This window comes from Pseudomonas abyssi (assembly GCF_002307495.1).
GTDB lineage: Bacteria > Pseudomonadota > Gammaproteobacteria > Pseudomonadales > Pseudomonadaceae > Halopseudomonas > Halopseudomonas abyssi.
On sequence record NZ_NTMR01000003.1, the window covers coordinates 280,895 to 392,175 of the forward strand.

The 111,281-nt window shown below is 62.1% G+C and carries 108 protein-coding genes, 1 tRNA gene and 2 pseudogenes (2 of these 111 running past the window's edge); 68 read left to right on the forward strand and 43 right to left on the reverse strand.

The window, feature by feature from the left end; translation table 11 throughout:
- A protein-coding gene (gene pomA / locus CNQ84_RS03800) for a flagellar motor protein PomA (RefSeq protein ID WP_096003580.1) crosses the window boundary here: on the reverse strand, positions 1 to 531 show its 5' portion. It extends 246 nt beyond the left edge of the window; the window shows 531 of its 777 coding nt (coding positions 1-531); it begins with the start codon at positions 529 to 531; the stop codon falls past the left edge of the window.
- 253 nt (positions 532 to 784) lie between these two features.
- Between pomA and CNQ84_RS03805 the strand changes: the two genes are divergently transcribed.
- A complete protein-coding gene (locus CNQ84_RS03805; protein WP_096003581.1) occupies positions 785 to 1,501 on the forward strand; it encodes an SIMPL domain-containing protein in 717 nt (238 codons plus the stop codon).
- Here the strand turns inward: CNQ84_RS03805 and CNQ84_RS03810 are convergent.
- On the reverse strand, positions 1,486 to 2,277 hold the full coding sequence (locus CNQ84_RS03810) for an alpha/beta fold hydrolase (protein WP_065335885.1): 792 nt from the start codon (positions 2,275 to 2,277) through the stop codon (positions 1,486 to 1,488). The two genes, CNQ84_RS03805 and CNQ84_RS03810, sit on opposite strands and share 16 nt — an antisense overlap.
- A 110-nt stretch (positions 2,278 to 2,387) precedes the next feature.
- On the opposite strand from CNQ84_RS03810, the gene CNQ84_RS03815 reads away from it, so the two are divergent.
- Positions 2,388 to 3,266, forward strand: a complete 879-nt coding sequence (locus CNQ84_RS03815; RefSeq protein WP_096003582.1) for an alpha/beta fold hydrolase — start codon at positions 2,388 to 2,390, stop codon at positions 3,264 to 3,266.
- Here the strand turns inward: CNQ84_RS03815 and CNQ84_RS03820 are convergent.
- The 7 genes from CNQ84_RS03820 to CNQ84_RS03850 all read right to left on the reverse strand — a co-directional run bounded on the left by CNQ84_RS03820 (position 3,202) and on the right by CNQ84_RS03850 (position 10,741).
- Positions 3,202 to 4,821 carry a cation:proton antiporter family protein gene (locus CNQ84_RS03820; RefSeq protein ID WP_096003583.1) on the reverse strand — a complete coding sequence of 540 codons (1,620 nt, stop codon included), beginning with the start codon at positions 4,819 to 4,821 and terminating at the stop codon, positions 3,202 to 3,204. The genes CNQ84_RS03815 and CNQ84_RS03820 overlap by 65 nt on opposite strands.
- A gap of 95 nt (positions 4,822 to 4,916) precedes the next feature.
- Positions 4,917 to 6,347, reverse strand: coding sequence for an aspartate kinase (locus CNQ84_RS03825; protein WP_096003584.1), 1,431 nt, complete (start codon positions 6,345 to 6,347; stop codon positions 4,917 to 4,919).
- Positions 6,348 to 6,413: 66 nt separating this feature from the next.
- A complete protein-coding gene (gene thpD / locus CNQ84_RS03830) occupies positions 6,414 to 7,328 on the reverse strand; it encodes an ectoine hydroxylase (RefSeq protein ID WP_096003585.1) in 915 nt (304 codons plus the stop codon).
- Between the two features lie 82 nt (positions 7,329 to 7,410).
- Complete coding sequence (locus CNQ84_RS03835) at positions 7,411 to 7,800, reverse strand: ectoine synthase (RefSeq protein ID WP_083723446.1); 390 nt, start codon at positions 7,798 to 7,800, stop codon at positions 7,411 to 7,413.
- Between the two features lie 13 nt (positions 7,801 to 7,813).
- Positions 7,814 to 9,100: a diaminobutyrate--2-oxoglutarate transaminase gene (gene ectB, locus CNQ84_RS03840; RefSeq protein WP_096003586.1), complete on the reverse strand. Its 1,287-nt coding sequence runs from the start codon at positions 9,098 to 9,100 to the stop codon at positions 7,814 to 7,816.
- 14 nt (positions 9,101 to 9,114) lie between these two features.
- Complete coding sequence (gene ectA, locus CNQ84_RS03845; protein WP_096003587.1) at positions 9,115 to 9,636, reverse strand: diaminobutyrate acetyltransferase; 522 nt, start codon at positions 9,634 to 9,636, stop codon at positions 9,115 to 9,117.
- A 334-nt stretch (positions 9,637 to 9,970) separates the two neighbouring features.
- The gene (locus CNQ84_RS03850; RefSeq protein WP_096003588.1) at positions 9,971 to 10,741 is read right to left on the reverse strand and encodes an SDR family oxidoreductase; all 771 of its coding nucleotides are present in this window, start codon (positions 10,739 to 10,741) and stop codon (positions 9,971 to 9,973) included.
- A gap of 425 nt (positions 10,742 to 11,166) precedes the next feature.
- Here CNQ84_RS03850 and speA point away from each other — a divergent pair, with 425 nt between their 5' ends.
- Positions 11,167 to 13,086, forward strand: coding sequence for an arginine decarboxylase (speA, locus tag CNQ84_RS03855; RefSeq protein WP_096003589.1), 1,920 nt, complete (start codon positions 11,167 to 11,169; stop codon positions 13,084 to 13,086).
- 273 nt (positions 13,087 to 13,359) lie between these two features.
- Here speA and CNQ84_RS03860 read toward each other — a convergent pair whose 3' ends face one another.
- The 3 genes from CNQ84_RS03860 to CNQ84_RS03870 are packed head-to-tail and all read right to left on the reverse strand — an operon-like array spanning position 13,360 to position 15,751.
- A complete protein-coding gene (locus CNQ84_RS03860) occupies positions 13,360 to 14,076 on the reverse strand; it encodes a hypothetical protein (RefSeq protein ID WP_217350049.1) in 717 nt (238 codons plus the stop codon).
- A 10-nt stretch (positions 14,077 to 14,086) separates the two neighbouring features.
- Positions 14,087 to 14,767, reverse strand: a complete 681-nt coding sequence (locus tag CNQ84_RS03865; RefSeq protein WP_096003590.1) for an SDR family NAD(P)-dependent oxidoreductase — start codon at positions 14,765 to 14,767, stop codon at positions 14,087 to 14,089.
- A gap of 15 nt (positions 14,768 to 14,782) precedes the next feature.
- Positions 14,783 to 15,751: an alpha/beta fold hydrolase gene (locus CNQ84_RS03870; RefSeq protein WP_096003591.1), complete on the reverse strand. Its 969-nt coding sequence runs from the start codon at positions 15,749 to 15,751 to the stop codon at positions 14,783 to 14,785.
- Between the two features lie 222 nt (positions 15,752 to 15,973).
- On the opposite strand from CNQ84_RS03870, the pseudogene CNQ84_RS03875 reads away from it, so the two are divergent.
- Together CNQ84_RS03875 and CNQ84_RS03880 are read left to right on the forward strand one after the other, a co-directional pair.
- Positions 15,974 to 18,840: pseudogene (locus tag CNQ84_RS03875) on the forward strand (HD domain-containing phosphohydrolase).
- A gap of 103 nt (positions 18,841 to 18,943) precedes the next feature.
- Positions 18,944 to 19,699, forward strand: coding sequence for a lysophospholipid acyltransferase family protein (locus CNQ84_RS03880; protein WP_096003592.1), 756 nt, complete (start codon positions 18,944 to 18,946; stop codon positions 19,697 to 19,699).
- 1 nt (position 19,700) lies between these two features.
- Here the strand turns inward: CNQ84_RS03880 and CNQ84_RS03885 are convergent, their stop codons facing one another.
- The 3 genes from CNQ84_RS03885 to CNQ84_RS03895 all read right to left on the reverse strand — a co-directional run bounded on the left by CNQ84_RS03885 (position 19,701) and on the right by CNQ84_RS03895 (position 23,107).
- Positions 19,701 to 20,159 carry a hypothetical protein gene (locus CNQ84_RS03885; RefSeq protein WP_096003593.1) on the reverse strand — a complete coding sequence of 153 codons (459 nt, stop codon included), beginning with the start codon at positions 20,157 to 20,159 and terminating at the stop codon, positions 19,701 to 19,703.
- 72 nt (positions 20,160 to 20,231) lie between these two features.
- Positions 20,232 to 21,605, reverse strand: a complete 1,374-nt coding sequence (locus CNQ84_RS03890; RefSeq protein ID WP_096003594.1) for a sigma-54-dependent transcriptional regulator — start codon at positions 21,603 to 21,605, stop codon at positions 20,232 to 20,234.
- A complete protein-coding gene (locus CNQ84_RS03895; RefSeq protein WP_096003595.1) occupies positions 21,602 to 23,107 on the reverse strand; it encodes a sensor histidine kinase in 1,506 nt (501 codons plus the stop codon). Before CNQ84_RS03895 ends, CNQ84_RS03890 begins: the two co-directional genes overlap by 4 nt.
- Before the next feature lie 165 nt (positions 23,108 to 23,272).
- Between CNQ84_RS03895 and CNQ84_RS03900 the strand changes: the two genes are divergently transcribed.
- Positions 23,273 to 23,662: a DUF4168 domain-containing protein gene (locus CNQ84_RS03900; protein WP_096003596.1), complete on the forward strand. Its 390-nt coding sequence runs from the start codon at positions 23,273 to 23,275 to the stop codon at positions 23,660 to 23,662.
- Positions 23,663 to 23,716: 54 nt separating this feature from the next.
- On the opposite strand, the gene CNQ84_RS03905 is transcribed toward CNQ84_RS03900, so the two are convergent.
- On the reverse strand, positions 23,717 to 24,610 hold the full coding sequence (locus CNQ84_RS03905; RefSeq protein ID WP_096003597.1) for a LysR substrate-binding domain-containing protein: 894 nt from the start codon (positions 24,608 to 24,610) through the stop codon (positions 23,717 to 23,719).
- 107 nt (positions 24,611 to 24,717) lie between these two features.
- Here CNQ84_RS03905 and CNQ84_RS03910 point away from each other — a divergent pair, with 107 nt between their 5' ends.
- The 11 genes from CNQ84_RS03910 (at position 24,718) to CNQ84_RS03960 (ending at position 34,849) form a co-directional block, all read left to right on the forward strand.
- Positions 24,718 to 25,830 (forward strand): S-(hydroxymethyl)glutathione dehydrogenase/class III alcohol dehydrogenase, encoded by a 1,113-nt coding sequence (locus tag CNQ84_RS03910; protein ID WP_096003598.1) that lies wholly within the window; start codon positions 24,718 to 24,720, stop codon positions 25,828 to 25,830.
- 243 nt (positions 25,831 to 26,073) lie between these two features.
- Positions 26,074 to 26,922 carry an S-formylglutathione hydrolase gene (gene fghA, locus CNQ84_RS03915; RefSeq protein WP_096003599.1) on the forward strand — a complete coding sequence of 283 codons (849 nt, stop codon included), beginning with the start codon at positions 26,074 to 26,076 and terminating at the stop codon, positions 26,920 to 26,922.
- Between the two features lie 60 nt (positions 26,923 to 26,982).
- On the forward strand, positions 26,983 to 27,459 hold the full coding sequence (gene ispF, locus CNQ84_RS03920; protein ID WP_096003600.1) for a 2-C-methyl-D-erythritol 2,4-cyclodiphosphate synthase: 477 nt from the start codon (positions 26,983 to 26,985) through the stop codon (positions 27,457 to 27,459).
- The gene (truD, locus tag CNQ84_RS03925; RefSeq protein WP_096003601.1) at positions 27,452 to 28,507 is read left to right on the forward strand and encodes a tRNA pseudouridine(13) synthase TruD; all 1,056 of its coding nucleotides are present in this window, start codon (positions 27,452 to 27,454) and stop codon (positions 28,505 to 28,507) included. Before ispF ends, truD begins: the two co-directional genes overlap by 8 nt.
- Entirely contained in the window at positions 28,507 to 29,256 is a 750-nt protein-coding gene (gene surE / locus CNQ84_RS03930) for a 5'/3'-nucleotidase SurE (RefSeq protein WP_096003602.1), read from the forward strand. Before truD ends, surE begins: the two co-directional genes overlap by 1 nt.
- 2 nt (positions 29,257 to 29,258) lie before the next feature.
- Positions 29,259 to 29,930: a protein-L-isoaspartate(D-aspartate) O-methyltransferase gene (locus CNQ84_RS03935; protein WP_096003603.1), complete on the forward strand. Its 672-nt coding sequence runs from the start codon at positions 29,259 to 29,261 to the stop codon at positions 29,928 to 29,930.
- Between the two features lie 22 nt (positions 29,931 to 29,952).
- Complete coding sequence (locus CNQ84_RS03940; RefSeq protein WP_096003604.1) at positions 29,953 to 30,876, forward strand: polyprenyl-phosphate transporter; 924 nt, start codon at positions 29,953 to 29,955, stop codon at positions 30,874 to 30,876.
- A gap of 52 nt (positions 30,877 to 30,928) precedes the next feature.
- Positions 30,929 to 31,819: a peptidoglycan DD-metalloendopeptidase family protein gene (locus tag CNQ84_RS03945; RefSeq protein ID WP_096003605.1), complete on the forward strand. Its 891-nt coding sequence runs from the start codon at positions 30,929 to 30,931 to the stop codon at positions 31,817 to 31,819.
- 449 nt (positions 31,820 to 32,268) lie between these two features.
- A complete protein-coding gene (gene rpoS / locus CNQ84_RS03950) occupies positions 32,269 to 33,177 on the forward strand; it encodes an RNA polymerase sigma factor RpoS (protein ID WP_425054192.1) in 909 nt (302 codons plus the stop codon).
- A gap of 185 nt (positions 33,178 to 33,362) precedes the next feature.
- Complete coding sequence (locus tag CNQ84_RS03955; RefSeq protein WP_096003607.1) at positions 33,363 to 33,935, forward strand: LemA family protein; 573 nt, start codon at positions 33,363 to 33,365, stop codon at positions 33,933 to 33,935.
- Positions 33,932 to 34,849, forward strand: coding sequence for a GIDE domain-containing protein (locus CNQ84_RS03960; RefSeq protein ID WP_096003608.1), 918 nt, complete (start codon positions 33,932 to 33,934; stop codon positions 34,847 to 34,849). The genes CNQ84_RS03955 and CNQ84_RS03960 overlap by 4 nt, the downstream gene beginning before the upstream one ends.
- 21 nt (positions 34,850 to 34,870) lie before the next feature.
- Here the strand turns inward: CNQ84_RS03960 and CNQ84_RS03965 are convergent, their stop codons facing one another.
- From CNQ84_RS03965 to CNQ84_RS03975, 3 genes are all read right to left on the reverse strand, one after another.
- Positions 34,871 to 36,928, reverse strand: coding sequence for a putative bifunctional diguanylate cyclase/phosphodiesterase (locus tag CNQ84_RS03965; protein ID WP_096003609.1), 2,058 nt, complete (start codon positions 36,926 to 36,928; stop codon positions 34,871 to 34,873).
- A gap of 217 nt (positions 36,929 to 37,145) precedes the next feature.
- A complete protein-coding gene (gene sodB, locus CNQ84_RS03970; protein ID WP_083723393.1) occupies positions 37,146 to 37,727 on the reverse strand; it encodes a superoxide dismutase [Fe] in 582 nt (193 codons plus the stop codon).
- 235 nt (positions 37,728 to 37,962) lie between these two features.
- Positions 37,963 to 38,574 (reverse strand): LysE/ArgO family amino acid transporter, encoded by a 612-nt coding sequence (locus tag CNQ84_RS03975; RefSeq protein WP_096003752.1) that lies wholly within the window; start codon positions 38,572 to 38,574, stop codon positions 37,963 to 37,965.
- A gap of 100 nt (positions 38,575 to 38,674) precedes the next feature.
- Between CNQ84_RS03975 and CNQ84_RS03980 the strand changes: the two genes are divergently transcribed.
- Complete coding sequence (locus CNQ84_RS03980; RefSeq protein ID WP_096003610.1) at positions 38,675 to 39,565, forward strand: LysR family transcriptional regulator ArgP; 891 nt, start codon at positions 38,675 to 38,677, stop codon at positions 39,563 to 39,565.
- A 1-nt stretch (position 39,566) separates the two neighbouring features.
- Here the strand turns inward: CNQ84_RS03980 and CNQ84_RS03985 are convergent, their stop codons facing one another.
- Both CNQ84_RS03985 and CNQ84_RS03990 read right to left on the reverse strand, forming a co-directional pair.
- Complete coding sequence (locus CNQ84_RS03985; RefSeq protein ID WP_096003611.1) at positions 39,567 to 40,625, reverse strand: saccharopine dehydrogenase family protein; 1,059 nt, start codon at positions 40,623 to 40,625, stop codon at positions 39,567 to 39,569.
- 78 nt (positions 40,626 to 40,703) lie between these two features.
- Positions 40,704 to 41,072, reverse strand: coding sequence for a hypothetical protein (locus CNQ84_RS03990; RefSeq protein WP_245841235.1), 369 nt, complete (start codon positions 41,070 to 41,072; stop codon positions 40,704 to 40,706).
- Between the two features lie 211 nt (positions 41,073 to 41,283).
- Between CNQ84_RS03990 and CNQ84_RS03995 the strand changes: the two genes are divergently transcribed.
- Positions 41,284 to 42,174 (forward strand): coiled-coil domain-containing protein, encoded by an 891-nt coding sequence (locus CNQ84_RS03995; RefSeq protein ID WP_133065865.1) that lies wholly within the window; start codon positions 41,284 to 41,286, stop codon positions 42,172 to 42,174.
- Entirely contained in the window at positions 42,174 to 42,809 is a 636-nt protein-coding gene (locus CNQ84_RS04000) for an acyl carrier protein phosphodiesterase (protein WP_096003613.1), read from the forward strand. The genes CNQ84_RS03995 and CNQ84_RS04000 overlap by 1 nt, the downstream gene beginning before the upstream one ends.
- Here the strand turns inward: CNQ84_RS04000 and CNQ84_RS04005 are convergent.
- Both CNQ84_RS04005 and CNQ84_RS04010 read right to left on the reverse strand, forming a co-directional pair.
- On the reverse strand, positions 42,743 to 43,549 hold the full coding sequence (locus CNQ84_RS04005) for a lysophospholipid acyltransferase family protein (RefSeq protein ID WP_245841236.1): 807 nt from the start codon (positions 43,547 to 43,549) through the stop codon (positions 42,743 to 42,745). The two genes, CNQ84_RS04000 and CNQ84_RS04005, sit on opposite strands and share 67 nt — an antisense overlap.
- A 2-nt stretch (positions 43,550 to 43,551) precedes the next feature.
- Positions 43,552 to 44,304 (reverse strand): GNAT family N-acetyltransferase, encoded by a 753-nt coding sequence (locus CNQ84_RS04010; protein ID WP_096003614.1) that lies wholly within the window; start codon positions 44,302 to 44,304, stop codon positions 43,552 to 43,554.
- A gap of 177 nt (positions 44,305 to 44,481) precedes the next feature.
- On the opposite strand from CNQ84_RS04010, the gene CNQ84_RS04015 reads away from it, so the two are divergent.
- Positions 44,482 to 45,267 (forward strand): oxygen-binding di-iron domain-containing protein, encoded by a 786-nt coding sequence (locus tag CNQ84_RS04015; RefSeq protein ID WP_096003615.1) that lies wholly within the window; start codon positions 44,482 to 44,484, stop codon positions 45,265 to 45,267.
- A gap of 46 nt (positions 45,268 to 45,313) precedes the next feature.
- Positions 45,314 to 46,474: a phospholipase D-like domain-containing protein gene (locus CNQ84_RS04020; RefSeq protein ID WP_096003616.1), complete on the forward strand. Its 1,161-nt coding sequence runs from the start codon at positions 45,314 to 45,316 to the stop codon at positions 46,472 to 46,474.
- A gap of 74 nt (positions 46,475 to 46,548) precedes the next feature.
- Here CNQ84_RS04020 and CNQ84_RS04025 read toward each other — a convergent pair whose 3' ends face one another.
- The 3 genes from CNQ84_RS04025 to CNQ84_RS04035 all read right to left on the reverse strand — a co-directional run bounded on the left by CNQ84_RS04025 (position 46,549) and on the right by CNQ84_RS04035 (position 49,468).
- Entirely contained in the window at positions 46,549 to 47,313 is a 765-nt protein-coding gene (locus tag CNQ84_RS04025) for an enoyl-CoA hydratase (RefSeq protein ID WP_096003617.1), read from the reverse strand.
- Positions 47,314 to 47,418: 105 nt separating this feature from the next.
- Complete coding sequence (locus CNQ84_RS04030) at positions 47,419 to 48,348, reverse strand: 2Fe-2S iron-sulfur cluster-binding protein (protein WP_165771216.1); 930 nt, start codon at positions 48,346 to 48,348, stop codon at positions 47,419 to 47,421.
- Positions 48,341 to 49,468 (reverse strand): GGDEF domain-containing protein, encoded by a 1,128-nt coding sequence (locus CNQ84_RS04035; protein ID WP_096003619.1) that lies wholly within the window; start codon positions 49,466 to 49,468, stop codon positions 48,341 to 48,343. The genes CNQ84_RS04030 and CNQ84_RS04035 overlap by 8 nt, the downstream gene beginning before the upstream one ends.
- 288 nt (positions 49,469 to 49,756) lie before the next feature.
- Here CNQ84_RS04035 and CNQ84_RS04040 point away from each other — a divergent pair, with 288 nt between their 5' ends.
- Complete coding sequence (locus CNQ84_RS04040) at positions 49,757 to 51,280, forward strand: fumarate hydratase (RefSeq protein WP_096003620.1); 1,524 nt, start codon at positions 49,757 to 49,759, stop codon at positions 51,278 to 51,280.
- Positions 51,281 to 51,422: 142 nt separating this feature from the next.
- Here the strand turns inward: CNQ84_RS04040 and CNQ84_RS04045 are convergent, their stop codons facing one another.
- Positions 51,423 to 52,010 (reverse strand): HvfX family Cu-binding RiPP maturation protein, encoded by a 588-nt coding sequence (locus CNQ84_RS04045; protein WP_096003621.1) that lies wholly within the window; start codon positions 52,008 to 52,010, stop codon positions 51,423 to 51,425.
- A gap of 52 nt (positions 52,011 to 52,062) precedes the next feature.
- Positions 52,063 to 53,514, reverse strand: a complete 1,452-nt coding sequence (pyk, locus tag CNQ84_RS04050; protein WP_096003622.1) for a pyruvate kinase — start codon at positions 53,512 to 53,514, stop codon at positions 52,063 to 52,065.
- A 93-nt stretch (positions 53,515 to 53,607) separates the two neighbouring features.
- Between pyk and edd the strand changes: the two genes are divergently transcribed.
- Genes edd through eda form a run of 3 tightly spaced genes read left to right on the forward strand, consistent with a single transcriptional unit; the run spans position 53,608 to position 56,797 of the window.
- Positions 53,608 to 55,422, forward strand: a complete 1,815-nt coding sequence (edd, locus tag CNQ84_RS04055; RefSeq protein ID WP_096003623.1) for a phosphogluconate dehydratase — start codon at positions 53,608 to 53,610, stop codon at positions 55,420 to 55,422.
- A complete protein-coding gene (gene pgl, locus CNQ84_RS04060; RefSeq protein WP_096003624.1) occupies positions 55,419 to 56,135 on the forward strand; it encodes a 6-phosphogluconolactonase in 717 nt (238 codons plus the stop codon). The genes edd and pgl overlap by 4 nt, the downstream gene beginning before the upstream one ends.
- Before the next feature lie 8 nt (positions 56,136 to 56,143).
- Positions 56,144 to 56,797, forward strand: coding sequence for a bifunctional 4-hydroxy-2-oxoglutarate aldolase/2-dehydro-3-deoxy-phosphogluconate aldolase (gene eda / locus CNQ84_RS04065; RefSeq protein WP_096003625.1), 654 nt, complete (start codon positions 56,144 to 56,146; stop codon positions 56,795 to 56,797).
- An 18-nt stretch (positions 56,798 to 56,815) separates the two neighbouring features.
- Here eda and CNQ84_RS04070 read toward each other — a convergent pair whose 3' ends face one another.
- Positions 56,816 to 57,748, reverse strand: a complete 933-nt coding sequence (locus tag CNQ84_RS04070) for a universal stress protein (RefSeq protein WP_096003626.1) — start codon at positions 57,746 to 57,748, stop codon at positions 56,816 to 56,818.
- A gap of 146 nt (positions 57,749 to 57,894) precedes the next feature.
- On the opposite strand from CNQ84_RS04070, the gene CNQ84_RS04075 reads away from it, so the two are divergent.
- The 4 genes from CNQ84_RS04075 (at position 57,895) to sbcB (ending at position 60,658) form a co-directional block, all read left to right on the forward strand.
- Entirely contained in the window at positions 57,895 to 58,269 is a 375-nt protein-coding gene (locus tag CNQ84_RS04075; protein ID WP_096003627.1) for a hypothetical protein, read from the forward strand.
- A gap of 69 nt (positions 58,270 to 58,338) precedes the next feature.
- Complete coding sequence (locus CNQ84_RS04080) at positions 58,339 to 58,764, forward strand: DUF4124 domain-containing protein (protein ID WP_096003628.1); 426 nt, start codon at positions 58,339 to 58,341, stop codon at positions 58,762 to 58,764.
- Between the two features lies 1 nt (position 58,765).
- Positions 58,766 to 59,161: a PilZ domain-containing protein gene (locus tag CNQ84_RS04085; protein WP_096003629.1), complete on the forward strand. Its 396-nt coding sequence runs from the start codon at positions 58,766 to 58,768 to the stop codon at positions 59,159 to 59,161.
- A 45-nt stretch (positions 59,162 to 59,206) separates the two neighbouring features.
- Positions 59,207 to 60,658: an exodeoxyribonuclease I gene (gene sbcB, locus CNQ84_RS04090; RefSeq protein ID WP_096003630.1), complete on the forward strand. Its 1,452-nt coding sequence runs from the start codon at positions 59,207 to 59,209 to the stop codon at positions 60,656 to 60,658.
- Between the two features lie 113 nt (positions 60,659 to 60,771).
- On the opposite strand, the gene mvaT is transcribed toward sbcB, so the two are convergent.
- Positions 60,772 to 61,143: a histone-like nucleoid-structuring protein MvaT gene (gene mvaT, locus CNQ84_RS04095; RefSeq protein WP_096003631.1), complete on the reverse strand. Its 372-nt coding sequence runs from the start codon at positions 61,141 to 61,143 to the stop codon at positions 60,772 to 60,774.
- 334 nt (positions 61,144 to 61,477) lie between these two features.
- Between mvaT and purU the strand changes: the two genes are divergently transcribed.
- The 4 genes from purU (at position 61,478) to CNQ84_RS04110 (ending at position 64,376) form a co-directional block, all read left to right on the forward strand.
- Complete coding sequence (gene purU, locus CNQ84_RS04100) at positions 61,478 to 62,329, forward strand: formyltetrahydrofolate deformylase (RefSeq protein WP_096003632.1); 852 nt, start codon at positions 61,478 to 61,480, stop codon at positions 62,327 to 62,329.
- A 67-nt stretch (positions 62,330 to 62,396) separates the two neighbouring features.
- Positions 62,397 to 62,810, forward strand: a complete 414-nt coding sequence (locus CNQ84_RS04105) for a CBS domain-containing protein (RefSeq protein ID WP_083726938.1) — start codon at positions 62,397 to 62,399, stop codon at positions 62,808 to 62,810.
- A complete protein-coding gene (locus tag CNQ84_RS20465) occupies positions 62,807 to 62,959 on the forward strand; it encodes a hypothetical protein (RefSeq protein ID WP_165771217.1) in 153 nt (50 codons plus the stop codon). The genes CNQ84_RS04105 and CNQ84_RS20465 overlap by 4 nt, the downstream gene beginning before the upstream one ends.
- A gap of 175 nt (positions 62,960 to 63,134) precedes the next feature.
- Complete coding sequence (locus CNQ84_RS04110) at positions 63,135 to 64,376, forward strand: HD-GYP domain-containing protein (protein WP_096003633.1); 1,242 nt, start codon at positions 63,135 to 63,137, stop codon at positions 64,374 to 64,376.
- Between the two features lie 48 nt (positions 64,377 to 64,424).
- Here CNQ84_RS04110 and ahpF read toward each other — a convergent pair whose 3' ends face one another.
- Both ahpF and ahpC read right to left on the reverse strand, forming a co-directional pair.
- Positions 64,425 to 66,011 carry an alkyl hydroperoxide reductase subunit F gene (gene ahpF / locus CNQ84_RS04115; protein ID WP_096003634.1) on the reverse strand — a complete coding sequence of 529 codons (1,587 nt, stop codon included), beginning with the start codon at positions 66,009 to 66,011 and terminating at the stop codon, positions 64,425 to 64,427.
- A gap of 102 nt (positions 66,012 to 66,113) precedes the next feature.
- Positions 66,114 to 66,677 (reverse strand): alkyl hydroperoxide reductase subunit C, encoded by a 564-nt coding sequence (gene ahpC, locus CNQ84_RS04120; RefSeq protein ID WP_096003635.1) that lies wholly within the window; start codon positions 66,675 to 66,677, stop codon positions 66,114 to 66,116.
- Positions 66,678 to 66,917: 240 nt separating this feature from the next.
- Here ahpC and moaC point away from each other — a divergent pair, with 240 nt between their 5' ends.
- The 8 genes and pseudogenes from moaC to CNQ84_RS21045 all read left to right on the forward strand — a co-directional run bounded on the left by moaC (position 66,918) and on the right by CNQ84_RS21045 (position 73,853).
- On the forward strand, positions 66,918 to 67,397 hold the full coding sequence (gene moaC, locus CNQ84_RS04125; protein WP_096003636.1) for a cyclic pyranopterin monophosphate synthase MoaC: 480 nt from the start codon (positions 66,918 to 66,920) through the stop codon (positions 67,395 to 67,397).
- On the forward strand, positions 67,394 to 67,642 hold the full coding sequence (locus tag CNQ84_RS04130; RefSeq protein ID WP_096003637.1) for a MoaD/ThiS family protein: 249 nt from the start codon (positions 67,394 to 67,396) through the stop codon (positions 67,640 to 67,642). The genes moaC and CNQ84_RS04130 overlap by 4 nt, the downstream gene beginning before the upstream one ends.
- 1 nt (position 67,643) lies before the next feature.
- On the forward strand, positions 67,644 to 68,111 hold the full coding sequence (gene moaE, locus CNQ84_RS04135; RefSeq protein WP_096003638.1) for a molybdopterin synthase catalytic subunit MoaE: 468 nt from the start codon (positions 67,644 to 67,646) through the stop codon (positions 68,109 to 68,111).
- Entirely contained in the window at positions 68,108 to 69,094 is a 987-nt protein-coding gene (gene moaA / locus CNQ84_RS04140; protein ID WP_096003639.1) for a GTP 3',8-cyclase MoaA, read from the forward strand. The genes moaE and moaA overlap by 4 nt, the downstream gene beginning before the upstream one ends.
- Positions 69,095 to 69,211: 117 nt before the next feature.
- Positions 69,212 to 70,594 carry an oxygen-independent coproporphyrinogen III oxidase gene (gene hemN, locus CNQ84_RS04145; RefSeq protein WP_096003640.1) on the forward strand — a complete coding sequence of 461 codons (1,383 nt, stop codon included), beginning with the start codon at positions 69,212 to 69,214 and terminating at the stop codon, positions 70,592 to 70,594.
- A gap of 69 nt (positions 70,595 to 70,663) precedes the next feature.
- Positions 70,664 to 71,845 carry a hypothetical protein gene (locus CNQ84_RS04150; RefSeq protein WP_096003641.1) on the forward strand — a complete coding sequence of 394 codons (1,182 nt, stop codon included), beginning with the start codon at positions 70,664 to 70,666 and terminating at the stop codon, positions 71,843 to 71,845.
- Between the two features lie 136 nt (positions 71,846 to 71,981).
- Positions 71,982 to 72,998 (forward strand): annotated as a pseudogene (locus CNQ84_RS21040) (HAMP domain-containing protein); the annotation flags it as partial.
- A 90-nt stretch (positions 72,999 to 73,088) separates the two neighbouring features.
- Positions 73,089 to 73,853 (forward strand): methyl-accepting chemotaxis protein, encoded by a 765-nt coding sequence (locus tag CNQ84_RS21045; protein WP_425439946.1) that lies wholly within the window; start codon positions 73,089 to 73,091, stop codon positions 73,851 to 73,853.
- On the opposite strand, the gene CNQ84_RS04160 is transcribed toward CNQ84_RS21045, so the two are convergent.
- The 6 genes from CNQ84_RS04160 to CNQ84_RS04185 form a co-directional block, all read right to left on the reverse strand.
- Entirely contained in the window at positions 73,850 to 74,320 is a 471-nt protein-coding gene (locus CNQ84_RS04160; protein WP_096003643.1) for a (2Fe-2S)-binding protein, read from the reverse strand. The two genes, CNQ84_RS21045 and CNQ84_RS04160, sit on opposite strands and share 4 nt — an antisense overlap.
- Positions 74,317 to 76,578 carry a xanthine dehydrogenase family protein molybdopterin-binding subunit gene (locus CNQ84_RS04165; protein ID WP_165771218.1) on the reverse strand — a complete coding sequence of 754 codons (2,262 nt, stop codon included), beginning with the start codon at positions 76,576 to 76,578 and terminating at the stop codon, positions 74,317 to 74,319. The genes CNQ84_RS04160 and CNQ84_RS04165 overlap by 4 nt, the downstream gene beginning before the upstream one ends.
- Entirely contained in the window at positions 76,575 to 77,402 is an 828-nt protein-coding gene (locus CNQ84_RS04170) for an FAD binding domain-containing protein (protein WP_165771219.1), read from the reverse strand. The genes CNQ84_RS04165 and CNQ84_RS04170 overlap by 4 nt, the downstream gene beginning before the upstream one ends.
- A gap of 367 nt (positions 77,403 to 77,769) precedes the next feature.
- On the reverse strand, positions 77,770 to 78,234 hold the full coding sequence (bfr, locus tag CNQ84_RS04175; RefSeq protein ID WP_083726964.1) for a bacterioferritin: 465 nt from the start codon (positions 78,232 to 78,234) through the stop codon (positions 77,770 to 77,772).
- Between the two features lie 221 nt (positions 78,235 to 78,455).
- Positions 78,456 to 78,529, reverse strand: a tRNA-Gly gene (locus CNQ84_RS04180).
- A 90-nt stretch (positions 78,530 to 78,619) separates the two neighbouring features.
- Positions 78,620 to 79,618, reverse strand: coding sequence for an LLM class flavin-dependent oxidoreductase (locus tag CNQ84_RS04185; RefSeq protein ID WP_096003646.1), 999 nt, complete (start codon positions 79,616 to 79,618; stop codon positions 78,620 to 78,622).
- Positions 79,619 to 79,839: 221 nt separating this feature from the next.
- Between CNQ84_RS04185 and CNQ84_RS04190 the strand changes: the two genes are divergently transcribed.
- Both CNQ84_RS04190 and CNQ84_RS04195 read left to right on the forward strand, forming a co-directional pair.
- Entirely contained in the window at positions 79,840 to 80,505 is a 666-nt protein-coding gene (locus tag CNQ84_RS04190) for a methylamine utilization protein (protein WP_096003647.1), read from the forward strand.
- Complete coding sequence (locus CNQ84_RS04195) at positions 80,495 to 82,837, forward strand: putative bifunctional diguanylate cyclase/phosphodiesterase (RefSeq protein WP_096003648.1); 2,343 nt, start codon at positions 80,495 to 80,497, stop codon at positions 82,835 to 82,837. Before CNQ84_RS04190 ends, CNQ84_RS04195 begins: the two co-directional genes overlap by 11 nt.
- On the opposite strand, the gene CNQ84_RS04200 is transcribed toward CNQ84_RS04195, so the two are convergent.
- Positions 82,818 to 85,118, reverse strand: coding sequence for an EAL domain-containing protein (locus CNQ84_RS04200; protein ID WP_096003649.1), 2,301 nt, complete (start codon positions 85,116 to 85,118; stop codon positions 82,818 to 82,820). The two genes, CNQ84_RS04195 and CNQ84_RS04200, sit on opposite strands and share 20 nt — an antisense overlap.
- Before the next feature lie 17 nt (positions 85,119 to 85,135).
- Complete coding sequence (locus tag CNQ84_RS04205) at positions 85,136 to 86,350, reverse strand: tetratricopeptide repeat protein (RefSeq protein ID WP_096003650.1); 1,215 nt, start codon at positions 86,348 to 86,350, stop codon at positions 85,136 to 85,138.
- 282 nt (positions 86,351 to 86,632) lie between these two features.
- On the opposite strand from CNQ84_RS04205, the gene flhA reads away from it, so the two are divergent.
- The 14 genes from flhA (at position 86,633) to CNQ84_RS04275 (ending at position 101,142) form a co-directional block, all read left to right on the forward strand.
- Positions 86,633 to 88,759, forward strand: coding sequence for a flagellar biosynthesis protein FlhA (gene flhA / locus CNQ84_RS04210; protein ID WP_096003651.1), 2,127 nt, complete (start codon positions 86,633 to 86,635; stop codon positions 88,757 to 88,759).
- Positions 88,760 to 88,819: 60 nt separating this feature from the next.
- On the forward strand, positions 88,820 to 90,193 hold the full coding sequence (flhF, locus tag CNQ84_RS04215) for a flagellar biosynthesis GTPase FlhF (protein WP_096003652.1): 1,374 nt from the start codon (positions 88,820 to 88,822) through the stop codon (positions 90,191 to 90,193).
- 32 nt (positions 90,194 to 90,225) lie between these two features.
- Positions 90,226 to 91,053 carry a flagellar synthesis regulator FleN gene (gene fleN, locus CNQ84_RS04220; protein ID WP_096003653.1) on the forward strand — a complete coding sequence of 276 codons (828 nt, stop codon included), beginning with the start codon at positions 90,226 to 90,228 and terminating at the stop codon, positions 91,051 to 91,053.
- On the forward strand, positions 91,050 to 91,787 hold the full coding sequence (locus CNQ84_RS04225) for an RNA polymerase sigma factor FliA (RefSeq protein ID WP_096003654.1): 738 nt from the start codon (positions 91,050 to 91,052) through the stop codon (positions 91,785 to 91,787). The genes fleN and CNQ84_RS04225 overlap by 4 nt, the downstream gene beginning before the upstream one ends.
- A 219-nt stretch (positions 91,788 to 92,006) precedes the next feature.
- Positions 92,007 to 92,384, forward strand: a complete 378-nt coding sequence (locus CNQ84_RS04230; RefSeq protein WP_174704239.1) for a chemotaxis response regulator CheY — start codon at positions 92,007 to 92,009, stop codon at positions 92,382 to 92,384.
- 21 nt (positions 92,385 to 92,405) lie between these two features.
- Positions 92,406 to 93,197, forward strand: coding sequence for a protein phosphatase CheZ (locus CNQ84_RS04235; RefSeq protein ID WP_096003655.1), 792 nt, complete (start codon positions 92,406 to 92,408; stop codon positions 93,195 to 93,197).
- A gap of 163 nt (positions 93,198 to 93,360) precedes the next feature.
- Positions 93,361 to 95,643 (forward strand): chemotaxis protein CheA, encoded by a 2,283-nt coding sequence (locus CNQ84_RS04240; protein ID WP_096003656.1) that lies wholly within the window; start codon positions 93,361 to 93,363, stop codon positions 95,641 to 95,643.
- A gap of 108 nt (positions 95,644 to 95,751) precedes the next feature.
- The gene (locus CNQ84_RS04245) at positions 95,752 to 96,867 is read left to right on the forward strand and encodes a protein-glutamate methylesterase/protein-glutamine glutaminase (RefSeq protein ID WP_096003657.1); all 1,116 of its coding nucleotides are present in this window, start codon (positions 95,752 to 95,754) and stop codon (positions 96,865 to 96,867) included.
- The gene (locus tag CNQ84_RS04250; protein ID WP_096003658.1) at positions 96,867 to 97,607 is read left to right on the forward strand and encodes a flagellar motor protein; all 741 of its coding nucleotides are present in this window, start codon (positions 96,867 to 96,869) and stop codon (positions 97,605 to 97,607) included. The genes CNQ84_RS04245 and CNQ84_RS04250 overlap by 1 nt, the downstream gene beginning before the upstream one ends.
- A gap of 16 nt (positions 97,608 to 97,623) precedes the next feature.
- Positions 97,624 to 98,460: a flagellar motor protein MotD gene (motD, locus tag CNQ84_RS04255; protein WP_096003659.1), complete on the forward strand. Its 837-nt coding sequence runs from the start codon at positions 97,624 to 97,626 to the stop codon at positions 98,458 to 98,460.
- 86 nt (positions 98,461 to 98,546) lie between these two features.
- Positions 98,547 to 99,341 (forward strand): ParA family protein, encoded by a 795-nt coding sequence (locus CNQ84_RS04260; protein WP_083727002.1) that lies wholly within the window; start codon positions 98,547 to 98,549, stop codon positions 99,339 to 99,341.
- Between the two features lie 99 nt (positions 99,342 to 99,440).
- On the forward strand, positions 99,441 to 100,187 hold the full coding sequence (locus CNQ84_RS04265; RefSeq protein WP_096003660.1) for a CheW domain-containing protein: 747 nt from the start codon (positions 99,441 to 99,443) through the stop codon (positions 100,185 to 100,187).
- Positions 100,188 to 100,257: 70 nt separating this feature from the next.
- A complete protein-coding gene (locus tag CNQ84_RS04270) occupies positions 100,258 to 100,737 on the forward strand; it encodes a chemotaxis protein CheW (RefSeq protein ID WP_096003661.1) in 480 nt (159 codons plus the stop codon).
- Positions 100,738 to 100,740: 3 nt separating this feature from the next.
- Positions 100,741 to 101,142: a DUF2802 domain-containing protein gene (locus CNQ84_RS04275; RefSeq protein ID WP_096003662.1), complete on the forward strand. Its 402-nt coding sequence runs from the start codon at positions 100,741 to 100,743 to the stop codon at positions 101,140 to 101,142.
- 10 nt (positions 101,143 to 101,152) lie between these two features.
- Here the strand turns inward: CNQ84_RS04275 and CNQ84_RS04280 are convergent, their stop codons facing one another.
- Complete coding sequence (locus CNQ84_RS04280) at positions 101,153 to 101,476, reverse strand: EscU/YscU/HrcU family type III secretion system export apparatus switch protein (RefSeq protein ID WP_083727010.1); 324 nt, start codon at positions 101,474 to 101,476, stop codon at positions 101,153 to 101,155.
- Positions 101,476 to 103,239 carry a flagellar hook-length control protein FliK gene (fliK, locus tag CNQ84_RS04285; RefSeq protein ID WP_165771220.1) on the reverse strand — a complete coding sequence of 588 codons (1,764 nt, stop codon included), beginning with the start codon at positions 103,237 to 103,239 and terminating at the stop codon, positions 101,476 to 101,478. Before fliK ends, CNQ84_RS04280 begins: the two co-directional genes overlap by 1 nt.
- A gap of 171 nt (positions 103,240 to 103,410) precedes the next feature.
- Here fliK and ccmA point away from each other — a divergent pair, with 171 nt between their 5' ends.
- The 10 genes from ccmA to CNQ84_RS04335 all read left to right on the forward strand — a co-directional run bounded on the left by ccmA (position 103,411) and on the right by CNQ84_RS04335 (position 111,159).
- Positions 103,411 to 104,046, forward strand: a complete 636-nt coding sequence (gene ccmA, locus CNQ84_RS04290; protein ID WP_096003664.1) for a cytochrome c biogenesis heme-transporting ATPase CcmA — start codon at positions 103,411 to 103,413, stop codon at positions 104,044 to 104,046.
- Positions 104,046 to 104,720, forward strand: coding sequence for a heme exporter protein CcmB (gene ccmB / locus CNQ84_RS04295; RefSeq protein WP_096003665.1), 675 nt, complete (start codon positions 104,046 to 104,048; stop codon positions 104,718 to 104,720). Before ccmA ends, ccmB begins: the two co-directional genes overlap by 1 nt.
- 34 nt (positions 104,721 to 104,754) lie before the next feature.
- Positions 104,755 to 105,498, forward strand: a complete 744-nt coding sequence (locus CNQ84_RS04300) for a heme ABC transporter permease (protein ID WP_096003666.1) — start codon at positions 104,755 to 104,757, stop codon at positions 105,496 to 105,498.
- On the forward strand, positions 105,495 to 105,662 hold the full coding sequence (gene ccmD / locus CNQ84_RS04305) for a heme exporter protein CcmD (RefSeq protein WP_096003667.1): 168 nt from the start codon (positions 105,495 to 105,497) through the stop codon (positions 105,660 to 105,662). The genes CNQ84_RS04300 and ccmD overlap by 4 nt, the downstream gene beginning before the upstream one ends.
- The gene (gene ccmE, locus CNQ84_RS04310) at positions 105,662 to 106,120 is read left to right on the forward strand and encodes a cytochrome c maturation protein CcmE (RefSeq protein WP_096003668.1); all 459 of its coding nucleotides are present in this window, start codon (positions 105,662 to 105,664) and stop codon (positions 106,118 to 106,120) included. Before ccmD ends, ccmE begins: the two co-directional genes overlap by 1 nt.
- Positions 106,121 to 106,130: 10 nt before the next feature.
- Positions 106,131 to 108,104 (forward strand): heme lyase CcmF/NrfE family subunit, encoded by a 1,974-nt coding sequence (locus tag CNQ84_RS04315; RefSeq protein ID WP_096003669.1) that lies wholly within the window; start codon positions 106,131 to 106,133, stop codon positions 108,102 to 108,104.
- Positions 108,104 to 108,652: a DsbE family thiol:disulfide interchange protein gene (locus CNQ84_RS04320; protein WP_096003670.1), complete on the forward strand. Its 549-nt coding sequence runs from the start codon at positions 108,104 to 108,106 to the stop codon at positions 108,650 to 108,652. Before CNQ84_RS04315 ends, CNQ84_RS04320 begins: the two co-directional genes overlap by 1 nt.
- Positions 108,649 to 109,131, forward strand: coding sequence for a cytochrome c-type biogenesis protein (locus tag CNQ84_RS04325; RefSeq protein WP_096003671.1), 483 nt, complete (start codon positions 108,649 to 108,651; stop codon positions 109,129 to 109,131). The genes CNQ84_RS04320 and CNQ84_RS04325 overlap by 4 nt, the downstream gene beginning before the upstream one ends.
- Positions 109,124 to 110,335, forward strand: a complete 1,212-nt coding sequence (gene ccmI, locus CNQ84_RS04330; protein WP_096003672.1) for a c-type cytochrome biogenesis protein CcmI — start codon at positions 109,124 to 109,126, stop codon at positions 110,333 to 110,335. The genes CNQ84_RS04325 and ccmI overlap by 8 nt, the downstream gene beginning before the upstream one ends.
- A 458-nt stretch (positions 110,336 to 110,793) precedes the next feature.
- Positions 110,794 to 111,159: a SpoIIAA family protein gene (locus CNQ84_RS04335; protein WP_096003673.1), complete on the forward strand. Its 366-nt coding sequence runs from the start codon at positions 110,794 to 110,796 to the stop codon at positions 111,157 to 111,159.
- A gap of 10 nt (positions 111,160 to 111,169) precedes the next feature.
- On the opposite strand, the gene CNQ84_RS04340 is transcribed toward CNQ84_RS04335, so the two are convergent.
- On the reverse strand, positions 111,170 to 111,281 hold the 3' end of the coding sequence (locus tag CNQ84_RS04340) for an MFS transporter (protein ID WP_096003674.1). It continues 1,205 nt past the right edge of the window; the window shows 112 of its 1,317 coding nt (coding positions 1,206-1,317); the start codon falls outside the window, past its right edge; it ends in the stop codon at positions 111,170 to 111,172.

The window sequence follows — 111,281 nt, forward strand, 5'->3', positions numbered from 1 at the left end:
TGGGCCGATTGATTTCGGGTCTTCCATATTGGACAACATCTGTACCAGACCGATCAGCGTACCGATCATGCCCATGGCCGGGCCAACATCGCCCAGCGCGGAAAATACCTTGGCGCCCCAGCGGTTGCGGTCCAGCGTCAGCACGCGTTCTTTTTCCAGGATCGCTTTCACGGTTTCCTGCGGATGGCCATCAATCAGCAGTTGGATGCCGCTGGCCAGAAAGGGTTGGGAGATTTCTTTCTCTTCCAGGGCCAGCAGGCCTTGCTTGCGGGCCAGGGTAGCCAGTTCGACCAGTTCGCTGATACTGGCTTCGGTATCGGGCAGCTTGAAGCGGAAAGCGCGGCCGGCAACTTTAATGGCGCCAATAAATTGACTGACATTGAATTTGGCAAGCACCACGAACAGGCTGCCCCCGATCACGATCAGCAGGGAAGGCACATTGAAGAACACCTGAGCACCAGTGCCCAGCAAGATTGACGCGGCAATAATGCCGATTGCGCCGATAAGACCTATCAGGGTTGCGAGATCCAACAGGGACTCCTGGAACTGAACGACGGGTTGACAGCCAAAGGGCTTTACGCGGGCTACATCGGGACTGCCGATCGGTTTTGCTCAGCCCTGCAAGTGAGTGCGCTGCAAGGCAGGGCGGACAGATCGCTCTGTGCCGCTAGCGTGCGGGATTGATCGGCTTCCCACAAGGTCTATTCTATGTGGGCTTGGCGATATTGCAAACGCCCGATGCTTAGCATTTTTGCTGCCGCGAGGGCTCTGATGGAGAGTATTCATGTCTGCAGTTGCACGTTGTTCCCTCTGGTCGCTGCTGGCAGCGGCTTTGATTGCGCTGGCCCTGGGCTTTGTCGGTGTCAGCTTGAAAACCGGTTTGTTGGAGTTCCGTGGCGCCGACCGGCTAGTGAGTGTCAAAGGTTTGGCGGAGCGCGAGGTCGCCGCCGATCTGGCTCTGTGGCCGGTTAACTTCAGCGTCAGTGGTGACAGCCTTGATCGTTTGCAGAGCGATATCGATACCCAGCAAGGACTGGTGCGCTCTTTCCTGTTGCTGAAGGGCTTTACCGAGGCGGACATACAGTTGTCGGTGCCCAAGATTGTCGATCAACACGCCAACAGTTACGGCGCCAACCTGCCGCCCGAACGCTATCGCGCTGAGGTAACCGTGCTGGTACGCACGCAGGATGTGGATGCGGTGAAGGCGGGAATGCAGAGCGTCGGCGAGCTGGTCAAGTCCGGGGTGGCGTTGACCCAGAGTTACGAGTTTCAGCCGACCTTTCTGTTCACTCAGCTGGAGTCGATCAAGCCGGAGATGATCGCCGATGCCACCGCCGATGCCAGAGCCGCGGCTGATCAGTTTGCCCGTGATTCGGGCAGCACGGTCGGCAGCATTCGGCGTGCGACCCAGGGTTATTTTTCGATCAATGACGTGGACCCCTTTACACCTGAAATCAAGCGTATCAGGGTGGTCACCAATATCGACTACAGCCTGGAGTAGTCTGCCGCGTGGCGGAGCACGAAGTGGCTGATGCTGGCCGGCCAAGCATGCAGGGCGTTGACGTCGTCGATCACCTGCAGCTCGGCCAGCGGCAAGGCGGCTGCCAGCCGTTGCGCGGTTTCTAGCGGGTGAATCGGGTCGTCACGCCAGGCCAGTATCAGTGTCGGGATTTGCAGCTGCTCAAGGGCTGCTGCTGGCGGCAGGTCGCACTGGCAGGCAGCGTCTAGTATCGCCAGCAGGTCGTCGGCGTGCATCTGTGCCAGTGCGTCCAGCGACGCCGCGGCGTCCCCGGGCCTGGCCGCGAGCAGCCAGGCGGGCAGGGCGGGGTTTTGTGCTGCCAGCGAGACTAGGCTGGCCAGTCCGCGTTGCTGAATAATGCGTTGCATCTGCCGGTAGCGTCGTACTTGAGCGGGTCTCGTGTGCCAGGCGGTGGGTGGCGTCGCCAGTACCAGGCAGGACACCTTCTCGGGTGCGCGCAGGGCTGCCAGCAGGGCGCTGGCCGAGCCCATCGAATGCCCTCCCAACGCGTAAAGCCCGGTTGCCTGGGCGTCGGCCAGCGACAGCAGGTCACCGGCCTGACTGGACCATAGATAGTCGGCAGGATCGATGCTGCCCGGCGAGCGGCCGTGCCCGCGGGCATCAAAGCGCACCCGGCGCAGCGGGTCTGGCTGGACGGGGTGAAACCAGCCGGTGCGGCTCTCAAACTCCGTTGAGTGCATCAGGCCATGGGCCCATACGAGCGTGGGGCCGTCGCCGGAAAGGGTGGTATGGAGCATGCGCGTTATCGTGATCAAGGCCGAAACGCCAGATTAACAGACGGGAATGCCGCTGACAGGCTATGGGCGGCGGATTAGACTGTCTGCCTTGTTTTGGGGGAGTTCACCGGATGGAGTTGTTACCCTGGGCGCACGCTGTCAGCGCCGGTTTTACCCTGCGTGGCTGGCACACCCGGCCCAGCGGCAAGCCCTTGCTGCATTTTTTGCATGGTAATGGTTTTTGTACCCGTACCTATGAGCCCATGCTGGCGTTGCTGGTTGAGCACTTTGATCTGTGGCTCTGCGATCTGCAGGGGCACGGACAAAGCGACCATGGCGAGCGTTTTGTTGGCTGGAATCGAAATGCAGAGGCGGCGGCCGAGGCGTTTCGCGCGGGGCGTGAGCAATTTGGTGATGTGCCGAGCCTGGCCTGTGGGCACAGCTTTGGCGGCGTGCTCAGTGCCTTGATGATGGCGGCGGAACCGGCATTGTTCGAGCGCGCGGTGTTGCTCGATCCGGTGCTCTTCCCGCCTGCACTCATCGCCCTGCGTCGCGGGCTGGGGCTGGTGGGCTTGAATGACCATGCGGTGGCCAAGCGTGCGGCCGCCCGGCGTGACTATTGGCCGGATCGCACCGCTGCCCATGCTGGCTTGCATAATCGCGGTATGTTCCGCGGTTGGGATGAAACCGCCTTTGAGGCGCATATCTCCCATGCGCTGCGCGAGCGCTCGGGTGGTGGTGTTGAGTTGTGCTGCCGGCCCAGCCGTGAGGCTGAGGTGTTTCGCACCATGCCAAAGGGGCTGTGGTCGTCGCTGCGCCGCCTGAAAACCCCGACCCGTATCGTCTACGGTGATCGTACCTATCCGTTTGTCATTCAGTCAGCCCGCCGACTGGCTGTCAGCAATAGCCAGGTCAGTGCGCACCAGACCGCTGGCGGGCACTGTTTCATGCTTGAGCATCCGGCTGCGGCGGCCGCCCAGGTGGTCGAATTTCTGACTGCCCGTCACTGAGCAAACGGCTGCGCTCCTGAATGCTCCGTGCGACGTGCTCTGCAAGGCCTGTACCGGCTTCGCTCATGGTCAGGTAGGTGTGGTCCGCGCCGGCCTGGATGATGCGGCGGGCGATGTCCTCGTACATGGCATGAGAGACAATCAGGCCGTCAAAGCCACGACCACGCAGGTTATGCACGGTGATGGTCTTGGCCTCGGCATCGTTCATCGCCAGAATCACCGAGTGGATGTTGGGCATGTCGAGGTTCTGCCAGAACACCGGGTCCTCGGCATCGGCAAACAGTGCGCGGCGGCCAGCCTGCAGGCTGGTTTCTACGGCAACCGGGTCCGAGTCCAGAGCAATCACCCGGTAGCCCTTCTCCGACAGGTTATCGTAGGCTGCCCGGCCGGTCCGACCCAGACCCATGATCAGAATTTGCGCATCATCCAGGGTGATCGGCTGTTCGTCGGGGTGGCGGATATCACGCTCAAAACGGGTGAGCAGCGGGGCGATGTGCTCATAGATGCTGTGTACGATGCGGTTTAGCGGTGCAGAGATCACAAAGGAGAAGGCGACGGTCAGTGCCAGCGGCACCAGCCATTGTGGCAGCACCAGGCTCGCCATGATCAACCCGAATTCGCTGTAGTTGGTCAATGTCAGGCTGCTCAGAAAGGCGCTGCGCGCGCGCAGCTTGAAGCCAACGAAAAGGGCGAAGAACAGCGCGCTCTTCAAGGGCAGCAACAGGGTCATGACCAGCGCGAAGATCAGTGCATGCTGATCCGGCAGGCCGCCCAGGCCGATCTGCAGGAAGAACCCTACCAGAAAGATCTCCTTCAAACTCCACAGCGACTGCGACAGCTCGCCGGCGCGCTTGTGACCAGCCAGCATGGCGCCAAAGGCGAGGGCGCCCAGCTCGGAGCTTAGCCCCAGCGTTTCAAAGCCGGCGCCGCCGACCACCAGTGCCAGCAGCAGGCCAAGCAGGACCATCAGCTCTTCATGTCCGCTGAGGTCCAGTAGCTTGTACAAAATGGGTTTGCACAGCGGCAGGATCAGCACCATCAGGGCCCAGCTCGATGGGCTTTTGCCGCTGGCGATGCTGATGGCGACCAGGGCAATCAGGTCCTGCATGATCAGGACGCCAATCGCCACACGACCGTGGAAGGCCCGCAGCTCGCGTTTGCCTTCGAGTACCTTGGCGGCCAGTACCGTGCTGGAGAATGACAGCGCCATGGCCAGTAGGCTGGCTTCGCCAAGCGGCAGGTCGAGCAAATAGAGGAAGGCGGGTAAAAACAGCGCGGTCGACAGGCCAAAGTGGAGCAGGCTGCCGCCAACCACTTCGGGGCGTACCAGATTCTTGACCTTCAGTTTGAGGCCGACGGTGAACAGCAGTAGCAGGACGCCAAGGTGCGCAATGTGGGTGAGGATATAGCTGTCGTCCGGACCCACGCCGACGCGCTCGCCCAGCAGGGAAAGGGCAAAACCGGCACCAAGGTATCCAATCAGCGGGGGCAGGCCGACCTGCTTGAACAGCAGGCCCAGGCCGAAGGCAAAGGCAATCCAGACAGCTTCAATCACAACAGCATTCCGTTATCGGGTTATTCCTGTTGCCCGACTATAACGCACAAACCCGGCCTGAGCCGGGTTTGTGCGTTATACGATTGCCAACCGGGTTAGGCCGCGACGATCACATCTCCGTGGTTTTCCGGCTCGATCAATGCGCGGTGCAGCGCAGCAATCGCGGCGTCGTAATCCTCTTCCTGAACCACGCACTGCATTTCAACCTGGCGGATAGACTGATGCACCGCCTGGATGCTGATGCCGGCTTCGGCCAGGGCCGCCACGGTCTTGGCCAGAATGCCTTTGACCTTGAGGTCCGAGCCGATCGCCGACACGATGGCAATGTTATGCACGTTGACCTCCGCCATCGGATAGCGCTCCTCGATCAGGCGAGAGGCACGGTTGATCATCTTGCGCGAGCCGGAAATATAGTAGGTGATGCTGTTGGCATCCGAGTCCTTGTTCACCACGTACAGCTTGAGCTTTCTCAGCAGTTTGGTGATTTCCAGGTCGTACTCCACGTCGCCCAGCATTTCCTGGTCGAATACCTCGATGCCAAAGACGTCCTTGCGGCCGGCGATGATCTCGACGCAGGGCTTCTCGCTGCAGTAATCCTGGCTAATCAAGGTGCCGCCGTGATCCGGCTCGAAGGCGTTCTTGATGCGCAGATGAATGCCTGCGCGGCGCAGGGTGCGTGCCGCCTTGGGGTGGATCGCCTCCATGCCCAGGTTGGACAGCTGATCGGCCACGTCGTAGTTGGTACGGCCGATGGTGACGACCTTGTCGACGCCGACCAGGGTCGGATCGGCACTGGAGAGGTGATATTCCTTGTGAATGATCGCCTCGCTGGCGCCGGTGGCGGCCGCAATCTGCGCGAAGGTGATTTCGCTGTAGCCACGATCAAAGGTGTTCATCAGGCCTTCGCTGCAGTGGGTGTAGCCGGTTGCGACAACCAGCTCACGGCTGAAGTCGATGCCATCGAAGCCGTCGCGCACCATGTCCTGGAAGCTCTTGGGCTCGCGCTGGTTCCAGCCGGTCAGATCGGCCAGACGCGCGTTTACGCCGCGCTTCTTGAGTGCCAGTACGGTATTGAAGGCGCTGTGCGCCTCGCCCAGCGACGCCAGCATCTCGCGGACTTTCATCAGGTGCTCGGTCAGCTGGAAATGACCGTAGGAGCACAGCTGCTGCAGACTCACCATGCAGTCGCGCACATCGCTGATGCGGCCTTCAATAAAGCGGTTTGCCGCCTGCAGCTCGTACTCGCCGCTGAACAGCTCTGCGTTCTTGTTCAGCATCGCTTGCTGCACGGCGTCCAGCGCGTCCAGCCAGGCGTCCTCGTTGTGGGCGTCGGCAAAGCGCTCGTACACACCGGGCTCGCCGGTTTTCTTGTGTTCGAGCAGCATGTTGGTCATACCGCTGTAGGCAGAGACAACGAAAACACGCTGGTACAGCTCGGTACCCTGACGTTGGCCAATGAAAATGTTGTTCAGTACTTCCTCAAAGCGGCTCATCGAGGTGCCGCCGATTTTCTCTACTGTATGCATAGTCCTGGTTTCTGTCTTTGGTGAAATCGGTCCTGCCACCAGCAGGTCGGGAGCCTCATGCTCCCGTTACAGGTAACGCTGCGTCGTAATGCGCAGTGGTGTTACCGGGCCGCGTTCGGCCACGAATGCCGGTCTGGGTGTATCGGCCCCGAAAGGCTCGACCGGCAGATTATCCACGTGGTTGTACACGTAGAACAGGTTGCTGCGCGGATCCGGCGTAATATTGCTGTTGGAGCCGTGCAGCGTGTTGCAGTCAAACAGTACCACCGAGCCGGCCTGGCCGGTTGCGGCGGTGATGCCACCCTCGCTGACCATGTCGGCAAGGCTGGCGTCATCCGGTACCCCCAGCTCCTGCTTGCGTAACGAGCGGCGGTAATGCTCCTGCGGAGTCTCACCCACACAGCCTATAAAGTGGCGATGTGACCCCGGCACCAGCAGCAGCGGGCCGTTGAAGGGCGAATTGTCGGTGAGCAGAATAGAGCAGCTGATGGTGCGCATGCGCGGCAATCCATCCTCAGCGTGCCAGGTTTCAAAGTCGGAGTGCCAGTAGAACTCCTTGCCTTTGAAACCGGGTTTCAGATTCAGACGCGATTGGTGCACGTACAGGTCACCATCGAGCAGGTGCTGAACCTTGGCGGCGATGCGCTTATCTGCTGCTACCTTGGCGAACAGCTCGCTGCTCTGGTGAATCGCGAACAGCGAGCGCAAGGCGCCGCTGTCCGGTTCGCGTATGGCAGCGTCACTGGCAAGGATGCCCTTGTCGCTGCGTAACCGTTCAACCTCTCGGCGGAAAACGGCAACTTCCTCCGCGCTGAATGCATTGGGCAGTAGCAGGAAACCATCGCGTTCAAAGCGGGCAATCTGCTGCGCCGTTAGCGGCGCTTCGCGTTCATGGCGCCGATAGACTATCGGGTCAATTCGCTCGTGCCAGCGGGGCTGGTCTTGGCGGCGTGTGGGATACAGGTCAACCGCTGCCGTCATTAATCCTCCTTATATAGGGCCTGTTGTCGTGTCGTTCTCTCCACCGTTAGCGGGGGCGCAGCGACAACAGGCCGTTTGGTTCTCAGCTGTTATCGACGGGGTAGACCCCGTCCTTGTCGTGTACTTCCTTGCCGCTCAGTGGCGGGTTGAATACACAGGCCATTTTCATGTCCTCGGTACCGCCGCGCAGCATGTGCTCGTCGTGCTTGTCCAGGATGTACAGCGTGCCGGGACGGATTTGATATACCTTACCGTCCGACAGGGTTTCGATCTCACCGTTCCCGCTCATGCAGTAGACCGACTCCAAGTGGTTCTTGTAATGGATGTGGGTCTCTTTATTGGCGTAGATGGTGGTGATGTGGAAGGAAAACCCCATCTGGTCGTCCTTGAGCAGCATCCGGGTGCTTTCCCAGGTCTCGGTGGCGACGCGGCGTTCGGAGTTTTCGCATTCTTCCAGTGTACGTACGATCATGTTCTCTATTTCCTCAAGAAGCTTGGTTGGCGACCTGCTCAGCCATCACTTTGGCGAAAGCTGCGTCCAGAATGGTCAGGGCCTTGTCGATCTGCTCTTCGGTGATGGTCAGCGGGCACAGGCATTTGACAACCTGGCTATGGTTGCCGCTGGTTTCGATCACCAGGCCGTTGGCAAAGGCTTCCTTGCAGATGGCGGCGGCGGTGTCGCCATCCGGGCAGTTGATGCCCAGCATCATGCCGCGACCCTTGAGGTAGAGGGAGTCGGGGCCGTGCTTACGGACGATCTTCTGCATGCCGTCAGCGATACGCTTACCCTTGGCCTGCACGCTCTTGGCGAACTCGTCGTTGACCCAGAAGTGCTCCAGCGCAGCAGCAGCGGTAACGAAAGCGTGGTTGTTGCCACGGAAGGTACCGTTGTGTTCGCCCGGCTCCCACTGGTCGAGTTCGTTGCGCATGACCACGATGGCAAACGGCAGGCCAAAGCCGCTGAGCGACTTGGACAGGGTGATGATGTCCGGCTTGATACCCATTTCTTCAAAGCTGAAGAATGTGCCGGTACGACCGCAGCCAGCCTGGATGTCGTCGACAATCAGCAGCATTTCATGCTTGCGGCACAGTTTTTCCAGTTTGCGCATCCAGTCGGCAGAAGCGGTGTTCAGACCACCTTCGCCCTGAACGACTTCCACAATCACGGCTGCGGGCTTGTCGATGCCGCTGCTCGGGTCGCTGAGCATTTTGTCCATCATGGCGATGGTGTTGACCTTGTCGCCAAAGTAGTTGGCGTAGGGCATGCGGCTGACCTCTGACAGCGGTACGCCGGCGGCGCCACGATGATGGCCGTTACCCGTAACGGCCAGGGCGCCGATGGTGCAGCCATGGAAACCGTTGGTGAAGCTGATGACATTGCTGCGGCCGGTGACCTTGCGGGCCAGCTTGAGCGCTGCTTCAACCGAGTTGGCACCGGTCGGACCGCTGAACTGAACCTTGTATTTACCCAGGCCGCGCGGTTCCAGAATCACCCGATTGAAGGTCTCCAGAAAGCGTTCTTTGGCGTCGGAGTACATGTCCAGGCCGTGGGTGATGCCGTCATCTTCCAGGTACTGGATCAGTGCCTTTTTCAGAACCGGGTTGTTGTGCCCGTAGTTCAAGGTGCCGGCGCCGGCTAGGAAGTCGATGTAGCTCTTGCCCTCGCGGGTCACCAGCTCGGCGCCGCGGGCCTGCTTGAAGACCACCGGGAACGAGCGGCAGTAGCTGCGAATATCCGATTCGTTTTTCTCGAACTGTTCAAAGGTGTTCATGTGATCTCCTGATCTCAAGCTTGAGCTGATTGGGGTGCAGATTGGGTGAACGGGCCAGCGCGGTAGATGACTTCATCATCGTGCTGGCCATTGAAATGGGTTTCGCGGGAGAACAGCACTTCGGTGCTGTACTCGGCGCCCAGCAGGCGGAAGGCTTTCTTGAACAGCGCCTCGGATGCGTCGTTGCCTGGAGAAATAGTGGTCTCCAATCGACTGACACCGTCTGCGCGAACGCGTTCAATCAGTGCCAGCAGCATCTTCAAGGCCAGCCCCTGACCACGCATGCGGCTGTCCACGGCGACCTGCCAGACAAACAAGGTGTCTTGGCGCGCCGGCGGACGATAGCCGGAAATAAAGCCGACCAGATCGCCATCAGCTGTCTCGGCAGCGATCGCGGTATCGGCAAAGTCGTGACACTGCAGCAGGTTGCAGTACACCGAGTTGGTGTCTAGCGGCTTGCAGCGTTCGACCAGGTTGTTCAGGGCGAAGCCGTCCGTGCTATTAGGTTTTCGTAGTGTTACGGGTGTAAGTGACAAACCGGGTTCCTAATGCTTATGCGTATATGCTTTTTCCATAATAAACATATCCAAAAAATTATCTCAACCCGCATTAAACGCCGTGTTCATGCGGTTTTGTGTGGTTTGAATATGTTTATAGCTGTTAAATAGATTTGTCATCAAACTATTTTCTTGTGTAATCAATTTGGCGCTATGCCCCGTCTGGTGGGGGCTGCGTGGGAACGGGCTTGGGTGCCTTCGGGTGCACCGTCCGGGCGCAGCAATGCCTCACGCTGGGGCGTGATCAGGGCGGTTTTCAGGAGGGAAGAGCGCCCGCCGGGCGGCGGGCATCTGCAGAGGGTTGGCGTTGCGCTTACAGGGTGAAGCCGCCGTCGATCGGAATGATGTTGCCGGTCATGTAGGCGCCGCCGGTGCCGGCCAGCATGATCGCCAGCGCGGCCATTTCTTCTTCGCGGCCCCAGCGTTTCATCGGAATGTGCTGACAGTCTTCGGCCATGGCCTCGGGGTCGCTGTGGATGTGGCTGGTCATCTTGCTCGGGAAGCGGCCGGGGGCGATCACATTGACGTTGATATGCTCGCTGACCAGTTCGCGGGCGAGGTTGCGCGACAATTGGTGTACAGCGGCCTTGCTTGGGCCGTAAGAGTAGGCTTGCTCGCCGAAGGAGCTGATGCCCGCTACCGAGCCGATGTTGATGACGCGTGCCGGATTGTCGGCGTTGGCCGAGGCGCGCAGCAGCGGCAGCAACTGCTGGATGCAGCTGAACACCGAGATGACGTTCAACTGCATGACTTTTTCCCAACCCGATACCGGGAAGTCTTCCAGCGGCGCCCCCCAACTGGTGCCGGCGTTGTTGACCAGAATATCCAGGCGGTCGGTGAGCTTGCCGACATCGGCGGCCAGCTGACGGGCGCCTGCCTCGGTGGACAGGTCAGCGGCCAGGGCGGTGCACTCGCCATACTGGCTGAGCTCCTGCGCGGTTTGCTGGCCCTCTGCAATCTTGCGGCAGCAGATGATGACGCGCGCGCCGGCTTCCAGGTAGCCCTGGGCGATCATGCGGCCAATGCCGCGGCTGCCACCGGTGACCAGGGCGGTGCGCCCGGCCAGGCTGAAGTACTGTTGCATGGGAGTCTCCTTGTTGTTGGTATGCGGTGCAGGTGGCTACGTTAAACCAGCGTGCACCCTGCCCCAAGTGCGACGGTGGCTTATAGAGCACGCAAATGCCCGATCATGGTGGGCGCTGCGGGCAGATGGCTTTTGGCTTATCCTTGGCTAGGGCCTGTTGTCGTTTCGTTAGCCCGCCTGTTGCAGCCTGTAAAGCCGCCAATCAAGGAGCGAGAAGCGTAGCGTGGTCATTCCACGTGAGCGACGAGCGACGCCGAGTGGCGGCTTTACAGGCGCAACCTCGGCGGCCCCACCCCGAGGGCCGGGGGCATTTTTCGGCAGGCGGATGAACGAAACGGCAACAGGCCCTAGAGTCGCCAACGGAACTGTTGTCACGAACAAGGTTCACAATGGCGAGCCCAACCAGCGAGTAGAGTGAGGAAGCAATGGGATCTGTTCGACGTTCGCGCAAAGAAGACGCATCGGCGTGGACCGTGGCCGACAGCCGCAGTGTCTACGGTATTCGCCATTGGGGCGCGGGGTATTTCAACGTCAATGAACAGGGTCATGTCGAGGTCATGCCGCGCGGTCCGCAGGCGGGCAGCATCGACCTGCACGAGCTGGTAGGGCAACTGCGCGAGAGCGGGCTGGATCTGCCGTTGCTGGTGCGTTTTCCGGACATTCTGCAGGCGCGCGTGCGTCAGTTGACTGGCGCCTTTGACCGTAACATCGAGGCGCTGGAGTATGGCGCGGGCTACACCGCGCTTTATCCGATCAAGGTCAACCAGCAGGAAGCGGTGGTAGAAAACGTGATTGCCACCGAGAACGTCTCCATTGGCCTGGAGGCGGGTTCCAAGCCGGAATTGATGGCGGTGCTGGCGCTGGCGCCCAAGGGGGGCACCATCGTCTGCAATGGCTACAAGGATCGTGAGTTTATCCATCTGGCGCTGATTGGCCAGAAGCTCGGCCACAAGGTGTTCATCGTAATCGAGAAGGAGTCTGAGGTCCGTCTGGTGATCGAGGAGGCCGAGAAGCTCGGTGTCACGCCTCAGGTTGGCCTGCGTGTGCGGCTGTCATCGCTGGCGTCCAGCAAGTGGGCCGACACCGGCGGCGAGAAGTCCAAGTTCGGGCTTTCTGCCGCCCAGCTGCTGCGCGTGGTCGATACCTTTCGGGCAGCTAATCTGCAGGACGGCGTGCGCTTGCTGCATTTTCACATGGGGTCGCAGATTGCCAATCTGGCGGACTATCAGCACGGTTTTCGTGAAGCGATTCGCTACTTTGGCGAGCTGCGCGCGCTGGGGCTGCCGGTCGACCATATCGATGTGGGCGGCGGCTTGGGCGTCGACTACGACGGCACGCATTCGCGCAACGCCAGCTCCATCAACTATGACGTCAATGAGTACGCGCAGACGGTGGTGGGCATGTTGCGTGATTTCTGCGACGAGCAGGGACTGCCGCATCCGCACATCTTCTCTGAGAGTGGTCGGGCGATGACTGCGCATCATGCGGTGCTGGTAGTGCAGGTAACGGACGTTGAGCGCTACAACGACGTGATGCCCGAGATCGAGGACCTGGACGAGTTGCCGGCGGTGGTCCGCAACCTGGTCCGTCTGCAGGATCAGCATGACATCGAAATGGTCACCGAGACCTACTGGCGCGCGACGCACTATATGGCCGATGTGGCCGCGCAGTACGCCGAGGGCAAGCTCAGCCTGTCCGAGAAGGCGCTGGCAGAGCAGTGCTACTACGCCCTGTGCAACCGCTTGCATGTGCAGCTTAAAGCGCGTCAGCGCTCCCATCGTCAGGTGCTGGATGAGCTGAATGACAAGATGGCCGACAAGTACATCTGCAACTTCTCCGTATTCCAGAGCCTGCCTGATACTTGGGCGATTGATCAGGTGCTGCCGATCGTGCCGCTGGACCGGCTGGAAGAAGAGCCGCTGCGTCGCGCGGTGCTGCAGGATCTGACCTGTGATTCGGATGGCAAGATACGTCACTACGTCGATGAGCAGAGCATCGAGAACACGCTGCCGGTGCATGATCTGCGTGAGGGTGAGGACTATTTGCTGGGGATTTTCCTGGTGGGTGCTTATCAGGAAATTCTCGGCGATATGCACAACCTGTTCGGTGACACTGATTCGGTCAACGTTTACCTGCGCTCTGACGGCCGCGTAGTGCACGGTGGTATCGAAACGCACGACACCATCGAAGACATGCTGCGCTACGTGCACTTTGCGCCGGATGAGCTGGTCACGCTGTATCGGGACAAGGTGGCGGGTGCGCGTCTGAGCCCAGCCGAACGCACCCGTTTTTTGGATGCGCTGCGACTTGGGCTGACGCGATCTTCTTACCTCAACGCCGAGTAACCTGGTGTTAAGGAAGCACTGATTAATTCCGCATGCCCTCTGGCGTTCAGGCTGGGCTGCAATCAAGGCGTGGTTTCGAAGGCATGTCGGGACCTGTCGAGAAATCTCAACGCAGAGTGCGGCCCAGCCTGAACGCCCCGTAGGGCGAGCGCTCAAGCATGCATCTGCTGCGTTGCGCTGCTTGCCAATAGCACCACTATTGGCTGTACATCGCGCCTTGCATCTGCACGCTTGAGCACTCGCAGAGGGCGTGTGGAATTGGTCAGTGCTTCCTTAGGCCGCCTGTTTCTGCAAGCTGATCCAGGTGGCCTCGGCCCAGGCTACTGGCTGGCCGTCTGCTGTATAGAGGGCGGTGCCGGCCTGGTGCTTGCGGCCATCGTGGGCGATGGCCCAGCCGGTCACGACCAGTTGCTCACCGACCTTGATCGGGCGTTCGATGTGCGCCGCAAAGCGGCCTAGCAGCGCCACGCCGGCCTGATCTTTCACGGCAAAGTAACCGGGACAATCCAGCGCCGCCCAGACAAACTCCGGGGCCACAGTGCCGTCGCCGGCGTCCAGGGTGCTGTCCGGCGTCCAGGCGCAGGCGACGGTATCGTTGCGACCGGTCACCGGGCCGGTGTGCAGCAGCAGGCCATCGTGCTCACAGCGGTCGGTACCGCAGACAAAGCAACCGGGCAGGCCATGCTGCTCGTAGCCGCTGAAGCGGGGGCGGGCGGCTTCGGCGTCGGCCAGGCTGACGGCGGGCGGTGGCGTCAACGCAAACTGATAGGGGCGGGCACTGCCGAGCAGGGTCTCGCCCTGCAGCAGGCGGGCACCGTCCGCGTCGCGTACGATCACAAGGTCGGTGTCTAGTGGCGGCGGAGCATGCAGGGTGACCTGGCAGGGCTCGTTCATGGCCTTGGCCAGCAGGCCGCAGACGTAGCCGCCGTTGCCACTGTTGGGTGGGCCGCAGAAACGTTTGCGGATCATGGTCGGTATCGTGTTTTGCATCGTAAATTCCTTAATGACTCCAGCCGCCGCAGACCGGGAATACCTGGCCAACGAAACAGTTCGCCGCGTCCGAGCACAGATAGGCGGCAAAGTGGCTGTCTTCTTCTGCCGAGACCAGTCGCCCGAGCGGCACTTCGCGCTGCAGGCGCGCCTGAAACGCCGGGTTGGCCTGAATCTCGGGTGGGAAATAGGTGGGGTTGTCGACAAAGTTCTGGGCGATGGCGTTGACCTGCACGCCCTTGCCTGCGACCTCCGCGCCCACGGCCTGCACCCAGGCCAGCTGCGCACCGCGTGCAGCGCTGTAGCTCGAAGCTCGCTTCATGCCGCGCAGGGCCGAGGCGCTGCCCATCAGCACAATCTTGCCATGGCCGCGCTCGGTCATGGCTGGCAGGACGGCGCGGGCGAATCGTGGCAGCGGGTCGACCATGTGGCGAAACAGCAGGCCCCACTCTTCATCCTCTACCTGATCGGCCGGTGTGCTTGGCGCGGGCACGCCCAGATTCAGTAGCAGCACGTCAAGGCTGCCTGCTTCGGCGATCAGCTTCTGGGGCGCCTTCGGGTCCAGAAAGTCGCGGTTGTCAGCCACGACCTCCGCGCCGCAGGCTTGCAGTGTGCGTTGCAAAGCGGGCCCCATGAAGTCCCCTGCCTGGGTCAGCAGGATGCGCTTGTTACTCAGATCACACAGGCTCATCGTTCTTCTCCCTTGTCAGGTTGCGGGGAAGTAGCGCTCCAGAAACGGCAGTAGCAAGCTGTTTACCTCGGACGGCTTCTCTGCCTGAATCCAGTGGCCGCAGTCGGCGATCACATGCTGTTCGACCTGCGGCACCACGCTGGGCATTTTCTTGATGGTATAGGCTTCCAATGTGCCGACCGGGTCACGATCGCCGATCAGGAACAGGGCAGGTTGCTCGATCTGGCGGCCAGCCAGCGACTCGGTACGTTCCCAGTTGCGCTCAAAGTTGCGATACCAGTTGATCGGGCCGCGGAAACCGCTTTGCTCAAAGGTTTTGACGTAGACCTCGAAGGCCTCGTCGGAGCACCAGGCGGGCGGCTTGCCCGGGTCGCTGTAGTCCTCGAGCCAGGCCGAGTCGGCCGGTTTGTCCTGCACCAGGGCGCCGCCTTCCTGATTGTCCAGTCCGTGCATCATCAGGCGCATGGTGCGCGGGATATCCGCGGCCAGTTCGGCTTCGGCCGGGCCCTGAGTCTGGAAGTACAGCATGTAATGAAATTTGTCCTTGTAGGCCTCGCGCATCATGTTGATTGCCGGCTGACGCGGGCGCCCGCCGAAGGGCACCGACAGGCCGCACACCGCCTTGACGCGGGCCGGCTCCAGTAGCGCCAGGTGCCAGGCAATGGGGGCGCCCCAGTCGTGGCCGAGCATGGCTACCTGCTCGTGGCCAAAATGGTTCATCGCGCCCTGAATGTCGCCGCAGATGGTGATCAGGTCATAGGCCTCGACCGCCTCTGGCGCCTCGGTCGCACCGTAACCGCGCATTTCCGGGGCAAACACGCGATAGCCCTGGGCCGCCAGCGCCGTGATTTGATGACGCCACGAGTACCAGCACTCCGGGAATCCATGCAGCAGCCAGACCGGCTTGCCGCTCTCCGGGCCTGCGATATGCACGCTGAGCTGAATGCCGTTGACCTTGATCAGTTGTTGTTTTGTCTGCTGCATACTGCTCTCCAATGAGTCCTGAGGCCACACTATGGCAAATCGGCGGCGATATGGCGCGATTGTCGCATGCGCATTCACCAGCCGAAGTGTCGACTATCGGTGCGGTGCATGATTCGTGCGCAGAGCGGCTCGCGGTTGCCTGGGCGGCGCGGGTTTTAGGCTGAGCTATGCTCAGGTTGCTGGGCCAAAAAGTCGTGTGGGCATCGTAAATAAGGAAAGGCGATGAGCAAAGCGCGTCCGTGGATTACCTTGCAGGGCCTGATCGCTGTCTCGATTGTGATCTGTCTGCTGACCATGCTGGCGGTCACTGCGCTGCAGGGCTATCGGGGGGCGCGTGCGGTGCTGGTTGCGGCGGCATCGGATTCGGCCAAGCAGATTGGCGCGTTGCTCAATGAGCGCGCCGAGCGTTTGCTGTCGCCTGGCGAGAATGCGTTGAGCATTCTGGTGCACGATCCGCTGGTCACCGCCGACTCGCTGCGCGAGCGGGCGAGCCGCATGCCAGCCCTGGCTCAATTGCTGGGTGACGGTAGAACGGTGAGTGCCGTGTATGCCGGCTACCCCGATGGTGAGTTCTTTCTTGTGCGCCGGGTGCCCGATGGGGGCTCGATCGCTACCAGCTCCCGGAGGGGACGCATTTTCTGGTGCAGTCGGTTGAGCGCGATGGCGAGCGCATGCTCGGACGTTGGCTGTTCTTCAATGCGGAGCTGCAGCAGACCGGCAGCAGGCCGGTACCCGAATACCGATATGACCCCCGTGAGCGGCCTTGGTACCAGCTGGCGCAGACCCGCGACGGGGTGGTGCTGACCGAACCCTATCTCTTCTTCACCACTCATCAGGTTGGTCTGACCATGGCGCGGCGCAGCAAGCTGACCGGCGTGGTGATGGGGCTGGATGCGGCCGTGGATGACCTGGCCGTTGAGGTCAAGGACATGCACCTGACGCCCGGCACGGAGATGGCGATTGTCAGCGGAGAGCGGGTTGTTACCTATCCGGACATGGACCGCCTGATCGTGCTGGAAGGCGCGCAGGAGCCGCGATTGGCCACCATTGAGGAGCTAGGCGTGCCGGTGCTGAGCGAGCTGGCAGCAATGGATGCCGATCCTGCGGAGGTGGCACTGCTGTCACGCGATGACGGTGACTGGTACGTCATCAGCCTGCCACTGACTCGCATTGGCGATGAGCTCGGTCGGGTGCTGATTGCCATGCCCGGTAAGGAGATGCTGGCCGGGGTTGTGGGTATTCTGCGTCAGCAGGCGACCTGGGCGCTGGTGTTGCTGTTGCTGCTGGTACTGGTGGGTTGGGCGCTGGGCCAGCGTTTGGGCGGGCCGCTCAAGGCGCTGGCTGATCAGGTGGGTGGTCTGGCCAACATGGACTTCAGTCAGAAGATCGGTGTGCGTTCGCGCATTCGCGAGGTCAACGAACTCGGCGGTGTGCTCAGCCGAATGGCGGGGGCGATCAATCATTTTCAGCAGATTTCACTGGCGCTGAGTCGCGAGACGCGCCTGGAGCGCATGCTTGATGTGGTGTTGGGCCACTTGATCGCGATGGCCAAAGGACGTGGCGGGGCGGTGTTTCTGTATGAGGAGCAGAGCGGTGAGTTGAGGCTGGCCAGTGGTATCAATGACGAGCATTACCCGCAGTCGTTGACGCTGGATGAGGAGCTGCGCAGTAAGCCGGAGCAGGTGCTGGCGGCACGTCTGGACCGGGATCATCGCTATATGACGCTGGCTCTGCGAGACCGTCAGGAAAATCTGATCGGCGTGCTTGCGGTAGAGGTCTCGCCGCTATTGACCTCAAACATGGTCAAGAGTCTGCGCCAGTTTCTGGAGAGCCTGTCCGGTACCCTGGCTGTTGCCATCGAAACGCGCCAGCTGTTCGATGACCAGCAGGTGTTGATGGAGTCGATCATTCGTCTGCTGGCCACGGCCATTGACGCCAAGTCGCCCTACACCGGCGGACACTGCGATCGTGTGCCGCAGCTGGCCGAGATGTTGCTCCACCGTGCCTTGGCCTCGGAAAGTGGCGCACTGGCTGAGTTCTCGATGGATGAAGAACAACGCTATGCCTTCCGCATTGCGGCCTGGATGCATGACTGCGGCAAGATCACCAGCCCTGAATACGTAGTCGACAAGGCCACCAAGCTGGAAACCATCTACAACCGCATTCATGAGGTTCGCACGCGCTTTGAGGTGCTGTGGCGAGATGCGGAGATTCGCTATTGGCAGGGCGTTGCCGAAGGGCGAGACGAGGCGGAGCTGGCCGCCGAGTTGGCGCAGACCCGACAACGTCTGCAGGCCGAATTTGACGAAGTGGCCAAGGCAAACGTCGGTGGCGAGTTCATGCGCGAGCAGGACGTCGAGCGCTTACGACAGATTGCCGAGCAAACCTGGGTGCGCCACTTTGACGACCGGCTCGGTCTGTCGCAGGAAGAAATGCAGCAGTTGCAGGCCGTGCCAGCGCCGGCACTGCCGGTGGTTGAGCGCCTGCTCAGCGACAAGCCCGAGCACAAGGTGCCCTGGGGGGATCGCAAACCGCCTGTGGCCAAGGATGATCCGCGTAACATCTGGGGCTTTGACATGGATGCGCCGCAATACAGCTTTGACCGCGGTGAGCTGCACAACCTGTCCATTCAGCGTGGCACGCTGACGGCGGAAGAGCGCTTCAAGATCAACGATCACATCGTGCAGACCCTGATCATGCTCAGTACCTTGCCGTTCCCCCGGGCGCTGCGCGATGTACCGCAGCTGGCCGCAACACACCACGAGAAGCTCGATGGCACCGGCTATCCGCGTCGGCTGGGTGACGATCAGCTGTCGGTGCCCGATCGGGTGCTGGCCATTGCCGACATCTTTGAAGCGCTGACGGCGGCGGACCGCCCGTACAAGCCGGCAAAAACGCTGTCCGAGGCCGTCAGAATCATGCTGTTCATGGCCAAGGATCGGCATATCGACGGAGAGCTGCTCGCGCTGTTTTTGCGCACCGGTGTGCACGAGCAATACGGTCAGCTGTTCCTGCAGCCGCAGCAGTGCGATCAGGTCGATGTGGAAGGGTGTCTGGCTCAGTTGCGAGAGTGGCAAGTGATCGCCTGATCGCCTCCTTGTTGTTGACCGCAGATGACAGAAATGTGGCAATCTGTCCGGCTGCTGGTGACTTGGATCACCAGCAGCCGTGAGTCTGAACAAGAGAGCTGTCATGTTGAGCCTGTCGCCCGTTGCTGAATCTGCCACCTTGCTGCGCCGCATCGGCGTGGTTGTCGGTTCTGTTCTGGTTACCCTGGGATACTGCCTGGATGTGCTCTGGCGAGCTGCTGCCAGACGGCTGGATCGCGCGCGGGTGGATCGCTACACGCGCGGCTGGGCGGCGGCCTTGCTCAGGTTGGTGCGCCTGCAGGTCAGTGTCTTTGGTACGCCTCCGGACTTCAGTGACGGACGCCGCTATATCATTCTTTGCACCCATGCCAGTCACTACGATATTCCGGTCAGCTTTGTGGCGTTGCCGGGCTCCATTCGCATGCTGGCCAAGTCGGAGTTGTATCGTATTCCGGTGCTGGGGTTGACCATGCGCCTGGCGGAGTTCCCTTCAATCAATCGCCACAAGCGCAATCAGGCGCTGGCCGATCTGGCCCGCGCCCGGCAGATGATGGAGTCGGGTATTGTGCTCTGGGCTGCGCCGGAGGGGACGCGCTCGCGCACGGGTGAGTTGCTGCCGTTTAAAAAAGGATGTTTTCACCTGGCGCTGGATACCGAGGCGGTGATCGTGCCGGTCGCCATTCGCGGTATCCACAGGGTGCTGCCGGCGCGCAGTTGGCGCTTCAACCTCGGGCAACAGGTGTCTGTGCACGTCGGCGAGCCGATTGACGCGGCGACCTACGCGCGTGAAGACCTGCCCGCGCTGATGGCCGAGACCCGCCAGCGGATTGCGGCGTTGCTGGGAGGCTCTGCGGTCTGACTCAGCGCTGCCCTGACTCGTCAACGGCGAGGTGGAATTGCGCGCCTTCGGTTTCCAGTGGCGCGAGGGTACTGATGCAGTAGTCCAGCTCCTCCAGCAGATCGCGCACCTTGTTGCTGTTCAGACCGCTGTGCGGGGATTTGCGCAGATGATGCTGGAGTGCTTCCAGGGTGCTCATGCCGGCCGCGACCGGCTGCCAGCTGACGTCTTCAATGCCCCATATCTGGCCGGTCTGTGGGTCGGGTTCCGGCACCGCCTTTTTGGCTTCATCGTCCAACATGGCGACGGCGGCCTGCAGTTCCAGTGCGGTGGTGTCGACAAAGCTGCTGAGCTCTGAGACGCCGAGTGTGCGGCACAGGCCGTCGAGCAGCTTCAGCTCGTTTCGCAGGGTATCCAGCAGACGGTCATCTGGCTGAAATTGACGGTTCAGCAGGGTGTTCAGCCGCAGGGCGCTTGCCACAGTGTGCTCCTGAGTCGAGGGTGGTGGAACTCGAACTTTAACCTAGAGCGCCGCTGTCCTGCACTGCCATGCTCATTCGATCCAGCGATACAGGGTGCGGCGCGTGATGCCCAGGATGTCTGCGGCCCGGCGTTTGTTGCCGCCGGTGGCGCTGAGCACCTGATGAATGTATTGGCGCTGCACGCTCTCCAGACTCGGTAGTTGCTCCAGTGCCGCCCCGGTCAGCCCGTCCAGTAGCGGGACGCCGGGCGAGCCCGGGTTTTGCTGCTCGGCCTGTTGCAGTCGATCCGGCAGGTTGCTCAGCTCGATCAGGTCTGCGGTGCAGAAGGTCGCTGCGCGCTCCACGGCGTTCTGCAGCTCGCGTACGTTGCCCGGGAAGGGGTGGCGCTGCAGCGCCAGGCGGGCGTCATCGGCAAAGCCTTTGATATGGCGCTGCTGTCTGGCATTGAAGCGAGCAAGAAAGAAGTCGGCCAGCGCGTGAATGTCATCGGCCCGCTCGCGCAGTGCCGGCACCTGCAGGGTGAAAGTCTCCAGGCGATAGAACAGGTCTTCGCGAAAGCGGCCGTCAGCCACGCAGTCGGTGAGCTGGCGGTTGGTGGCAGCGATGACGCGGACGTTCAGTTGTATCTCGTGGTCGCTGCCGACCGGCCGCACCTTGCCGTCCTGCAGGGCGCGCAGCAGCTTGGCCTGCAGGGCGAGAGGCATTTCGCCGATCTCGTCCAGCAGCAGGGTGCCTCCGTCGGCCTGCTGGAACAGGCCTGCGCGGGTCTTGCGGGCGCCGGTATAGGCACCGGCGGCATGGCCAAAAAACTCGCTTTCCATCAGCTCGCTCGGGATGCCGCCGCAATTGACGACCATGTACGGGGCGGACTTGCGACTGCTTTGCTCGTGTACCGCGCGGGCAACCAGCTCCTTGCCGGTGCCGCTTTCGCCCTGAATCAGCACCGGGCCGTCAGCGTCGGCCACCTGGCGGATGTCCTGAAACAGGCGGCGCATTACGCTGCTCTGGCCGATGATGCCGTGAAATTGCTCCACTGCCATGATTGAGCGATAGCGCTGCACTTCGCGGCGCAGGCGGCGGTTCTCCAGCAAGCGGCTCGCTGTGAGCAGGAAGTGGTCCATTTCCAGCGGCTTGGTGAGAAAGTCGTCGGCGCCTTGCTGCAGTGCCTGCACGGCCTGTTGTACCGAGCCAAAGGCGGTGATGATCAGCATCGCCGGGGCCGGGTTCAGGCCCTGCGCGACGGGTAGCAGACTCAGGCCGTTGGCGCCGGGCAGGCGCAGGTCGCTGATCAGCAGATCAATCTCGCCCTGTTGCAGCAGCGGCTGGGCGGCTTCGGCGCTGGCGCAGGCGGTCACCCGGTAGCCCTCGGCCTCGAGTTCTTCCTGCAGTAGTTCGCGCAGGCCCGGATCGTCTTCGACCAGTAGCAGATGTTCGGTATGGCTCATGCAGTGCGTTTCCCTTGATGAATCGGCAGCAGCAGGCTGGCACGGCAACCGCCTAACGGGCTGCTGTCGAGCACGAGTTGGCCGCCGTGTTCTTCGGCAATGGTGTTGACGATGGCCAGCCCCAGCCCGGTGCCTTCGCCCGGGGGCTTGGTGGTAAAGAAGGGCTCAAGCAGTTGCTCGTGACTGGCCTCGGGCAGGCCTGGCCCATCGTCGTCAATATCGATGCGCAGCTGTCCGTGCTGCTGACTGAGCCGCACCTGCAGTCGCTGCTCACTGGCTTGCAGGGCGTTACGCAGCAGATTGAGCAGGGCCAGCTCGAGACGCCCCGGGTCGCCTTTCACCGTGGGCAGCGTCTGCGCGTTGTCGCCCTCTACCTCGAGTTGTCGCCCGGCGACCTCCAGTTCCGGGGTAATGGCCGCCACCGCGCTGTCGAGTACTTGGCGCAGGGAGGTCGCGCGCGGCTCTGCAGCGCTGGGGCGGCTGTAGTCGAGCAGTTGGCGAACCGTGTGGGTCAGACGGGCTACCTGCCCGCGAATGGCGCCCAGTTCACGCTGCTGCCCCTGGTCATCGGCAGCATGGCGTTGCAGGCGTCGAGCGCGTCCGTCGATCACACTGAGCGGAGCGCCCAGCTCATGGGCGACCCCGCGTGCCATGCCGCCGATGGCTGCCATTTTCTCCTGATCCTTGAGCTGGGCCAGCAGGTCGGTCTCGGCGGCGCGACGCTCATCCAGCTCGTGTCGGGCTTGTTCGATACTGTCCAGCATCTGGTTCAGCCCTGCTGCCAGGGCGGCGACTTCGGTTGGGCCTTCCAGCGCTGCGCGGTGGGCATGGTCACCTTGGGCGACCCGCTGCATGTGTTCAAGCAGTCGGTCGACATGGCGACCTACACCGCCGTAGTGGCCCAGCATCACTGCGCAGAGGATGCCGATGGCCAGTACCGCCCAGGCCAGCCAGGCAATGATCTCCAGCTGGTCGAGCGCGCGGCCGAAGTCGCTGGCCCGCCGGGTTATTTGAATCAGCCCCTGAATCTGCCCGCCGGCATCGAACAGCGGCATGAAATGGGAGAACAGGTGGCGTCCGCCCACCTGGCTAAAGCCTTGCTGGGCCTGACCGGTAGACACGATAAGGTCGGGGATGGCGGTACGGGTCAGGTCGCTTTCGGTGATGCCGGCCGAGGCCAGACGCACACCGTTGACGTCGAATACCGAGGCGCCGTAGACCTCGCCGATAATAAAGACCGACCCCAGTGCGAGCTCGATTGCCTGCTCGTCATGCTCGCGCAGGGCATTGCCGATGGGAATGCTGATCGCCCGGCCGATCAACTCCAGGTCGTCCTTGAGGCGTTGTTGTTGAAACTGGCTGGCCTGCTCCAGGCCAAAGCGGATGCCTAGCGCGGTGAGCACCAGTAGGGGCAGCACGACAAACAGCAGAAGCGTGCGCTGCAGGCCGCTGATGCCGAGCCAGGAAAACGGGTCATATCTGAACGGGTATTTTTTGCTCATGTTTAAAAAAGATACGTTTTTGTGGGCGATCCAGGCAAGCTGAAAGGCGTTTCGGTTTGTTTTTTCAAGATAAATTCTTTTAAAAACAATTGTTTAAATACTTTTTGTCGGGCTTGGCACGGTCTCTGCTGTATATCCAGTGACACTCAACGAAGGAGAAACACCATGACGAATCTGAAGAAACTGACTGCTGCCCTGTGTGTTGTGACCCTGAGCGCGGGTGTACCGTTCGCTGTAGCGCAGTCCACCGGTGGTTCTGCCGGTCAGCAATACGGCGCCCCCTCAGCCGCGGCAGCCGCAGCGCCGGTGACCGATGAGGATCTGGAGAAATTCGTCACAGCGGAGAAGAAGGTCAATGAGATCCGCCAAGAGCTGACTGAAGAGCTGAGCAATGCGGGTGATCAGCAGGAAGCGCAGCAGATGCAGCTTGATGCGCAGGAAGAAATGGTTGAGGCCATTAAGGATGAGGAGATGGATATCCCACGCTACAACGAAATCGCCTCGCGCATGCAGACAGATATGGAACTGCGCCAGCGCGCTCAGCAGGTCAACTGATAGCGTGATCTGAACTGGTAAAAAGGGGCTTCGGCCCCTTTTTTTGTCGCCCTGTCAGGACTCACTGTATTCCGGGCGTTCGGCCAGGCCGCGTTTGAGGTGGTCAACCAGCTGGCGCACCTTGGGCGAGAGGTGCCGCTGTTGCGGATACAGCGCCCAGACGGCGGTATGCGGTGGCTGGTGTTGGGGGAGGAGGGCGCGTAAGGCGCCGCTACGCAGGTGGCCCTGAACGTAGTAGTCGGGAAGCTGGCACAGGCCAAAACCACGCAGTGCCGCTTCCAGCACCGCTTGGCCGCTGTTGCAGCGCCAGTTGCCCTGCACCCGAACCGGCAGTTCACGGCCGCGTTGCTGGAAGGTCCAGACGTCGCTGCTGCCGATCAGGCAGTTGTGCCTTGGTAGTTCCGACAGGCTGTGCGGCGCGCCGAAGCGCTCCAGATAGGTCGGTGCAGCGCACAGATACATGTGGCGCGGCGCAATGCGGGTGGCGATCAGGCTGGAGTCTTGCAGCCGACCCAGTCGAATGGCCAGGTCGTAGCTACCGTGCAACAGGTCCAGCGTCTGGTTGGTCAGGGTCATCTCGACCCGCAGCTGCGGATGCAGCTGCATAAAGTCGTCGACGATAGGCATGATAAAACTCTCGCCATAGGCGACTGCACAGGTCATGCGCAATAGCCCCTTGGGCTCGCTGCCCAGATCGGTAATGGCCTGCAGGGCTTCGTCGCGGGCGTCGATCAGGCGTTGGCAGTGCTGCAGAAAGGTTTGGCCGGCCTCAGTCAGGCTGACTCGACGTGTGCTGCGGTAAAACAGGCGACTCTGCAAACGGTCCTCAAGGCGGGCAATCTGGCGGCTGACGTGAGAGGAGGAGGCACCTAAGCGCTGTGCCGCGCCAGTGAAATGCCCGGTTTCGGCTACCGCTACAAATTCGTCGATACCTTGCCAGTCACTCATGATTATCCCTATACGGCAATAATGTTTTGTCTGATGAGGGATTATCCACGAAACCGCCTTCTACTACACTGGCGTCCTGTTGCTACCTCACTCAATGGAGAGTCCCCATGATCAAGTCCCGCGCCGCCGTGGCCTTTGCGCCGAATGAACCCCTGCAGATCGTCGAAGTGGACGTTGCGCCGCCGCAGGCCGGTGAGGTGCTGATTCGTATCGTTGCTTCCGGCGTTTGTCACACTGATGCCTATACCCTGTCCGGTCAGGACAGCGAAGGCGTGTTCCCCTGCATTCTCGGTCACGAAGGCGGTGGCATCGTCGAAGCCGTGGGTGAAGGGGTGACCTCGGTGCAGGTGGGTGATCATGTCATTCCGCTGTATACCGCCGAGTGCGGTGAGTGCAAATTCTGCAAATCCGAGAAAACCAACCTGTGCAGCTCGGTGCGCACCACGCAGGGCAAAGGCCTGATGCCCGACGGCACCAGCCGCTTCAGCTACAACGGCGAGCCGATCTATCACTATATGGGCTGCTCCACGTTCTCCGAGTACACCGTACTGCCGGAGGTCTCGGTTGCCGTGATTCCCAAGGAAGCACCGCTGGAAAAGGTCTGTCTGCTGGGCTGTGGCGTCACCACCGGTATCGGCGCAGTACTGAACACTGCCAAGGTGGAGGCCGGTTCAACGGTTGCCATCTTCGGTCTGGGTGGTATCGGTCTGGCTGCGATCATCGGCGCCAAAATGGCCGGTGCCAGCCGCATCATCGGTATCGACATCAACCCGGCCAAGGAAGGGATTGCCCGTGAGCTGGGTGCAGACGAGTTCGTCAATCCGAAGGATTACGACAAGCCGATTCAGGAAGTGATCGTCGATATGACCGACGGCGGCGTGGATTACAGCTTCGAGTGCATCGGCAACGTGCAACTGATGCGCGCCGCGCTGGAGTGCTGCCACAAGGGGTGGGGCGAATCGACCATCATCGGCGTCGCGCCGGCCGGTGCCGAGATCAGCACTCGTCCGTTCCAGCTGGTGACCGGTCGCGTCTGGCGCGGCAGCGCCTTCGGTGGCGTCAAGGGCCGTACAGAACTGCCGAGCTACGTCGAGAAATCGCAGACGGGCGAAATCCCGCTGGACAGCTTCATCACCCACACCATGGGGCTGGAGCAGATCAACGACGCCTTTGAGCTGATGCACGAAGGCAAGAGCATTCGGACGGTGATCCATTTTTGAGGCAGCCGCAAGCTTCAAGCCTCAAGCTTCAAGCAAAACCATGTGGTATCGAATTGCGCGGTTTTTCTTGAAGCAACGAATGGCAGATAAGCGTGTGGAAAACACTTGACGGTCCGACCGCCGAGCTAATTCTGATTACGCTTGCAGCTTGCAGCTTGCAGCTTGCAGCTTGCAGCTTGCAGCTTGCAGCTTGCAGCTTGCAGGGGGCGGCCATCCGCCTTGCAGCTGAAACCGGAGGTTTCTATGAACGACATTGAACTGGTCAGCGCCAACAAGAGCTTTGGCGGCTGGATGAAGCGCTATCGCCATCGCTCCCAGGTGCTGCACTGCGATATGGTGTTTGGCATCTACCTGCCGCCGCAGGCGGATCAGGGCAAGCCGCTGCCCGTGCTGTACTGGCTGTCGGGCCTGACCTGTACGGATGAAAACTTCATGCAGAAGGCCGGTGCGCAGCGCCTGGCGGCCGAGCTGGGTATGGTCATTGTGGCGCCGGACACCAGCCCGCGTGGCGAAGGCGTGCCGGATGACGCTGAGGGTGCCTATGACTTCGGCCTGGGTGCTGGCTTTTACGTCAACGCCACCGAGCAGCCGTGGGCCCAGCACTACCGCATGTACGACTACGTGGTGCAGGAGCTGCCGGGGCTGATCGAGGAGCACTTCCCGGTATCGGATCAGCGTTCGATCAGCGGTCACTCGATGGGCGGCCACGGCGCGCTGATCTGTGCGCTGAAGAATCCTGGTCGTTACCGCTCGGTCTCGGCCTTTGCGCCGATCACCAACCCGAGCGATTGTCCTTGGGGACACAAGGCGCTGGGGCAGTATCTGGGCAATGATCGCGCGGCCTGGAAAGCGTGGGATGCCTGCGAACTGCTGGCGGGGGCAACCGAACGCCTGCCGCTGCTGGTCGATCAGGGCGAATCCGATAACTTCCTGATTGAGCAGCTCAAGCCCGAGGCGCTGGAAGCGGCTGCGGCGGCCGCAGGCCATCCGCTGACGCTGCGTCGTCAGCCCGGCTACGACCACAGCTACTACTTTATCGCCAGCTTTATCGATGACCACCTTCGTCATCATGCGGCGGCGCTGGGTTTGTAGCCTGTTCCCTGTCATGTCGAGGCGGTAGAATCGCCGCCATCGACTGACGGGAGACTCCACATGCGTATTGGTCACGGCTACGACGTTCATCGCTTTGGCGATGGCGATTTCATCACTTTGGGCGGCGTACAGATTGCCCACAACCGTGGACTGGTAGCCCATTCCGATGGCGACGTGCTTCTACATGCGCTGGCCGACGCACTGCTTGGCGCGGCGGCATTGGGTGATATTGGACAACACTTTCCCGACACCGACCCCGAGTTCAAAGGCGCCGACAGCCGCGTGCTGCTGCGTCATGTCATGAGCCTGCTGCGTGAGCGGGGCTGGAAGGTAGGCAATGTGGACGCCACCATCGTTGCCCAGCGGCCGAAGATGGCGCCGCATATTCCGGTGATGCGCGAGCAGGTCGCCGCAGACCTGGGCGTCGCGTTGGATCAGGTCAACGTCAAGGCAACCACCACTGAAAAGCTCGGCTTCACCGGTCGCGAGGAAGGGATAGCCGTACACGCGGTGGCCCTGTTGCTGGCCGATGTCTGAGACGCTGCTGGGGCCGCGTGCCTGGGGTGAAAGCTGCGGCCGGGCAACGCTGAAGGCAACGCCTGAGGACTTTCGCGTCACCGAAGTGCTGGATATCGCTCTCAGTGGCGCCGGTGAGCATCTCTGGCTGTTGCTGGAGAAGCGAGGGCTGAACACCGAAGAGGTGGCCAGGCAGCTGGCTCGCGCGGCCGGTATTTCGCTGCGCAACGTCAGCTACGCAGGCCTGAAGGACCGTCAGGCGGTGACTCGCCAGTGGTTCAGCTTGCAGCTACCGGGGCGCGCCGATCCGGATTTCAGCGCGCTCTGGAACGATCAACTGCGTTGTCTTGAGCAGGCGCGCCATCAGCGCAAGCTGCAGCGCGGCGCTCACAGTGCCAACGGGTTCTTTATTCGCCTCACTGACCTGGTTGCCGATCAGTCGCAGCTGGATGAGCGGCTGCAGATTATCGCCGCTCAGGGTGTACCCAACTATTTCGGCCCGCAGCGCTTCGGCCGCGACGGCAGCAATCTGCACGATGCTCGCCGCTGGGCCGGGCAGGGCGGCTATCCGCCGGCACGCGGAACGCGTTCACGCTTGCTCTCAACCGCCCGCAGTCTGCTGTTCAATCGGATGCTCGCGGCGCGGGTGGCGGATGGCACCTGGAACCGCATTCTGTCCGGTGATTGTTTGGCCTTTACCGATAGTCGCAGTCATTTTCCGGCCAGCGAACTGGCCGCCGATGACCCGCGTCCGGCGGCCCTGGATCTGCATCCAACCGCATCGCTCTGGGGAGCGGGGAGGTTGGCCAGCAGTGCGGAAACAGCCCAGTTGGAACAGCAAATCGCCGCCGCCGAGCCGCAGCTTGCCGGCTGGTTGGAAGGGGCGGGGCTGGATCAGGCGAGGCGGATTTTACGCCTCCCCATTCAGGGGCTTACGTGGCATTATCCGTCATCTGATTGTCTCGAACTGGAATTTACCCTGCCTACCGGCTGCTTCGCTACGGCGTTGCTGCATGAGCTGCTGGAGCTCTCCAGTGCCCCCGGTGGCGGGCTGGAAACGGAAAACTGATGCGAATTCTGATTGCCAACGATGATGGTGTGCTGGCGCCGGGCATCAAGGCCCTGCACGGCGCGCTGGCCGATTATGCCGACTGCGTGGTGGTTGCCCCCGCGGAAGACCGCAGCGGTGCGAGCAGCGCCCTGAGTTTGGACCGGCCGCTGCGCCCATTTACGCTGGAAAACGGCTATATCGGGGTCAACGGCACGCCGACCGATTGTGTTCACCTTGGGCTCAATGCGCTGTTTGAAGACAGCATTGATATGGTGGTGTCGGGTATCAACCTGGGTGCCAACCTGGGTGACGACGTGCTGTATTCCGGCACTGTCGCTGCCGCGCTGGAAGGGCGTTTTCTGTCGCGTCCGGCGATGGCGTTCTCGCTGACCGGCCGTCAGGCCGACAACCTGCCGACCGCTGCGCACTTCGCGCGTCAGATGGTGGAGGCCCACGATAAACTCGATCTGCCGCCGCGTACGGTGCTTAACGTCAACGTACCGAACCTGCCGCTCGAGCACATCAAGGGTGTGCGCCTGACCCGTCTGGGTCATCGCGCGCGCGCAGCCAGGCCGGTGAAATGGGTCGATCCGCGTGGCAAGGAAGGTTACTGGATCTCGGTGGCCGGCGATGCCGAGGATGGCGGCGAAGGGACCGACTTTCACGCCATCATGCAGGGCTTTGTGTCGGTCACGCCGCTGCGCGTGGACAAGACCCTCTACGAGGTATTCGACCACTTGGAAAACTGGCTGGACGGACTGGTTTGAGAATGGCACACGACGACCTTTATCGCGCCGGCATCGGCATGACCTCTCAGCGCACGCGCGAGCGGTTGCTTGAGCGCCTGTTCGAGGAGGGCATCCGCAACCTGCATGTGCTTGAAGCGATCCGTCGAACCCCCCGCCACCTGTTTGTCGATGAAGCGCTGGCCCACCGGGCCTACGAAGATACGGCGCTGCCAATTGGCCATAACCAGACGCTGTCCCAGCCCTACATCGTGGCTCGCATGACCGAGTTGCTGCTGGGCGGCGGGCCGCTCGACAAGGTCATGGAAGTGGGGACCGGCTCGGGCTATCAGACCGCGATCCTCGCCCAGGTGGTTGAGCGCGTGTTCAGTGTCGAGCGCATCTATCCCCTGCAGGAACGGGCCAAGGGCGTGCTGCGCGACATTAATATTCGTAACGTGGTGTTTCGCCATGCCGACGGTAACTGGGGCTGGCCCCAGTACGGACCCTACGACGCCATCCTGGTGACTGCCGCGCCCGCGGAGATCCCGCCGGAGCTGCTTGGTCAACTGGCCGATGGCGGGCGCCTGGTGATTCCGGTTGGCGAGCACCAGCAGCACTTGATGCTGGTCGTGCGCCAGGGTGACGAGTTTATCCATCAGCAGGTCGAGCCGGTGCGGTTTGTGCCGCTGCTGGCCGGCGCCATTCACTCCTGATTTTTTCCTGCAAGGACCTTTCGTGAAGGAATACCTGTTGATCTTTCTGCGCGGCGTTGCCATGGGCGCAGCCGATGTGGTGCCCGGCGTATCCGGCGGCACCATTGCCTTTATCTCCGGCATTTACGATCGCCTGCTTGCGGCGATCGCCGCGTGCACGCCGGACAAGCTGATCTGGTTGTTGCGCGGGCGCATCGCCGAGACATGGAGGGCGGTTGATGGGGCGTTTCTGGCGACGCTGCTGGCGGGAATCCTGTGCAGCATTGCCTCCCTGGCACGGCTGATTACCTACCTGCTCGAGCACCACGGAGTACTGCTCTGGTCGTTCTTTTTCGGGCTGATCCTGGTGTCGGTGTATCTGGTCGGGCGGGAGATCAGCCGCTGGAATGCCTGGACCTTGCTGGCGGCGGTTGCCGGTGCGCTGTTTGCCTACGTGATTACCGTTGCCTCACCGCTGGCGCTGAGCGTGACGCCGTTGAACGTCTTCCTGGGTGGTTGCATCGCCATCTGCGCGATGATCCTGCCGGGCATTTCCGGCAGCTTCATTTTGCTGCTGCTGGGGCTGTATAGCGGCGTGCTGCACGCGGTGAAAACGGCTGATCTGGGCCTGCTTGGCTTGTTTGCGCTGGGCTGCGTTGTTGGCCTGCTGAGCTTTTCCCGCTTGCTGTCCTGGCTGCTGTCCCATGCGCGCAACGTGACGCTGGCGTTTCTCACCGGTTTGCTGGTGGGCTCGCTGAACAAGGTGTGGCCCTGGAAGCAGACCCTGACCTGGCGCACTAACAGCCATGGTGAACAGGTACCCTTGACCGAGGCGAATCTGCTGCCGCAACACTACAGCCAGCTCACTGGGGAGGCGTCACTGTGGCAGGCCGGGTTGGCGTTGATGGTGCTCGGCGTGGTATTAGTGTTGTTATTGGAGTGGTGGGGACGGCGATCGGCTGCCTGAGGGCGCGCCGTAGCGAACCCTGCAGGTGATACTGAACGGGAGCCAGCCTGGAATGGGGCGGTGTGTACAAGAAGGGCGTTGGCCTGCTGCACAGGCCAAGGGCCTTACAGCTGTGTGTCTGGCGGTAATACTGACCGCCTGTGCCGGTCCGTCCGGTACCGTGCCTATTGATGAGCGCGGTCGCGGTGGTCAACGCGCTCAGTCGGTTACAACCGGGGCGCACACGGTGCAGCGCGGTGAAACCCTGTATCAGATTGCCTTCCGTTATGGCTGGGACTGGAAAGAACTGGCCAGCAACAACAACCTGCGCGCGCCCTACACTATTTATCCCGGTCAGCGGATCAGTCTGGCCAGAGGCGGCGCTGCGCCGACTCGCGTCGCCACGACGCCGGCGACCACCCCAACCTCGCGTCCTGCCCCGGTGACCAGCGCGCCAGCCGTGACCTCCACGCCGGCCCGCAGCAACACCAGCACTGCGCAGACGGCCCCTGCCACGCGCGCCCCGACCAGCTCCGCCAGTACCAGCAGCACCCCGGCAACGGCTCCGGTTATCGCATCTGGACCGGTCAGTGCCGCGGGCTGGAGCTGGCCCGCGCGCGGCACACTGCTGGCGCGCTTTCAGTCAAACGGCAGTTTGAATAAAGGGATTGATATTGCCGGGCAATTGGGTGAGCCTGTCAAGGCGGCGGCTGATGGCGCAGTGGTGTATGCAGGTCGGGGCCTGATTGGCTATGGTGACATGATCATCATCAAGCACGATGAAACCTTCCTGAGTGCCTATGCACACAACAGCCGGTTGCTGGTGAAGGAGGGCGATCAGGTCAAGGTTGGCCAGGTGATCGCCGAAATGGGCAGTAGCGGCACCGATCGGGTCAAGTTGCACTTCGAGATCAGACGCAAGGGGCAACCTGTCGATCCGTTAACCTATTTGCCGCGAACTTGATGTTAGGGTCTGTTAACGTTTCGTTCGCCCACCTGCCGGAGGCCAATTTTTTTGGCCAGGCAAGACGGAGGAAGAGCAGTGTAGTTGATCTACATAAGCGACCGACAACGTAGCATGGCCGAAAAATGGTCCCGGCCCTGCGGGTGGGGCCGCCGAGGCTGCGCCTGTAAGGCGGGCGAACGAAAGGTCAACAGACCCTAAGGTGTAGTCAGGTCTGACATCTGACTGTCATTTTTGGCAGGCAGTCTGCTGAAAAGGCAGCCGGATGGGTAGTTCATTGCAGTCGCGCAGCGGGTTCACGTTGTTTGCTGCGGCTGTTGAGATACCGCGTTTTACTGACTTGGGGCGCGTATATGGCAGTTGAAAACAAGAAGCGGCCGCTTAAAGGCCCGTCAGCAGGTACCACGTCGTCACAGCGAAACATCATGGAAGATGAGGAGGTGCAAGGTATGCCCGTATCTGTCGAACGTCCCCAGCGCGTTACCCCGCGGAATCACCGCAGGGAGAACGCCTTCGAATTTACCAAAGAGCTGGATGCGACCCAGCTCTACCTCAACGAAATCGGTTTTTCGCCGCTGCTTACACCGGAAGAAGAGGTGCACTTTGCGCGTCTGGCGCAGAAGGGCGATCCGGCTGGTCGCAAGCGGATGATCGAGAGCAATCTGCGGCTGGTGGTCAAGATTGCCCGGCGCTATGTCAATCGCGGGTTGACCTTGCTCGATCTGATCGAGGAAGGCAATTTGGGCCTGATTCGCGCGGTTGAGAAATTTGATCCGGAGCGCGGATTCCGCTTCTCGACCTACGCCACCTGGTGGATTCGCCAGACCATCGAACGGGCGATCATGAATCAGACGCGCACCATTCGATTGCCGATTCATGTAGTGAAGGAGCTGAACGTCTATCTGCGCGCCGCGCGGGAGCTGACGCAAAAGCTCGATCACGAACCCTCCCCGGAAGAAATCGCCCACCTGCTCGACAAGCCTGTCGAAGACGTCAAGCGCATGCTGGGCCTGAACGAGCGCGTGGCGTCCGTCGACATGTCGCTTGGCCCGGATTCGGACAAGACATTGCTCGACACGCTAACCGATGAGCAAGGTGGCGACCCCTGTGACCTGCTCCAGGATGACGACCTTAACGCCAGCATCGATCAGTGGTTGGGCGAGCTGACCGACAAGCAGTGTGAAGTGGTGACCCGCCGCTTTGGTTTGCGCGGCCACGAGAGCAGTACGCTGGAAGAGGTTGGCCGCGAGATTGGTCTGACCCGTGAGCGGGTTCGGCAAATCCAGGTCGAAGCACTCAAGCGTTTGCGCGATATTCTGGAGCAGCACGGCCTGAGCGGCGAGTCGCTGTTTCAGTAACGTATCAGGAGCCGCCGCCCGGCGGTTCCGGCTTGACCATGCCACAGCGCCCGCGCCCGAGGTTCGGCGGCAAGCGGTCGGTGTGGTTGTATGGTATTGATCAACACTTCATTTATAGTGTGCGCTGTGCCTTACGCCGCGCAAGGTGCGCTTGCGGGTCTCGTTCATGCAAAGGAGATGGGTTGATGGAACTGACGACAGTCATTGTGCTGGTGGTGTTGGGTGTGGTCCTGCTGTACGCGATCATGCTGTACAACCAGCTGGTCAGTGTTAAGCACGCAGTGAGTCAGGCCTGGTCCAATATCGACGTGTTGCTGCGACAGCGTCACGACGAACTACCCAAGCTGGTCGAGGCCTGTCGTCGCTATATGCAGCATGAAAGCCAGACCCTTGAGCGCGTGATCGCTGCCCGCAGCGCCGTGGCCTCGGCGCGCGCAGATGAGGACGTCAAGGGGGTCGGGCGAGCAGAGAGTGTTCTGCGCGCTGGCTTGGGGCAGCTGTTTGCGCTGGCCGAGAACTACCCCGAGCTCAAGGCCAACGAGTCGTTTCAGCATCTGCATGAGCGCATCAGCGGGCTGGAGAACGGCATCGCCGACCGGCGCGAGCTGTATAACGCCGCTGTGAATATCAACAACGTGCGCATTGAACAGTTTCCGGAGGTGTTGCTGGCACGCCTGTTCGGCTTCAAATCGGCCGAGTTGCTGCAGTTCTCCGATGAAGAAAAGGCAGACGTGGATGTGCGGGCGCTGTTTTCGTGATTGATGTTCACGGCGTAATGCTGCTGTCGACGCCGGCTTATTACCTTTTCAGTGGCCTTGCTACCCTCGCTGCACTGATGCTGCTGGCGGCGATGTTTCGCAGCTGGCGGCGTGCGCGCTGGCTCGATGATACCCCCACCTCACGTATTCGCTCCGCTGCCCAGGGGCTGGTTGAGCTGCAGGGCAAATTGGATGCTGGCGGGCATCAGCCGTTGATCTCGCCGCTCGGCGAGGTGGACTGCCTCTGGTACCGCTTTACCGTGGAAGAGTACCGGCGCTCCGGCAAGAATAGTGAGTGGCGCACGGTAGAGAAGGGCCAGTCGGAGCGGCCCTTTTTGTTGCGCGATGATACCGGCAGCTGCTGGATTAGCCCCAAGGGAGCCGAGGTGCATCCCCGCCAGCGCCGACGCTGGGAGGGCAGTCAGCGTTGGCCGATGGGAAGCACTGTGCGTACCGGGCTGCTAGCCAGCTTGATTGGCAGCCGCTACCGCTACACCGAGGAGTGGTTCTCCGAGGGTGAGCTGCTTTACGCGCTGGGCTGGTTTGAGAGTCGCGGCGGTGGCCGTGAGGAGATTGATCAGCAGGGTATCGCCCGCCAGGTGATCAGTGACTGGAAGGCCGATTACGATGACCTGCTGGCCCGCTTTGATCGCAATGCAGATGGGCAAATCGATATGCAGGAATGGCAGCAGGTGCGTGCCGCTGCGGATCGTGAGGCGGAACGCCTGGCCCGCGTCGAAGGCCGCCAGCCTGTGGTGCATGTGCTGTCGAAGCCGGCTCGACGCGGCTTGCCCTTTATTCTGTCGGATCATCATGAAGAGGACCTGAGTCGCCGGCTCAAGCGCGGGTCCATCTGGTGCATGTTGGGATTCGGCGTTATGGCGCCGCTGGCGTGCTGGTTCTGGCTGGCGTAATCAGCTAAGCCGGTTCGCTGATCAGTGCGTTGCCTGCTGCTGTCGTGAGCTGTTGTAGCTGCGAATCCAGTCATCAAAGGCCGAGGCCGACAGTGGCCGGCTGTAGTAGTAGCCCTGGCCTTCGTTGCAGCCCAGCGCGGTGATGTAGGATTCCTGCTCGGCCGACTCGACCCCTTCGGCGATGACCTGCATGTTGAGGCTGCGCCCGAGCTGGATGATGGCGCGGACGATGGTCGCATCGTCTTCGTCCACCAGCACGTCCTGCACGAAGCTGCGGTCGATCTTGATCTTGTCCAGGGGTAGGCCGCGCAAGTAGCTGAGCGACGAGTAGCCGGTGCCGAAGTCGTCAATGGCAATCTGCACCCCGGCTTTTTTCAGGCTGTTCAGGTGCCCGGCTGCCGCCGCGATGTCTTCCATCAGGCCGGTTTCGGTTACTTCCATTTCCAGGCAGCGGGCGGGCAGCTTGTAGCGCTGAATCAGGTTGGTCACCATGCGCGACAGCTCACTATGATGGAGCTGTACGGTAGACAGGTTGACGGCCATGCGCAGCTCGGTCAGACCTGCATCGTGCCACTGGCGCAACTGGTGGCAAGCCTGGTCCAGCACCCACTCACCGATGCTGATGATGACGCCATTTTGTTCGGCCAGCGGAATGAACAGATCGGGCGGCACCAGCCCGCGTTCGGGGTGGTGCCAGCGCAGCAGGGCTTCAACGCCAACGACGCTGTGATCCTCGAATGACACCTGGGGTTGGTATACCAGATGAAACTCATTGCGCTCCAGCGCGCCGCGCAGCTCCTTGTCCAGCTCCCGGCGTACGCGCATCTCGCTGTCCAGGCTGGCGATGTAGAACTGGTAGCGGTTCCGCGACCTTGCCTTGGCCAGCATCATGGTCTGCTCGGCTTTTTGCAGCAGTTTCTCGGCATCGTCGCCGTCGTCAGGAAACAGGGTGATACCGATGGTTGCGCGCAGGCTGACTGAATGCTCGCCGATTTCGAATGGGCGGCTCAGATCATCCAGAATGGTCTGGGCCAGCTCGGCGGCTTCGTATGGTTCGCTGACGCCGGTCTGGACCAGAGCGAACTGGTCGCCGCCCAGGCGTGCCAGGCTGCCCAGCCGGCCGCTGTTGGCGCGCAGACGGTCGGCCAGGGTCACCAGCAGGCTGTCGCCGGACTGGTAGCTGAACTGTTCGTTGATTTCCTTGAAGTCATCCAGGCCGCAGCACAACACGGCAACACCGCGCTGACGGCGGCCGGCGTCGGCAAGAATGCGCGAGAGCTGTTCCTGCAGCATGCTGCGATTGGGCAGGCCGGTCAGGTGGTCGTGCTGGGACATGTGTAGCAGGTTTGCCTCAGCCTCGCGCCGCCGGCTGCTGTTGCGTTCGATTGAGTCCAGCAGCTCGTTGGCCTTGTTGATCCACAGGCCAAGCTCGTTCTTTTCTTGTCCGGGCAGCATTGGAATATGCATCTTGCCCGGATGGTCCGGGTTGATATTGCTGATGCGCTCGATCACCGCTGCCAGGGGTTTGGTCAACAGCAGGTGATAGAGCAGATAGAGCGCCAGGGCCATGGCCAGTGCCCGCAGCACACCCGAGATCAGAATGATCAGCGAGTCCTGCAGAAAGTCCTGCCCGTAGGGCGCGGTGTCCAGCACGATGCGCAGGTCACCGTAGTATTCGTTGTAGGGTTCACGGCCAAACAGGCCAACGCTGTAGTGTTGCTCCACGCCAAACAGCCAGTCGGTGACGCTGCGCAGGGGCGTAGAGGCGAGGGGACGCTCGCGGCTGGCAAGCTGGGTTTCGTCGGGGTGACCAATAGAGGCAAAGCGCACGGCGCGGTGCTCAAACAGACCGCCAATGACCTGCATGGCCATCTCTCGGTCCAGGCTGTACACGGCTTGGGTGGCCGGGTCTTCGGACATGGCCAGAATTTGTTCTGCCGTGCTGTCGATCAGCTGGCGTTCCTTACGCAGATCAAAACTGATCTGGCCGAGGCTCAGAACGACGCCGACCAACAGTGCCCATAACAGCACCAGGCGTAACAGTTTGACTGACAGGCTATGTCTGCGCTCGAGCTTCAAGGTCTTATTATTCCTGTCCTGAGAATGGGCGCGCTTGAGCAATGATGCAGGGTTTGTGGCCTGTTGTGCAATATCTGCTGCAACAGGGAGCGAAACGGCAACAGACCCTAGGGCAGCCATGACAGGAAACATTAAGTTGACGTCAAAGTGCAATCATTTTTTCGGCCAAAACAAAAACACCCTGCCGAGGCAGGGTGTTTTGGTACCGCAGACTGGATCAGGCAGCGAAGTTTTTCGCTACGAAGTCCCAGTTGACCAGGTTCCAGAACGCTTCTACGTACTTCGGACGCGCATTGCGGTAGTCGATGTAGTAGGCGTGTTCCCAGACGTCGCAGGTCAGCAGCGGGGTGTCGCCGCTGGTCAGCGGGCAACCGGCGCCGATGGTGCTGGCCAGCGCCAGGGAGCCGTCGGCTTTCTTGACCAGCCAGCCCCAGCCGGAACCGAAGGTGCCGATGGAGACTTTGCTGAACTCTTCTTTGAACGCGGCGAAGGAGCCGAAAGCCTTGTTGATGGCTTCAGCCAGCTCGCCAGTCGGCTCGCCGCCGCCGTTCGGGCTCAGGCAGTTCCAGTAGAAAGTGTGGTTCCAGATTTGCGCTGCGTTGTTGAAAACGCCACCGCTGGAGGTCTTGATGATCTCTTCCAGGCTCTTGCCTTCGTACTCGGTGCCCGGAACCATGTTGTTCAGGTTGACCACGTAGGTGTTGTGGTGCTTACCGTAATGGTATTCCAGGGTCTCTGCCGAGATGTGCGGCTCCAGTGCGTTCTTCTCGTAGGGAAGTGCGGGTAGTTCAAAAGCCATGATCTATCTCCATCGTCAGGTATCAGGGTCTGCACCGGTGCGGGTGGGTGTGCCCGGGCACGGATGCTGACTGGGTTGCCGCGCGCACGCGGCGGCGCGGCCAATCTGCTACGCCTCTTGTGGGCAACCGTATGCGGTTGCGCTCTGGGCGCTGCCCGTCTTGAGATCGGGAAGACCCGATCATAGCACCTGAAAGCGTGCCTATCCACGCACCTTCAGTGTGGTTATAGAGGCCTCAAAGGGTCTGCAGCGCGGGTTGGGCCAGAGACCAGGCGACGGTGAGCATCATGCCGGCGACCAGCAGATCGATCAGGCGCCAGGTCAGCGGACGCTGCAATACCGGCGCCAGGCGAGCCGACCCGACGGCCAGCAGGGTGAACCAGAGGATGGATGCGCTGGCGGCGCCCAGTGCGAATACCAGTGGCAGGGAGTGCTGCGCGGCGAGGCTGCCGATCAGCACCATCGTGTCCAGATAGACGTGCGGGTTCAGCAGGGTCACCGCCAGGGTGGTCAGCAGCACCGCACGGCGCGAGCGAGCTGGTGCGCGCATGGCTTCCAGTCCGCGCGGTGACAATGCCCGCCAAAGTGCCTGCGAGGCGTACAGCAGAAGAAAGGCGACGCCCGCCCAGCGCGTGATTTCCATCGCCAGCGGATGAGCCTGGAGCAGTGCGGCCAGACCGAAGGTGCCGGCCATGATCAGCACCGCATCACACCCCATGCAGATGAGCGCAACGCTGATGTGATGCTCGCGGCGCAACCCCTGGGCCAGTACAAAGGCGTTTTGCGCACCGATAGCCATGATCAGCCCTGCGGCGGCAATCAGACCGTGGAAGTAACTGTAAAACAAGCTGGGCATGACGACTCTCTCCATTGCGATGACGCGAGTGTGCGCTGGACAGGATGATTAGGAAAACAAATAATCATCATGCTGCATTAGGGGAATTGATATGGTCGATTACAAGCTGCTGGCTGCTTTGGCGGCGGTGGTTGAGCACGCCGGTTTTGAGCGCGCAGCGGCGGCCTTGGGGCTTTCCCAGTCAGCTGTGTCCCAGCGTATCAAGCTGCTCGAGGCGCGTCTGGGCACCGCGGTGCTGGTGCGCAGCGCGCCGCCGCAAGCGACGGCCGCCGGGCAGCGCTTGCTGAATCATGTACAGCAGGTGCGGCTGCTGGAGAGGGACTTGCAAACGGATCTGCCACAGATGGCGGACGCCGCCGGCCGCACGCGCCTGAGGGTGGCGCTGAACGCTGACAGCCTGGCGACCTGGTGGGCAGCGGCTGTCTCAGCCTGGTGCGAGCGAGAGCGGGTGCTGCTGGATCTTCAGGTCGAGGATCAGGACGTGGGGCTGCGGCGGATGCGCAGCGGCGAGGTCGCGGCCTGCCTGTGCGCGGCAGAGCAGCCGGTGGCTGGTGCGCGCAGCCTGCTCCTCGGTCAGATGCCCTATCTGGCGGTGGCCAGTCCGGCGTTTGTGCAGCGGCATTTTCCGCAGGGGGTGATGGCAGCCGATGTGGCGCGGATTCCGGCAGTCGTGTTTGGTCCTGACGATCGCCTGCAACATCGCTTCGTCCAGCAACTTGGGGTGACAGGGGAGTTCGACTACCACTTGTGTCCCTCGTCCGAGGGTTTTGTGCGCATGCTGGAGGCCGGTGTTGGCTGGGGTATGGTGCCGGCGCTACAGGTAACCGACGAGCTGCAGAGCGGACGGTTGCTGCAACTGCTGCCGGGTCAGGCGTTGCAGGTACCGCTGTACTGGCACTATTGGCGCAGCGGCGGCCAGTTGCTCGCCGGTCTGACCGACGAGCTGGTGCGCGTGGTGCCAGGCCTGCTGGCGCCCGCGTGAATTACTCGATCTGCATGCTGCCGGACCCCGGCAGCTTCTCGATACAATCGGTGCCGAGCAAGCGCGATGGCGTGTAGTAGCCGGGTGCGGGCTCCTGTTCCAGCAGGAAATTGACAGCCATCAGAGCGCCCTCGACGGTGACGTCGTAGCCGTTGGCGGTCTCGATGCGGGCCACCACCTTGCGGCCGGCGCGATTTTGCGCCTCGCCCCAGACATAGCTGCGGGCCGATTCGCGTTGCTGCGAGTCTGGGCCGGTGATGCGCCGTCCGACCAGGTATTTGAGCAGCGCTTGCACCGGCGCCAGGCCCAGCAGGGGGCGTATACGGTCAAGCCGCCGCAGACGAGTCGCGGCGCTGGGGGCCATCGGCAGGAAGACTTCGATATGGTCGATGCCGGTAGAAAACCAGGCCGTGGCGATATCGCCCCAGGGGATGGTGACCGCGTGTTTGGTGCCGTTGCCGAAGTCAATCTCACGGCTTTGGTAGGCCAGCGGGACGCTGACAATACGGTCATCCTTGCGAATGCGACCACCATATTTCAGGCCCTCTACCGAGGTTTTGGCAGTACCGGGAGACAGGGCGCTGCGCGAGTCGAACCCCAGGGCCAACCGGTCGGCGTCGGGCAGTTCCTGTTTCAGTCTGGCGGCAATGCAATCGGTGGGGATGACATCAAAACCGACGCCGGGGCAGATTACGATATTGGCCCGTTCGGCGTCGGGCTGTCTGGCCTGCGCTGCGACAAAGGCGTCGATTTCCCCGGTGATATCCAGATAGTGGCAGCCGCTCGCCAGGCAGGCGTCAATCAGCGGCTGGCTGGTGGCGGAGAAGGGACCGGCACAGTTGAGAACGACCTTATGGTCCGCCAGAATGTGCTGCAGGGCTTGCGGGTCGTGGAGATCAAAGCTCTTGTGCGGCAGGCCCAGTGACTCGCCGAGCCGGGTGATGGCGCGCGCATTGCGCCCGGCCAGTACCGGCTTCAGGCCGCGTGCGGCCGCTGCCTGGGCCAACAGTGTGCCGGTATAGCCGTTGGCACCGTAGATCATCCATTGCGACATGCACATGCTCCTCAAGCCTTGGGAGCATTCAGGGTAATGGCGCCGGCGGAGTTGCGCCAGCGCCGAATAGCCAGCGGCAGCGCCTCAGGTGCGAATCACCTGGCCGCGATAGATGCGCACGCTGCCGGTCGGTGCGTTGCCCTGGTCGGTGTCTGCTTCCAGGCGGGCGATGTTCTCCTGACGGTGCGAGAACTGCCGAGAGGCGATTGCACCCTGCGCCAGCGGTGATGGCTGGGCGACCGGGCCGGGCGCCTGCACCAGGTCCGCCAGACGTGTCCCCAGCTCGCGTATTTCTTGCAGCTGGCTGTCGCGGCTGAGGTCAATCATGTGTTCGACGGCATCCGGATCACCCAGGCGGACGGTGACGCCGAGCGAGCGCTTGAGCTGACGGCGCAGCGCGGTCATGCAATCGAGTGTGGCGCGGTTGAACTGTGCCTCTGCGATCATGTTCATACCCCCCGTAGGTCATTGGCAATGAGAAGGTGTTATAGCCAAGTGAGGTCTCGGTAAGCAGAATGTGTACCAATACGCGGTACTGCTTGGAGAATGGGGCCTTGCGGGGTCACTGAAGTGGCGTCAGTCGATTGGCGTGCAGCCTGCTGGTGCAGGCTTGCACCGCTCTGGCGCAAGGGTTTGAGTTTGTTCACGTGGGTAGGGTAGAGCAATGAAAGAGCCAGAATTGGGCGAACTGCCGAGCTTGAGTGCAACGCGCGAGCAGTCATCGGTTGACGCCGCCAACAGCCGGGCGCATACGCCGATCAACAACCTGCGGGCGGAGCCGCCGGTGCGTAATGCCGGCGCGGGTAGCGGTGCTTTGTGGGCGCTGTGTGCGGCCTTGAGTCTGGCCCTGCTGGGGCTGGGTTACTGGACCTATCAGCAGCAGAACGCACTGCGCCAGCAGCTGGTATCGACCCAGAACAGTTTCGCCAGGATCAGTGAGGAGGCGTCCGGCCGGATTCAGGACATCACGGGTCAGGTCTCGGCTAGCCAGGACAGCTTTGGCGCAGCCGAGCAGGCCCGTGAAGCCGAGATAAAGCGCCTGCAGGAGCAACTGGCGGCGCTGACCAAGCGCCAGGCGGAGCAGCAGCAAACGCTTGAGCAACTGGATCAGCGCAGCGAGCGTCGCGGCGAGCAGCTTGTCGCTCAGCAGCAGGCGCTGCAGGTGCTGCGTGAGAGCAGCGAGCAGCAGTTGGCCGAGGCCGAGACACGGGCAGAGCAGCTGGCTGCCCTGCAGACGCAGATGGGTGAGGCCGAGCAGGGACTGGAGCAGGTGCGTGGCGAGCTGGCGGGGCTGGCTGCACTGGAGTTGCAGCTGGGGCAGCAGAGCGAGCGCCTGGAGGAGCAGCAGCGGGCACTGAGCGCGCTGCAGAATCAGAATCAGTCGGCTGAGGTCGATCAGGCCCTGCTGGTCCTGCGCAGCGAGCTGGACCAGCGCCTGGCAGCAACCGATCAGGCGCTGGATGCCATCGACAGCTTCCGCCTGCAGACCAATCGCAGCCTGAGTACCTTGCAGAGCCAGCTGAGTGCGCTGCACAGTCGGGTCGAGGGTAACTGATGAACTTCCTCGCGCATCTGCTGCTTGGCTCGGCCTCGGCCGAGCAGGCGCTGGGCAGCATGCTGGGGGATTTCGTCAAAGGGCCGGTCCACCAGTTGGACCTGCCCGACGCGGTGCGCGAGGGCGTCTGGCTGCATCGACGCATCGACAGCTACACCGATGCCCATCCGCTGGTGCTGCAGAGCAAGGCGCGGATCAGCGGCGCGCGCAGACGCTTCGCCGGGATTCTGGTCGACATGTTTTACGATCATCTGCTGGCGCGGCACTGGGCACGCTTCACCGATCGTCAGCTCGATGAGTTCAGCCAGGATGTCTACCGTCAATTGCGCGCCCAGCGGGCGTTGATGCCTGAGCGGGCCTGGACGGTAGTGAGCTATATGAGCGAGCAGGACTGGCTGGGTAGCTACGCTGAGCTGAGGCATCTGCACCGGGCGGTCGACAACATGGCGCGCCGCTTTCGCCGCGAGACAGCGCTGCCGGGCGGGGTTGCCGAACTGGAAGCGGCTTATCCGGGGTTTGAGGCCGATTTTCTGGCCTTTATGCCCGAGCTTCAGCGCTTTGCCGAGGATCAGGCTGCGGCCTTGACCTCGGCTGCTTCGCTGGCCGATTTACCGCCATCGAGGCCCAGCGCCTGAGCTACTGACTGATGCGCGCTACGCGCCAGCTGGTTGCGATTCATCGTGGTGCTGTCGAGCACCGGCAGGAAGTGAATCTCCACATCGATATCCCGCGAACTCAGCAGGCGCCAAAGATGCCGAGAAAACTCGTCATCGTCAATGAACGGCGCGAAGGTATCGCGCTGCCCAGCATGGCGGTAAGCAACGGCGATGGGCTGGGCGGGCACCTGCGCCTCAATCGCGGCGGCCAGCAGGCGGCCGTGAAAGGTGCGCACCTTATCGCCGGCGGTGGTCGTGCCCTCGGCAAAAATCACCAGACTGCGGTCTGCTGCCAGGACCTCGGTCAACTGATCCTGCACGGTGCTGGAGGTGCCCTGGCCGCGCTGAATGAAGCAGGTCCCGGCGGCGCCGGCAAGCCAGCCGATGACGGGCCAGTCGCGCACCTCGGCTTTGGACAGGAAGTGTACCGGGGCCTGCGCGCCCAGCACCACGATGTCCAGCCAGGACACGTGATTGCTGACCCACAGGGCGGTGCGCGCGGGTGGTGCGCCGGTCACGCGAACCCGCAGCGGCAGGATGCGAATCAGATTGCGCATCCACCAGCGCGTCAGCTTTTGGCGTTGCCGATCAACCCGGGCTGGGCGCAATCGCTGCATGAGTTGAACCCAGCAGACCAGCAATAGCCCGCAACTGATCCAGCCGATGACGGCGATCAGGCGCACTAGCCGCCGAGGCATGCTGACCAGACGATCGGCCATGTTCAGCTGGCCTTGAAGTGGCGGGCGTAGCGGGGGCACAGTTGTTCGCGGCGCAGCAGAATGAAGACGTCGGCGCAGTTGAACTCCGGATCCCAGCAGGGCTCGCCGCACACCTTGGCACCCAGGCGCATGTACGCCTTGAGCAGCGGTGGCAACTGCGCGGTGACGTTGTCCGGTAGTGTGCGGTCGGGCAGCGGCAGGCGCGGGATCGCGTTCAGATAGTCGCGGCTCAGGTAGCGTCCGCGCAGGCGCTGCATGATGGCGTGAGCCTGTATGCCGCCGTCATTCATGTCGATGCTGGCACAGCCCATCAGGTAGCCGTATTGACGCTCGTTCATCAATTGCGCCAGGCCTGACCACAGCACCGAAATGGTAGCGCCGTTGCGGTAGTCTGCGTGTACGCAGGTACGGCCGATTTCCATGATGTCGCCACGCAGATCGGCAAGACCGACCAGCTGGAACTCGCTTTCGCTGTAGAAGCCACCGGCAGCGCCGGCGCGGCTGCTGTCGAGGATGCGGGTAGTGGCGACGACCTGACCGCTGCGCTGATCGCGCACGATCAGGTGTTCGCAGTGCAGGTCATAGTGGTCCTGATCCAGTCCTTCGTCGGCGCTGTGCAACTGGGCGCCGCACTCCTGTCCGAATACCTGAAAGCGCAAGGCCTGTGCGGCTTGAAGTGTGGCGGCGTCGCTCGCCAGTTCTACGGTCAGGTGACGGTTGCCGGATTCTTCAAGGGCGAAAGCTGCTTGGGTCATGGACACCTCCATCTGGGCATCAGCTGCTGTTGTTCAGGCTGAGCCTATGGCGTTGCGGTGTCAGGTACGTGAATCTGCCGTGACGAAAATGTGACGTCTGCTTCGTTGATGCATGTCAGTGGGCTCGGGCGCCGAGGCAGGTATAAAGCGGCTATTTCCTGCGTCGAGGTAGTAGCAATGGCGAATTCACCCAGAGTGTTGTTTGATAATGGCGTGCACAAGGTGCTCTGCTTTGACCAACTGGTCACCGGTGATGGTGTGCAGTCAAACCAGTTTCTGATCATTGACCATGACCAGCACGCGCTGCTCGATCCGGGCGGTGACCTGACGTATACGCCGTTGTCGATGGCGGTCAGTCGGCATATCCCGCTGCGTGAGCTGACCTACGTGTTCGCGTCACACCAGGACCCGGACATCATTGCCTCGCTCGACAAGTGGTTCCTGCATACCGGGTGTCGGGTGGTGTGCTCCAAGCTCTGGGCGCGTTTTCTGCCGCATCTGAGTGCTGGTTTTCTGACCAAGCACACTGGCCTGAGCACCACTGACCGCATGATTGCGGTACCGGACCGCGGTATGGATATCCCGCTCGGGCAGACCCGGATCAAGGTGTTGCCGGCGCATTTTCTGCACTCGGTAGGCAATCTGCACTTCTATGATCCGGTCAGCGGTATCCTGTTTTCCGGCGATATGGGCGCATCCATGGTTGATGATGCGGAACCGGTGACCGACTTTGCTGCTCACAGGAGCAGTATGGAAGGTTTTCACCGGCGTTACATGGCCGGCAACAAGGCCTGTCGCCTGTGGGCCAATATGGTCCGTCGGCTGCAGCCGAAGATGATCGTGCCCCAGCATGGCAGCCCCTTTGCCGATGCCGAGACCATCAATGCCTTCCTCGATTGGATCAGCGAGCTGGAGTGTGGCCTCGATTTGCTGACGCAGGAGGACTACCGCATTCCAGTCTGACGGCTTTTGCTGCGCCGAAGCCGCTAGACAGCCTTAAGGATGGAGTATGCAAGCAGCGGTTTACCCATGGCGGGAAGGCAACCAGTACAGGTTGATGATTGACGGCGAGTGCTTCTTCCCGCGTCTGCTGGAAGCTATTGAGCAGGCACGCGAATCGATAGAAATCGAGTTGTATCTCATCGACTCCGGGCTCAGTACGCGGCAGTGGATCGACGCGCTGCTGGCAGCCCGCGAGCGGGGTGTGCGGGTCTATTGTCTGCTCGATGGGGTCGGCACAGACGGCTTCAAAACGGCGGAGCGGCGCGAGTTGGAGCAGGCTGGCGCGGTGCTGCGTTTCTACAACCCACCCAGTGTGCTCAGCGGCTCGCGATTGTTTCATCGTGACCACCGCAAATTGTTTCTGATTGACCGGCGTATCGCCTTTGTCGGCGGCACCGGCATCACTGACGAGTTCTGTCAGCCGGACCCGCAAACCGGCACCGCTACCTGGCATGAGCAGTTGCTGGAAATTGAAGGTCCGGTGGTCGAGGACTGGGTGTCTTTGTTCGAGTACGAATGGCAGCGTGTCGATGAGCGCGCGCGGCCGGGCCTGGCGGCAGTCAGACGTGGCCAGGTTCCACCGTTGCCGAAGGCCAAGAGCGGTCAGGGACGGGTGGCCTACATTGGGGCACGTGAGCAGAAGGAGGTGGTCGCGTCGTTGCTGGCGGCGGTCAAGCGGGCAGAACAGCGGGTCTGGCTGGCAACCCCTTACTTCCTGCCGTCGCGGCGCATTCGCTGGGCGCTGGCCAGGGCTGCTCGCCGCGGGGTGGATGTGCGGCTGCTGCTATGTGGCATGACCATCGACCATCCGCCGGTGCGTTATGCGGGGCAGCGTTATTACACGCGTCTGCTTAAGGCGGGGATCAGGATCTACGAATATCAGCCGCGCTTTACCCACTTGAAAACAGCGCTGGTAGACGATTGGGTGTCGTTGGGGTCGTGCAACTTTGACCACTGGACGCTGCACTGGAATCTGGAAGCAAACCAGCAAGCGCTTGACAGTGATCTGGCTGAGGCAGTGGCGCAGAGCTTCGAGAACGACTTTGAGCAAAGCGACCTGTGGACCCTGGCTGAGTGGAAAGAGCTGCCCCGCTCGCACCGTTTCAAGATTCGCTTCTGGGGGCAGATCAACCGCTGGGTAATGTGGCTGTTCGGTATCCCGCGCTAAGGGCTAGCAGGCGGCGCTCGCCGCCTGCCGCCCATCTTCGCGAGCGGCGCCGGTCTTAGTGTTTGTGGCTGGACTCAGTTGAAGACCGGTTTGCGTTTCTCCATGAAGGCAGTCAGCGCCTCCTTGGCCTCGGCACCGCTCAGCAGCGTGGCGAAGTGCTCGCCTTCGGTCTCCATGACTTCGTCAGCAGTGCGGCTGACGCCGCTGCGGATTAGCCGCTTGGTCAACTGGACTGAGCTCGGCGGTAGCTCGGCAATGCGCAGGGCAGCAGCGCGCGCGGCATCCAGTACCGCTTGACCTGCTGGCAGAGCCTGATTTGCCAAGCCGATTTCACAGGCTCGCGTGCCGCTGACTTCTTCGCCCAGCAATAGCAGTTCGGCGGCGCGTGGGTGACCGAGAAGGCGCGGCAGCAGGAAGCTGGAGCCCGCTTCCGGGCACAGGCCCAGGTTTACGAAGGGCATCTTCAGGCGCGCGTTCTGCGCCACATAAATCAGATCACAGTGCAGCAGCATGGTGGTGCCAATGCCAACAGCGGGGCCGTTGACTGCGGCGATCAGTGGTTTGCTGGCATGGCAGACGGCCTTGAGGAAACGGTAGACCGGGCTGTCGGTGCCGGTGCGCTCGTTCTTGATGAAGTCACTGACATCATTGCCACTGGTGAAGCAGTCGGCGCTGCCCTGAATGATGATGGCTCGGATGCTGCCGTCGTTCTCGGCGGCGGCGATGGCGTCGCCCATATCGCCGTACATCTCGCGGGTCAGCGCGTTTTTCTTGTCGGCACGGTTGAGGGTCAGGGTCAGCACGCCCTGGCTACGGTCGATCAGCAGATGGTCGCTCACGGTGTCTCCGGTGTCTGTTGTTGTTCGAGCGGCATGCTCGCACGTCTGGCAGGGTGTGGCAGCAAAGCATGGCCTGTTGAATGAGGGGGCATAACAGGGTCGCATTCAGCGTTTGGCAAACACCTCTTGCAGCACCTGGCCACGGCCCAGGCCAGCCAGAAACAGCGGTTTGCCCAGTTGCTCAACAAAAGCGCTGGCGCCACAGACCAGCGCCAATGCACGGCGTGAGGGTGCCTTCAGGCGGCGCAGATCGTCGTCCAGCTGGTGCGGCTGGCGCAGCTGCAGGTGCACGCTGGGGTAGGCCTGCGCCAAGGCGTCGAGCTCCTCCTGCAGGTAGCACGGGGCCTCACCGCGCTGCCAGTGCCAGAGCGTGATACCCGCCTCGTGACCCTGGTGTAGTGCGTCCCTGGCGATGGCCTGCAGTGGTGTCAGGCCGGTGCCGCGTGCCAGCAGCAGCAGCGGGCGGTCCTGCCAGTCAGCTTGGTAATAAAGGTGACCGCTGGCGTTGCCCAGGTGACATGGCGCGCCAACGCCCAGCTGCAGCAAGCGTTCACAGAACTGGCTGCCCGCGCGTTGCTGCACATGGAACTCCAGTATCGGGCTGTCGGTTTGGCTGGCGATGGAAAAGGTCCTTGCCGTACCGCAGGGTAGCCAGATGACCAGGTGCTGGCCGGGGTGAAAGCGCAGCGCTCTGGCTGGGCGTACCCGTAGGCGCAGGACGCCGGCAGCCAATGCTGTCAGTGCTTCGATCTGCGCAGGAAGGCCGTCTTTGGCAGGATCGTACAGCCTGAGGTGCAAGTCCTGCTGGACCGGGCACTGGCAGGCCAGCAGCCAGCCCTCGGCCTGCAATGCGGGCGACAGGGGAGCCCTGGCCTGGTCTGGCACTGCGTGGTGCTCGGCACGCACAAGGCAGCTCTGGCAGTGGCCGCTGCGGCAGGAGTAACTGATCGGCAGCCCCGCCTGGAGCAACTGGTCCAGCAGGTTACTGCCAGCCGGTGCGTGAAGGCAGCGGCCGGCGACGTGTATCTCAAACATAGCTGGGTTGATGTAGCTTGCAGCGATTACGGCCGGCATTCTTGGCCTGATACAGAGCCTGGTCGGCGTCGTTCAGACAAACCTCCAGGTCATCCTCCGGGCAGACGCTGGAAAGGCCTGCCGACAGAGTACAGTGCACGCCGTCTGGCAGAGAGTCAAAGTTGAGCGCGGCAAAGGCGGTGCGCAGCCGCTCCATGCAGTTGATCAGCGCCTCAGGGTTGCTGTTGCCAAGCAGGATGACAAACTCTTCGCCGCCAAACCGAGCTACCAGGTCGTCATCGCGCAAGCTTTTGCGAGCCAGCGTGGCAAAGCCCTGCAGCACCTCGTCACCCGCCGCATGGCCGTACAGGTCGTTGATACGCTTGAAGTGATCCAGGTCGATCAGCGCGATGCCCAGTTGCTGGCTCGGGCGCATCAGGGTCATGCGGCGTTGGGCTTCATTGAGAAAGTGACGGCGGTTGGCCAGCCCGGTCAGCGCATCGGTGGTGGCCAGATTCTGTAGCTGGCCCATCATGCCACGCAGGGTTTCCTGATGGGCTTGCAGGGTGTTGTGACGCTGCTGCAGGCGTTCGCGCAGCTCACGTATATAGCTGCCGGTAAGACTCAGACAGAACAGAAAACAGGCCAGCACAAACCACTCGACCAGGCTCAGGGTAAAGCTGCGTGCGCCGGGTTTGAGGTAGTGCTCAAGCGTGATCAGCAGGCCGAAGAGCACCAGCGCCAGGCCGGAGTGAATATGGAAGTCGCGTCGCGACAGCTGGAAGATGCCGAACACCAGTATGTTGGCGTAAATCATGATGAGCGTGCCGCGCAGCGGCCCGGCAAAGGCCAGCAGGTAGGTTATCAGCAGCATGGCCACGACAATCTGCGCGTTGGTCATGCTGGGGTCTTTGAGGCGCAGGTTCCAGTCGCTGCGAATCAGCAGCAGGAACACCAGTTGGGTGCCGACCCCCAGCAGAATATGGCTGAGCATCAGCCAGGCAGACCCCTGATAGTGTCCTACGGCCCAGGCGACGCTGATCACCAGGTAGGTAATCAGGTAGTTGACCTGGGCCAGGTAGAAACGTTGCAGCCTTAGTGTCTGAAACTTGGCTGTCTTGGAATCGTTCGCCTCACTCACTCCATGTGTCTCCGAATGATGGCATTATGACGTCAATTTATCGATTATGCGCCGTTTTGCAACTGCTTTTCGTGTCGCAGGTGGCAAATGTGAGAAACGCCCGTCGCCGGGCGACCTTCCTATAGCGGCGAAATCGCCAGATGGCGCTGTCCAGTCCGTGCGGCTCAGGTATACTTGTGCGCGCTTTTTTTGGGCCAGTTGACCTGCAGAGTCGGCGGCCCCATCCCGTGAGTCTGGTTTGGCGCGCGCTGTGCCACCAGCAGCCACAATGCAGAGGAGCTGTCCGAGATGGCCGTTATCAAGCAAGACGATCTGATCCAGAGCGTCGCCGACGCGTTGCAGTACATTTCCTACTACCACCCGGTGGACTTCATTCAGGCTGTCCACGAGGCCTACCAGCGCGAAGAGTCGCAGGCCGCCCGTGACGCCATGGCGCAGATCCTGATCAACTCGCGCATGTGCGCCACCGGCCATCGCCCGCTCTGTCAGGACACCGGTATCGTTACCGTGTTTGCCCGCGTGGGTATGGATGTGCGCTGGGATGGCGCCACCATGAGCCTGGACGACATGATCAACGAAGGCGTTCGCCGCGCCTACAACCTGCCGGAGAACGTGCTGCGCGCCTCCATTCTGGCCGACCCGGCTGGCAAGCGTGCCAACACCAAGGACAATACCCCGGCTGTGATCCACTATCAGATCGTCCCGGGTGACAAAGTCGAGATCGACGTTGCGGCCAAGGGCGGCGGATCCGAGAACAAGTCCAAGATGGTCATGCTCAACCCGTCTGACTCCATCGTTGACTGGGTGCTCAAGACTGTCCCGACCATGGGCGCCGGCTGGTGCCCGCCGGGCATGCTCGGTATCGGCATCGGCGGTACCGCCGAGAAGGCTGCCGTTCTAGCCAAAGAATCGCTGATGGACTCCATCGACATCCACGAACTGCGCGCTCGTGGCCCGCAGAACCGGGTCGAAGAGCTGCGTCTGGAGATCATGGACAAGGTCAACGCATTGGGCATTGGCGCTCAGGGTCTGGGCGGTCTGACCACCGTGCTCGACGTCAAGATCAAGGATTACCCGACCCACGCAGCCAGCCTGCCGGTGTGCATGATCCCGAACTGCGCCGCGACTCGTCACGCGCACTTTGTGCTCGACGGCAGCGGCCCGGCAGTACTTGAAGCGCCGCCGATGGACGCCTATCCGGAAATCACCTGGGAAGTGGGCTCCAGCGTTCGCCGCGTCAACCTGGACACCGTGACGCCGGAAGACGTGCTGAGCTGGAAAAGCGGTGAAACCGTGCTGCTGTCCGGCAAGATGCTGACCGGTCGTGATGCTGCGCACAAGCGCATGGTCGACATGCTCAACAAGGGCGAGCAACTGCCGGTCGATCTGAAAGGCCGCTTCATCTACTACGTGGGCCCGGTTGATCCGGTCCGTGACGAGGTCGTTGGACCGGCTGGCCCGACCACGGCAACCCGTATGGACAAGTTCACCCGTCAGATTCTCGAGCAGACCGGTCTGCTGGGCATGATCGGCAAGTCCGAGCGTGGCCCGATTGCCATTGAGGCGATCAAGGATCACAAGGCGGTGTATCTGATGGCCGTGGGTGGCGCGGCGTATCTGGTTGCCCAGGCAATCAAGAAAGCCGAGGTACTGGCCTTCCCGGAACTGGGCATGGAAGCGATCTACGAGTTCGAGGTCAAGGACATGCCGGTCACCGTGGCGGTAGACACCACCGGTGAGTCAGCGCATATCACTGGCCCGCAGATCTGGCAGAAGAAGATTGCCGAAAGCCTGGCGGTTGAAGTGGAGTAAGCGCTTCGTCGTAAACAAAGCCCCGCTCTGCGGGGCTTTTTTGTGCCTTGGCAGGCCGCCAGGCTCACACGGGGCTGCGCGGTAGGGCGGCGAAGGCGCAGCGTCTGCGCGAGGGTGTCTCTGCCTCGTGCAATGCGCCGGTTCAGACGGTCGCGAACCTGCGTCTCAGCCAGTAATCAACACTCACCCAGCGCCCGCCGCCAGTAAAGAACAGGCTCAGCAGCAGAATGAAGTAGGTGGCGGCAAACTCGATACCGTTGTTGAGAATGACCAGGCGTCCGCTGCTGGTCAGCCAGTCGTAATTACCGTGCTCCTGCAGCAGTGCCTTGGCGCGTGCGAGCTTCTCGGCGGAGGCCGCGACGCGTTCGTTTGCAAACAACGAGCTTGGGTCTGCGATGGCTGGCCAGCCGTAGGGCCAATGCACGGCAAAGGCTGCTACCAGCATGGTGATCATCAGCGGGATGCTGATCCAGCGGGTGGCAAAGCCGATCAGCAGGAATACCGCACCTATGATTTCGGTGAGAGTGGCCAGCCAGGCCAGAAACTCGGGGAAGGGCAGGCCGAGGCCGTGTTCAAACCAGCTGATGGTCGAGTCGATATGGGCGAGCTTGCGGGTGCCGGCCATCCACATGATCGGTGCCAGATACAGGCGGATCAGCAATGGGGCGAGAAAGTCGAGGGTTTGGGTGCGGTCTAGCAGGCGCTGGGCCGGTAGCAGGATAGAAAGCATGGCATCGGGTCCTTGGTGGTGACCACCAGAAGACGCCGATGCCAGCGGGTTGTTACACCAGCTCTTCGCCCACGTGCAGCAGCTTCATCGAGTTGGTGCCGCCACGGGAGTTGTAGACATCGCCCTTGGTCAGGATGACCCAATCACCGGGCTGCACATGGCCGGCGGCCAGCAGACGGTTGACCGCTTGCTGATTGATCTCGCTGGAGGGCAGTTCCGCCGGATTGAACGGGATGGCCTGCACGCCGCGCATCAGCGTGACCCGACCCAGTGTCTGGGCGTTGGGCGACAGCGCGAAGATCGGCAGATGCGAGCGAATGCGCGACATGATCAGTGGGGTATAGCCGCTTTCGGTCAGGGTGATGATGGCGGTGACGCCCGGGAAGTGGTTGCCGGCATACATGGCGGCCAAGGCCACGGTTTCATCACAGCGCTCGAAGGTCTGATACAGGCGATGGCCGGATTTTTTGCTGACCGGCTGCTTTTCTGCACCAACGCAGACGCGGCTCATGGCGCGCACGGCCTCAACCGGATAGTCGCCGGCGGCGCTTTCGGCCGACAGCATGACTGCGTCGGTGTAATCCAGCGCGGCGTTGGCAACGTCGGATACCTCGGCCCGGGTCGGCATCGGGCTGGTGATCATCGACTCCATCATCTGGGTGGCGGTGATCACGATCTTGTTCTGCTTGCGGGCGCGGCTGATGATGTGCTTTTGAATGCCGACCAGCTCGGCATCACCAATCTCTACGCCCAGGTCGCCACGGGCAACCATGACGGCATCGCTTGCCTGGATCAGACCATCCAGCGCGGCGTCATCGGCAACCGCTTCGGCGCGTTCGATCTTGGCCACCAGCCAGGCGTCGGACTCGGCATCACGCAACAGCTTGCGCGCCAGCTCCATGTCGGCGGCATCGCGCGGGAACGAGACGGCGACATATTCCATCTGCAGCTCGGCTGCGAGGTTGATGTCGGCACGGTCCTTGTCGGTCAGCGCTGCGGCAGACAGCCCGCCACCGCGGCGGTTGATGCCCTTGTTGTTGGACAGCGGGCCGCCGGTGGTCACGCGGCAGCGGACTTCGTCGCGGCCGACACTCTCAACTTGCAGAACCACACGACCGTCATCGAGCAGCAGCTCGTCGCCGGCGCGGCAGTCTTTGACCAGATCCGGATAGTCCAGGCCGACGATGTCCTGGTTGCCGTCTTCCAGCCCGTGGCTGGTGGACAGACGGAAGTGATCGCCGACGTCCAGCGAAATGGGACCGTCGGCGAAGCGACCGATGCGAATCTTGGGGCCTTGCAGGTCGCCCAGCAAGGCAACGTGCTGACCGTTCTCTGCGGCGATCTCGCGGACCAGGCGGGCGCGCTGGCGGTGCTCGTCGGCACTGCCGTGGGAGAAATTCAGTCGTGCCACGTTCATGCCCGCGTTGATCAGCTCGGCGATACGTTCCGGGCTGCTGCTGGCGGGGCCGAGGGTGGCGACGATCTTGGTGCGGCGCAGTGACATGCGATGGTCCTTGTGCGGTGGGTTTTTGCTGCGCCATACAATAGACCATAATGGCGCTAGACGGGTAGGTTGACGGCGAATGGAGTGGTAGCGATGCACCCCGAAGTACGAGCGGTAACAGAGCGGTTACGCGAGCGCAGCCGCCTCTCCAGGACGGCGTATCTGGCGCAGATGGCGCAGGCGCCGGCCGGGCGCAGCGGTCTGTCGTGCGGCAATCTGGCGCACGGCATGGCGGCTTGCTCTGCGCAGGACAAGCAACGCATCCGCATGATCGACCAGGTCAATATCGGTATGGTCAGCGCCTACAACGACATGCTGTCAGCCCATCAACCCTACGAGCGCTATCCGCAGCTGCTGCGCGACTACCTGCGCAGCATTGGCGCCACCGGCCAGGTGGCGGGCGGGGTGCCAGCCATGTGCGACGGTGTCACCCAGGGCGAGCCGGGCATGGAGCTGTCGTTGGCCAGCCGTGATGTGATTGCCATGGGCACGGCGGTGGCGCTATCGCACAACATGTTCAATGGCGTGCTGTGCTTTGGCATCTGCGACAAGATTGTGCCGGGGTTGTTGCTCGGTGCCCTGCGTTTTGGTCACCTGCCCGTCGTCTTTGTGCCGTCCGGCCCCATGCCCAGCGGCTTGCCAAACAGCGAGAAGGTGCGGGTAAGGCAGTTGTACGCCGAGGGCAAGGTGGATCGCGAGCAACTGCTGGCCGCTGAAAGCGCGTCCTACCACAGCCCCGGCACCTGTACTTTCTATGGCACCGCCAACACCAACCAGATGCTGCTCGAAGCCATGGGATTGCAACTGCCGGGGGCGTCTTTTGTTGCCCCGGATACGCCGTTGCGTGACGCGCTGAGCCAGGCCGCGGCCAAGGCTGCGGTGACCTTGGCCCGGGCCGGGGAGGGTCGCCTGTGTCAGGTGCTGGATGAGCGCGCGCTGATCAACGCCGTGGTCATGCTGCTGGCCACCGGCGGGTCGACCAACCTGACGTTGCATCTGGTTGCCATCGGTCAGGCGGCCGGGTTGCAGTTGCGCTGGGAGGATATGGCTGACCTGTCGCGGGTGGTGCCGACGCTTGCGCACATCTATCCCAGCGGCAAGGCCGACATCAACCAGTTTCAGGCCGCGGGCGGTACGGCCTGGCTGTTCCGCGAGCTGTTGGCGGCGGGCTTGCTGCACGAGGATGTACAGACTGTCGCCGGTACCGGACTGTCGCGCTACTGTCAGGAGCCGTACCTGCACAATGGCGAGCTTGCCTGGCGCGACGGTCCGCAGGCGAGTCTGGATGGCGACGTGCTGAGGCCGGTTAGCGCACCCTTCGCCGCCGATGGCGGCTTGCGCATGCTTGACGGCGAACTGGGCCGGGGCGTGGTGAAGGTGTCGGCGGTGGCGTCGGCGCATCGGCAGGTGACGGCGCCCTGTCGCGTGTTTGATAGCCAAGAGGCCTTTGTTGCCGCCTTTCAGGCCGGTGAGCTGGCGCGGGATGTGGTCGCCGTAGTGCGCTTTCAGGGACCGGCAGCCAACGGCATGCCCGAGCTGCATCGCCTGATGCCCTATCTCGGCGTGCTGCAGGATCAAGGGCACCGGGTGGCTCTGGTGACAGACGGCCGTCTGTCCGGCGCCTCGGGCAAGGTGCCCGCGGCCATCCATCTGTGCCCCGAGGCACTGCAGGGCGGCGCGATCGCGCGGCTGCGAGACGGCGACGTGCTGAGCCTGGATGCCGACGCGGGTACGCTGCAGGTACAGGCCGATGGCCCTGACTGGCAGCAGCGTGAGCTGGCTGCCTGCCCGCAGACGGTGCGTCGGGGCTGGGGGCGTGAGCTGTTTGCGTTCATGCGCACACAAGCCAGCTCGGCCGAGCTGGGTGCCAGCGTCTTTACCACCGGTTTGCATGAGGCTGACCAGTGAGCCGCGCATGGCTGGCGGCATTGCGTCAGCGTGGCGTTGCCTGGGTGGAGACCTCGACCTCGGCGGCGCACGCGCAAGGGTTGGCCGAGACGGTGGCGGCGGCCCTGCGAGAGGCGCTGGTGTTGCGCGGCGAGGCAAAGCTGGCCTTGTCGGGCGGGCGCAGTCCGATCCCTTTTCTGGATGCGTTGGCATGCCAGCTGCTTGACTGGGAGGACATCAAGCTCACCCTGGTCGATGAGCGCTGGGTGGGCAGTGATCAACCTGATAGTAACGAGCGGCTGTTGCGCTCACATCTGCAGCCGGTGTTTGATCGCGTGCACTGGCTGCCGTTGTATCGGGGCCTAAGCCCTGTGCAGGATGCAGCCGTGGCGGGGACGATGCTGCTTGAGTGGCAACCGCTGGATGTGGCGGTACTGGGTATGGGGCTGGATGGCCACACCGCCTCGCTGTTTCCTGGCCAGCCGCGGGTCAGCGAATGGCTGCAACCCGACGTCGGCACGGTGTGCGCGGCGACCTTGGCGGCGGATGAGTCGCCGAGGTTGACCCTCACCGGGCGTGCGTTACACTCCGCGCGCCGCCAGCTACTGGCGATCAGCGGTGAGCAGAAACTGCAGGTGTTGATCGGGGCGCTGGAGCGCGACCCGGCGGATTGCCCGATAGCGGCGTTCTTGCGTGCGCCGCTGGAGATTCACTATTGCTCGGACCAAGCCTGAGGACACTGATGTCGCTGCCCGAAAAGACCCGCCTGCTTGACAGTCTGTTTGCAGACTGCCGCCTGTTGCCGCTGCTTAATATTGAGCGCCTGACGGATGTGCTGCCGTTGGCCGATGCCCTCAGCGCGGGCGGCGTGAACACCCTGGAAATTACCCTGCGTACGCCCCTCGGGATCGACGCTGTTGCGCTGCTGCGCGCAGAGCGCCCGACACTGACAATCGGCGCCGGCACGGTGCTGGATGCAAGCCAGTTTGCCGGGGTACAGGCTGCCGGCGCGGCGTTTGTGGTTACGCCGGGCTGTACCGAGGAACTGCTGGAAGCTGGCCGCGATGGTTTGATTCCGTTGTTGCCGGGCATTGCCACAGCATCCGAGCTGATGCAGGGCTATCGTCTGGGTTACCGGCGCTTCAAGCTGTTTCCGGCGGAAATTGCGGGCGGCGTTGGATTGCTCAAAGCTTTTGCCGGCCCGTTCCGCGACGCTGCGTTTTGCCCCACCGGCGGGATCACTGCCGACAACCTCGGCGCCTATCTGGCTCAGCCGAATGTGATGGCGGTGGGCGGCAGCTGGATAGCGCCACCGCAGCTGATCGCGGCGGGGCGCTGGCAGGAGATTACGGCGCTGGTGCAGGCGGCCGTCGCCGCCGACCAACGCGTCGATTGATGTCGTCGCGACCGAGCCTTATGGCTTGCTGGGATCGACAAACCCGTCGGGTTTGAGAATCAGCAGGTCACAGGGCGTTGCGTCGATCAGGCGCTCGGCGGTGTGTCCGATCAATGCGCTTTCCAGCCGTGAGCGTGATACGGCACCCATGATCAGCAGGTCAATCTTCTGCTCTTCGACAAAGCCTGGCAGTGCCTCTTCCGGGTCTCCCTCAAGCAGGTGCGTGGCGGCGCCATCAGCAGGCGAGCGCGCGACCAACTGGCTGAACGCCGTAGCGTGATGTTGCTTCACATCCTTGGCATAGCCCTCGTAGTCGGCAATGACGCTGGCGTCGAACACCATGGTGCGCGGCAGCGGCGTGTAGCAATGGGCCAGGTGCAGTTGCGCGTTGAGCTGTTGGCCGAGTTCATGGCCACAGGCAATCAGCTTGTTGTCCAGCGCGGCTGGCTTGTCCGCGCTATGCAGCGGGTCGACACTGGCGCATAGCTGCTTCAGCGGGTTCTCGCCATGTTTGACCAGCCACAGCGGCACTTCGCAGTAGCGAATCAGTTGCCAGTCGGCGGCACTCAGCAGGAGGCGCTTGAGCGGATTGCGCTGGTGGGTGGTTTTGAGCACCAGATCCGGCTTGCGAGCCTGTACCTCGCGCAGCACGTGGCGGTCCAGGCGCTTACCCCAGATTGCTGTGATGTCGACCTGCACGCCCTGGGAACGCAGCGGTGCCGCCAGCTTTTCCAGATAGCTGGTGTGATGCTCAAGTAGGGACTGGCGCGCTTTTTCCAGCGCATGCGACTCAAACAGCATGCCGCCATCCAGCGCCGGAATGTAGTCACAGAGCATCAGGGTGAGGCTGGCCTGCTGATAATGCTCAAGCAGCTGTGTTGCGCGCTCCAGGGCGGGTTGCTGTTCCTCGCGGGAGGCGTCGATGACGACCAGAATGTGGCGAATATCCATACAGCTGACTCCTGTTGTCCAAGGCTCTGGTTCGGGAATCTCTAGCCTAGCGAAGCCTGCCGGGTTTTGCACTGATCTGGGTCATCGCACGGGTTGCTGCAGAACGGCGCGCAGCTGCCGATACAGGGCCATTAGCGGAGGTAAATATGAACAGATTCTGGCTCTACCCGGCGTTGGCTGCGCTGCTTAGCGGGTGTGCGTCCACGGCCTACAATGATCACCTTGATGAGGCCTATAAGGCGTATGCCGAAGGCGACTGTAGTCGGGTGATTGCCGAGCTGTCGCGCACCGAACGGGCGATTCGGGCCAGGCCCTATCTGCAGCCCGAGGTCTCTCTGCTGCGTGGCCAGTGTCTGGAACGGCAGTCGCTGTATCTGGATGCTATTCAGATCTATCGCTTCATGCTCGACAGCTATCCCGCCAGCGAATACAGCTACCGCGCGGCGGCCCGGCTGGAAACCTTGCGGCAGCTCGGGCACTACGATCCGGCCCGGCCAGTGCCGCCGCGCGCTGAGGATTGAACGCTTGGCTGGATAGTGGCCGTCCGCTATGCTCAGAGATCTGTTTTGTCCAATCGGGGTTAGCTCACCATGCGCATCCTGGCGCTGCTACTGGCCTGCTGTGGCCTCAGCCTGCCGCTGCAGGCAGAAATCTACCGCTGGGTGGATGCCAACGGGCAGGTGCACTTTGGCGAGCGTCCACGTCCGGGTGCTGAAACGGTGGAAGTGCGCCCGCAGGTGATTGAGCGTGATCAGCGCATGCGAGACGGTGAGGCCGATATGCAGCGGCTGCTTGAGGTGCGTACGGCCGAGCGGGAGCAACGCAATGCGCAGTTGGCCGAGCGGCGGCAGCAGCAGGCGGCGCGCTGCCGGCAACTGCAACAGCGTCTGGCTGATTTCCAGCGCCGTACCTACTGGTATGAAGAGGACGCGCAGGGCAAACGGGTAGAGGTCAGCCCGGCGCGCGTGCGTGAGGCCGAAGCGGCAGTTCGCCAACAGATAGCGGAGCAATGCTGACATGCAACTGCTTCCCGACTCCGGCCCGGCCCCGGCACCCGAGCAGCGGCGTATTCCGCGGCATCAGTTAAGCGCTTATCTGGCGGTCTACAACAGCCTGACCGGTCGCCCCTTTGGCTACATCGGTAATCTGTCCTCGCACGGCATCATGCTGCTCTGTGCGGTGCCGGTCATGCTTAACGAGGAATATCACCTGGAGCTACATCTGCCCGAGATGAGCGCCAAGGAGTACCCCCGCTGCATTCGATTTCGGGCCCGCAGCCGCTGGTGCCGGGCCGATGTCACGCCCGGTCATTACGACTGCGGTTTCAGTATCAGTCACAACCGCGAAGCCTTCGCCGGCCTCACCACAGCCCTGCAGCGCTACTTCACGTTCGGTGACTTTGCGGGTGCCTGAGGCGCTCAGGTGCGTTACCCTGCCGCTTTGCCTGCAGGGGGAGACATGAGCAAGCGCTTTTTCTGGTACGACTTTGAGTCCACCGGCATTGACCCGCGGCGTGATCGACCGGTGCAGGTGGCCGGGTTGGCAACCAACGCCGAGCTGGAAGAAGTGGGCGAACCACTGTGTATTGATGCGCGCTTGCCGTCAGATGTGCTGCCGCACCCGCAGGCGTGTCTGGTCACCGGCATCACGCCGCAGCGACTGGCCAACGGTTTGCCGGAAGCGGAGTTTATCCAGCGCCTGCATGAGCAGATGATGCAGCCCGGGACTTGTAGTGTCGGCTACAACAACCTGCGCTTTGACGATGAGATGACGCGCTTCTCGTTGTACCGCAACTTTCATGACCCCTATGCACGTGAGTGGCAGGGCGGCAACAGCCGCTGGGACCTGCTCGATGCCCTGCGTGCGGCACACGCGCTGCGTCCCGAGGGCATCGAATGGCCGCAGGTGGAGGGCTTTACCAGTCTGCGTCTTGAGCTGCTGACTGCCGCCAACGGCATCGATCACGGGCAGGCTCACGATGCCCTCGCCGACGTGCGCGCCACCATTGCCATGGCGCGCCTGCTAAAGCGCGCGCAGCCGCGCCTGTTTGATTACCTGCTGGGCTTGCGTGACAAGCGCCGGGTGGCGGAATTCATCGAGCTGCAGCAGGTGCGTCCGCTGGTGCACGTGTCCGGCCGTTTTGGCCGCGAGCGCAGCGGGCTATCGCTGGTGCTGCCGCTCGGTTGGCACCCGATCAACCGCAATGCGGTGATTGTCTATGATCTGGCTGCTGATCCGGCGGCGCTGACCGATATGGCACCAGAGCAGGTACGCGAGCGGCTGTATACGCGTACTGAAGACCTGCCGGAAGGCCAGGTACGTCCCGGCCTGAAGCTGGTTCACATCAACAAATGCCCCGTGCTGGCGGATACCAAAGTGCTGTTGCCGGCAGATATAGAGCGGCTGCAGCTGGATATGCCGCTGCTATTGGCGCGTGCCGAGCAACTGGCGCATTGGCGTGAGCAGGGGCAGGGAACCCTGGCCGAGATTTATCGAGAGCAGCCCGGTGACAGCGCCGAGCAAGACGCTGAGGTACAACTGTACGATGGGTTTCTTAGTGATGCCGATCGCCGACTAATGACAGCCATACGCGAGGCCGATGGTGCGGCGCTGGGGGCGATGCGCTGGCCGTTGCGGGATCAGCGGCTGGTGGATATGTTGCCGCGTTATCGCGCACGCAACTTTCCGGACAGCCTGAATTCAGAGGAGCAGCAGCAATGGTTGGCCTGGTGCGCTGCCAGATTGTCCGGCGCCGCCCCGGGAGCGCCTGTCACCCTGCCGGTTTTCCTGCAGGAGATTGATGCCCTGTTGCCAACCCTGGATGCGGCGCAGCAGGCGCTATTGCAAAGTTGGCGTGCGTACGGGGTGCAGCAGGCTCAACTGCTGGGCATTCAGCAAACGGCCGGGTAAATCCGGAATGGGCGCGGGCGCTGGTGATGGCCCTGTGGGGCTGGCCCTGATGCCTGCGATGAGGCAATAAAAAACCCGATGCGCTGGCATCGGGTTTTTTATTACTGCAGCTATCAACCCAGGATGGTGACCCAGGACTCGACAGTGTCGGCGCCGTACTTTTCTTTCCAGGCCTTCAGAGTCTTGTGGTTGCCACCTTTGGTTTCGATGACTTCGCCGGTGTTCGGGTTCTTGTACTGCTTTACTTTACGTGCGCGCTTGGCGCCACCAGCGGTCTTGCCCTTGGGAGCGGCCAGTTTGTTGTCCGGGTCCAGAATGGCGGCAACATCTTTCAGCGACTTGTTGTACTGACCCATCAGGCTGCGCAGTTTTTCTTCGAACTCGATTTCTTTCTTAAGTTTGTCATCATTGGACATCGAGTTCAGACGCTCTTTAAGTTCGCGGATCTGTTCTTCGATGTTTCGATATTCTTGCAGCATGGACATGGGATAGTTTCCTTTATGTCTAGTTTGATAATCAGGACGAAAAGAATAATAGGTTATGCCTGCTCAACCTACAATAAGTTGTTGTCTATCCCCGCGTGCCACAATCGGCGTTTTTATGTTTGCGATGTCATCTCTTTCCCCGCTGCAACGCGCTGTAACATCACCAAAGCAGCGATAGTGCTCGTCTTCGTTTGCGCCGCTCTGCCTGACGCCTTGATGACCGAATTAGTCCGCACGCAAACAGGGGCAACAGGGTAGAATGTCGCGGCCCGAAATGTCCTGTTCAAGTGATACGGGCAATGTCTTTTGAAAATCGCACACCACAGGAGAGCAAATGCGCACTTTCAGGCTGGTAATCGCCTGCCCGGATCGGGTTGGCATCGTCGCCAAGGTCAGTAACGTACTGGCAACCTATAACGGCTGGATTACCGAAGCCAATCATCATTCGGATAACTTGTCCGGTTGGTTTTTCATGCGCCACGAGATTCGCGCCGATTCCCTGCCGTTTGACCTGGAAGGGCTGCGTACCGCCTTTGCTCCGATTGCTCGGGAGTTTCAGATGGACTGGCGGGTAAGTGACTCGGCAGTACGTAAGAAAGTGGTCTTGATGGCCAGTCGCGAGTCTCACTGTCTGGCAGATTTGTTACATCGCTGGCACAGCGGCGAACTGGACTGCGAGATCAGTAGTGTCATCTCCAACCATGACGATTTGCGCAGCATGGTCGAGTGGCACGGTATTCCCTTCCACCATGTACCGGTGGACCCGAAAGACAAAGAACCGGCGTTTGCCGAAGTTACCCGCCTGGTTGATGAACAGCAGGCTGAATGTATTGTACTGGCCCGCTATATGCAGATTCTGCCGCCGGCGCTGTGCGAGCGTTATGCGCATCGCATTATCAATATTCACCATAGTTTTCTGCCGTCGTTTGTCGGTGCGCGCCCTTACCACCAGGCTGCGCAACGGGGGGTCAAGTTGATCGGTGCCACCTGCCACTATGTCACTGAAGAACTCGATGCCGGACCGATCATCGAGCAGGACGTGGTGCGCATCACCCATCGCAACAACGCCGAGGACATGGTGCGTCTGGGCAAGGACGTCGAGAAGATGGTGCTGTCGCGTGGCTTGCGCTATCACCTGGAAGATCGCGTGCTGGTTCACGACAACAAGACGGTGGTGTTCAGCTAAGCTGTAGAGGGACGTTCGTGTTGCTGGCGTTAGTGTCGAGGCGTCAGCACCCCTTACAGGAGGCTTTATGCTCAAATCCGTCAAAGTGCGCGACTACATGACCACGGACCTGGTCACCTTTTCCCCCGAGATGGACCTGTTTCGTGCCATCGACCGCCTGCTGGCCCATCGCATTTCCGGCGCCCCGGTGCTCGACGCCGATGGACATCTGGTCGGGCTATTGTCTGAAGGTGATTGCCTTAAGGGCATTCTGGCCGGCAGCTACTTTGAGGAGGCTGGCGGCAGTGTGGCCTCGGTGATGACGGTGGTGGTCGAGACCATCGACGCTGACGCCGACATCGTCAAGGCGGCCGAGCATTTCATTACCATGCGTCGTCGGCGCCTGCCGGTGATCGATGAGGGCAAGCTGGTCGGGCAGATCAGCCGTCGCGACATCCTGCGCGCCATGCAGACCTACAACGAGCACGGTGCGCCCAAATGAATGATGACGACGAACTCAGCCCGCTGGCAGCCGGCGCGGCCAGCCTTCCACCCACTCTGGGAGAAGGCTGTCTGTTGCGTTTTGATCCTGCCGAGCTGACGGAGGAGATGGGCGCCGATTTTTCCGAGCTGCCGGCCGATTCCGACTAGCCCTGCTGCTGCTCCGTGCCGAATGGCCTGGTCTGGCTGACAGACTTGGCAAAGCTTCTTGCCGGGTGGCATATTGTCATCACAGCGAGGGAAGCAATCGCAGGGCACGCCATGGTGTGTCGATGCGTGGGTACGGAAGCACGGCACCTACAATCATTCCAGGCCGTAACCGAACATGCTCAAAAAAATTCCGACTGCCGCCCTGCGTAAGGGCATGTTTGTTGATCAGTTTTGCGGGTCGTGGCTGGACCACCCGTTCTGGACCCGCAAGGTGCTGATCGAGGACGACAAGACACTCGATACCATCCTGAAAAGCTCGATCACCGAAGTGGTGATAGATACCGGCAAGGGCGCCGATTGGACCCCGGGCGAACTGACCGAGGCAGCTGCCGAACTCCCCAAGCAAGCCGTTGAAGCCGACCCGGTGCCGGTCACCGAGCGTCAGAGCGCGGAGGTTGCCGGCGCGTCGACCGCTGCAGTCAGCTTTGAAGGTGAGCTGCAACGGGCCAAGGCGATCTTCCGCAACGGTAAGGAAGCGGTGCGCAGCATGTTTCAGGAGGTGCGCCTGGGCAAGGCGCTGGACAGCGAGGGCCTGCTGGATCTGGTCGAGGATATGAACCGCTCGCTGGCGCGTAACCCCCATGCGCTGCTCAGCGTGGCGCGTATCAAGCATAAGGATGAGTACACCTATCTGCATTCGGTGGCGGTGGCCGCGCTGATGGTCGGCCTGGCGCGCGCTGCGGAGCAGGACGAGGCGACCGTGCGTGATGCCGGTATGGCTGGCCTGCTGCACGATCTGGGTAAGGCGATGATGCCGGAAGCGGTGCTGAACAAGCCTGGCCGCCTGACGGATGAGGAGTACGACATCATGCGTCAGCACCCCATGGAGGGATACAAGTTGCTGCAGGAGTGGCAGGACGTACCCCAGGTGGTGCTGGATGTGTGCCTGCATCACCATGAAAAGATGGACGGTACCGGGTACCCCGAACGCCTAGCTGGTGAGGACATCAGCCTAATGTCGCGCATGGGCGCCATTTGCGATGTGTATGACGCCATTACCTCAAACCGACCCTACAAGGCAGGCTGGGACCCGTCCGAGTCGCTTAGTCGCATGGCGAGCTGGAAAGGGCACTTCGACCCCAAGCTGTTTCAGCTGTTTGTCCGCATGCTTGGCATTTACCCGGTTGGCTCGCTGGTTCGCCTGACTTCCGGGCGCCTGGGCGTTGTGGTGGAGCAGAATCCCACAGCACTGCTGTTACCGCGCGTGCGGGTGTTCTACTCGGCAACGCTTCGGCAGGCGGTGCCGGTCACGCTGATCGATCTGGCCGAGGTGGGGCAGTCGGAGCGTATTGTTGGCAGAGAGGACCCGGAGAACTGGCCCTTCAAGAGCCTGGACAGCTTCTGGACGGGAGACTGACAAAGAAACGGGCAGCTTAAGCTGCCCGCTGCTTTTTGCGGCCCTATATCAGGCCTCGGCAGTGGCTTCTTCGGCCTGTACCTGCGCCGGGTCCGGTGTGCGGATCAGGTGGTCGAAGGCGGCCAGAGAGGCGGTCGAGCCAGCGCCCATGGCGATGATGATCTGCTTGAACGGCACGGTAGTGACGTCGCCCGCGGCAAATACGCCGTTCAGGTTGGTCGCACCACGCGCGTCGATCTCGATCTCGCCAAAGCGGGTCAGGTTCAGCTCGCTGTCCTTCAGCCATTCGGTGTTGGGCACCAGGCCGATCTGGACAAAGATACCGGCAACGTCCACCTGCTTGAGCTCCTCGGTGAGGCGGTCCTTGTAGGTCAGGCCCACGACCTTGTTGCCGTCACCACGCACCTCGGTGGTTTGCGCGCTCTTGATGATCTCGATATTGCTCATCGAGCGCGCCTTGCGCTGCAGCACTTCGTCGGCGCGCAGGGTGTCGGCAAATTCCAGCACGGTGACGTGCTCGACGATACCGGCCAGGTCAATCGCAGCCTCGATGCCGGAGTTGCCCCCGCCAATCACGGCTACGCGCTTGCCCTTGAACAGCGGGCCGTCACAGTGCGGGCAGTACGCCACGCCCTTGCCACGGTATTCCTGCTCACCGGGTACGTTCATTTCTCTCCAGCGCGCGCCGGTGGCCAGGATGACCGAACGGCTGCGCAGGGTCGCGCCGCTCTCCAGGCCAATCTCGACGTAGTCACCGGTTTCCAGGCTGGCGGCCTTTTGCTCGGTAATTACGTCAACTTCGTACTCCTTCACGTGTTGCTCCAGGCTGGCAACCAGCTTCGGGCCTTCGGTGTAGGGCACGGAGATGAAGTTCTCGATGCCGACGGTATCCATCACCTGGCCACCGAAGCGCTCGGCAACGATACCGGTGCGGATGCCTTTACGCGCAGCGTAGATGGCTGCCGAGGCGCCGGCCGGGCCGCCACCGACGATCAGTACGTCGTAGGGCGCCTTGTCGTTTAGCTCGGCGGCCTTGCGCTTGCTCGCGCCGCTGTCGACCTTGTTGACGATCTCGGCGAGGGTCATGCGGCCCTGACCAAAGGGTTGGCTGTTCAGGTATACCGACGGCACGGCCATGATCTGGCGCTCGTCGACTTCATCCTGGAACAGGGCGCCGTCAATCATCACATGGGTGATGTTGGGGTTCAGTACCGCCATCAGGTTCAGCGCCTGAACCACATCCGGGCAGTTCTGGCAGGACAGCGAGATGTATGTCTCGAAGTGAAACTCGCCGTCCAGGTTACGAATCTGCTCCAGCAGCGCCGGGTCAGCCTTGGACGGGTGGCCGCCGGATTGCAGCAGCGCCAGTACCAGCGAGGTGAACTCGTGGCCCAACGGGATGCCGGCGAAGCGAATGCGCGGCGTCTCGCCGGCCGGTCCAACGGCCATGCTCGGGGTGCGCTTGTCTTCGTTGGCTACGAGGCCGATCTTGCCGGACATTTCGGCGATTTCGACCGCGAGCTCGTGCAATTCTTTGCCCTTGGGGCTGTCATCGGTGGACACGCTGACTTCAATCGGGTTAACGATGTGTTGCAGGTACGTGTCCAGTTGCTTCTTCAGGTTAGCGTCCAACATGTGCGTGTCCTTTTGAGTAAGAGTCAAATTCTGGGCATAAAAAACCCGGCCCGCCGTCTGCGCGCCTGAGGCTGCGCAGCGGGCCGGGTCATCAGGCCGATCTTAGATCTTGCCTACCAGGTCGAGGGAGGGAGCCAGAGTGGCTTCGCCTTCCTTCCACTTGGCCGGGCAGACTTCACCCGGGTGAGCAGCGATGTACTGGGCTGCCTTGACCTTGCGAACCATATCTTCGGCGTTGCGGCCGATGCCTTCGGAAGTGATTTCAACAGCCTGGATCACGCCCTCGGGGTCGATGATGAAGGTGCCGCGGTTGGCCAGGCCCTGGTCTTCGCGCAGAACTTCGAAGTTGCGGCTGATCTGCATGGTCGGGTCACCGATCATGGCGTACTTGATCTTGCCGATGGTTTCGGAGCTGTCGTGCCATGCTTTGTGGGTGAAGTGGGTGTCGGTGGAGACCGAGTACACTTCAACGCCCATTTTCTGCAGCTCGTCGTAGTAGTCGGCAACGTCGCCCAGCTCGGTCGGGCAAACGAAGGTGAAGTCAGCCGGGTAGAAGAAGAAGACGGCCCACTTGCCTTTAACGTCGGCTTCAGTCAGGTCGAAGAACTCGCCGTTTTTGAATGCAGACGCCTTGAACGGTTTGATTTCGGTATTGATAACGGACATGTAGAACTCCTTTGTGAGTCGTTTCGTCGGTGGTTGAGAAGACAGGTGCAATGGTATGCGCCTGGGCTAAATACTTAAAATAAATTTCAACTAAATCCCGAATAGCTTTTCGCTATATGAGCCGGCTCGGTGCTGGGGTGTCGATCATGCGTGCTGCATGTGACCGTTTTGGGGCCGTGCGGTTCTGCGCCAACGCCTATTGCAGTAAAGTAGACGCAGGTTACCTCGGAGATTAACTGTATGCTGACTCATCTGGATGCACAAGGGCGGGCGAACATGGTTGATGTGACCGCCAAGGCTGTGACGGCCCGCGAGGCGGTGGCCGAGTCCAGGGTGCGCATGCAGCCTGAAACACTGGAGTTGATCCAGGCTGGCGGCCACCCCAAGGGTGACGTGCTGGCCGTGGCGCGTATCGCCGGCATTCAAGCTGCCAAGAAAACCTCTGATCTGATTCCCCTGTGCCACCCCTTGATGCTGACCAGCGTCAAGGTCGAACTGACGCCAGTGCCGCCGGATGCGGTGCACATTCAGGCGCGCTGCAAGCTGGCCGGGCAGACCGGGGTCGAAATGGAGGCGCTGACAGCGGTCAGCGTCGCCGCATTGACGCTCTACGACATGTGCAAGGCAGTAGACAAGGGCATGGTGATTGAGCAGACGCGCCTGCTGCACAAGTCCGGTGGCAAGAGTGGTGACTACCACCTGCAGGAGTCGGGTACATGATTCAGTTGCAGTTTTTTGCCCGTTATCGGGATGTGCTGGGGCGTGACGCCGAGCAAATGCCCTGGGATGCCGAGCTGCGTACGCTGGAAGACGTCCGTGCCCGACTGCTGGCGCGGGGTGAAGCGTGGCAGGTGCTGGCCGAGCAACGCCTGATGTGTGCGCGCAATCAGGAGCTTTGCAATCTGTCTACGCCGGTTGTTGACGGCGATGAAGTGGCATTTTTTCCGCCGGTGACCGGAGGCTGATATGCGAATTGACGTGCAGACTGCCAGCTTCGATCCGGGCGAGCTGCTGAACCAGCTGCATGCCGATCACCGTGGCACTGGCGCGGTGGTGGGCTTTGTCGGCTATGTGCGCGACTTCAACGATGGTGATCCGGTCAGCGGCATGTGGCTGGAGCACTACCCGGGCATGACCGAGAAAGCCCTTGCGGACATCGTCGAGCAGGCCCAGGCGCGCTGGCTGCTGCATGAGGTCCACGTGCTGCATCGGGTCGGACAGCTGGAGCCGGGTGAGCCTATCGTCTTTGTCGGTGTGGCCAGTGCTCATCGTCAGGCTGCATTCGAGGCCAATACCTTCATCATGGATTACCTGAAAACCCGCGCCCCGTTCTGGAAGCGCGAGAGCACGCCGCAGGGAGAGCGCTGGGTCGACGCCAAGCACAGCGATGAACAGGCTTTGAGCCGCTGGCAATCACCGGGGGAGTCTTCATGAGCTTGCAGGACGGCCTGGGCCGGCGTATCGAATATCTGCGGCTGTCGGTGACCGACCGCTGCGACTTCCGCTGTGTCTACTGCATGGCCGAAGACATGACTTTTTTACCCCGCGCGCAGATTCTGACCCTCGAAGAGATCGAGCGGCTGGCCCGGCTGTTTGTTTCCCTGGGCGTGCGCAAGATTCGTCTGACCGGCGGAGAGCCGCTGGTCAGGCGCGGCATTGTTGACCTGTGCGCGCGCATCAGCGCGCTGCCCGGGCTGCGTGAACTGGTGATGACCAGTAATGGCTCGCAGCTGGTAAAACTGGCCGAGCCGCTGGCCGGAGCCGGGGTAAAGCGCCTTAACATCAGTCTGGACAGCCTGGATCCTGAGCGATTTAAAGCCATTACCCGCACCGGCGAATTACAGCAGGTACTTGATGGTATTGAAGCCGCGCGTGCGGCCGGCTTTGAGCGGATCAAGCTGAATACCGTGGTGCTCAAGGGGCGCAACCACGATGAGGTGCCGGCGCTGACCGAGTATGCGCTGTCGCGCGGGCTGGACATCACCTTTATCGAAGAGATGCCGCTGGGCGAAGTAGGGCGCGAGCGCGGGGAGGCCTATTGCTCCAGCGACGAGGTGCGGGCCATGCTGAGCGAGCGCTATCGACTGCTCGACAGCACCGAGAGCAGCGGCGGGCCCGCGCGCTATTTGCGGGTCGAGGGTTACCCCGACAGCCGGATCGGCTTTATCTCGCCGCACTCACACAACTTCTGCGATACCTGCAATCGGGTACGCCTGACCACCGAAGGGCGCCTGTTGCTGTGTCTGGGCCATGAGAATGCGCTGGATATGCGCCGTCTGCTGCGTCAGCACCCTGGCGACGATGCCCCGGTGCGCGAGGCGCTGGAGCGTGCCCTGCTGTACAAGCCGGCGCGGCATGAATTCAGCGTGGACGGCGAGGTTCAGGTGCTGCGCTTTATGAACGCGACCGGCGGCTGAGCCAGGTGCGGCAGGGGAACCGCCTCAGTCCGCCCCTGCTTATTGACACTGATCAACAACTCTCCGGCGGGGCGCGCGTAGGCTGTAGGCAAGCTAGCTACCCTCTGGAGAGCCCCCATGCTGCCTACCCTTCGCTGGGATGCGGACCTGATTCGTCGATACGACCACGCCGGTCCGCGTTACACCTCCTATCCAACCGCGGTGCAGTTTCACGATGGTGTGAAACCGCTGGATTTTCTGCATGCCGTCGACGCCAGTCGCGCCGCTAACCGCGCGCTGTCGCTGTATGTCCACATCCCGTTCTGCGCCAACATTTGCTACTACTGCGGTTGCAACAAGGTCATCACCAAGGACCGCAGTCGTGCTCGCGAGTATCTGGCATGTCTGGAACGCGAAATGGAGCTGGTCAGCGCCCATCTGGGGGCGGACCAGCTGGTGGATCAGTTGCACTTTGGCGGTGGTACACCGACCTTTCTCAGCCATCAGGAGCTGGGCGAGCTGATGGCGGCGCTGCGCCGCAACTTCAACCTGCACGATGACGATATCGGCGACTACAGCATTGAGATCGACCCCCGCGAGGCCGATTGGGCGACCATGGGTCTGCTGCGCGAGCTGGGTTTTAACCGGGTCAGCTTTGGGGTGCAGGATCTGGACCCGGAGGTGCAGCGTGCAGTCAATCGCCTGCAGTCACTGGAACAGACTCAAACGGTCATGGATGCGGCCCGCACCCTGGCTTATCGATCGATCAATATTGACCTGATCTACGGCCTGCCCAAGCAGACGCCCGAGCGTTTTGCTCGCACGGTCGAGGCGATTATCGAGCTAAAGCCCGACCGCCTGTCAGTCTTCAACTACGCGCATCTGCCCGAGCGCTTTATGCCGCAGCGCCGCATCAACAGCGCTGACCTGCCGGCGCCGGCGCAGAAGCTGGAGATGTTCGAGAACAGCGTGCGCCAACTGATGGACGCAGGCTACCGTTATATCGGCATGGATCACTTTGCCCTGCCTGATGACAGCCTGAGCGTGGCGCAGGAAAACGGCGAGCTGCAGCGCAACTTCCAGGGCTACACCACCCACGGTCATTGCGACCTGATCGGGTTGGGGGTGTCCTCGATCAGCCAGGTAGGAGACCTCTACAGCCAGAACTCGGCTGACCTCAAGGCCTATCAACAAGCCTTGCAGCAGGACCAGCTGGCAACCCAGCGCGGGCTGGTGTGCCACACCGATGATGTCATTCGCCGCGCGGTGATCAGTCAGCTGATCTGTCATTTCAGCCTCAGCTTCAATGATATCGAGCAGCGCTTTGGCATCGACTTTCACGAGTATTTTGCCGGCTGCCTGCCGATGCTGGAGCAGATGGCGCGCGACGGCCTGATTATCCTGACGCCTGGCGGTATTCGGGTGCTGGCGGCGGGGCGGCTGCTGGTGCGGTCCATTTGCATGCTGTTCGATGCTTATCAGAGCGAGCTGAGCCAGCAGCGCTTCTCGCGGATCATCTAGACATATCCCTGCCGAACGCCCCCGTCTGCCTGCTATGCTGCGGGCAGACGGGGCGGCAGAGGGCGGGTTATGAAGGTGTTGAAAGAGCGTAGCGGGCAACGCCGCCTGCTGCTGTTGCTGATCGTTACGCTGCTGGTGCTGCTGTCGTGGCTCGGGCAGGGAGATCGCAGCTCCGCAGCCCACCTGGACGCCTCGCTGTTGCAGGCCTCGGTTGCCTTTGCCTCTGCCCGCGCACTCAACGCGCTTATCTCTGTTCTGCAATCCACCACCATCAGCTTCAGCCTGTTTGGCGGCGTGGCCGTCACGCTGGGCGAAATGCTGGATCCGTTCAATGATCTGATCGAACAGTACGCCTACCTCATGCAATGGGCCATCGGCTCGTTGCTGGCGCAGAAAATACTGCTTGGGCTGGTGGGGCAAACGGTCTTCAAGTGGCTGCTGACGCTCTCCGCCGTGCTGCTGGGCGCCGCGCTCTGGGTGCGCGGCGGGCGCCACGCAGGGCTGTTCTTGCGCTTGTTTCTGGCCATTGCCTTTCTGCGCTTTGTGCTGGTGGCGGTGGTGCTGGTCAACGGTGAAGTGGATCGCTGGTACCTCGCGCAGCAGAGCCGAGAGCAAATTGCTGTGCTGGATCGCCTGCCTGGGGAGGTTGAGGTGCTTGGCGCTGACGCCAATGCCGACGCCGCGCTGCTTGGTGGCTCAGCCGCAGGGCATGCGCTGGACAGTCAGTTAGCCATGCTCGACGAACAACGTAGCCGACTGATCGTCGCCCAGCGTGACGCCGGCAGGGCAATCAGCGAGCAGCGCCAGGCGCTGACCGCCCTGGAGCAACAGCTCGATTGGTCCGAGCGCCTCAACCCTTTTGCTGATGTGCCGGCCAGAGAGGACGCTGCCAATAGGCTGGCGCGGCTACGCGGCAGCTATCAGCGCATCAGTCAGGAGCTAAGCGAGGTCGAACAGCAGCGCGAGCAAGTGCTCAAGGAGCGTGCAGCACTGTTGGTTGACAGTGACTCTGGCTGGCGCGGCTTTGGCGAGCAGTTGGCCAAGGTCGGCGATCCGCAAACCTACATGGCCATCAAGCAGGCGCTGGATGATGCCGTCGACAGCGTGCTGCAGGTGATGACGCTGTTTGTGCTGCGCACGCTGATCCTGCCACTGCTGTTTTTCTATCTGCTGTTGCGTGGCATGCGCTGGCTCTGGCGGCTGGATGCGACATGCCTGCTGGATGATGGACGGGCTGCATTCGGCAAGTGATAGCCCTTTGCTGGCAGAGCCTGTTCGGGTCACCTATTCTTGGAAGGGCGGGCAGCGGCGATAAAGTTTTTGCCCATCGGGACGATACAGCGGACGTACTTCCCCAAGACTGGCTCCTTCCTCGAGGAAAACCCCGATGCCGGCCAAACTCAGCTTCAATCAAAAGATTCTCTTGGCAGCGTGTTTGGTGGTGATCGCCGCCTTTGCCGCTTTTTCCGTGTATAACGACTACCTCCAGCGCCGCACCTTGCAGGCTAACCTGGACACCTATCTCAGTGATGCCGGGACGCTAACGGCAGATAACATCAGCAATTGGCTGTCGGGCCGCATCCTGCTGTTGGAGAACCTTGCGCAGAACCTGCAAAGCGAGCCCGCTGAGCGGCTGGTGCCGTTACTGGAGCAGCGAACCCTGGCGCAGACCTTCGAGTTCAGCTACCTGGGTGGCGCCGATGGCAGCTTTACCATGCGCCCGGATGCCGAGATGCCGGCAGGCTATGACCCACGGACACGCCCCTGGTTCAAGGCGGCGCGCGAGGGCGGCAAGACGGTACTCACCAGTCCCTATGTTGATGCTGCAACCAGCGTGCTGATCATGACCATCGCAACCCCTGCGGGCAACGATGTGGTGGGCGGCGACCTGAGCCTTGCTGCGGTATCGCAAATCATCAATACCCTCGACTTCAACGGCTTGGGCTACGCCTTTCTGGTGAGTCGCGACGGGACCATTCTGGTACACCCCAACAGCAGCCTGCAGATGAAAACCCTCAGCGAGGTGTATCCGCAGAACACCCCGAAGATTGAGCGCAGGCTAAGCGAGGCGTCACTGGATGGACAGTCGCGACTGCTCACCTTTGTGCCGGTACAAGGGCTGCCGGGTGCGGACTGGTATGTTGGCCTGTCGGTTGACCGAGACAAGGCGTTCGCCAGTCTGACGCAATTCCGCTATTCCGCGCTCACGGCAGTGCTGGTCGCGCTGGTCGGCATCGTCGCGCTGCTGGGGGTGTTGATGCGCTACCTGCTTAAGCCGCTGGTATCTCTGGGCGCTGCGCTGGATAACATCGCGGAAGGAGAGGGCGATCTTACTCGCCGTCTGCCGGTGACCAGTCAGGACGAATTCGGCCGGTTGGCGAGTGCCTTCAACCGCTTTGTACAGCGGATTCACGAGTCGATCAGCCAGGTGGCCAGTACCAGCGGCGCGCTGCATGACGTTGCGCGTCAGGTGGTGGACGCCTCCAACGCCAACATGGCCAGCTCCGATGAACAGGCCAGTCGCACCAACAGTGTTGCCGCTGCCATTAACGAGTTGGGCGCCGCTGCCCAGGAGATCGCGCGCAACGCCGCTGACGCCTCTGCGCAGGCCAGTCAGGCGCGGCAGGGCGCGGAGCAGGGCTCGGCGGTCGTCAGCCAGTCGATTACAGCCATGCAGGAGCTGTCGGCCAAGATCAGCGAGTCGAGCGATACGATCCAGGCGCTCAGCCACAAGACCACCGATATTGGCCGGATTCTTGAGGTCATTCAGAGCATTTCCGAGCAGACCAACCTGCTGGCGCTGAACGCGGCCATTGAAGCGGCGCGCGCCGGTGAAGCCGGGCGCGGGTTTGCCGTGGTTGCTGATGAGGTGCGCAACCTGGCACACCGTACCCAGACCTCGGCAAGCGAGATTCACGAGATGATCGAGAATCTGCGCAGCGATGCCAGCGCAGCGGTCGGCATCATGACCGACAGTCAGCAGTACAGTCAGCACAGTGTCGAGGTTGCCGGTCAGGCGGGTACCCGTCTGACCGAGATTACCCACGGCGTTGGTGATATCGATAACATGAACCAATCGGTCGCGGCGGCTACCGAGGAGCAGACTTCGGTCATCGAAAGCCTCAACGTCGATATTACCGAGATCAACACCCTCAACCAGGAAGGTGTCGATAATCTGCAGGCCACCTTGCGGGCCTGTGCCTCGCTGGAGGATCAGGTTACCCGGCTGCGGCAACTGGTCGGTAGTTTCCGCATTTAGGTACGGGCCAGCTCGGCAACCGCCTGGCGCAGGCCGGTGTACCCGGTGCAGCGACAGAGGTTGCCGTACAGCGCCTGCTCCAGCTCCTGCGCCGTGGCTGTCGGGTTATTGCGCAGGGCGGCGGTCAGGGTGCTGGCGATACCCGGTGTGCAGTAGCCGCATTGCAGCGCGCCGGCATTGACCAGTGCGGCGGATACCCGCTCGAACACCGGCTCGTCGCGCAGCCCTTCAATGGTTTGCACCGAGCGCCCTTGCAACTGGCAGGCCAGCAGCAGGCAGGCGGGTGTTGATTGGCCATCGACCAATACGCTGCAGGCGCCACAGCGGCCGATGCTGCAGCCTTCTTTCGGGCCGGTCAGGTTGAGGTCTGATCGCAGGATGTCGAGCAGGCGCCGGGTGGGGGATACCTCGATTATCTGCTCGCTGCCGTTGACGGTGAACTGCAGGGTCAAGCGTGGTTCGCTCATGGGTGTTGCTCCTGCATGGCGGTGAGCAGGGTTGTCGGGCGTACCGGCAGGCTGTGCATTCGTACGCCGGTAGCGTTTTCGATGGCGGCGATCAAGGCGGGGCTGATGGCTTCAATGCCCAGCTCGCCGATGCCGCGTACCGGGTAGCTTTCGCCGCCGAGGATTGCTTCGATCACATCCACCCGTTGCTCTGGCGCATCGGCCAGGGTCGGAATCAGGTAGGCGTCGAGGTTGTCGAGCAGGAATTGGCCGTCCTGCATGGGGACGTCCTCCAGCAGGGCCATGCCCATGCCCATCACGGCTGCGCCTTCGATCTGGCCCAGATAGCTGGGTGGGTGGATGACCTTGCCGCCGGCGGTGATGTGATGAAGCTGCAGAACGCGCACCCGGCCGGTCAGTCGGTCAACGGCGACACGGGCCACGCTGGCGATCAGCAGTTGCAGGTAGCGGCCGCGCGGGGTGGCGTCCGGGCCGGTAGGAAAGTCGAAATGTACCTTCAACACGGGGCGTTGTGCAGCCATCTTGGCCAGTTTGGCGTAGCTGATGCGCAGGTCTCCACTGGGTGTGCACAGGCCGCCTCGCCCTGGTGCAAGGTCGTCGGCGTGGCGCCCGGCGATATCCTGCAGTGCGGCACGCCACTGCGGCTGCAAACGGCGCAGTGCTTCTACCGCAATCACGCTGCTGCGCGAGGCGCTGGTCGGGCCCGAGTCCGGGCCGCTGGAGTCGCCGAGGCGAATATCCAGGTCGTCGGGGGCGCAGCCCAGATACTCGCAGGCCAGATGCTCTACTGCCGCGATCACCCCCTGACCATACTCGATAAAGCCAAAGGCCAGTTCGATGCGACCGGCTGCGCTCAAGTGCAGGCGCGCGCCGCCAGAGTCCGGCAGGCCATTGCCCAGCCCGTTGCCCTGTGCTCCCAGAGCCATACCGACACCGGTCAGCCAGCGGCGGTGGTCGCTCTCTGTGGCGTTTTCCCAGAGCGGGGAGGCCAGTGCGGCATCCAGCAGTAACCGTGGATCGCAGGGCTGTTGCTGAGTCTGACCCTCGACGCCCGGGTCGTCCGGCGTACGCAGGTTGCGCTTGCGCAGCTCTGCCGGGTGCAGGCCCGCCGCCGCTGCCAGCTTGTCCAGCTGACTCTCCACGGCGAAGGTCGCCTGGTTGCCGCCGAAGCCGCGAAAGGCACCGGCAACGCTGTTGTTGGTGTAGACCAACTGGCCGGTTACTTTCACATTGGGGATGCGATACAGCGGTGCGGCGGCGTGGTCCGTCAGGTTGGTGAGCACGGCGGGGCCAAGGGTGGCGTAGGCGCCGGTATCCAGCACGGCATGCAGTTGGTGGGCGAGGATGTTGCCCTGCGCGTCGCAGCCGGTGCGGGCAACCAGTTCGACCGGGTGGCGCTTGATGCCTGCGATAGTGGATTCGCGGCGATCAAAATGGATGCGCACCGGGCGGCCGGTGCGCAGAGCCAGCAAACCGGCTGCCGGCTGCATGGTCAGTTCATCCTTGCCGCCAAAGCCGCCGCCAGTCGCCAGACCGATAACGCGTACCTTGTCCAGCGGTAGATCGAGAATGCTCGCCAGTTGCTCGCGGTCGCGGTGACCGCTCTGGCAGCCCACCCGGAAGGTCAGCCCGCCCTGGTTGTCGGGTACCGCCACACCGCCCTCGGTTTCCATAAAGACATGCATTTGTCTTGGGGTGCTGTAGCGGCCCTCGACCACGAAGGCACAGGCCTTGAAAGCGGCCTCGACATCGCCGTGCTCCAGTAGCGAGCTGTCCAGCAGATTGCCACCGGGGTGCAGCGGCGGTGCGCCGTCGGCCAGCGCGGCGGCCGGGTCGCCGAGCACCGGCAGCTCGGTGTACTGCACCTCAATCAGGCTGAGCGCGTGCGCAGCGATCTCGGGTGTGTCGGCTGCCACTGCCGCCAGCGCATCGCCCAGGTAGCGAACGCGGTCCGTGCAGAACACCGGTTGGTCGCGAAAGACGATGCCATAGTGGTTGTCACCGGGGATGTCTGCTGCGGTGACCACCGCGCGCACGCCAGGCAGCTCGCGTGCGGCGTCCACATTGATGCCGGTGATCTGCGCGTGGGGGAAAGGGCTGCGCAGGATGCGCCCATGTAGCAGCCCAGGCCACGCCAGCTCGTCGGTGGGGTAGCGCTGCTCGCCGCGGGCTTTGCTGCGCGCGTCAGGCCGTTGTTGCCAGCGATCAGCGAAGTTGTCGGCGTTCAGCTGACGAGGCGTGAAGTCGTTGGTGCTCATAAGCGGCTGGCGCTCCATTGATCGAGCAGAAGATTGGCTGCGATTGGCAGCAGCGGCTGCGCGGCCTGCTCAGGCAGGTCACGGGCAAGCAGCGGCAGCAGGGTGGCGGCCGTCGGGATTAGAGTGGCGTCGCCGTTGAAGGCCTGCTCGCAGCTGCGCAGACGACGCGGCGCCAGACCCGCGCCGCCGGCGGCCAGGTGCGCCTGGGCAAAGGGCTGCCATTGCCAACTGCTGGCGATGTTCAACAGCGGAGGGTTGAAGGCTTCGCGGCTGGCCAACTTCTCCATGCGCAGCTGTCTGCCGGGGCCCGGTAGGGGAATGCGAATACGGGTGATCAATGCGTGCTCGGGGGCTTGGGACAACCAGTCGGAGAGGGCGCTTTGGTGCAGCGGGCCTGCACCCTGCATCCAGTCCACCTGGGTATCCAGCACCAGCAGTATGGGCATTAGATCGCCTGCAAAGCCAATATTGCCGCCCAGCGTGGCAAGGTGACGAACGCCCGGGGCGCCAACGCCCAGCAGCGCGCCGTGCAGCGTTGGCAGCTCGCGGCACAGCGCACGGTTGCTGGTCAGTTCCGACAGCCGAGCCAAGGCACCGATGGACCAGTGATCCACTGCGCGCCGGCACCCTTGCAGGTCGTCGAGTGCGTGCAGACTGATTGCCTTCGCCGGCCAGCCTGTGCTCTTGCTCCAGCCAAGTTGTGCGGCGCTGGCGCCCGCAAGGTAGGGTGCCTGATGGCGCGAGGCCAAGATGGCGGCTTCCTCGGCGCTGGACGGAAATAGAACCTGGGTGTGGCGACGGTCGGGGCAGGGCGGCAAGGTCACGGGAGCGCTCCATCGGGTTTGTGCTCCGGGTTGATGCAGAATGGGTGCCACACGTGACTGCTTGCAAGCAGACTCGCTAAATAGCTGTCTTTATGGTCAATATTTGTTTGCGTTGAAGCTGGTGGCCTTTGCGATGTTTATCGAAATAGTGCATTTGAAGTGCGTAAAAGGCGTGTACTGGTCAGTGTTGGTGCAAGCTATTGGGGTCGGCGTGCGCTCAAGGTAATGTTGATCAAAAGGTCAGGATTCTCTGTCGGGGCTGCACCTACGGCTCGGAGCCGACAGCGTAAAGAGGTGCGGGTGGGCGGGGCGGGGGCAGATACAAAAAAGCCCCGTGGCGACGGGGCTTCTGGATTGAGGGAAGGGATTACATCTGCGATTGCAGGTAGTTCTTCTCGCCAACCATCTTGATCAGGCGCAGCTGCTGTTCCAGCCAGTAGGCATGGTCTTCTTCGGTATCCTGCAACTGAAGCTCGAGAATTTCGCGGGTCTGGTAATCAGCGCAGCGTTCGCACAGAGCGATGGCCTTGGCCAGGTTCTCGCGTACTTCATATTCCAGCTTGAGGTCCGACTCCAGCATTTCCTGCACGGTAAAGCCGGGGGTGATCACCGACGGCCGCATGTCCGGTTTGCCTTCCAGGAACAGGATGCGCTTGAGGATGGCATCGGCGTGCTGGGTTTCTTCTTCCATTTCGTGGTTGATGCGCTCGTACAGCTTGGCGTAACCCATATCTTCGTACAGGCGCGAGTGCAGGAAGTACTGATCACGCGCACCCAGCTCTCCGCGCAACAGCTCGATCAGGCAATTGACGACGTCCGGATGACCTTGCATGGCGCTGCTCTCCCACTCATTGATAAACGATTGGGGCATTGTGACGGATGTTGCCGCAGAATGCCATGAAATCATCAAAAAATTCTAATGATTACAAGGGGTTATATGTATTTTGTTAGTAAGGGAAGTGCGAAGCAGAGCGGTTCGCGCGCGCAAAGGTTTCTCGCTTGGCAGCAAGTTATTGAAAACTGGAGATTTTAAGTAAGGGAGGCAGGGCTGCGTGGAGCGGGTGAAGGGAATCGAACCCTCGTATGCAGCTTGGGAAGCTGCCGTTCTACCATTGAACTACACCCGCGCAGGCGCTCTTTTTACCAGAGTCGCCTGCGACAGGGAAGGGGCAGATACGCTTATGCCTTGTCGCATCGGCTGCGCAATAGGGTGCTTTCTAGAGCGCCTCGGTAACCCGCTTGAGCAAGGCGTAGCTGTGCTGGCGCGCGCTCTGGTCAAAAATAGGGCTGTTGACGATCAGCTCGTTGACGCCGGTACGTTCCAGCAGTTCGGCTAACTGAGCGCCAACCGCATCAACATCACCAGTCAGGCTGCCGGACAGTGTCGACATGACCTGATGGCGTTCATGCGGCTGCCACAGCGACTCCATGTCATGGGTCGGCGGCGGCAACTGCCCCGGCGTACCCCGGATCAGGTTGAGAAAAGCCTGTTGGTGGGAGCTGGCCAGGTAATGGGCCTGTTCGCGATCGTCGGCGAGGTAGGCGTTAATGCCCAGCATGGCGTAGGGCGTGGGCAGTTGCTCGCTCGGGGTAAAGCTTTCGCGATACAGGCGCAAGGCGCTGAACAGGTAGTCGGGCGAGAACTGACCGGCGAAGGCAAAGGGCAGACCCAATCGGCCGGCCAACTGCGCGCTGAAGGTGCTGGAGCCGAGCAGCCAGATGGGCACATTCAAGCCGGCGCCCGGAACGGCGCGCAGTCGCTGGCCGGGTTTGGCTGGTGCAAACAGCTGACGCAGTTCATCCAGCATCTGTGGAAAATCTTCGCCGTCCGTGCGGCCGCGGCGCAATGCCTGGGCGGTCATGCCGTCGGTGCCCGGTGCGCGGCCCAGACCGAGGTCAATGCGCCCCGGGTAGAGCGATTCCAGAGTGCCAAACTGCTCGGCAATCTGCAGCGGTGCGTGGTTGGGCAGCATGATGCCGCCCGAGCCGATGCGGATGCGTTTGGTGCCTGCTGCCAGATAGCCCATGACCACGGAGGTGGCTGCGCTGGCAATGCCCGTCATGTTGTGGTGCTCGGCCACCCAGAAACGTCGATAGCCCAGCGCTTCACAGTGCTGCGCCAACTCCAGTGCGTTGTGCAGGGCGGTGGCCGGTGTGGCGCCTTCGGCAATGGAACAGAGGTCCAGTACGGACAGCGTTATGGCGTGCTGCGTCATCGGATGGCCTGCGTATTGGTAAATGATTTCGTTATGCTATCGTCGGTGAACCGGGCTGTATAGGAAGGGTTGATGGCTGCGCGTGTCTGTTGCGCGCCTGTCAGCCTGCCAAAGCCTGCCTGAGTGTGTGCTGCGGACTCGCTGTAGTCTGCTGCGCTGACTGTGGGTGTCAAGGGCTGCGCCCGCTTTAGAGCGCGACCGTTATAACAGGGAGTACGGGGATGCGTGGTAACAGCTTCGTCAGCGTGTGTCTGGCGTCGGTAGTGCTTGGGCTGGCGTCAGCCGGTGAGGCGTCCGAGTTGCAGGTGCTGGATCAAGATGGGGAGCCCTTGCCGAGGCTGGTGCTGATGATTGACGGGGTGCCCCCTGCCAGCACGGGGCCTTATGTGATGGATCAGGTCAGTCGGCGTTTTGTACCCCGCGTCCTGGTGGTGCCCAGCGGCAGTGAGGTGACCTTTCCCAACAGCGATGATGTGCGCCACCACGTCTATTCCTTCTCGCCCGCCAAAACGTTTGAACTCAGTCTGTTTGCCGGCACCGACGCGCCGCCGGTGATACTCAGCCAGCCTGGGGTGGTGGTGTTGGGCTGCAATATTCATGACAGCATGGTCGGCTACATTGTGGTCACCGATAGCCCCCGGTTTGCCATTAGCGATGGACAGGGCAACGTCCAGCTGCCCGCCCTGCCGGCCGGGCGGTGGCCGGTATCCTGGTGGCATCCGCAGCTGGCGGATCAGCCACCGCAGCCGCTGGGTGAGCTGGATCTGACGCAACTGCAGCAGCTCGAACTGCCAATCAGCTACGCCCCGTTGGCCGCCAGCCAGGACGACACTCCCTCTCTGCTGCGGCGCTACGGTCCCGGAGGCGGTGGCACAGATGGTTATTAAGAGCCTGCGCAGCCGGTTGATCCTGCTGCTGGTCGGGCTGTTGGCGCTGGTGCTGCTGGCGGTGTTTGTCGCGGTTTACACCAGCACCACTCTCTCTGCCGAGCGGCAGGCTGCACGACAATTGGAGTTGGGTGCTCGCGTGTTTCGCAGCGTACTGGATGCCCGAGCCCGGGAACTGGCTACGGCTACCCAGATTCTGGCTGCGGATTTTGGCTTCCGCCAAGCGGTGGCCAGTGGTGATCTGCCGACCATCGCTTCCGCCCTGGATAATCAGGCGCGGCGCATTGGTGCCGATCAGGCCCTGTTCTTCGACGCCGCTGGCGAGTTGCGGATTGCCAGCGCCCCCGGTCGCGATGGTCAAGCGCAGATTCAGGCGGTGGCCAGTTTGTCTCCTGAGGCGCTTATCGCAGTCATTGATCAGCAGCCGTATCTACTGGTCGATGCCGTGCTGCGCGCACCCTTGCCGGTTGGCGAGGTCGCCATGGCCTTTCGCCTGGACCAGGCGCTGGCCGATGAGCTGCGCGAGCTGACCGGGCTGGATATTCGCTTTGTCAGCAGCTACGACGGCGAAGTGCAGCATGCGCTGAGCACGCTTCCTGCTGCCCAGCAGTGGCCGCCGGGGTCGATGCGGGACAAGCAGACCTTGAATCTGGATGGTGAGCGCTACCAGCTGGTCCAGCTCAGCCTGCTGGAGCAGGCGCCTTATGCGGTGCACGTGCAGCTGATTAGCCCGCTGCGCGATCTGCTGGCCAGCTTTGCAGTGCTGAAGCGCGAGCTGCTGCTGATTACCCTGATTGCCTTGCTGGCGTCGTCACTACTGGCAGTCTGGCTGGCGGGCAGTCTGGCGCGCCCGGTGGCCAGCCTGGCCGACGCGGCGCGGCGTATCGGTCGTGGCGACTACCAGTTTCGTGTCTGGCTCAAACGCCGCCGGGCCGATGAGTTAGGCATGTTGGCCGACAGCATTGACCTGATGCGCGAACGTATTGCCGAGCGCGAGCAGCAGCTGGCGCATAACGCCATGCATGACCCGCTGACCGGGCTGCCCAATCTCGCGATGGTGCGTGAGCGCCTGCAAAGCGCGGTTGCCGGCGGCCAGAGCGGGGTGCTGGCCCAGTGCAACCTGGATGAGCTGGCGCAGCTGGTCAACGCGCATGGGCAGGATCTGGTCGACAACCTGGTCTGTCAGTCTGCCGAGCGCCTGAACGCGGCCTTGCCGCCACGCAGTTTGCTGGCCTGGCAGCCGGGTAGCGGGTTTGTGCTGTTACTCGAAGGGCGCGCGTTGGACGACGCGGTGCTGCTGGTGGATCAGTTGCTGGGGCTGTTGGCAGACAAACTGCAGATCGAGCAGGTCAAGCTGCGCCCGCAGTGGCTGGCCGGGCTGGTGGAGTGGCCGCGTCAGGGCAGCGGTGTGACTGAGTTGTTGCGCCAGGCCAGTATGGCACTGGCCGATGCCGAGCCGGGAGATCATCGCGTGGCGGTGTATCAGGCGCAGCGCGATGAAGCCTACCAGCGTCGCCTGCAGCTGGCGCGCGATATTGCCTACGCGCCGCGCCATGAGGAGCTGAGCGTGGTGTACCAGCCCAAGCTGGCGCTGGCGAGCGGGCAGGTGCCGCAGGTCGAGGCGCTGATGCGTTGGCACCACCAGCGCCTGGGGCCGATTCGCCCGGATGAATTTATCGTGCTGGCCGAGCAGACCGGGAGCATCGCCCTGCTGACACAGTGGGTGCTGAACGCGGTGCTGGCACAGGTGCGTGAGTGGCTGTCGCGCGGCATCGAGCTGCAGGTGGCGATGAACATTTCGGCGCTGGATCTGGAGGATGCGAGCTTTCCTGAACAGGTCGAGCAGGCGTTGGAACGACATCAGGTGGCGCCGCGCTACCTGTCTCTGGAGGTCACCGAAAGCGCCTTGATGCGCGAACCTGAACGCAGTCTGGCGAGCCTGCAACGGCTGCGCGACAGCGGGATCAGTCTGGCCGTGGACGACTACGGTACCGGGTACTCTTCGCTGGCGATGCTCAAGAGTCTGCCGGTGCAGTACCTGAAGATCGACAAGTCCTTTGTGCTGCAGTTGACAGAGGGCAGCGATGATGCGGTGATCGTGCGCTCGACCATCGAACTGGCGCACAACATGGGGCTGGCGGTGATTGCCGAAGGGATAGAAAGCGAAGACACGCTGCACTGGCTGCAGCAGCGCGGCTGTGACTACGCCCAGGGCTATTTTGTCAGCCGTCCGGTAGCGGCCGAGGTGCTGGAAGCCTGGTTGGGTGAGGCGCAGGCGCGCTTCGCCTATCTGGCAGAACGGGAGGTGGGGGTTAGTCCTTCGCCAGTGTGATCTCGGTAATCAGGGCGGCCGACGGCATGCCGATGGCGGCGCCCTGAGCGTGCTGAATACCGAGCGCGCGCACCTGACTCAGCACGGCGGGGTTATGCACGAATTCGGCTACCGTCTGCATGCTCAACTCCTGCGCAAACTGCACAATGCCGCGGCATAGGGTCAGTGCGGTGGGGTTGCTGTCGAGTTGGCGGATCAGGCTGCCATCGATCTTGATCAAGTCCACGTCCAGGCGCAGCAGGTGCTCGAAGTTGGAGTAACCGGTGCCAAAATCATCAATGGCGATCCGGCAACCCTGCGCCTTGGCGCGGTCAATGAACTGCCGTACCGCGCTGTAGTTCTCGATACCTTCCGATTCCAGAATCTCGAAGATAACCTGCCTGCCCATGTTGCGGGTGGCGATGGACTCGAGGATATGGTCGGTCAGCTCCGGGTCCAGCAGGTCCTCGCAAGAGAGGTTGAGCGAAAAGCTCCACGGCTGTCCCTCGAAGCGCTCCAGCGCCAGATCAACCATGCGGCGGGTGAGGGTGCGGTAAAGACGAATCTTCTTGGCCAGGTCCAGAAAGTGAATCGGGCTGATGGGTTCGCCCTGCTCGTCGAGCATGCGAACCAGGCACTCGTACTTGTCGATCTGGCCGCTGGTCAGATTGAGAATGGGTTGGTAGAAGGCAACGATACGGCCACTCTCCAGCGCGGCGCGCAAGCGGTTGGCGCCGATCAGGTTCTGCTCGTAGCTTTCACGCACGCGCTGGCTGGCATCGTAGAACACAAAACTTTCCAGATTCAGACGTGCCAGTTCCAGGGCGATGTTGGCTCCGTGCAGCAATTGCTCGCCGCTCAGGTCGGCGGCGTTGCCCTGCTGGCTGCAGGCCACGCCCAAGCTGGCGTTGAGGGTCAGGGGCTGGTCTTCCCAGCGCACCTGCAGCTCGCCGATAAACACCAGCAGCTGTTCCAGGGCGGGCGTCAACTGCTCGGCGTTATGGTGCCCGGGCAGCCAGATGGCCAGTTCGTCGGCGGGCATGCGGTACAACCGGGCGCCGCGCCAGTCGGGGTTGGTGTCCAGCTTCTCCTGCAGTGCGTGGGCCAGGCTGATGATTACGTGATCGCCGCAGTTGTGGCCGTAAAAGTCGTTAATTTCCTTGAACGAGTCGATATTCAGCAGGATGAGGCTGGCGGTGTGGCTTTTCTTCAGGTCGGCCAGCAGACGCTCGCGGTTGGGCAGGCCGGTCAGGCTGTCGGTGTACAGGGTCTGCAACTGGCGCAGGGTGCCGGCCACCAGGTACAGCACCAGCGCTGAAATCAGCAGCATGATGATGCCGGCGATCAGCTGAATGCGCAGGTTGCTTTCGCGCATGGGCGCCAGCACGGCGTCTATCTCGGCCTGCGGTACGCCAATGCCGAAGATCATGCCGGCCTGGCTGCGGGCAAAGAAGAGTCGGTAATCGTCGCCGGCCAGGGTCTGCTGCAGCTGCTGCAGCGGTGCCGTCAGCTGACGCGCGTTGACCACCTGAGGCAGCGCTTGAGGCTCCAGCTGGTTGCCCAGCTGGAGATCAATCACGGCGTTGATCAAGGGTTGTGCCTGCGCCTGATCGGTTGCGGCGGACAGGCTGGACAGGTTGCGGTTGGCGTGGTCCAGCAAGAACGCAAAGGTACCGGGCGTGACTTCGACCCGGCTGATGGTGCGAATGATGTCGTCGGCCAGCCAGTCGGTGACGGCCAGGCCGATCGGCATACCTGCGCTGTTGGTGATTAAAGCGGCGTGGCTGATCACGACGCTGCTGATGCTGTCCTTGTAGTAGGCCGCGGTCCAGCTCTGGCTCGGGTCGCTGTCAGTCGCCTTGTTGGCGGCTCGCAGGCGCTGGAACCACGCACGCAGCTGTACTTGTTCTGCGCCCGGGACGTCGGTCACGGCAAGGCGCTGGCCCTGTCGGTAGGCGTAGCGAGCGGGCAGGGCACCATCGGCGTACCAGAGGGTGCTGCCGTGGGTGTCGGGGAAGTCTTGCAGGGCTCGGCGCAGGCTGTCGTCCAGCTCCTCGCCCAGGCGCGGCATCAGGGCGCCGGCGCGGGCCAGGCCTGCGGTGCTTTGCGCCATCAGGCGGTGGTGGGCGTTGATGCGGTCGAGGTTGGCATAGAAGGTGTCGGCAATCTGGCGTTGGCGCAGCTGCGCCATGGCTTTTTCGGCGAACTCTAGATTCGCGCTTGCCATCAGCCAGCTGACTACCAGTACCAGCGCGACCATCAGGCTGAGCAGGATCATGATCGCGCGTTTGACTGGCAGCATTCCCTTGGCTCCGGTGTTCAGCGGCTATTGAGGCGGCGTTGTATCTGGTTGCGAGCGGCGGCCAGCTGCGTGCCGTCCAGCTGCCCCGAGAGTTGTTCAAGATAGCGCTTGCCGCGCTGTTCGCCATTGACCAGTGACAGGCTCAGCCAGACGTAGGCGGTTTGCGGGTCTTCCGGGCCACCTGTGCCGCGCAGGTAGTCCAGCCCCAGGCGGTATTGCGCTTCGGCGGAGCCGCGCTCGGCGGCCTGCTCCAGCCAGTATCGTCCAGCGGCTGTGCCGTTCTTGTCGATACCAAGGGCAAGCATGGCTGGCAGGTAGCCGGCCGCGGCAGCCTGGCGCAGCTGGCTTTCGGCGCGTCCCGGGTCGGCCGCGGTGCCCTGGCCTTGCTGATAGGCCTGCGCCAGTTGGTAGTGGGCCTCGGGCAGCTGCTGGGCGGCGGCTTTCTGTAGCCAGCCAAAGGCTTCCTCGGGGGCTTGCGGTTTGAGCAGCTCGGCGAGTAGCAGTTGACCATTGGCCTGCCCCTGATCGGCTGCCAGGCGAGCCCAGCGCAGCGCCTCGGTCTGATTGCCGTTGCTGTTGCTGATGGTGGCCAGGTGATGTCGGGCTTTGGCGTCACCCGCGTTGGCTGCGGTGCGGCAGATCGATTCGGCCTGCTGGTAGTTTTTGATCGCGAACAGCAGATAGCACTCCTGCGCCTGGGCGGAGCTGCCGGTCTGCGCTGTGTTGCCGGTGTTGCTTGCGCCGGGCGACCTTGCGGCAGGCGATCCTGCGGCAGCTGTATGCTCGTCGGATGCGGCGCTTGCTGGCACGCGCTTGGCAAACTCATTGACCACCTCAGGACAGGAAAACGCGTAGCCCGCCTCAAGGCGCTGCAGTGAGTCGCGGGTGGCCGGCTGGCTGTTGTAGCGATAGGCGATAGCGCGGCAGCGACTGTCTCTTTCTGCGCGCACCACAGGCAGGTAGTCGCGGTAGTCGGGGTCGTCGGTATGGTTGTTCAGGTAGCGGGTCAGCGGGTCAATGTAGGCCTGGTCGAATAGCGCTTCGACTTCAGCATGCCGTGCTTCAGCCTGCGGGTCGCCAGTCATGTTGGCTGCCAGGTCTGCCAGTTTCTGAGCCTGCGTTTTGATGGCTTCACCCGAGCGACTCAGAACGTTGTTCCGGTCGGACAGCGTTTGACAGCCGCCAAGCGCTATGGCGAGCACCAACAGCACGGTAGTGTGGATCCGCATCATCTCTCTCTGGTGAGGTGGCGAGCGGCCTCTGTCGAGACGGCGCTGCCGGGCAAAGGCTGAAGAACAGGCGTTGTGCGCCTGTGGCCATCCTTTGCCATTGCAGCGGTGGTCAGTCTATCAGAAAGCCCGCGCAGCCCATGCATGATGGCAAATAGACAGTCGTTTTGTCGATGGGGTTCCATCGAATGGCGACAGGTTGCCGAAGAGCTGGAACGCTTTTTGCGTAGTCCCCGACAAGTATGTGAATAGCGTCAAATATTTGATTCGGGGACACTTCTGCCAATGGCTGTTGATCGCGCGCAACTGATGGGCAACATGCGGACCAATCTGGCCGGGCTGCGTCATGGCAGCCTGGGGATTCCGGTGCTGCTGCTGGTGATGCTCGGCATGATGATGCTGCCGATCCCGCCCTTTCTGCTGGACGTGTTCTTTACCTTCAATATCGCGCTGTCACTGGTGGTGCTGCTGGTCTGCGCCTACGCGCTGCGGCCGCTGGATTTTGCGGTATTCCCGACCATTCTGCTGATCTCGACGTTGCTGCGTCTGGCGCTGAATGTGGCCTCTACCCGCGTGGTGCTGCTATACGGTCACGAGGGTGGCGACGCCGCCGGCAAGGTGATTCAGGCCTTTGGTGAGGTGGTGATCGGCGGCAACTATGTTGTCGGTCTGGTGGTCTTTGCCATCTTGATGATCATCAACTTTGTGGTGGTCACCAAGGGCGCCGGGCGGATTTCCGAGGTCAGCGCACGCTTTACCCTGGATGCGATGCCTGGCAAGCAGATGGCGATTGATGCCGACCTGAACTCCGGCCTGATCGATCAGGAGCAGGCCAAGACCCGTCGTCGGGAAGTGGCGCAGGAAGCCGAGTTCTACGGCTCCATGGACGGTGCCAGCAAATTCGTGCGCGGCGATGCCATTGCCGGCCTGCTGATCCTGTTCATCAACGTGCTTGGTGGTCTGGCTATTGGTATGGCGCAGCATGGCCTGCCGTTTGCCGAGGCAGGCCGCATCTATGTGCTGCTGACCATCGGTGACGGTCTGGTGGCGCAGATTCCGTCGCTGCTGTTGTCGACAGCGGCGGCCATCATGGTGACCCGTGTCTCCACCTCCGAGGACATGGGCGCGCAGGTTCAGCGTCAGATGTTCGCCTCGCCCAAGGCGTTGGCGGTGGCGGCGGCGATTCTGATCGTGATGGGCCTGATCCCCGGCATGCCGCACTTTTCGTTTCTCAGTCTGGGCGCCATTGCCGCCGGTGGCGCCTGGTTTATCGCCAAGCGCCAGAAGGAGAAGGCTGAAGAAGAAGTCGAAGCCGAGCGCAAGCAGGCGCAACTGCCGGCCGTGCAGGCGCCGGAAACCCGCGAGCTGGGCTGGGATGACGTTACCCCGGTGGACATGGTCGGGCTGGAGGTTGGCTATCGTCTGATCCCGCTGGTCGATCGCAATCAGGGTGGACAGCTGCTGGCACGTATCAAGGGCGTGCGCAAAAAGCTCTCGCAGGACCTGGGCTTTCTGATGCCGTCGGTCCACATCCGCGACAACCTGGATCTGGCCCCCAACGCCTATCGTCTGACGCTGATGGGGGTGAGTGTGGCCGAGGCCGAGATCTATCCGGACCGCGAGTTGGCGATCAACCCCGGACAGGTGTTCGGCGAGATCAAGGGCATTGCCGGCAAGGATCCGGCCTTTGGGCTGGATGCGGTCTGGATCGAAGCATCACAGAAGGACCAGGCCCAATCACTGGGGTACACCGTGGTAGACGCCAGTACCGTGGTCGCTACCCACATCAACCAGATTCTGCACAAGCACGCGCACGAACTCATTGGGCATGAGGAAGTGCAGCAATTGATGCAGGTGCTGGCCAAGGCCTCGCCAAAGCTGGCCGAGGAGCTGGTGCCGGGCCTGATTTCGGTCTCCAATCTGCTCAAGGTGCTGCAGGGGCTGCTGCAGGAGCAGGTGCCGGTGCGGGATATCCGCACCATCGCCGAGGCCATCGCCAACAACTCGGGCAAGAGTCAAGATACCGGCGCGCTGATTGGCGCCGTGCGGGTCGCGCTGTCACGCTCCATCGTGCAAAGCATTGTGGGGCTTGACTCCGAGCTGCCTGTGATCACTCTGGAGCCCAGGTTGGAACAGATGTTGCTACAGAGTCTGCAGAAGGCCGGGCAGGGCGCTGATGACGGAATGTTGTTGGAGCCGGGCATGGCCGAGAAGCTGCAACGCTCGCTGTCCGACGCGGTACAACGGCAGGAGGTGCAGGGCAAGCCGGCGATTCTGCTGGTGGCCGGGCCGATTCGCATGATGATGGCCAAGTTTGTCCGCTATGCGGCGCCCGGAGCCCATGTACTGTCCTACCAGGAAATACCGGACAGCAAGCAGGTCACCATCATTGCGACGGTTGGCCAGAACTAGCAGCACCGAATGATTGAGGCATCTGCTGCGGCAGATGACCGTTAAGCGACGAGGTCAGCCATGAAAGTCAAACGTTTCTTTGCCGCCGATATGCGTCAGGCGATGAAGCTGGTCCGCGATGAGCTGGGTGCCGATGCGTCCATCATTGCCAACCGTCGGGTGGCTGGCGGCGTCGAGCTGACGGCAGCGCTGGATTACGAGGCGCCGCGCCTGAGCGCGCCGACGCCCGGTCTGGACCAGGAGCTGAAAAAGACCCAGGAGCGCATTGTTGCGGCCCGCGCTGAGCTGGAGGACGGCCAGATGGCGTCCCACGATCAGCCGCTGGTCAACCGCCAGCTGTTTGGTGACAGCACCCGCCACGCTGCCCGTCAGGGCTCTGCCGAGGCGCGCGAGCTGCTGGATCGACTGATTCAGGAGCCGACTGAACCGGCTCCCGCTGCGCAGGCGGCACCGCGCCGTGCTCAGGCTGCGACCCCGGCGCCGGCGGCTGAAGCCGACAGCGCTGGGCTCAGTGCCATGCGCGCCGAGCTGGCGGGGCTGCGCGAGATGCTCGAATCCCAGCTGGGTGGCCTGGCCTGGGGCCAACTGAATCAGCAAAAGCCCAAGCAGGCTGGCCTCTGGCGTCGTTTGACGCAGATGGGGCTGCCGGCTGATGTCTGCCAGGGATTGCTGCGTCAGGTTTCTGACGTGAGTGACGTACGGCAAGCCTGGCGCATGCTGCTGGCGCACCTGGCGCATCGCGTCCCGGTGCTGCGCGAAGAGCCCATTGATGCCGGCGGTGTGATCGCTCTGGTTGGCCCCACCGGTGCCGGCAAGACGACGACCCTTGGCAAGCTGGCCGCCCGTTATGTGCTCAAGCACGGCAGCCAGCATGTTGCGCTGGTGACCATGGATACTTACCGGATTGGCGCGCACGAACAGCTACGCACCCTGGGGCGGATTCTCAACGTGCCGGTCAAGGTGGTTGACGACAAGCAGAACCTCAGCGACGTGTTGGCCGACTTTGCCGGCAAACGCCTGGTGCTGATCGACACCGCAGGCCTGCAGGCGAATGATCCCTACCTGCGTGGGCAGCTGGATGCACTGGCCCAGCAGGGGCGTCAGGTGCGCAATCTGCTGGTGCTGGCAGCGACCAGTCAGCATCGGGTGATGAAAGCGGCCTATCACAATTACAAGTCCTGCGGCCTCTCTGGTTGTATCCTGACCAAGGTCGATGAAGCAGCTACGCTGGGAGAGTCACTGGGGCTGGCTATGGAGCAGGGTTTGCCGGTAGCCTATCTGGCAGATGGCCAGCGGATTCCGGACGATTTGAGCAAGGCCGTGGGCCATCAGCTGGTCAGCCGTGCGGTCAGCATGGCAGGCAACGAAGCGCCGGCGGATCAGGCCATGGCAGATGTGTTTGCCGGTATGATGCACGGCCAGCGGGCAGGCTAAGTTAAGTTAAACAGACAAGGTACCAAGCGCAGATGGGCAGCAATCACCCGGTTCAGGTTATCGCAGTCACCGGCGGCAAAGGCGGCATCGGCAAGACCAACGTGTCGGTCAACCTCAGTCTGGCGTTGGCCGACATGGGGCGGCGCGTCGTGCTGCTGGACGCTGACCTTGGCCTGGCCAACGTCGACGTCCTGCTCGGTCTCAAACCCAAGGCGACGCTGGCCGATGTGCTCGAAGGCAAATGCGACCTGCGCGATGTCATGGTCACCGGCCCCGGCGGCATTCGCATCGTGCCCGCCGCCTCCGGTGCCGCCAACATGGTCAGCCTCAGCCCGCAACAGCACGCGGGTCTGATTCAGGCGTTCAGTGAAATTGGCGACAACATCGATGTGCTGGTCGTGGACACCGCCGCCGGTATTGGCGACTCTGTGGTCAGTTTTGTCCGCGCCGCGCAGGAAGCGCTGATTGTCGTCTGCGATGAGCCGACCTCCATTACCGACGCCTACGCGCTGATCAAGCTGCTCAACCGCGATCACGGCATGACCCGTTTCCGTGTATTGGCCAATATGGTGGGCACGCCGCAGGAAGGGCGTATGGTGTTTGCTAAACTCACCAAGGTAACTGACCGTTTTCTGGATGTGGCCCTGCAGTATGTTGGCGCGGTTCCCTTTGATGAGGCTGTGCGCAAGTCGGTGCAGAAGCAGCGCGCAGTGTTCGAGGCGTTTCCGCGCAGCAAGGCGTCGCTGGCGATTCGGGCCATTGCCCAGAAGGTGGATGCCTGGCCGTTGCCAGCCAACCCCCGCGGTCACCTGGAGTTCTTTGTCGAGCGCCTGGTGCAGCCGACAGGAACCGGTCTATGACAGCACAGGCTGGCAGATTGAACATGTATACACGCGCACAAGGCTCGGCTGAGCAGCAGGATCGCCTAGTCGAGCAGTATGCCCCGCTGGTCAAACGTATCGCCTACCACCTGCTTGGACGTCTGCCTTCCAGCGTCCAGGTCGAAGATCTTATGCAAGCCGGCATGATTGGCTTGCTTGAAGCCTCCCGCAAGTTCGATTTTGGCAAGGGCGCCAGCTTTGAAACCTACGCCGGCATCCGCATTCGTGGCGCCATGCTTGATGAGGTTCGCAAGGGCGACTGGGCCCCGCGCTCGGTGCACCGTAATACGCGCATGGTCAGTGACGCGATGCGCGCGGTCGAGGCGCGATTGGGACGTGACGCTAAAGATCACGAGGTTGCAGCCGAACTGGATATGAGCCTGGAGGAGTATTACGCGATTCTGAGTGATACCGCCGGCAGCAAGCTGTTCAGTTTCGACGATCTGCTGGAGGCCGGGGCACCGGCTGATGTGCAAGGGGGAGAGGAGCCCTTGAGCGGCCTGCAGGACGAGCGGTTTCGCGCGGCGCTGGTAGAGGCGATCGATGGTCTGCCGGAGCGCGAACGACTGCTGCTGTCGCTGTATTATGATGAGGAGCTGAACCTCAAGGAGATCGGTGCGGTCTTGGGCGTCAGCGAGTCGCGGGTCAGCCAGCTGCATAGCCAGTGCGCCGCTCGGCTGCGGGCAAAGCTGACAAACTGGCGAAATGATTGATTTTGTCGCCAACATCCGGACAATGCTCGGATTGCCTGGCTGGCAGATGGCCGTCAGGGTGCGGTAACCGGCGTTGAACAGGGCGCATCTGAACAGGCCATTGAGATCAGTGGCCTGCTCAGAGCTTCTTCTACGGCTTGTGTGGCCATTGGCAATGGGTTTTGGGAGTGCAGGCCTGCACTTATCCTGGTTTGTACGGAGGTCGACTTGGACAAGAATATGAAAATTCTCATCGTTGATGATTTTTCGACGATGAGGCGCATCATCAAGAACCTGTTGCGCGACCTCGGGTTTACCAACACCGCAGAGGCCGATGACGGCAATACGGCGCTGCCGATGCTGCAAAGCGGCAACTTCGACTTTCTGGTAACCGACTGGAACATGCCGGGCATGAGCGGCATTGATCTGCTGCGTGCCGTACGAGCAGACGATCGACTCAAGCACCTGCCGGTACTCATGGTGACCGCCGAGGCCAAACGTGACCAGATCATCGAGGCGGCGCAGGCCGGCGTGAATGGCTACGTCGTCAAACCCTTCACTGCGCAGGCGCTGAAAGAAAAGATCGAGAAGATTTTCGAGCGGGTGCAACCCAAATAACAATCAGCCGGGGTACAGGTTATGGCTTTGAGCAAGGATCCCGGTCAGGCGACTGCCCAGGAATTCGAACATTCTCTCAAGGACAATGCGCACCAGCTGGTTGGTCACCTTGAAAATGGCGACTTCGCCGAGGCGCTGCTGGTGATTCACGCCATTAATCAGGCGCGCGATCGTGGTTTGTATCACGAGGTCGGTCAACTGACCCGCGCCCTGCATAACGCGATTGTCAACTTCCAGATAGACACCTCCCATGCCCTGGGCGGTGATGCTGAAACGTCCAAAATTTCCGACGCCTCTGATCGCCTGGATTATGTTGTTCAACTGACCGACAAGGCGGCCAACCGCACCATGGATCTGGTCGAGGTCAGTGCGCCCAAGGTGTCCGAGCTGGGCCAGCAGGCCAGCGCACTCAAGGCAGACTGGCAGCGCCTGCAACGGCGCGAAATGGCTGCTGATGAATTTCGTGATCTGTATCGTCGCGTGGGCGAGTTTCTGGACCGTACCGAAACCACCAGTTCCGAGGTGTCAGCGCACCTCAACGATATTCTGATCGCCCAGGATTACCAGGACCTGACAGGTCAGGTGATCAAGCGCGTGATCACGCTGGTGCACGACGTCGAGGAGAGCCTTGTCAGTCTGGTGCGCATGGCTGGACAGGTGGATCGCATCACCGGTATCAGTCACGCCGAGGCCGGCGAGACAAAAAAAACCTCATCCAAGGGTGAAGGTCCGCAGATTCATGCCGATAAAAGAGAAGACGTTGTTTCCGGTCAGGACGAAGTTGATGATCTCCTGTCCAGTCTGGGCTTCTGACTCCTGCCGAAGTCGCCGTGCCTTGCTCCGGCGTGGCCCGACTGACAGCTGGCAAATCAGGCACCTGCCGGACCGCAGCGCTCAATAACAACGGTGCGCGCAGCAGGCAAGCCTGGGTGGCGCCAAGCCGTTTACCGATAACACGCCCGAGGGGAGTGGGTGCATGAGTTTCGAAGCGGATGAAGAAATTCTCCAGGACTTTCTGGTCGAGGCCGGAGAGATTCTGGAGCAATTGTCCGAGCAACTGGTCGAGCTGGAAAACCGGCCCGACGACATGGACCTGCTCAATGCCATCTTCCGCGGCTTCCACACCGTCAAGGGCGGCGCCGGCTTTCTGCAGCTTGATGCGCTGGTGGCCTGCTGCCACATCGCTGAGAACGTGTTCGACATCCTGCGCAAGGGCGAGCGTAAAGTTACCTCGGAGCTGATGGATGTCGTGCTGCAGGCGTTGGATACCGTCAACAGCATGTTTGATCAGGTGCGCGATCGGCAGGAGCCAACTCCGGCCGATCCCGCGTTGCTTGAGGCCTTGTCCCAGCTGGCGCAGCCGGCTTCGGCTGACGAGGCCGCAGCCGCTCCGCAACCCGCCCCTGAGCCTGCGCCCGCTGCCGAGCCTGAGGCTGCGCCTTCAGCCGGCACTGCTGACAGCGGCGACATTACCGACGACGAGTTTGAACAGCTGCTCGACGCATTGCACGGCGACGGCGGCAACCCCGCTGCACAGCCGGCGATACCCGAAAAGCCCGCCGCTGCTGCAGACTCTGACGAGATCACCGACGACGAATTTGAAGCGCTGCTTGACCAGTTGCATGGCAGCGGCAAGGCGCCGGCCGCCGCACCGGCTGCGCCCGCCGCCGGCGCTGCAGCAGACAGCCCTGCAAGTGGCTCCGCGGCCAGTGATGACATCAGCGATGACGAATTTGAAGCATTGCTTGACGAACTGCACGGCAAGGGCTCAGCACCGGGGCAGCAAGCCGCCGGTGAGGTGGACGCAGGCGAATCGCCAGCCACAGCGGCAGCGGGCTCGGACAACATTACCGACGATGAATTTGAGGCGCTGCTGGATCAGCTGCATGGCAAGGGCAGTGCGCCCGGCGCCGCTGCCGAGTCCGCTGGTGCGGTAACGCCGCCCAAGCCCGCCGCACCGCCAGCCAAGCCGGCAGCTAAGGCTGAAACGCCCAAACCTGCTGCCAAGTCGGCGGCCGCTCCTGCAGCCAAGGCGCCTGCCGCCCCTGTGGCGAGCAAGCCGGCCAACGCTGCCGAAGCGCCTGCTGCGGCCGAAACCACCGTGCGGGTAGATACTGCACGGCTGGACGAAATCATGAACATGGTTGGCGAACTGGTGCTGGTGCGCAACCGCCTGGTGCGCCTGGGGCTCTCCAGCGGTGATGAGGAGCTGGGCAAGGCCGTTGCCAATCTGGATGTGGTGACAGCCGACCTGCAGATGTCGGTCATGAAGACCCGCATGCAGCCCATCAAAAAAGTCTTTGGCCGATTCCCGCGTGTGGTGCGAGACCTGGCGCGGAACCTGAAGAAAGAAATCAACCTTGAACTGATCGGCGAAGAGACCGATCTGGACAAGAACCTGGTTGAGGCGCTGGCCGATCCGTTGGTCCACCTGGTGCGCAACTCGGTTGACCATGGCATCGAAATGCCGGACGAGCGTGAAGCGGCCGGCAAGGCGCGTACCGGCAAGGTGGTGCTGTCGGCGCAGCAGGAAGGCGATCACATCCTGCTCACCATCGTCGATGACGGCAAGGGCATGGACCCGGAAATCCTGCGTGCCAAGGCCGTAGAGAAGGGCATGATGGAGAAGGATGCGGCGGATCGTTTGAGCGACACCGAATGCTTCAACCTGATTCTGGCGCCCGGATTCTCGACCAAGACCGAAATTTCCGACGTATCCGGTCGCGGTGTCGGCATGGACGTGGTCAAGACCAAGATCTCCCAGCTCAACGGCACTATCAATATCGAGTCAACCAAGGGGCAGGGGTCGCGCATTGCGATCAAGGTGCCCCTGACCCTGGCCATCATGCCGACGCTGATGGTCATGCTGGCCGATCAGGCGTTTGCCCTGCCGCTGGTCAGCGTGAACGAGATTTACAGCCTGGACCTGTCGCGTACCAACGTCGTCGACGGCCAGGAAGTCATCATCGTGCGCGACAAGGCGCTGCCGCTGTTCTACCTCAAGCGTTGGCTGATGCCGGGTGTCGAGGATACCAGTGACCATTCTGCCGCCAGTGTGGTGATCGTTTCGGTCGGCACGCAGCGTGTCGGGTTTGTGGTCGATCAGCTGGTTGGCCAGGAAGAGGTCGTGATTAAACCGCTGGGTCGCATGCTGCAAGGCACGGCAGGCATGGCGGGCGCAACGATTACCGGTGATGGGCGCATTGCTCTGATCCTGGATATTCCCAGTCTGCTCAAGCGCTACGCGCGGCGCATGTGATAGCCTGAGCCGGAGCCTGCAAGGGGCTCCGGCACGGCAAGCGCCCGGCATTTTGCCTGTGGTGCGGCACGACTCATATTAGATGCAGGAAGCAGTTCGGGAGAGGGTATGGCGGTCAAGGTTCTGGTGGTCGACGATTCGGGTTTCTTTCGCCGCAGGGTGACGGAGATTCTGGCGGGCGACCCGCAAATCCAGGTGGTTGGCACCGCCAACAATGGCCGCGAGGCGATTGAACAGACCCTGGCGTTGCATCCGGACGTGATCACCATGGATTACGAGATGCCGGTCATGGATGGCATTGAAGCGGTGCGTCAGATCATGCAGCGCTGCCCGACGCCGGTCATCATGTTTTCCTCGCTGACCTACGAGGGCGCTCGCGTCAGTCTGGATGCGCTGGATGCCGGCGCGGCCGACTATCTCCCCAAGAACTTTGAAGACATCTCGCGTAACCCGGACAAGGTGCGCCAGCTGCTGTGCGAGCGAGTGCAGGGCCTGGCGCGCACCAATCGCCGCTCGCTGGGTTTGAGCAACACCCATCACGCACAGCCAGCCAGCACCCTGAGCCCGCCGGCGCGCGGTATCAGCCCAACGCCGGCCGCGCCGCCGCCGCGCCCGGTCGCAGCTCCCACTACGCCGGCCAAAACCAGTCCGGCGCCGCGCAAGCGTAGCTACAAGCTGGTAGCCATCGGCACCTCCACGGGCGGCCCGGTCGCACTGCAGAAGGTGCTGACCCAACTGCCTGCCAACTTCCCCGCGCCGCTGTTGCTGGTACAGCACATGCCTGCTGCCTTCACCAAGGCGTTTGCCGAGCGGCTCGATAAACTCTGCCGAATCTCTGTCAAGGAAGCCGAGGACGGCGACACCTTGCGTCCTGGGCGCGCTCTGTTGGCGCCGGGCGGCAAGCAGATGATGGTGGACTCGCGTGGTGTGGTGCGCATCCTGCCCGGCGATGAGCGACTGAATTACAAACCCTGTGTCGACGTTACTTTCGGCTCTGCCGCCAAGGCCTTTCAGGACAAGGTACTGGCCATTGTCTTGACCGGCATGGGCGCTGATGGCCGCGAAGGCGCGCGCCTGCTCAAGCAGGCCGGCAGTGCGGTCTGGGCACAGGATGAGGCCAGCTGCGTGATTTATGGCATGCCGATGGCCGTGGCCAAGGCCAATCTGGCCGACGGCATCTACCCGCTGGATGACATCGGTCGCTACCTGGCAGAGATTGGTTGATGGATATTCTCAGCGTCATTGGCGTCATTCTGGCCTTTGTCGCCATTATCGGCGGCAATTATCTGGAGGGCGGGCATGCCAGTGCGCTGTTGAACGGTCCGGCGGCGCTGATCGTGATCGGCGGCACCTTGGGCGCTGCCTTTATCCAGACGCCGCTGACCGTGTTCAAGCGCGCCTTGGTGATTTTGCGCTGGATTGTGTTTCCGCCTTCCAATCGTCTGCGCGAGGGCATTGCCCAGGTGATCAACTGGAGCACCATTGCCCGCAAGGAAGGTCTGCTCGGACTGGAGTCGTTGGCCGAACTGGAGCCCGACGCCTTTGCCCGCAAGGGGCTGCAGTTGCTGGTCGACGGTAGTGAGCCGGAGGCGCTGCGCAGTATTCTGGAAGTGGAGCTGGTCAATCGCGAGCATGCTGACCTGATGGCGGCCAAGGTGTACGAGAGCATGGGGGGCTACTCGCCCACCATCGGCATCATCGGCGCGGTCATGGGGCTGATTCATGTCATGGGTAATCTGGCTGATCCGTCGCGCCTGGGCGCCGGCATAGCGGTTGCTTTCGTCGCGACTATTTACGGTGTGGCGCTGGCCAACCTGTTCCTGCTGCCGGTAGCGGCCAAGCTCAAGTCGGTGGTGCTGCAGCAGTCCAAGTATCGTGAGATGATGCTGGAAGGGCTGCTGTCGATTGCTGAAGGTGAAAACCCGCGTTCCATCGAAATGAAGCTTGAAGGCTTCCTCGACTGAGTCGGAGGCTGCCAGCATGCGTCGCAAACGTCATGAAGAACACGAAAATCACGAGCGATGGCTGGTGTCCTATGCCGATTTCATCACCTTGCTCTTCGCCTTTTTCGTCGTCATGTATTCCATCTCCTCGGTCAACGAGGGCAAGTACAAGGTGCTGTCCGATACCCTGGAGGGCGCTTTCAATCAGCCTCAGCGTTCGGTCGATCCTATTCAGATCGGTGACCAGCTGCCGCGTGGCCTGACCCGCGAGAACAACGACGCCAGCGGCGCAGGTACGCCAGACTCTGGTAGCCAGGCGTTGGCCGATATCACCAGTGCCATGCAGTCCGCCTTCGGTGAGTTGATTCAGGCTGGTGAGCTGGAAGTGCGTGGCAATGAGCTGTGGGTCGAGATCGAGCTGAACTCGGGGCTGCTGTTCCCCAGTGGCGATGCTCTGCCGCTGGATGCTGCCTTCGACCTGGTAGAGCGCATTGCGGACATCCTCAAGCCCTATGACAACCCGGTCCATGTCGAGGGCTTTACCGACAACATCCCGATTCGCTCGGGACGCTACCCAACCAACTGGGAGTTGTCTGCAGCGCGTGCGGCGACCGTCGTACGAATGCTCAGCAATGGCGGCGTGAACCCTGACCGACTGGCTGCGGTAGGCTATGGTGAGTTTAGACCGGTGGCCGATAACAACACGGCTGCTGGGCGGCGGGCCAATCGGCGTGTGGTGCTGCTGGTGTCGCGCTTTCTGGATCGGCGGCATGAGCCCTTTGCGGCGCCGACCGAAGGGGTGGACGAGATGCGTGAGGCGCGTTTGCCCTCCGAGGCTTCTGGCACGGGTTCTGCATCGAATCCATTCCGGTAGTCGGAAATGGATTGGTCTGTCAAAATGTTGTCGTGTTCTCACGGTGTAAGGGTGTCCATTCCATGGCACACCTGCGGAGGAAAGGTATGAGAGTCTGGGCCGTTGCCAACCAGAAAGGGGGAGTGGGTAAAACCACGTCCGCCGTGGCGCTGGCTGGCCTGCTGGCGGACCAAGGCCAGCAGGTGCTGGTGGTAGACCTAGATCCGCATGGCTCCATGACCAGCTATTTTGGTCATGATCCTGACCAGCTCACCAGCAGCGTATTCAATCTGTTCCAGCATAATGGCCAGGTACCTGACGGCCTGGCTGCCGCGTTGCTCAAGGATACTTCCCACCCAAATATCCGCCTCATGCCCTCCAGTACCTCATTGGCAACGCTGGAGCGGCAGTCGGCTGCCCAGGGCGGTTATGGGCTGGTGATTTCCCGGGCGCTGGCGCAGCTGTGGAATGACTACCAGTTCGTGATCATCGACAGCCCGCCCCTGTTGGGCGTGTCCATGATCAACGCGTTGGCGGCCTGCGAGCAGCTGATCATCCCGGTGCAAACCGAGTTTCTTGCGCTCAAGGGCCTCGAGCGCATGGTACACACGTTGAATATGGTCAACCGCTCCCGCAAGCAGGCGCTGCCGTATACCATTGTGCCGACGCTGTTTGATCGGCGCACCCAGGCGTCGCTGAACACCCTGCGCCTGCTGCGTCGCGATTACGCCGAGCACCTCTGGCAAGCCTACATCCCGATCGATACCAAACTGCGTGACGCCAGTCTGGCTGGTGTGGTGCCGTCGCAGCTCGATGGCAATGCGCGCGGTGTGCTGGCCTATCGCGCGTTGCTGCGTTACCTTCTGGCGCAATCGTTGAGCCGTGGCGAGCAGGTCGCCTGAGCCATGCGAAACTCCGTGACCGGAGCGGCTAATGCTTTGGCACGACAAGCCGATACACAATCAAGGCCGTGCGCGGCGTAGTGAGCTGATGTCCAGGTTATGAACAAGCCCCAGTTACCGGTACAGCAATATGTTCCTGAGCAGACCATCCAGCATTATCTGGATGCGTTGCTGCAGGATGCGGCCGACGAGCTGGCGCGCGCGGACGCCGAGGTGGCGGCGTCTGCACCGGCCCCGGTAGTGACAGAGGCGCCGCGGGCGGCGGTTGTGCATAAGCTGGAGCGCCCGGTGGAGATCACCGAGCCGCAGATGCCGGCTGAACCGATGATTGAGCCGCCGGCTGCGCCACCGCCGGTGCAGCAGGCCATTGCGGCCTGGCGCGAGGAGCCCTTCGAGGCGCTGCTGTTCGATGTCGGTGGCCTGAAACTCGCCGTCCCTCTGGTGCTGCTGGGCAGTATTTATCCGCTGGAGGGCGAAATCACCCCGTTGTTTGGTCAACCAGACTGGTTTCTTGGCATTCTGTCCACGCCGGCGGGCAATCTGAAGGTGTTGGATACTGCTCGCTGGGTGATGCCGGAGCGCTACACGCCTGAGCTGCAGGACACCCTTGGTTTTGTTATTTCCGTGGAAGGTTACGACTGGGGGATGGCGGTGCATGGTGTGCAGCAGTCCATTCGCCTCAGTCCGGAGCAGGTCAAGTGGCGTTCGCAGCAGGGCAAGCGGCCCTGGCTGGCCGGGACGGTGATCGAACACATGTGTGCATTGCTGGATGTCTCGGCGCTGGCCGAGCTGATTGTGGGCAGTGGCGGTGCGGCTGGTAATGCCGCTGCGCCAGCATTAGGATGAGTATGGCAGGGCTGCGTCGCCAAGCGATGGGCGTGGCCTTGGACTTCAACGATGATCGGGAAGCAAGACAATGAAAAATAATTCGGGACAAGGTGCTGAAGATCCGATCCTGCAATGGGTGACCTTTCGTCTGGACAACGAGAGTTACGGCATCAACGTGATGCAGGTGCAGGAGGTGCTGCGGCACACCGAGATTGCACCGGTCCCCGGCGCGCCAACCTATGTGCTCGGCATCATCAACCTGCGCGGCAACGTGGTGACGGTGATCGATACCCGCCAGCGTTTTGGTCTGACTCCGGCTCCGATTACCGACAACACCCGTATCGTCATCATTGAAGCCGACAAGCAGGTTGTCGGCATTCTGGTCGACTCGGTCGCTGAAGTGGTTTACCTGCGTCAGTCCGAGATCGAAACCGCACCCAACGTGGGGACCGACGAGTCAGCCAAGTTTATTCAGGGTGTCTGCAACAAGAACAACGAACTGCTGATTCTGGTCGATCTGGAAAAGATGATGACCGAAGATGAGTGGGCTGAGCTGTCAGGGTTCTGATTGATGAATGAACCCTGGTTGCTGCTGGTCCTCGGCGGGCTGCTCGGTATCCTGCTGGCCGCGCTGGCGGTGCTGTTCATGCAGGTACGCCGTCTGCCGGTTGAACAGCAGCAACAGGAAGCCCGGCTGCAGACCCGGCTGGAGCAGCTGTCGCGTGAGCTGGCGACCTTTCAGCAGGGTAGTATTCGCATGGGTGAGGAAATCATCGCGCTGCGTCAGCAGGTGAAACGTCTGGAAGACAAACAGCTCAAGCTGGAGCAGCACGACCCGCAGTCTCTCCCCTACAACCAGGCTGCGCGCCTGGTTGGCATGGGCGCGAGCATCGAAGACCTGACCCAGTCCTGTGGCCTGTCCAAGGCCGAGGCCGAGCTGTTCGTCAAGTTGCACGCCTCGCGCCAGGCATAACCTACGCGCTTTACTCTTCCTTCCTGTTTTCCAGTTGGAGCGGCTTCTCCTTTCCGCCATCGGGATCAAAGCCTTTCGGGCGTTTGCCTTTGATGTACCAGGCAAAGGCGATGATCTCGGCGATGGTGCGATAGAGCGCCTCCGGGATCTGATCACCCAGTTCCATACGCGCGAGCATGCGCGCCAGGTCCGCATTTTCGTAAATCGGCACTTCATACTGCATCGCCAGCTGAACGATCTGCTCGGCCAGGTCGCCTTCGCCCTTGGCGGTGATGGTGGGGGCCTGTTCTCCGCCGTCGTAGACCAGGGCGATCGCTTCGCGTGCATCGCTCATCAGGTGACCTCGTCGATCCAGGTTTGCTGTACGGCCTGCCGTGGGGCAGGCGGTGTGCCGCAGTGGCAGCTGATCTCGCCGACATCCAGCCCCTTGGCCAGCAGGCGATCACGCAGGGTGCTCAGTTCGCTGTTCAGTAGCGCGAGTGTCGGTTGCTGTTCGGCCCATAGTTCGCTGCTGACGCGATCGTTGCGCAGCCTGGCAATGGCCTGCAGGCTGCCCAGGTGATCCAGGTTGAAGGCCAGGCGGACTTCCCAGACAGGCACCGGCTCGGGCTGCTCGCGATCCGGCGCGGGGCTGTCGCGTTGAATGCGCATCTGTACGTGGTTGAACTGCTGACCGTCGCGCAGCGGAATTTCCAGCTGCCAGGTGGTCTGGGTGCTGCCGTCTGAAAACGTCTGGGTCTGGCCCATGCTCTGCAACTGATGATGCTGGATGCGCGAGAGCAGGGCCGCAGTCAGTCGCAGCAGGCTGCCCAGATCACCGGTGTCGCCCAATGCCTGCAATGCGCGACTGGGCAGCGGGAATAGGCCGGGCTTGGCGGCCGATTGCTGCTGCGCTGCCTGTATCGCCTGCTGCCAGGGGCCTGGCGGCAGACCGGCGGTTTGCAGGCTGCCTGGCGGCAGTTGTTGTTGCAGGGTGACCAGCAGGCCGAGCAGGGCGCCTTTGAAGTCGGCGCCGGCTAGCGGCTCGGCGGCGGCCGGGCTGGCCAGACTGGCGAGCAGCGGCAGCAGCTTGTCGAGCGCGGGCAGGGGATTGGGTATCCGGGGGGCACCCTCTGCGGTGAGGGTGGCCGGGTTGGCCACCGGCTCGCTGCCAGCAGGGGGGACTGGTGCGGGCGCGGCAGCAGCCTGGCGACCGAGAATTTGTGCTAACTGCGCCAGGTTGCTCTCCAGAAAGGCGCCGCTCTGGGCGACGGCGTTGGCCACGCCGGTCGCGGTGGTCAACTGCGGCGCGCTGACGATCTGATTGAGCACGCTCTGAATCGCCTGGTGCAACTGCGGCACCGCTGGCAGTGGCTGCGGGTTGCTGGCCAGGGTCTGCAGGCGGGCCAAAAGCGGTTCGGCAGAGCCCTGGCGTTGCAGTGCCTCACGCAGCCCTTGCAGCAGATCGGCCTGGCGCAGCTGTTCGCTGGCACTTTGCACGCGCAATTCGCCCTGGCTGCCAACGGTGGCGTTGAGTTGGGTGCCGGGGGCGACCGGGCGCGTGCTGCTCAGCTGCAGCAGGACTTGCGGAGCGCTTTGCTGCACTAGCTCAGCAACCAGCTGATAGCGGGCGATCTTGCCGTCGGGCGCGGGTACCGCTTGCTGCTCGAGAACCCTTGCCTGCAACTGGCTGCCAGCAGGGAACTGCTGCGGGTCGAGCCGCGTCAAGGGCGGTCCGGGAGCAGCGCCGGTGGCTGGCTGCAAGGCAGCCATCAACTGGTTCTGCGAGATTGCTTGAACCAGCAACTGGCTGCCGGCAGGCAAGGGCTGTGGGCTGCTGGTGGGCAAGGTCGTGCTGGTAGCGGTTGAGGGGGCAGTACCAAGGTTCTGTTTCGAGATGCGCAGCAGCAGTTCAAACTGGCCATTGGCGTTGGGCCGCTCGCTGCTCTGGATGACCTCTGCACGTGCCTGTTCGCCGCCCAGCAGGGCCAATGCGTCAATTGGCCGCAAGAGTTGCAGGGCGACCACCAGCGCGTCGGCACTGCGGGCCGGCGCCGCGCTGGCGGGCGCTGTGGGCTGGGTCGGGCTGGTCGGTGGCAGGCGAATATCAGGGCTCATGTTGTCACATGTTGACGTAAATCGAGGTCCCCGGCCAAGGGGCTGCATGTATAATGGCGCCGCTGAAATAATAGCGCTCGGCGGAGTCTGCTGGCCTGACAGAGTATAGCGGCAGCCAGCGCAAGAACATGAATAGGGTGGCGACTCGACAGGGTAGCCTACGGAGTACAGGTGGCGGCTGAGCAGATCGACATCATCGACCTGACTTGCGAGCGGGATGAGCGCGAGTTGTTTCGCGGGCTGAGTTGTCGCCTGCAGGCCGGTGAGGTGCTGCAGGTGGCCGGGCCGAATGGCGCCGGCAAGACCAGCTTGCTGCGTATTCTGGCCGGGCTGATGCCGGCGGCTGACGGTGATGTCCATTACGGCGGCCGGTCTGTGCTGGGTGGCTCGGGACGCGAGCACTGGCGCCGCAGCTTGCTGTTTCTGGGGCACGCAACTGCTGTCAAGGCGACCCTGACAGCCGAAGAAAACCTGGCCTGGTTGTGTGCGCTGGATCAGCCGGTGGCGCCTGAGGCGATCTGGGATGCCCTGGCAGCCGTTGGGCTGCGCGGCTACGAAGACGTGCCTTGCCGGCAGATGTCGGCAGGGCAGCAGCGCCGCGTTGCGCTGGCGCGGCTGCGTTTGCAGCACAAGCCGGTCTGGGTGCTGGACGAACCCTTCACGGCGCTGGATCAGGCCGCCGTACGCGCACTGGAACAACAGATTCTGGCCTTTGCCGATACCGGCGGCACCGTTGTGCTGACTACGCACCACAGCCTGGATCACCTGAGTCAGGTGCGTCAGCTGGATCTGGGGCGGGTGGTCTGATGCGCGCTGTGATCTGGCAATTGCTGCAGCGTGAATGGCAGCTCAGCTGGCGCCGGCCGGGTGATGTGCTCAACCCGCTGGTGTTCTTCGCCATGGTGATTACCCTGTTTCCGCTGGCGGTGGGCCCGGAGCCGCAGATGCTGCAACGCATGGCCTCAGGCGTCATCTGGGTGGCAGCATTGCTGGCGACGTTGCTGTCATTGGACGGCCTGTTTCGCAGCGATTTTGAGGACGGCTCGTTGGAGCAGTGGGTACTCTCGCCGCACCCGCTGACGCTGCTGGTGCTGGTCAAGGTGCTGCACCACTGGCTGATGTGCGGCGTGCTGCTGGTGCTCCTGACCCCCTTGCTGGGCATGATGCTGGCGCTGCCCTGGTCGGTGATTCCGGTGCTCTGTGTCACCCTGTTGCTGGGCACCGCGGTATTGAGTTTGCTGGGGGCGATTGGTGCGGCGCTGACGGTCGGCCTCAAGGGTGGCGGCAGCATGTTGCTGGCGCTGCTGATTCTGCCCCTGTATATCCCGGTGTTGATTCTCGGCACCGGCACCATGGATGCGGCGCTGCAGGGCTTGCCCGTGCAGGGCTACCTGCTCTGGATGAGCTGCCTGGCGGTGCTGGCGCTGAGCCTGTCACCTCTGGCCATTGCGGCGGGTCTGCGCATCGGGGTCAGCGAATGACGGTTAGCGAAGAACATGCGGAGTTGAACGGCCAATGAGCTGGACTTTTTTCCACAAGCTGGGTTCGCCCAAATGGTTTTACGAGATCAGCGGCAAGCTGTTGCCGTGGGTTACCGCCTTCAGTCTGCTGGCGCTGGTGATTGGTATCGTCTGGGGGCTGGTGTTTGCGCCCGAGGACTACCAGCAGGGCAACAGCTTTCGCATTATCTATATTCACGTGCCGGCGGCCATTCTGGCCCAGTCCTGCTACATGATGCTGGCGGTGGCGGGCGTGGTCGGGCTGGTCTGGCGCATGAAACTGGCGGATGTGGCGCTGCAGTGCGCGGCGCCAATTGGCGCCTGGATGACCCTGGTGGCGCTATTCACCGGCTCCATCTGGGGTAAGCCGACCTGGGGCACCTACTGGGAGTGGGATGCCCGTCTGACGTCGATGCTGATCCTGCTGTTTCTGTACTTTGGCATCATTGCCCTGCGCATGGCGATCAGCAATCGTGATACCGCCGCCAAGGCCACTGCGGTGATGGCGATTGTCGGGGTGATCAACATCCCGATCATCAAGTACTCGGTGGACTGGTGGAATACCCTGCACCAGCCTGCCACCTTTACCATCACCGAGAAGCCGGCCATGCCGCCGGAGATGTGGCTGCCGCTGCTGGTGATGGTGCTGGCCTTCTATGGTCTGTTTACCCTGAATCTGTTGATGCGCATGCGTCTTGAAGTGTTGCGCCGCGAACACAAGACCCGCTGGGCGCGGGCCGCTCTGGAGAGCAATACATGAGCAACCTGGCCGAGTTTTTTGCCATGGGTGGCCATGGCCCCTATGTCTGGACCGCTTACGGATTGACGGGCGCGGTTCTGATTCTGTTGTTCCTCACCCCGATACTTGGACGTCGTCGGCTGGTGCAGGCTGAAGCACGCCGTCGTCGGCGAGAGGAAACCTGATGCATCCCGCACGAAAGAAACGCCTGATCCTGATTCTCTTGGTGTTGCTGGGCGTCGGCGCTGCCGTGGCGCTGGCCCTGAGCGCGCTGCGCGAAAACATCAATCTGTTCTACACCCCCACCCAGATCGCCAATGGCGAGGTACCCGAAGGGGCGCGTATCCGTGCCGGCGGCATGGTGGTCGATGGCAGCGTCAAGCGCTCCAGCGATAGCCTGGATGTGCGCTTTGACGTCTCCGATGGCGCCAAGGCCGTAACCATCGCCTACAGCGGCATTCTGCCGGACCTGTTCCGTGAGGGGCAGGGCATTGTCGCCTTGGGCCGGGTGAATGCCGAGGGCGTGCTGGTAGCCGATGAAGTGCTGGCCAAGCACGATGAGGAATACATGCCGCCCGAAGTGGCCAAGGCCATGAGCGATGCCATGCAGAACAAGGCAGCGCAATCGGCAACAGCGGAATAAGGGGTAACTGATGATTCCCGAGCTTGGGCAAATTGCCCTGATCATTGCACTGTGCCTGGCGGTGCTGCAGGCCAGTGTGCCGCTGTACGGCGCCTGGCGTGGTGACGCGCTGGCGATGAACGTGGCGCAGCCGGCAGCCGCCGCGCAGTGCCTGTTTGTCGCCTTTGCCTTTGCCTGTCTGGTGCAGGCCTTTGTGGTCGATGACTTCAGCGTGACCTACGTCGCACTCAACTCCAATTCGGCCATGCCCTGGTACTACAAGGTCAGCGCGGTGTGGGGCGGTCACGAAGGGTCACTGCTGCTGTGGGCGCTGATCCTGGCCGGCTGGACCTTCGCGGTGGCGATCTTCTCGCGCGATCTGCCGGAGGAAATGCTGGCTCGCGTGCTGTCGGTGATGGGGATGATCAGTGTCGGCTTCTTGTGCTTCATGCTGATGACCTCCAACCCGTTCGACCGTCAACTGCCGTTCCACCCGGTGGATGGCAACGACCTGAACCCGCTGCTGCAGGACTTTGGCCTGATTGTTCACCCGCCGATGCTCTACATGGGCTATGTCGGCTTCTCCGTCGCGTTTGCCTTTGCCATTGCTGCGCTGCTGGGCGGGCGTCTGGATGCGGCCTGGGCGCGCTGGTCGCGACCCTGGACCATCGTCGCCTGGGCCTTCCTGACCATCGGTATCGTGCTCGGTTCCTGGTGGGCCTACTACGAGTTGGGCTGGGGCGGCTGGTGGTTCTGGGACCCGGTTGAGAATGCCTCCTTCATGCCCTGGCTGGTCGGCACTGCGCTGATTCATTCGCTGGCGGTGACCGAAAAGCGCGGCGTGTTCAAGAGCTGGACCGTACTGCTGGCCATCGCAGCCTTCTCGCTCAGCCTGCTGGGGACTTTCCTGGTGCGTTCTGGCGTGCTCACCTCGGTACACGCCTTTGCCAGTGACCCTGATCGCGGCGTGTTTATCCTCGGCTTCTTGCTGGTGGTGGTCGGCGGTTCGCTGCTGCTCTACGCCCTGCGTGCCCCGGTAGTGAAAAGCCAGATCGGCTTTGCCTGGAGCTCGCGTGAAGCGCTGCTGCTGGTCAACAACGTGGTACTCGTGGTGGCCGCGCTGATGGTGCTGCTGGGTACTCTGTATCCGTTGATCATGTCTGCCTTCGATACCCTGGTGTCGGTGGGGCCGCCGTATTTCAACGGCATGTTCCTGCCGTTGATGGCGATTCTGATGGCGGCGCTGGGGGTGGGTATTCTCAGCCGCTGGAAGCAAACGCCGGTCGACTGGCTGGTGGGCCAGCTGAAATGGGTGCTGCTGCTGTCGGCGATCGGCGCCGTGGCTATCGCACTCTGGCTGGGCGCGCACCAGCTGGCCATCGGCAGTCTGCTGTTGCTGGTGTTCTGGGTTTGCGGCGCCTCGCTGCGCGACGTGCTGCACAAGACCCGCAACAAGGGCCTGGCGTCCGGTGTGCGTGCGCTGCCGCGCAGCTACTGGGGCATGACCTTGGCGCACATCGGCATTGCCGTCTGCGCTGTCGGTGTTGTCGGCGCCAGCCTGTTCGATAATCAGCGTGACCTGCGCATGGCGCCCGGTGATGCGCTGGAGCTGGGCGGCTACACCTTCATCTTTGATGGCGTGCGCCACCGTGAAGGGCCCAACTGGATCTCCGATCAAGGCGTGGTCAGCGTCTACGCCGGTGATCGTCAGATCACCACTCTGCACCCCGAGAAGCGCTTGTATCGCGTGAAGAATCAAGTCATGACCGAGGCAGGTATTGATGCCGGCTTTACCCGTGACCTCTTTGTCGCCATGGGCGAGCCGCTGGAAGGGGATGCCTGGGCAATGCGCGTGCACATCAAGCCCTTCGTGCGCTGGATCTGGCTGGGCGGCCTGATGATGATGGCCGGCGGTCTGCTGGCGGCCAGTGACAAGCGCTACCGTCTGAAGGTGCGCCAGCGCGCCGACAAGACGGCCCAACCGTTGACCGGGGAGACTGCCTGATGCGTCGTGCACTGCTGATTCTGCCGCTGCTGATCTTTCTGGTGCTGGCCGGTTTCTTTCTCTCCAGCCTGATGAGCAAAGAGGCCGGGGTGACCGAGCTGGAGCTGCCGTCGCCGCTGCTGGACAAGCCCTTCCCGAGCTTTGACCTGCCGTCTGTGCTGGATGAGCAAACGCGCATTACCCAGGCCGACTTCCAAGGCCCGGCGCTGGTCAACATCTGGGCCACATGGTGTGTGGCCTGTCGTGTCGAGCATCCGGTGCTCAACCGTCTGGCGGCTGAAGGCGTGGTGATCTACGGGGTCAACTACAAGGACAACAGCGCTGATGCGATCAAATGGCTCAAGGATTTTCACAATCCGTACCAGTTGAATATCAGCGATGCTGACGGCCGCCTGGGCCTGGATCTGGGCGTCTATGGCGCGCCGGAAACCTACCTGATCGATGCTCAGGGCAATATCCGCTACAAGTTTATCGGCGTAATCGATGACCGCGTCTGGGATACCAACCTGGCCGCGCGTTATCAGGCGCTGGCCGAGGAGGCCCAATGATCCTGCGACTGAGTTGGCTGGCCCTGGGCCTGCTGCTGATGGTGGGCAGCGTCAGCGCGGCGGTAGATACCTTCGAGTTCAGCTCCGAGCAGGAGCGGGACCGCTTCTACGCTATTGGCGCGGAGCTGCGTTGCCCCAAGTGCCAAAACCAGAACATCGCTGATTCTGACGCCCCTATCGCCTCTGACCTGCGCAAGGAGGTCTATCGACTGCTGGACGAAGGGCGGAGCGATGAGGAAATCGTGGATTACATGGTCGCTCGCTATGGCGAGTTTGTGCGTTACAAGCCGGCACTGAACCGCGAAACGCTGGTGCTCTGGTTTGGTCCGTTGTTTTTCCTGCTTGCCGGCGTGCTGGCCATTGTGCTGATGGTGCGTCGCCGTCAGAAAGTCGCCGCCTCTGCGCCGGCTGCCGAGCTGTCACCGCAGGAGCAGCAGCGCCTGGACGACCTGTTGAACAAGAAGAGCCAAGATGACTGATTTGTGGTTTGCTGCCGCCGGCCTGGTGCTGGTGGCCATCGTGATGGTGCTGTGGCCCCTTTGGCGCCGTCGTCAAAGCGAGCGAGTCGATCGTACTGCGCTCAACGTGGCGCTGTATGAAGAACGGGTTGCTGAACTGGAAGCCCAGCAGCGTGCGGGTGATCTGAGCGAGGCCCAACTGGCCGCCGCCAAGGGCGAGGCCAGCCGACTGCTGCTCGAAGACACCGCCGCAGCTGACGCCCGCCAGGCGCCGCTGACCCGCCAGCTGACCTGGGTGCTGATCATTGGCGCCGTTGCATTGCCATTGGCCGTGCTGGGGCTCTATCGCCAATGGGGCGCTGCCGACGGGCTGGCGCTGTATCGCGAGATGCAGGCGACACCGCAGGTGGAGACCCTGGAGGCGCTGATCGACCGGACCCAGCGCGTGGTCGAGGTGCAGCCGGAAAACGGTGAAGCCTGGTACATGCTGGGCCGGGCCTACATGAGCGCGCAAAATCCGGAGAAGGCGGCAGACGCCTTCGGCAATGCGCTGGTGCGTCTTGGCGAGCAGCCTGAGGTACTGGCGCAGCTGGCCCAGGCGCGTTACTTCGCCAACGGTAACCAGCTGGATGCCGAAACGGCCCGCGCACTGGATAAAGCCATCGAGCTGGACCCGCAACAGCCCACCGCTCTGGGCCTGCTAGGGATTGCCGCCTTTGAGACCGGTGACTTTGCCGGCTCCATCCGCTACTGGCAGACGTTGATGCAGGGCATGGACCCGGAAAGCCCCGGTGCCCAGGCCATTCAAAGCGGTATCGAGCGCGCGCGTCAGCGTATGGTCGATGCGGGTCAGACGCCGCCGCCGGCAGCCGAGCCCGCCACGGGCCCGACGATTAACCTGCGCGTCAGCGTAGCGCCTGAGTTGCTGGCCGAGTTGCCGGCCGATGCCAGTGTGTTTGTCTTTGCCCGCGACCCCAATGGCCCGCCGATGCCGTTGATCGCCAAGCGCCTGAGCCTCTCGCAGCTGCCGCTGGAGATTACCCTCAGCGCTGATGACGCAATGTTGCCGGGTGTCACCCTGGATTCCGCGACCGCGCTGCAACTGGTCGCCCGCGTATCGCCCACGGGCGATGCACGCGAAGGGACGCATCTGGGACAGCTGGATGAGGTGCATGCTGGGCAGGATGGGACGCTGGAGCTGGTGATCGATCGCGCGATTAACTGAGGTATTTGGTCGTTTATGTTTGTTAGCCGCGCATAAAATGGCCGCTCTGTATCAGCGCCTCGCTATCTTCTGGCCAGCTTTTCGCCTTCACGGCGAGCTAAGGGGCGGCTGCTTGCCCAGCCCCCCTTAGCGATCCCCCGGGGCACCCGACTACGCGGCCCTTCGGGTTCGCTGCGTTGCTCGATTTATCGGGGTGGCCGGCGAGGTGAGCCACAAAACTCGGGGGCTCTGCCCGCCCCCTCAGACATCCTGTGGCTCTTTTTCCCGATAAATCTGCGCTACTCGCCCGCGTAAACGGGACTCGGAGCTGTGCCCACTTCAACATTGTTTTTTGATTCGTAACCTTTTGCCTGGTGACCGGTAATTGTCTGCCCGGGCTGAACCAGAAGCACGGATGTAGAGTCCATTCTGTAACAGGACCTTTACAGCGCCTGCGGGGCAGGCGGGAGGCGTGCGCTATGTTGACCCATATTCCTTTTGGTAACAGCAAGGTGCTGGGCTTTCGTATTGAGGGCAAGATCAGCGCCGAGATGCTCGATGAGATGCTTGAGCTGATCGAGGCCAAACTACGCGAGCACGCCAAGGTGCGGCTGTATGTGGAGATGCCGGCCTTTGGCGGCATGGCTGCCGAGGCGCTGTACAAGGATTTGAAGTACGGTATCAGTCACTGGAACCGCTTTGAGCGTGAGGCGGTGGTGACTGATCAGGGCTGGCTGGAGAAGCTGGTCGGGCTGGCCGACCGCCTGGTACCGGGTGTCGAAGCGCGTGTCTTCCCTGCCGCCGAGAAAGACGCCGCGCGGGATTGGATTCAGGCGCTGGAGTGAGGCGGGCGGCTCAGTCCTGCTGTACCTCGGGCAGGCTGACCGCCAGCAGTGCGCCGGCCAGCCCCACGCCGGACAGCAACAGCAGCATGCCGGCGGCGCCAATCAGCGAGCTGAGCAGGCCG

Coding starts and splice junctions, on each gene's coding strand:
- CNQ84_RS04045 (WP_096003621.1), bottom strand. CDS start 52,010: ATGCTTTCTATCCTGCTACCGGCCCAGCGCCTGCTAGACCGCACCCAA.
- CNQ84_RS21045 (WP_425439946.1), top strand. CDS start 73,089: ATGGCCAGCTCCGATGAACAGGCCAGTCGCACCAACAGTGTTGCCGCT.
- purU (WP_096003632.1), top strand. CDS start 61,478: ATGCGCACTTTCAGGCTGGTAATCGCCTGCCCGGATCGGGTTGGCATC.
- CNQ84_RS04250 (WP_096003658.1), top strand. CDS start 96,867: ATGGATATTCTCAGCGTCATTGGCGTCATTCTGGCCTTTGTCGCCATT.
- CNQ84_RS04325 (WP_096003671.1), top strand. CDS start 108,649: ATGATCCTGCGACTGAGTTGGCTGGCCCTGGGCCTGCTGCTGATGGTG.
- CNQ84_RS04015 (WP_096003615.1), top strand. CDS start 44,482: ATGGCGAATTCACCCAGAGTGTTGTTTGATAATGGCGTGCACAAGGTG.
- CNQ84_RS03870 (WP_096003591.1), bottom strand. CDS start 15,751: ATGCAGCAGACAAAACAACAACTGATCAAGGTCAACGGCATTCAGCTC.
- surE (WP_096003602.1), top strand. CDS start 28,507: ATGCGAATTCTGATTGCCAACGATGATGGTGTGCTGGCGCCGGGCATC.
- CNQ84_RS03980 (WP_096003610.1), top strand. CDS start 38,675: ATGGTCGATTACAAGCTGCTGGCTGCTTTGGCGGCGGTGGTTGAGCAC.
- CNQ84_RS04235 (WP_096003655.1), top strand. CDS start 92,406: ATGGCTTTGAGCAAGGATCCCGGTCAGGCGACTGCCCAGGAATTCGAA.
- CNQ84_RS04320 (WP_096003670.1), top strand. CDS start 108,104: ATGCGTCGTGCACTGCTGATTCTGCCGCTGCTGATCTTTCTGGTGCTG.
- CNQ84_RS03935 (WP_096003603.1), top strand. CDS start 29,259: ATGGCACACGACGACCTTTATCGCGCCGGCATCGGCATGACCTCTCAG.
- CNQ84_RS03990 (WP_245841235.1), bottom strand. CDS start 41,072: ATGAACATGATCGCAGAGGCACAGTTCAACCGCGCCACACTCGATTGC.
- CNQ84_RS03910 (WP_096003598.1), top strand. CDS start 24,718: ATGATCAAGTCCCGCGCCGCCGTGGCCTTTGCGCCGAATGAACCCCTG.
- truD (WP_096003601.1), top strand. CDS start 27,452: ATGTCTGAGACGCTGCTGGGGCCGCGTGCCTGGGGTGAAAGCTGCGGC.
- CNQ84_RS04335 (WP_096003673.1), top strand. CDS start 110,794: ATGTTGACCCATATTCCTTTTGGTAACAGCAAGGTGCTGGGCTTTCGT.
- CNQ84_RS04230 (WP_174704239.1), top strand. CDS start 92,007: ATGAAAATTCTCATCGTTGATGATTTTTCGACGATGAGGCGCATCATC.
- CNQ84_RS04105 (WP_083726938.1), top strand. CDS start 62,397: ATGCTCAAATCCGTCAAAGTGCGCGACTACATGACCACGGACCTGGTC.
- ahpC (WP_096003635.1), bottom strand. CDS start 66,677: ATGTCCGTTATCAATACCGAAATCAAACCGTTCAAGGCGTCTGCATTC.
- eda (WP_096003625.1), top strand. CDS start 56,144: ATGTCGCTGCCCGAAAAGACCCGCCTGCTTGACAGTCTGTTTGCAGAC.
- hemN (WP_096003640.1), top strand. CDS start 69,212: ATGCTGCCTACCCTTCGCTGGGATGCGGACCTGATTCGTCGATACGAC.
- moaC (WP_096003636.1), top strand. CDS start 66,918: ATGCTGACTCATCTGGATGCACAAGGGCGGGCGAACATGGTTGATGTG.
- ccmI (WP_096003672.1), top strand. CDS start 109,124: ATGACTGATTTGTGGTTTGCTGCCGCCGGCCTGGTGCTGGTGGCCATC.
- CNQ84_RS04110 (WP_096003633.1), top strand. CDS start 63,135: ATGCTCAAAAAAATTCCGACTGCCGCCCTGCGTAAGGGCATGTTTGTT.
- CNQ84_RS04270 (WP_096003661.1), top strand. CDS start 100,258: ATGAAAAATAATTCGGGACAAGGTGCTGAAGATCCGATCCTGCAATGG.
- CNQ84_RS03945 (WP_096003605.1), top strand. CDS start 30,929: ATGGGGCGGTGTGTACAAGAAGGGCGTTGGCCTGCTGCACAGGCCAAG.
- CNQ84_RS03825 (WP_096003584.1), bottom strand. CDS start 6,347: ATGCATACAGTAGAGAAAATCGGCGGCACCTCGATGAGCCGCTTTGAG.
- CNQ84_RS04315 (WP_096003669.1), top strand. CDS start 106,131: ATGATTCCCGAGCTTGGGCAAATTGCCCTGATCATTGCACTGTGCCTG.
- CNQ84_RS04165 (WP_165771218.1), bottom strand. CDS start 76,578: ATGAGCACCAACGACTTCACGCCTCGTCAGCTGAACGCCGACAACTTC.
- CNQ84_RS04190 (WP_096003647.1), top strand. CDS start 79,840: ATGCGTGGTAACAGCTTCGTCAGCGTGTGTCTGGCGTCGGTAGTGCTT.
- CNQ84_RS04020 (WP_096003616.1), top strand. CDS start 45,314: ATGCAAGCAGCGGTTTACCCATGGCGGGAAGGCAACCAGTACAGGTTG.
- ccmD (WP_096003667.1), top strand. CDS start 105,495: ATGAGCAACCTGGCCGAGTTTTTTGCCATGGGTGGCCATGGCCCCTAT.
- CNQ84_RS03860 (WP_217350049.1), bottom strand. CDS start 14,076: ATGCAAAACACGATACCGACCATGATCCGCAAACGTTTCTGCGGCCCA.
- CNQ84_RS04040 (WP_096003620.1), top strand. CDS start 49,757: ATGGCCGTTATCAAGCAAGACGATCTGATCCAGAGCGTCGCCGACGCG.
- CNQ84_RS03880 (WP_096003592.1), top strand. CDS start 18,944: ATGTTGAGCCTGTCGCCCGTTGCTGAATCTGCCACCTTGCTGCGCCGC.
- CNQ84_RS04280 (WP_083727010.1), bottom strand. CDS start 101,476: ATGAGCGATGCACGCGAAGCGATCGCCCTGGTCTACGACGGCGGAGAA.
- fleN (WP_096003653.1), top strand. CDS start 90,226: ATGGGCAGCAATCACCCGGTTCAGGTTATCGCAGTCACCGGCGGCAAA.
- CNQ84_RS04130 (WP_096003637.1), top strand. CDS start 67,394: ATGATTCAGTTGCAGTTTTTTGCCCGTTATCGGGATGTGCTGGGGCGT.
- CNQ84_RS04000 (WP_096003613.1), top strand. CDS start 42,174: ATGAACTTCCTCGCGCATCTGCTGCTTGGCTCGGCCTCGGCCGAGCAG.
- CNQ84_RS04010 (WP_096003614.1), bottom strand. CDS start 44,304: ATGACCCAAGCAGCTTTCGCCCTTGAAGAATCCGGCAACCGTCACCTG.
- CNQ84_RS04005 (WP_245841236.1), bottom strand. CDS start 43,549: ATGGCCGATCGTCTGGTCAGCATGCCTCGGCGGCTAGTGCGCCTGATC.
- CNQ84_RS04275 (WP_096003662.1), top strand. CDS start 100,741: ATGAATGAACCCTGGTTGCTGCTGGTCCTCGGCGGGCTGCTCGGTATC.
- CNQ84_RS04200 (WP_096003649.1), bottom strand. CDS start 85,118: ATGCTGCCAGTCAAACGCGCGATCATGATCCTGCTCAGCCTGATGGTC.
- fghA (WP_096003599.1), top strand. CDS start 26,074: ATGAACGACATTGAACTGGTCAGCGCCAACAAGAGCTTTGGCGGCTGG.
- CNQ84_RS03895 (WP_096003595.1), bottom strand. CDS start 23,107: ATGAGCAAAAAATACCCGTTCAGATATGACCCGTTTTCCTGGCTCGGC.
- ahpF (WP_096003634.1), bottom strand. CDS start 66,011: ATGTTGGACGCTAACCTGAAGAAGCAACTGGACACGTACCTGCAACAC.
- flhF (WP_096003652.1), top strand. CDS start 88,820: ATGAAAGTCAAACGTTTCTTTGCCGCCGATATGCGTCAGGCGATGAAG.
- CNQ84_RS04085 (WP_096003629.1), top strand. CDS start 58,766: ATGCAACTGCTTCCCGACTCCGGCCCGGCCCCGGCACCCGAGCAGCGG.
- CNQ84_RS04195 (WP_096003648.1), top strand. CDS start 80,495: ATGGTTATTAAGAGCCTGCGCAGCCGGTTGATCCTGCTGCTGGTCGGG.
- moaE (WP_096003638.1), top strand. CDS start 67,644: ATGCGAATTGACGTGCAGACTGCCAGCTTCGATCCGGGCGAGCTGCTG.
- mvaT (WP_096003631.1), bottom strand. CDS start 61,143: ATGTCCATGCTGCAAGAATATCGAAACATCGAAGAACAGATCCGCGAA.
- ectB (WP_096003586.1), bottom strand. CDS start 9,100: ATGAACACCTTTGAACAGTTCGAGAAAAACGAATCGGATATTCGCAGC.
- moaA (WP_096003639.1), top strand. CDS start 68,108: ATGAGCTTGCAGGACGGCCTGGGCCGGCGTATCGAATATCTGCGGCTG.
- CNQ84_RS04150 (WP_096003641.1), top strand. CDS start 70,664: ATGAAGGTGTTGAAAGAGCGTAGCGGGCAACGCCGCCTGCTGCTGTTG.
- CNQ84_RS03995 (WP_133065865.1), top strand. CDS start 41,284: ATGAAAGAGCCAGAATTGGGCGAACTGCCGAGCTTGAGTGCAACGCGC.
- thpD (WP_096003585.1), bottom strand. CDS start 7,328: ATGACGGCAGCGGTTGACCTGTATCCCACACGCCGCCAAGACCAGCCC.
- ispF (WP_096003600.1), top strand. CDS start 26,983: ATGCGTATTGGTCACGGCTACGACGTTCATCGCTTTGGCGATGGCGAT.
- bfr (WP_083726964.1), bottom strand. CDS start 78,234: ATGCAAGGTCATCCGGACGTCGTCAATTGCCTGATCGAGCTGTTGCGC.
- CNQ84_RS04300 (WP_096003666.1), top strand. CDS start 104,755: ATGAGCTGGACTTTTTTCCACAAGCTGGGTTCGCCCAAATGGTTTTAC.
- motD (WP_096003659.1), top strand. CDS start 97,624: ATGCGTCGCAAACGTCATGAAGAACACGAAAATCACGAGCGATGGCTG.
- CNQ84_RS03985 (WP_096003611.1), bottom strand. CDS start 40,625: ATGTGCATGTCGCAATGGATGATCTACGGTGCCAACGGCTATACCGGC.
- CNQ84_RS04075 (WP_096003627.1), top strand. CDS start 57,895: ATGAACAGATTCTGGCTCTACCCGGCGTTGGCTGCGCTGCTTAGCGGG.
- ccmB (WP_096003665.1), top strand. CDS start 104,046: ATGCGCGCTGTGATCTGGCAATTGCTGCAGCGTGAATGGCAGCTCAGC.
- CNQ84_RS03890 (WP_096003594.1), bottom strand. CDS start 21,605: ATGAGCCATACCGAACATCTGCTACTGGTCGAAGACGATCCGGGCCTG.
- CNQ84_RS03815 (WP_096003582.1), top strand. CDS start 2,388: ATGGAGTTGTTACCCTGGGCGCACGCTGTCAGCGCCGGTTTTACCCTG.
- CNQ84_RS03850 (WP_096003588.1), bottom strand. CDS start 10,741: ATGCAACAGTACTTCAGCCTGGCCGGGCGCACCGCCCTGGTCACCGGT.
- CNQ84_RS04160 (WP_096003643.1), bottom strand. CDS start 74,320: ATGAGCGAACCACGCTTGACCCTGCAGTTCACCGTCAACGGCAGCGAG.
- CNQ84_RS04185 (WP_096003646.1), bottom strand. CDS start 79,618: ATGACGCAGCACGCCATAACGCTGTCCGTACTGGACCTCTGTTCCATT.
- CNQ84_RS03955 (WP_096003607.1), top strand. CDS start 33,363: ATGGAACTGACGACAGTCATTGTGCTGGTGGTGTTGGGTGTGGTCCTG.
- CNQ84_RS04260 (WP_083727002.1), top strand. CDS start 98,547: ATGAGAGTCTGGGCCGTTGCCAACCAGAAAGGGGGAGTGGGTAAAACC.
- sodB (WP_083723393.1), bottom strand. CDS start 37,727: ATGGCTTTTGAACTACCCGCACTTCCCTACGAGAAGAACGCACTGGAG.
- CNQ84_RS04225 (WP_096003654.1), top strand. CDS start 91,050: ATGACAGCACAGGCTGGCAGATTGAACATGTATACACGCGCACAAGGC.
- CNQ84_RS03900 (WP_096003596.1), top strand. CDS start 23,273: ATGACGAATCTGAAGAAACTGACTGCTGCCCTGTGTGTTGTGACCCTG.
- CNQ84_RS04265 (WP_096003660.1), top strand. CDS start 99,441: ATGAACAAGCCCCAGTTACCGGTACAGCAATATGTTCCTGAGCAGACC.
- CNQ84_RS03805 (WP_096003581.1), top strand. CDS start 785: ATGTCTGCAGTTGCACGTTGTTCCCTCTGGTCGCTGCTGGCAGCGGCT.
- CNQ84_RS04030 (WP_165771216.1), bottom strand. CDS start 48,348: ATGTTTGAGATACACGTCGCCGGCCGCTGCCTTCACGCACCGGCTGGC.
- CNQ84_RS20465 (WP_165771217.1), top strand. CDS start 62,807: ATGAATGATGACGACGAACTCAGCCCGCTGGCAGCCGGCGCGGCCAGC.
- CNQ84_RS03865 (WP_096003590.1), bottom strand. CDS start 14,767: ATGAGCCTGTGTGATCTGAGTAACAAGCGCATCCTGCTGACCCAGGCA.
- edd (WP_096003623.1), top strand. CDS start 53,608: ATGCACCCCGAAGTACGAGCGGTAACAGAGCGGTTACGCGAGCGCAGC.
- CNQ84_RS03810 (WP_065335885.1), bottom strand. CDS start 2,277: ATGCTCCATACCACCCTTTCCGGCGACGGCCCCACGCTCGTATGGGCC.
- CNQ84_RS03905 (WP_096003597.1), bottom strand. CDS start 24,610: ATGAGTGACTGGCAAGGTATCGACGAATTTGTAGCGGTAGCCGAAACC.
- speA (WP_096003589.1), top strand. CDS start 11,167: ATGGGATCTGTTCGACGTTCGCGCAAAGAAGACGCATCGGCGTGGACC.
- CNQ84_RS04240 (WP_096003656.1), top strand. CDS start 93,361: ATGAGTTTCGAAGCGGATGAAGAAATTCTCCAGGACTTTCTGGTCGAG.
- CNQ84_RS04070 (WP_096003626.1), bottom strand. CDS start 57,748: ATGGATATTCGCCACATTCTGGTCGTCATCGACGCCTCCCGCGAGGAA.
- CNQ84_RS04205 (WP_096003650.1), bottom strand. CDS start 86,350: ATGATGCGGATCCACACTACCGTGCTGTTGGTGCTCGCCATAGCGCTT.
- sbcB (WP_096003630.1), top strand. CDS start 59,207: ATGAGCAAGCGCTTTTTCTGGTACGACTTTGAGTCCACCGGCATTGAC.
- ccmE (WP_096003668.1), top strand. CDS start 105,662: ATGCATCCCGCACGAAAGAAACGCCTGATCCTGATTCTCTTGGTGTTG.
- flhA (WP_096003651.1), top strand. CDS start 86,633: ATGGCTGTTGATCGCGCGCAACTGATGGGCAACATGCGGACCAATCTG.
- CNQ84_RS04080 (WP_096003628.1), top strand. CDS start 58,339: ATGCGCATCCTGGCGCTGCTACTGGCCTGCTGTGGCCTCAGCCTGCCG.
- fliK (WP_165771220.1), bottom strand. CDS start 103,239: ATGAGCCCTGATATTCGCCTGCCACCGACCAGCCCGACCCAGCCCACA.
- CNQ84_RS04245 (WP_096003657.1), top strand. CDS start 95,752: ATGGCGGTCAAGGTTCTGGTGGTCGACGATTCGGGTTTCTTTCGCCGC.
- rpoS (WP_425054192.1), top strand. CDS start 32,269: ATGCCCGTATCTGTCGAACGTCCCCAGCGCGTTACCCCGCGGAATCAC.
- pyk (WP_096003622.1), bottom strand. CDS start 53,514: ATGTCACTGCGCCGCACCAAGATCGTCGCCACCCTCGGCCCCGCCAGC.
- CNQ84_RS03835 (WP_083723446.1), bottom strand. CDS start 7,800: ATGATCGTACGTACACTGGAAGAATGCGAAAACTCCGAACGCCGCGTC.